Source organism: Serratia fonticola (assembly GCF_001006005.1).
In the GTDB taxonomy this organism is placed as follows: domain Bacteria; phylum Pseudomonadota; class Gammaproteobacteria; order Enterobacterales; family Enterobacteriaceae; genus Chania; species Chania fonticola.
Genome location: NZ_CP011254.1, coordinates 230,686 through 343,856, shown reverse-complemented (window position 1 = coordinate 343,856; position 113,171 = coordinate 230,686). Strand labels below are relative to the sequence as shown.

Here is a 113,171-nt window from a genome sequence, read left to right as displayed (position 1 = left end):
TCCATTAACAATATATCCGGATCGTTAGCCATGGCGCGGGCTAAGCCGACACGCTGGCGCATACCACCGGACAGTTCATCGGGATAGGCATTGGCATAATTTTCCAGCCCAACCTGACGTAACGCATCCAGCGCTTTTTCCTGGCGCTCCTGTAAAGGAATGCCCGCTAATTCCATGCCGAACGCAGTATTATTTAATACGTTCATATGCGGCATTAAGGCGAATGACTGGAACACCATACTGATCTTATTACGCCGTACGGTGCGCAGCGCAGCATCGGATATTTTGGATATATCCTCGCCGTCAATCAGCACCTCACCGCGGGTGGGTTCTATCAGACGATTGAGAAGGCGTACCAAGGTGGATTTACCGGAACCGGAAAGCCCCATGATGACAAATATCTCGCCTTCTTCAATGGCCAGAGAGGCGTTCTTGACGCCAAGTGATAACCCCGTTTTTTCCAGCAGCTGGTCTTTCGTCAAACCTTTGTCTATCAGCTTAAATGCGCGTTCCGGGTGCTCACCAAATATCTTATATAAATTTTTAACTTCTAGTTTAATTGCCATGCAATTCGCTGTTTCCTTTGGTTTATTATCAAACGCTAAAATTGTCCTAATAGAAAATAAGAGTGCCCTATACCCTAACACACTGACATTCTGAGACAACCCTCAATGTTCATATCGTAAGATTTTTCTAGTGATAGCAGGTTTGATGATTGGGCATAATTAGCGGATTTTTACATACTTAATTAACCTTAATCATTAAGAGGGAATGGCCGGATATATTGGCGACTATGGCAACTATTTGCAGGGAATATTGGCAGCGTCAAATGGGTAATTAATGCACGCATAGTAAAGTTCTGCGTGCATTGACGAACGGCAGGAAAATCAGCGGGTTTACCACCTTAGATCAGAGCGTGGGTTCTTCGCTGCCGGTGGGAATAACGACCAGTTCCACTTGCTGCTGCTGTAACACCGATCCCATTGCTGAGGGGGGAGGTAGGTCGGTAAACAACGCGGTCGCCTGTCGGGTATTGCCGATTTCCACCGCTGCAGATGCGTGAAACTTGGTGTGGTCCGCAGCCAGCAGAATATGACGTGAGTGCGCCATCATCGCTTTCACCACGCTGGACTCATTCACGTCAAATTCCAGCAGATCGCCGTTGGCTTCGATTGCCCCTACGCTGGTGATCAAATAGTCGGCGCGAAAGCCTTCCACAAAGCTTACGGCGCTGGGGCCGATGATACCGCCGTTATTGGGGCGCAGCGTGCCGCCCGGCACCATCACTTCGAACTCGGTGTTTTTATACAGGATATGCGCCACCCGTAGGCTGTTGGTAATGATGCGCAGGTGGCTGTGGTTCATCAGCGCCCGGGCAACATGCTCAACGGTGGTGCCGATGGTGATAAAAATGGTGGAACGATCGGGAATGTAATCGGCAATGGCCTCCGCAATGGCTATCTTCTCTTGTGTGTAAGAGAGTTCCCGTTGCTCAAAGGCCGTGTTGACCACGCTAGAGGCACGACCTGCGCCCCCATGATGGCGGCTAATCAGCCCCTGCTCGCTCAATTTGCGGATATCGCGCCTGACCGTCTGTGTAGACACTTCCAGCAATTGCGCCAGCTCGTCGATGTTCATATAGCCGCGCTTGGCGATCAACTGGATCAGCTGATCGTGGCGTGGGTTGCCGGTAAGTTCAGTCAGACTCATGCTCCGCTCCCTTAATATTGTCATCGGCCAACCATATTATACAAAACTGGCCAGGAAAGAGTCAGTTTGATCACAATTGGGAATGCCAGCGCGCCCGCCAGGACGGGTACACTTCAATGCGGCAACTGCATTGGCGTAACGCACCGCCTGAGCTATATCGGCCTGTGAACCCAAGGCTACCGCCAGCGCACCGTGGAAAACGTCGCCAGCCCCCGTGGTATCCACCACCTCAACCGAAAAGCCTGGCTGATGTTTCAGTTGAGCGTTTTCCAGCCAGAAACAGCCATGTTTACCCTGAGTGACATAAACTTGTCCGTTTTTGTCATTTTTTGCTGCACGCAATCCCTGCTCGATATCTGTTTTTCCTGTCATCCGCAGCAAACCCGGTTCGGAGAAGGCGGCATGGTCCGCCAAAGCAACTAGCGGGTGGATATCCTGCGGTGTGACATCGGCGTCCAACAGGGTAGTGACACCCGCGCGCCGGGCCAAGGTGAAGGCAGTCAGCGCGCCCTGATGCCAACGCACGTCCGCCAACACCACATCGTACTGGCTAAAGTCGATGTTATGCAGCCATTCGGCATCCTCGGGTAAGTCTGGGCTGGGATGGTTGATGATCATGCGTTCTCCCTGGGCATCCACCAGCACAGCCGATTGCGATGAGCGCGCCTGTGGGCAACGGCGGGCATGTCTGACATTCACACCATAGCTGCCTAACTCGGCCAACAGGGTTTGCCCGGTGGCATCGTCCCCGACCCGGCCAATGAAATCTACCTCTGCGCCCAATCTGGCTGCGGCCACCGCAGCCGTTGCCGCCGGGCCTCCGCCAATTTCGCGGTAGTCGGTAGCAACATATTTCCCCCCGCCTTCAGGCAGTTTCTCTACGTAATACAGGCGGTCTTGCACTGCAATGCCTACGCATGCGATTCGAGTCATGGTCTGGATCCCTGGATGTTGATCTGTGTAAGCGAACGGTTTTCAGCAAAAAGTGGCTGCCGATCACGCTGCCACCATTTTAATTCACTCAAATGTTAAAAGAGTGACGGCTGTCAATTTTTTGACCATAAATTACAAATACGATCAAAAACAGACAAAAATGGTCTGATTTGTGGTCGGTGAGATGACACAGAGATGACACTGGTAACCAACAGGAGAGAACCATGGCACAGATCGCATTTATCGGGCTAGGGCAAATGGGCGCGCCGATGGCCAGCAACCTGATCAAGCAGGGGCACCGGCTGAACGTTTTTGATATCAGCCCGGCGGCGGTCAGCGCTTTGGTAGCTCAGGGGGCCAAGGCGGCAGCCAGCCCGGCGCAGGCGGCACTGGACGCGGAGTTCGTCATCACCATGTTGCCTAATGGCGAACTGGTGCATGAGGTGCTATTTGGTGGCGAGGGGGTGTGCTGCACCTTATCGCCTGCGGCATTGGTGATGGATATGTCCACCATCCACCCACTGCAAACGGACCGGCTGATTGCCCAGATGCAGGCACGGGGCTTTAGCCTGATGGATGCCCCGGTCGGGCGGACTTCAGACCATGCTCAGGCTGGCACGTTGCTGATCCTGGCAGGTGGGACTGCCGAGCAGGTGGAGCGCGCAACGCCAGTGCTGATGGCGATGGGCTCGGAACTGATCAACGCCGGTGGGCCGGGCATGGGGATCCGCGTGAAGCTGATCAACAACTACATGAGCATCGCCCTCAACGCGCTGTCTGCCGAGGCTGCGGTGCTGTGCGAGGCGCTAGGACTGTCGTTTGACGTTGCGCTGCAAGTCATGAGCGGCACACCGGCAGGCAAGGGGCATTTCACCACCACCTGGCCAAACAAGGTGCTGAAGGGTGATCTCAGCCCGGCGTTCATGATCGATCTGGCGCACAAGGATCTGGGCATAGCGCTGGATGTGGCCAATCAGTTGCACGTTGCCATGCCGATGGGCGCAGCCTCACGCGAGGTTTATAGCCAGGCGCGGGCCAGCGGGCGCGGGCGTCAGGATTGGAGTGCCATTTTGGAACAGGTTCGGGCTGCTTCGGGCAGAGCGAATAACGCGTAACACTTAACGTAATTGCGGTTGCTATGCAGCGCGCAGAGGGGAGAAGAAATGCCTTATTTATCTGGTAACACCATGATCCAACATGCATGGGAAAACGGCTATGCCATCGGCGCGTTCAGCGCACACAACGCCGAAACCATTCGCGCCATTTTACTGGCAGCCGAACAGGAGCAGGCCCCGATCATGATCCAGGTGGGGCAGAAAGTGATTAGCGTGATGGGTCTGGAGCCCATGAAGGCGATGATCGATGCGTTTATGCACGATATCACGGTGCCGGTGTGCATCCACCTGGATCACAGCCGCAGCTTTGAACAGACCATGCAGGCGGTGCAGGCCGGGTTCCAGTCGGTGATGTTTGACGGCTCTCACCTGTCATTTGACGAAAACGTGCGGATCACCCGTGCCGTGGCGGACGTTGCCCATGTGCTGAACATTGGGGTCGAAGGCGAAATTGGCAAGATCGGCGGCACCGAGGATGATATTTCGGTCGACGAAAAAGACGCCCTGATCACCAGCAGTGACGAAGCGCTGCAGTTTGCTCAATCGACCACGGTGGATTATCTGGCAGTGTCCATCGGCACCGCTCACGGCCTGTACAAACAGGAGCCCAAGCTGGCGTTCGAACGCCTGCAAGAGATCCGCGAGATCGTCAAAAAACCGATTGTCCTGCACGGCGGCTCCGGCGTACCGGATGACCAGATCCGCAAGGCGGTCTCACTGGGGGTCGCCAAGGTGAACGTGGACACCGAACTGCGGCAGGCCTTCACCCAGGGGATGGCTGAAGTGCTCGGCAAGGATCCTCACGAGTTTGTCTTGGCGGTGTCGCTCGGGCATGGCCGTGATGTGATGCAGGCCAAAGTCGCCGAAAAAATCAGGCTGTTTGGCAGCCAGGGCAAAGCCGCTCAGTTTTAAGCATCCGTTGCGCGGCAAGCTGCCGCGCTAACCATAGGGCATCGATTATGACAACCATTCAACGCCAGCATTTTGGCGAACATCAGGGGCAGGCCGTTTCCCTTTTCACGCTGACCAATGCCAACGGGATGCGGCTGTGTGTGACCGATTACGGCTGCATCATTACTCAGCTTTGGGTGCCGGATCGCCATGGGCAGGCGGAAGATGTCGTGATGGGTTTCGACAATTTGGCGGCTTATCAGGCTGGGCATCCGTTCTTCGGCGCGATTGCCGGGCGCTGCGCCAACCGTATCGCTGGTGGACGTTTCAGCATCGACGGTCAGGAATATATTCTGGCCACCAATGAACTCCCTACCGGGCAACACCTGCACGGAGGACGTCGGGGTTTTGACAAGTATGTCTGGCAGGCACAGGAAGACGGCGACGGTATTATTTTCAGCCGTACCTCTATCGATGGTGAGGAAGGCTATCCGGGCAATCTGCAGGTTCGTCACCGCATCGGCCTGACGGAAGACAACGTGATGACGCTGAGCTTTGAGGCACAGACGGACAAGCCGACGTTGGTCAATCTGGTCAATCACAGCCACTACAACCTGCGTGGGCATCAGCACCTGATCCACGATCAGCAGCTCAAGATCGACGCCGACTTTATGACGCCGGTAGATGAAACCACCATGCTGCCCACCGGTGAAATCCGCCGCGTTGCCGGGACGGCATTTGATTTCCGCAACGCCCGTCGTCTTGGGGACGCCATGCTGCACCGCCCGGCGCAGGATTTTGATATGAACTACGTGCTCAAGCCGGCTGAGGGGGCTTTGCATCCCGCCGCCAGCCTGATTTGCCCACAGACCGGGCGGGTGATGGAAGTGCACACCTCGCTGCCGGGCGTGCAGTTTTATAACGCCTTTAAGCTTTCCAACAAGATCTGGAATGGCAAGGCTGGCCATCGCTATCAGGCATTTTCCGGCATCTGCCTTGAAACCCAGGCGTTCCCAGACAGCATTCACCACGCCCATTTTGGCAACGTAGTGCTGCGCCCAGGGGAAAACTATTACAGCCAGACTGAACACCGCTTCAGCACTGTGGCATAGATTTATTCGATTACTGGAAGCAATGTGATGAAAAATAAAGCAAAAGTTGGCGTGTTGGCACTTGGCCGCGCGACCTTCGATGTGCCCTACGCGCAAGAGATGCTGGCGCAAGCCTGGCAGACGTTGAGCGGGATGGATATCGAGCTGGTGGGGGAGCCGGTATTGCAGTTTGATGCCGAATCGGCTCTGCAAGTACTGCCCGCACTTAAACAGGCCGATCTCGATCTGCTGCTGATCCTGCAAGTGACCTTTACCGATGCCTCCCTTACCACCGAAGTGGTGCGTGATTTCCCGGTACCCACGGCGATGTGGTCATTCCCGGAGGCCCGTACCGGTGGCCGTTTGCGCCTGAACTCTTTCTGCGGGGTGAATCTGGCTTGCCATGCCCTGAGCCGTGAAGCCATCAACGTGCAAACGCTGCACGGCCTGCCGGACGATAGCCGGGTGATTAACGAATTACAGCAGTTGGCGCAGGCCGCGGCGATCGTTAAGCGCTTCAAACAGGCCAAGGTGATGGTGATTGGTGAACACCCGCTGGGTTTTGACGCCTGTAACTACAACCAGCAGCAACTGACGCAGCACTTTGGCGTTGAGGTGACTCGCCAGCCGGTGCTGGAGTTTATTGAAGAGGTGAAGGCGCTGCCGGATAGCGTGGCCGATGCGCCTTATGCCCGCCGTGCCAAGGATTTCCCTAACCTGGCGGAGATGGATCAAACGGCCACCCGCAAAACGCTCAAGGTTTACTCTGCCCTGCGTGAAAAAGCGCAGCGTGAAGGTTATACCGGCATTGCCGTGCGCTGCTGGCCGGATTTCTTTACCGATTACGGCTGCGCTGCCTGTGGGGCATTGGCGTTGATGAACGAAGATAAAGTGCCGTGTGGCTGTGAAGCCGACATGTTTGGCGTGCTCTCTTCGCTGATGGCGCAGTGGGCCTCTGGCAATGCGGCGTTCAATACCGACCTGGTGGATATCGATCCGCAGGATAACAGCGTGGTGTTCTGGCACTGTGGGCAGGCACCGATCGAAATGGCCGATCGCGATGGCCCGGTGCAGGCCACCATCCACTCCAACCGCAAGCTTCCTCTGCTGTCTGAATTTGCTCTGAAACCGGGGCGCATCACGCTATGCCGCATCACTCAGGGCGAGGGCAAGCTACGCCTGATGCTGGCCGGCGGCGAAATGATCAAGGCCCCGCTGGCGTTTTCCGGCACAGCCGGGACCGCGCGCCTGGATGTGGATGCAGACACTTATCGCCAGCGTCTGATTGCGGCGGGTATGGAGCACCACACCTCGCTGGTTTACGGCGAGCACCGTCCGCTGCTGCGCAAAGTGGCCGGTCTGCTTGGTTTGGACGTGATTGAACTGACCTGAGCGGGCGACCAACGCTTGGAAAAATACGGCATTTAACCTTTTGGAGAATGGATCATGGCTTCTCAGCAAGGCTTGGAACTTACGCAACACGCAGGTGGATTTACGTTGACCTTTCAGCAGCGGGTGCTGATACAGCACTCGGCTGCAGCTCCGTGCCTGTGGATTGGGCGCGGCAAGGCGGATATTGAGATGTTCCGCGGCAACTTCAGCATTAAAGACCAGCTCAGTGAAAAACTGGCGCTGACCGAAACCCAGATCGTCCCTCAGGGCAAAGGCTGGCTGATCCGCTTTAGCCGGGGCGATGTGGCCCAGTGCACGCTGGCAATCACTACCGATGCGCAAGGGCGGTTGGAAATGCAGCTGCGCAACAGCGACGAGCAGAACAACCGTATGTGGCTGCGCCTGGCTGCCCAGCAGGAAGATCACGTTTATGGCTGCGGCGAACAGTTTTCCTATTTCGACCTGCGCGGCAAGCCTTTCCCGTTATGGACCAGTGAGCAGGGGGTTGGCCGTAACAAGCAGACCTACGTTACCTGGCAGGCAGACTGCCAGGAGAATGCCGGTGGTGATTACTACTGGACCTTCTTCCCGCAGCCGACGTTTGTCAGCAGCCAGAAATATTACTGCCACGTAGAAAACAGCTGCTACATGAACTTCGATTTTTCTGCCCCAGAGTTCCATGAGTTGGCGATCTGGCAGGATCAGGCGGTGTTGCGCTTTGACTGCGCCGACAGCTACATCAGCCTGCTGGAAAAGCTGACCGCGTTACTTGGCCGCCAGCCAGAACTGCCGGACTGGGTGTATGACGGCGTCATCCTGGGCATTCAGGGGGGCACCGAAGTCTGCCAACAGAAGCTGGACGTGATGCGTGAGCACGGTGTCAAGGTCAGCGGGCTCTGGGCACAGGACTGGGAAGGACGGCGGATCACCTCTTTTGGCAAACGCCTGATGTGGAACTGGCGCTGGGACAGTGAGCTGTATCCGGAGCTGGATAAACGCATCCCGCAGTGGAAGAAGGAGGGGGTACATTTTCTGGGGTACATCAACCCTTACGTGGCCATCGAGAAAGAGCTGTATGCCGAAGCGGCAGAAAAAGGCTATCTGACCAAGGATTACGACGGCAAAGATTATCAGGTCGAATTTGGCGAGTTTTATGCTGGCGTAGTCGATCTTACCAAGCCCGAAGCCTATGACTGGTACAAGAACGTCATCAAAAAGAACCTGATCGAGTTTGGCCTCGACGGCTGGATGGCGGACTTCGGCGAATATCTGCCGACTGATACCGTTTTGCATAACGGCATCGATGCGGAAATCATGCATAACGCCTGGCCAGCGCTGTGGGCCAAGTGCAACTACGATGCGCTGGAAGAATGCGGCAAGCTGGGCGAGATCCTGTTCTTTATGCGCGCGGGCTATACCGGCAGCCAGAAGTATTCGGTGATGATGTGGGCGGGCGATCAGAACGTGGATTGGAGCCTGGACGACGGCCTGGCTTCGGTGATCCCGGCGGCGCTGTCGTTGGCGATGACTGGCCACGGCCTGCACCACAGCGATATTGGCGGTTACACCACGCTGTTTGAGATGAAACGCAGCAAAGAACTGCTGATGCGCTGGTGCGAGTTCTGCGCTTTTACGCCGATGATGCGTACCCACGAAGGCAACCGCCCGGATGATAACTGGCAGTTCGATCATGACGTGGAAACCATCCGTCAGTTTGCCCGCATGAGCCAGGTATTCACCTCCCTCAAGCCGTATATCAAGCAGGCGGTGGCGCTCAATGCGCAGTCCGGCTTACCGGTGATGCGCCCGCTGTTCCTGCATTATGAAGACGATGCTCACACCTACAGCCTGAAATACCAATACCTGTTTGGCCGTGATCTGCTGGTGGCCCCGGTGCATGAAGAAGGGCGCACCGACTGGACGCTCTACCTGCCGCAGGATAGCTGGATCAACCTGTGGACCGGTGAACGGCATAGCGGAGGGGCCGAGGTGACGGTAGCAGCACCAATGGGCCAACCGCCGGTGTTCTATCGGGCGGATAGCGAGTGGGCTGAGTTGTTTGCCTCGCTTCGCACGCTGTAATCACCAACTGTCAGCCGCCCGTTGCCCAACCGGCAAGGGCGGCTATCTCTGGGAATAGGTGTTTTCCAAGGAGAATCACCATGAGTGAAGCTAACCAGGATCCGGTGAAGCTGATATTGCCCCTGCGCGAGAAATTCGCCTATGGCATGGGCGATGTCGGTTCCAACCTGCTGTTGTGTGTCGGCACGCTGTACCTGCTGAAATTCTATACCGACGTGTTGGGGATCCCCGCTGCGTGGGGCGGGCTGATCTTTCTCATCTCGCGTTTCTTTACCGCCTTTACCGACATGGGCACCGGGCTGATGCTCGATTCCCGGCGCAATATTGGCCCCAAAGGCAAATTCCGGCCATTTATCCTTTATGCCTCAATGCCGGTGGCGTTGCTGGTGGTGGCCAACTTTATCGGCGTTGGCGCCTCGTTTGATGTCACCGTTAAAACAGTGATCGCCACGCTGATCTTTATGGCGTTCGGGCTATTCTTCAGCATGATGAACTGCTCCTACGGCGCGATGGTGCCAGCGATGACCAAAAACCCGCAAGAACGTGCGCAACTGGCTGCCTGGCGGCAGGGCGGGGCGACGGTGGGTCTGTTGTTGTGTACCGTAGCGTTTGTGCCGATCCTGTCGCTGTTTGACGGGCGCCCACAGGTGGGTTATCTGGTGGGGGCGGCTATCTTCGCCTTCGTCGGCATGCTGTGCATGTGGTGGTGCTATTCCGGCGTCAAAGAGCGTTATGTCGAGATCCCGAAACCGGGTGCACCCAAGCCGGGTCTGTTGCAGTCCTTCAAGGCGATCGCCGGTAATAAACCGCTGTTCGTACTGTGCGTGGCCAACCTGTGCACGCTGGCGGGCTTCAACATCAAGCTGGCGATCCAGATTTACTACACCCAATACGTCCTCAACGATATCACCCTGCTGTCCTATATGGGTTTCTTCAGCATGGGCTGCATCCTGCTTGGGGTACTGCTGGTTCCGACGGTGGTGAAACGCTTTGGCAAGAAAAACGTCTATCTGGGCGGCCTGTCGCTGTGGATCCTGGGCGATGCCATGAACTATATGTGGGGCAATACCTCCACGCTGTTTGTGTTGTTCTCTTGCCTGGCGTTCTTCGGGACGGCCTTCGTCAACAGCCTCAACTGGGCGCTGGTATCGGATACCGTGGAATACGGTGAGTGGAAAACCGGCGTGCGTTCGGAAGGCACGGTTTATACCGGTTTTACCTTCTTTCGCAAGGTTTCCCAAGGGCTGGCGGGTTTCTTCCCTGGCGTGATGCTGGCCTATATCGGCTATGTTCCCAACGTGGCGCAGGGGCCTGGCACGCTGGAAGGCTTGCGGCAGCTGATCTTCCTCTATCCGTGTGGCCTGGCAGTGCTGACCGCATTGACCATGGGGCTGTTCTATCACCTGACGGAGAAGAACTATCTCAAGATCGTCGGTGAGCTGGAAGAGCGCAAGCGGGTGGTAAGCCCGGCTATGTAAACAGATAAAACCAACCCGTTTATGGCTGATCATTCTTGCAGCAGAAATACCCTATGGATTTCAAGTTGCAGCTAGGCGACAAGCTATCTCATCCCCAGGAGCTTACTTTTGGGTAAGTGACTGGGGTGAGATAGTGCAGGTAACAACGCTGCGGCTTGAAAGACGACGGGTATTTAAGGGTTAAGACAATAATAAGGATCTGCCAGATGGCCAACTCTTTATCCTACCAAGATCCCGTTACGCTGCGGTTGCCGCTGCGCGAAAAGTTTGCCTACGGCATGGGAGACTTCGGTTCCAACCTGATACTGTGTATCGGTACCCTGTATTTGCTGAAGTTCTATACCGATATTCTGGGGTTGCCCGCCATCTACGGCGGCGTGATCTTTTTGATCGCCAAATTCTTTACCGCTTTCACCGATATGTTGACTGGCGTCCTGCTGGATTCGCGGCGAAATATCGGTGCCAAAGGCAAGTTCAGGCCGTTTATCTTCTATGCCTCGCTACCGGTGGCTTTGCTGGCCGTGGCCAACTTCCTCAATAGCGGGTTCAGCCTGAATACCAAAACCGTCCTGGCTACCGTGCTGTTTATGCTGTTCGGCCTGTTCTACAGCCTGATGAACTGCTCCTATGGGGCGATGGTGCCAGCCATGACCAAAAACCCGCAGGAGCGCGCGCAGCTGGCCGCTTGGCGGCAGGGAGGTGCAACGCTGGGGCTGCTGTTATGCACCGTGGGTTTTGTCCCGATCCAGATGCTGTTTACTTCACGTCCGGAGATGGGCTATCTGGTTGCCGCGGTAGTGTTTGCGACCTGTGGCGTGTTTTGCATGTGGTGGTGCCATGGCGGGGTCAAAGAGCGCTACGTTGACGTGGTACCGGCACATCATAAACCTGGCATCTTCAAATCCTTCCGCGCCATTTTCCAAAACCCACCGTTGCTGGTGCTGTGCATTGCCAACCTGTGTACGCTGGCGGCGTTTAATATCAAGCTGGCGATCCAGGTCTATTACACCCAATACGTGTTGCACGATATCCATTTGCTGTCCTATATGGGTTTTTTCAGCATGGGCTGCATTCTGATTGGCGTGCTGATGGTGCCAGCGGCGGTGAAGCGTTTTGGCAAAAAGCGGGTCTACCTTGGTGGCCTGTTGCTGTGGTGCCTGGGCGATCTGTGTAACTACGCCTGGGGCGACAGCTCGCTCTCTTTCGTAGCGTTCTCCTGCATGGCCTTCTTCGGGACGGCCTTCGTCAACAGCCTGAACTGGGCGCTGGTGCCCGATACCGTTGATTACGGCGAATGGAAAACCGGCATCCGCGCGGAAGGCTCGGTGTATACCGGCTATACCTTTTCACGCAAGATCTCCGCTGCACTAGCCGGATTGTTACCCGGCATTATGCTGACGCAGATCGGCTATATTCCGAATATTGAGCAGTCTGCCTCGGTGCTGAAAGGCCTGCGCGAGTTAATCTTTATTTATCCCTGCGTATTGGCGATGGTTGCCGCCGTCATGATGGGGTTTTTCTATAAGTTAAATGAACAGCTATTTATGCAAATCATCACCGAGATTAATAACAAAAAAGGAAACCGTGACGAACAGGCCGAGCTTCATCCGGCAATCAATACGACAATAATCAAAGAAGTCTAAGCCAAGGCATTACCAATAATAACGCACAGCTGTCATGCCTAACGGCATGGCGGCGGGATTTCTGCATGCTTTTATCAGGATCAATTTCACAAGGAAACTCAACCATGTCTACTCTCTGGGGTTCTAGCAGCAATAAAACCAATACGATACTACTGGTAGCGGCGTTGTTTGCCTCAGCAAGCGCTCAGGCCGGACGTGCCTATCTGGAAACTCGTGAGGCTTATAATACCGCCTCTGAATTAAACGAAATCATCCTGCGCGGCGGCTATAATTTTGATGGTGGAGCCGGTGTGATGGCCACCAACGCCTATAACATTGGCAAGTTTGATCAGCTCAAGCACAGCTATAACGAGCTGGAGGGCTGGTATCCATTGTTCCGGCCAACGGATAAATGGACGGTGTCCCCTGGCGGGTTGGTCAACTCGAGCAGTGCGGGATCCGGCGGTGCCATCTACCTGGACAACAACTATAAATTCCTGCCGTTTTTCAACCTGACCGTGCGTTATCGCTATAACCATAATAACTATGATTCCATCGATTTTAACGGCAACCCGGCGCGTAATGATACCCATGAAATTGCCAACTACTGGAACTTTAAGCTCAGCGATGAGTTAAATTATACCTTCGAGCCACATTACTTTATCCGGGTAAACGACTTTAACAGTAAAAATGGCAAGAGCCACCATTGGGAGATCACCAATAAGTTCAGCTATAAAATAGATACCCATTGGATGCCCTATCTGGAGCTGCAATGGCTGGATCGCTGGAACGATTATAATAAGGAGCAGTATCGTATCCGCGTAGGACTGCGGTATACCTTTTAAGCCACACAAATAAAAAACCCGGCCAAGTCTTGGCCGGGTAAAAAGAGCTGAATGTAACATTGATGCCGATATCGAAGGGGATATCTAGGAGCCAGCATAGCCCCGCAATGTGACAGGCAGATGTCAGCCTAAGCCTTGCGGTATAAACGGCGCGGATGACCGATATTACCGTAGAGCATTTCAACGTGCACAAACTGGGTTGCTACGCAGTATTCCAGATAGCGGCGTGCGGTGGTTTTGCTAATGCCAGCGTGTGACACCACGTCTTCCACCGCGTGGGCTACTTCCGGCTGCTCGATGAACAACGCCTGCACCAACTCCAGGGTGATGGTTTCAATCCCTTTGGCGCTGGGCTCGTTGGAAAACTGCTTGGACTGCAGGTTATACAACGCATCGACGCTGCTCTGGTCGATGACCTTGAAGGTGCGCTGGGTCTGCACAAACTGCATAAAGCGTTCCAGCGAATTGCGCAACCGCTTATAGGATACCGGTTTGATGATGTAGTCGAAGGCCCCATTGCGGATCGCCTGGCTACAGGTATTCATGTCGCTGGCGGCGGTGATAAAAATCACCGAGCAACCGGGCTTTTTCACCGCGGCTTCTTCCATTAGCGCAATTCCCTGGCCGTCTGGCAGAAAGTTGTCCAGCAGGATCAGTCGGGGCTGGTGAGCATTCACTTTTGCTCTGGCTTCCGCCAGGGTAGCGGCATAAGCCACCACCCGCAGGTTGAAATTTTTCTCAAGAAATTCGGCGTGCAGCGTGGCCAGTTGCGGCTCGTCTTCCACGATCAGAACGTCCAGTGTCTCAGGTTGCATAGGTCGGATCCGGGTGCTTAAGCTTTGGGGATAAACAGCGAGAAAATGGCGCCGTGCGGATCGTTGTCCGACACTTCGATGCTGCCATGCGCCTGAGCGACGTGGCTAGCCACCAGGTGCAGGCCGATACCGTGGTCGCCCTTATCTTTGGTTGTCACGCCTTGTTCAAACAGCGTATCACGAACCTGCGGTGCAATCCCGGTGCCGCGATCGGCAACTTCGATCACCAGCTCGTTGCTGCTGTCATTGATATAGAGTTCTACCGCTTCGTGCGGTGCTGCGCATTGCAGCGTAGCATCGAACGCGTTATCCAGCAGGTTGCCAATAATCGACATCAGCTCGGTTTCATTCAGCGCGGCGGGGATTTGGCGCAGTTGGCAAGCGGGATCGAAACGGAGCTCAATGCCTTTTTCTCGCGCGCTGGAGTATTTGCCCAACAGCAGGCCACACAACGCGGCGGAGCTGAAGCGCTGGGAAATAAAATCGAGGATCTCCTGTGCGCCTTCCGACTGGGCTTCCACATAGCGGATGGCTTCGTCATAACGTTGCATATGCAGTAATCCGGCGAGCGTGGCCGTCCAGTTCAGCTGTTCGTGGCGCATGATGCGCAGGTTATCGGCATAGCGTTTTACCTGGCTAAGCTGGCTGCTGAGGGTGTTGATGTCGTTCTTGTCGCGGAAACTGATCACCCAGCCCTGTAGCTCTTCTTCCTGCATGATCCGCACCCGGCTGGCAATCACTCGCACATGGTTGAAACGGCACACCTCATCATGGGTGTCGTGCCCCAGTTGCGCTGCGGCAAAGAAATCGGGCTGCGACTGGATGATCTCACCGATGTGCTGGCCCAGCAGATTATTGGCCGGTTGGCGCAGATCCAGCAGCTCACGCGCGGCGTGGTTAATCGTGATGATGCGCAGTTGCGGATCTATGGCGATCACCCCTTCATAGATGGCTTCCAGCAGGGCTTTTTGCTGGCGCACCAGCAGCGCGATCTCTTTCGGCTCTAATGAAAACATCTGGCGTTTCAGGTTCTTCGATAACAGCCAGGAAAAGATAAACAGCGCCATCAATAGCAAGACGATCGAGGCCACGATCTGGGTCAGCGTATGGGCATTTAAACTGTCGATATGGGATTTAAGATAACCGACGGAAACAATACCGATCACCTGGTTATTGTCATCGACAATCGGTGCCTTGCTGCGTAATGAAATACCGATCCCCCCATTGCGGATCGAGATAATACTTTTGCCTTCCAGCACTTCTTTATTATCGCCCCCTACCATGGGGGTTCCCAAACGATCGGCATGTTCGGAATGGTAAAGGTGCATGGTATGGCTATCGCCGATCACAATATAGCTGGCATCGCTGCTGGCGCGGATTTTTTTCATCAGCGCAGCAATGTATTGCGTGTCGTTATTTTCAACTGCGGTGACTAGGGAGGGGATCAGCGCAATCTCACGTGCCTGCACTTGGGCACGGGCACCCAGGTCCCGGTGCAACTGCGCATCCAGTTTGTAGTAAGTGTAACCCCCGATCAGCGTCAGCAACACGCAGGAAAAGGCGACCAGGCACAGGAACAGCTTGATATGAAAAGAGAGTTTGATGTGCATGGTTTGCCGCGGGTCCTGGTGTCTGTTTGGGTGACTACCCTATCATGAGTCGCCCTTGAAGTAATATTGCCCAAGATCAAGTTGTGAGCATCGGCACGGCTTTATTGTAAGGAGGAATATTGCACAGCGGCGCAGTGAACACCGAACGTGCGATAAAATCAGTAAAACTTAAAATAAGCCTATTATTAACGCCATTAACTCCACGGGATATTTTACATAAAGGGTATTAACACCATAGAAACCATAACCCCCATTAAAAACCCTTTTTTATTTTGAACAAAATCACAGCGGTGACTCCAAGCGTTTCTCTATGATGGCCGAACAAACAATAAGAGGCCAGATTATGAGCACAACCGATGATTCCTACCTCGTTGCCAAAGATAAAACTGCCGATATTCCGCTGCGTGAGAAGTGGTGGCATATTCTGGATAATTACAAAATAGGGATTATACCGCTGCCCTTCTTCGTGCTGGCCGGAGTGCTGATCCTGCTCGATTGCCTGGCAGGGAAATTACCCAGCGATATCGTGGTGATGGTGGCGACGCTGGCGTTCTTCGGCTTTGCCTGCGGTGAGTTTGGCAAGCGCCTGCCGCTGGTGGGGAAAATGGGGGCTGCCGCCATCTGCGCCACCTTTATTCCGTCCGCACTGGTGCACTATGGTTTGCTGCCGGACGTGGTGGTTGAATCCACCACCAAATTCTACAAGTCGACCAATATTCTTTATCTCTACATCTGCTGCATCATCGTCGGCAGCATTATGAGCATGAACCGCCAGGTACTGATCCAGGGTTTCCTGCGTATCTTTGTGCCGATGTTGTGCGGTGAAGTGGCCGGAATGCTGGTCGGGATGGCGGTGGGCATGGCGTTGGGCCTGGATCCGTTCCAGATCTTCTTCTTCCTGATCTTGCCGATCATGGCCGGTGGCGTAGGGGAAGGGGCGATCCCATTATCGATGGGCTATGCCGCCATTTTGCATATGGAGCAGGGCGTAGCCTTGGGGCGTATCCTGCCGATCGTGATGTTGGGCAGCCTGACGGCGATCGTGATTGCTGGCCTGCTGAACCAATTGGGGAAACGCTATCCACACCTTACCGGCGAAGGCAGCCTGATGCCGAACAAGCAGGGCGATAGCGAGGTCGCAGCAACGGAGAAACTGAGCGGTAACGTGGATGTCGCTACTATCGCCTGTGGCGCGCTGCTGGCCATCCTGCTGTATATGGTGGGCATGTTGTTACACCGGCTGATCGGCTTGCCGGCCCCGGTGGGGATGCTGTTTGCCGCAGTGGCGGTGAAGTTGGCACATGGCGTTTCGCCACGCATTCAGCAAGGATCGCAGGTGGTGTATAAATTCTTCCGCACTGCCGTCACCTACCCGATCCTGTTTGCCGTGGGCGTAGCCATCACGCCGTGGCAAGAGTTGGTGGATGCCTTCACCGTGCAGAACCTGATTGTGATCGTTGCCACGGTAAGCACGCTGGTGGCCACTGGTTTCCTGGTTGGCAAGAAGATCGGTATGCATCCGATCGACGTGGCCATTGTTTCCTGCTGCCAGAGCGGGCAAGGCGGAACCGGTGACGTGGCGATCCTGACGGCGGGCAACCGGATGTCGCTGATGCCCTTTGCCCAGATCGCAACGCGCATCGGCGGGGCGATCAACGTTTCGCTGTCGCTGCTGGTGCTATCGCATTTCTATTGAGTAGTGTGTTGCCGATTTGCCCCGCGAGGATGCGGGGCTTTTTTTATGCTAGATGGCGTCAGGCATTTAGAACGCCCAGTCCTCATCCTCGGTATTCACCGCTTTGCCCATTACGTAGGAAGAGCCGGAACCGGAGAAGAAATCGTGGTTCTCATCGGCGTTAGGGGACAGCGCCGACAGGATCGCCGGATCCACTTGTGCCATTGCCGGTGGGAACAGCGCCTCGTAGCCCAGATTCATCAGCGCCTTGTTGGCGTTATAGTGCAGGAAGGTTTTGACCTCTTCCGTCCAGCCCACTCCGTCGTAGAGCTCTTCGGTATAACGCACCTCGTTGTCGTACAGATCCTGCAACAAATCGAAGGCAAAGTTCTTCACCTGCTGGCGGCGGGCCGGGCTGGCCTGCTCAAGGCCTTTCTGGAACTTGTAACCGATATAGTAGCCATGCACCGCCTCGTCGCGAATGATCAGGCGGATCAGATCGGCGGTGTTGGTCAGCTTGGCCCGGCTCGACCAGTACATGGGCAGGTAAAAGCCGGAATAGAACAGGAACGACTCCAGAAACACGCTGGCGACCTTTTTCAACAGCGGATCGTCGCTGCGATAGTGCGCCAGAATGATGCTGGCTTTTTTCTGCAGCGTGGCGTTTTCCTCACTCCAACGGTAAGCCTCATCGACATCCCGGGTTTGGCATAGGGTGGAGAATATCGAACTGTAGGAACGGGCGTGTACCGCCTCCATAAAGCTGATGTTGGAATACACCGCCTCTTCGTGCGGGGTGATGGAATCGGCGATCAGCGCCGGAGCGCCAACGGTATTCTGGATGGTATCCAGCAGCGTCAGCCCGGTAAATACGCGGATGGTAAGCTGTTGCTCCTTGGCGCTCAGCGTGGCCCAGGACGGAATATCGTTCGACAGCGGCACCTTTTCCGGCAGCCAGAAGTTGCTGGTCAGGCGGTTCCACACCTCCAGATCCTTGTCGTCATCAATCTTGTTCCAGTTGATGGCCTGCACTCGTCGCATTGTCATAATTTTCCTCACAGCGCGCAGGACACGCAGCCCTGCACCTCAGTCCCTTCCAACGCCATCTGGCGCAGGCGGATGTAATAAATGGTCTTGATACCTTTACGCCAGGCGTAGATTTGCGCGCGGTTAATATCGCGGGTGGTGGCGGTATCGCGGAAGAACAGCGTCAGCGACAGCCCCTGATCCACATGCTGCGTGGCGGCGGCGTAGGTATCGATGATCTTTTCCGGGCCAATTTCGTAGGCGTCCTGGTAATACTCCAGGTTGTCGTTGGTCATGTAAGGGGCAGGGTAATAGACCCGGCCAATCTTGCCCTCCTTGCGGATCTCGATGCGTGAGACGATCGGATGGATGCTGGAGGTCGAGTTATTGATGTAGGAGATGGAGCCGGTAGGCGGCACCGCCTGCAGGTTCTGGTTATACAGCCCGTGCATCATCACCGCAGCGCGCAATGCCAACCATTCCTCACGCCCAGGTATGGCGATATTGGCGTTGGCGAACAGCTCACGCATCCGCGCGGTTTTTGGCTGCCACGCCTGCTCGATGTATTTGCTGAAATACTCTCCGCTGGCGTAGGTGGAGTCCTCGAAACCGGTAAAACTGCTGCCGCGCGCTATTGCCAGCCGGTTGGAGGCGAGCAGGGCGTGGTAGGTCACGGTGTAGAAATAGATATTGGTGAAATCGATCCCTTCGTCCGAACCGTAGAAGATGCGTTCGCGCGCCAGATAGCCGTGCAGATTCATCTGGCCGAGGCCGATGGCATGGGAGGCCTGATTCCCGGCGGCGATAGACGGCACCGAGCCGATATCGCTCATATCCGCTACCGCCGTCAGCCCGTAGATCGCGGTTTCCACCGCCTTGCCGAAATCGGGGGCATCCATGACTTTGGCAATGTTCAGCGAACCCAGGTTGCAGGAGATATCTTTGCCGATCTCGGCATAGCTCAGATCCTGATGATAACGGCTGGCGCTGTTGACCTGCAGGATCTCCGAGCACAGGTTGCTCATATTAATGCGCCCGGCGATCGGATTGCTGCGGTTGACCGTATCTTCAAACATCATGTACGGATAACCGGATTCGAACTGGATCTCCGCCAGCAGTTGGAAAAACTCACGGGCGTTGATGCGAGATTTGCGGATGCGCTTGTCATCCACCATCTCACGGTATTTTTCGCTGACGCTAATCTCAGACAGCGGCACGCCATACACCTGCTGCACGTCGTAAGGAGAGAACAGGTACATCTCTTCGTTATTCTTTGCCAGCTCGAAGGTGATATCCGGGATCACCACCCCCAGCGACAGGGTTTTGATGCGGATTTTTTCGTCGGCATTTTCCCGCTTGGTATCCAGGAAGCGCAGAATATCGGGGTGATGAGCGTGCAGATATACCGCCCCGGCCCCTTGGCGTGCCCCCAGCTGATTGGCGTAAGAAAAGGCATCTTCCAGCATTTTCATTATCGGGATCACCCCGGAAGACTGGTTCTCAATGCGCTTGATCGGCGCACCAACCTCGCGGATATTGCTCAGCAGAAAGGCCACACCGCCGCCGCGTTTGGAGAGTTGCAGTGCCGAATTCACCGCGCGGCCAATCGACTCCATATTGTCTTCAATACGTAGCAGGAAGCAGGAAACCAGCTCGCCACGCTGCTGTTTACCGCAGTTGAGGAAGGTGGGCGTCGCGGGTTGGAAGCGCCCGGAGATGATCTCTTCCACCAGATCCTGCGCCAGAGCGGTATCACCCGCTGCCAGCCGCAACGCCACCATGCACACCCGGTCTTCATAGCGTTCCAGATAGCGCTGGCCATCGAAGGTTTTCAGCGTATAGCTGGTGTAATACTTGAAGGCGCCGAGGAAGGTCTCGAAGCGGAATTTCTTGGCATAAGCCTGTTGGAACAGCTGCTTGATAAAGGCGAACTCATACTGCTCCAGCACCGTCGCTTCGTAATATCCCTCATCCACCAGATAGCGCAATTTTTCCGCCAGGTTGTGGAAGAACACGGTGTTTTGGTTCACGTGCTGCAAAAAGTATTGCCTGGCGGCCAGCCGATCCTTATCGAACTGGATGCGCCCTTCGGCGTCGTAAAGGTTGAGCATCGCGTTGAGCGAATGGTAATCCAGCGTGGCGCTGGCGGGCCTGGTCAGTTCTGTCGTTGCCAAAATGCGGTGACTCCCTGTTGAACGATAGCGACGTCTTGTGTAGTGCCGAGTAGCTCAAAACGATAAAGCACCGGTACCTGGCATTTTTTGGCGATGATGTCACCGGCGATGCCATACGCTGCGCCGAAATTGGTGTTACCTGCGGCAATCACACCACGCAGGTAACCGCGATTTTGCGGATCATTGAGAAAACGGATCACCTGGATCGGTACGGCACCGACGCTGCTGCCGCCGCCATAACTGGGTACGATCAGGATATAAGGGTGATCCATCAGTACTTTTTTACTGCCAGCGATCGGGATGCGTATCGCTGGCAGTGCCAGCTTCTCAACGAATCTGTGGGTGTTCTCCGAACTGCTGGAGAAGTAGACCAGCGGATCCATGGCACACCTCAGGAGGTTAGGGCGTTAGCTAACGCGCCGATCTTGTCCGGGCGGAAACCAGACCAGTGATCGTCACCGGCAATAATCACCGGAACCTGCTGATAGCCCAGTGATTTAACGTGGTTCAGCGCTTGCTGATCCTGGGTCAGATCGACCACGCGATAGTCGATCCCTTGTCTATCCAGGGCACGGTAGGTGGCATTGCACTGGACACAGTCTGGTTTAGTGTAAATAATAATACTCATGATTCGCATTTACCTTTTGTATTGAAGGAAAGGCGGATAAGTCAGAAAGTTGAGCATGATAGGGCGTTTCTGACGGCGTCACCAACCCAAGCGTTTCCCCCTGTGCTGATGAATGAATACTATATGTAGATATTTATATTATCAACATCACTATATGTGGTGTTTTTAGGTTTTTGGTGCGCAGGCCGCGCCGAGGCTGGAAAAGCGATGGGGAAATATTTTTTGCGATGCGGATCGAGCAGGCCGGGTTGCCCCGGCCAGCAAAATTACTGCCGCATGCTGACTGCCAGGCGGTTAAAGGCGTTCATAATGCTGATGGCAAAGGTCAGGTCGCTGATTTCGGCATCGCTGAAATGGGCTTTCAGGGCGTCAAAGGCGCTGTCCGGTGCGCCGGTTGCCGCAATCAGGGTGACCGCTTCGGCCCATTCCAACGCGGCACGTTCTGCCTCGCTGAATTCATGGCTGACGCGCCAGCCGGCCAGCGTATCCAGCTTGGCGTGGCTCGCTCCCCCTGCACGCAGCGCCTTGCCGTGCATATCCAGGCAGAAAGCGCAGCCGTTGATCTGCGAAACGCGCATAAACATCAGCTCAATGATCGCTTTATCCAGCGGGCCTTTTTCTAACCCGCCCAATGCGCTCACCATGGCTTTATAAGGGGCCGGTGACAGTTCGGCGTACTGCAAACGTTGCTTGATCATGTTCAAACCTCGGATTAATGACGTAACCAATGTATGGCGCTACTTTAGCCGCGATATGGTCTATGCTATAGAGCCATAAAATGATTATTTAACCAGGCCATGACACGTAGTGCTCATCAATTCAGACGGCCCATTTTCCCCTCACCCCAACCCTCTCCCAATGTACGGTTCGAGGTTCGTCACGAACACTTGTGTGGGGAGAGGGAGCCAGTCCGGAGTCGCCGTTGGGCGCAGGTGGTCATTTGTGGCACGGTATGTCCCCTCTCCCTGTGGGAGAGGGTTAGGGTGAGGGGGATTAAGCCATGACACGCCATATTTTTGCTTCCTTATGCCTGGATCACCAACAGGCCGAGCCTCTATACCGACAGATCTATCTGCGGATTAAAGACGCTATCGTGCAGGGCACCCTGGTGGCCAACAGCCGTTTACCTTCGGTACGCGGCTTGGCTAGCGATCTGGGAGTAGCGCGTGCAACGGTTGAGAATGCCTACGCTGCGCTGGTGGCCGAAGGTTTTCTGCAAAGCCGGGGCCAGGCAGGAACCTATGTCTCCTCCCAGTTGCTGAAAATGCCTGAGCGCGCCGAGCTGTCAGCGGCTCTCCCCTTGGCGACTCCGGCACCTTCCGCATTTCAGTCTCATCCCGCCGGGCCGACTCAACCCTTCCAGCTTGGTCTGCCCGCGTTGGATGCCTTCCCACGGGCGGTATGGCAGCGCATCGTTGCCCGGCAGTTGCGTGGCACCACTATGGCCTCACTGGCACACCCACCACCTAATGGCCTACCGGAACTGCGCGAGGCAATCGTCCATTACCTGCACCTTTCCCGTGGCATTGTTTGCCGCCCGGAACAGGTATTTATCTGCGCGGGTTATCAGGCTTTGATAGAGCTGGTGATCAACGCGTTGTTGCAGCCGGGAGAGGCGGTCTGGCTGGAAGACCCTGGTTATCCGGTTACCCAGCCGCTGTTTAGCGCCGCCGGAATGCAAATTATCCCAGTGCCGGTTGATGAAGAAGGGATGAATATTGACGCCGGTATTGCCTCCGGGCCAGACGCCCGCATGGCGGTGCTGACGCCGACTCACCAAAGCCCGCTGGGCGTTACCCTCAGCCTGGCCAGGCGTATGGCGCTGCTGGATTGGGCAACCCGTCACTCGGCCTGGATCATCGAAGACGATTACGACAGCGAATGTCGCTACTACGGCAAACCCTTGCCACCGCTAAAAAGCCTCGACCGTCAGGGGCGTGTACTGTACGCCGGGACCTTCAGCAAAACCCTGTTTCCGGCGTTACGCATGGCCTATCTGGTGGTGCCCGCAGAGCAGACGGCGGCTTTTGAGCGCTGTAGCCAGCTGCGAGGCTGCGGTTGCCCACCGTTACTGCAAGCCGGAGTGGCCGATTTTATCAACGGCGGGCATTTTTACCGCCATCTGAAGCGCATGCGGTTGCTGTATCGCCAGCGGCGCGCATGGTTGGTGCAGGCCCTGACACAGCGGCTTGCAGACTATTTGACGGTGGCACCACAGGCCGGGGGCATCCAGATGTTGGCTCATTTGAAGGCAGGGCTCAATGACAGTGAGCTGGCCAAGAGAGCCTGGCAACAAGGGTTGTCGATACAGGCATTGTCGGATTGGCAGATGTCTTCGCCTGCCGATAATGGCTTATTGATGGGCTTTGGCAACTTTACCAGCTATAGCGAAGCAGAGCGCGCGGTGGACCGGCTGGTGGCAATTATCGAGAGCTGAAAATAAAGCGGCCCACGGAAAACCGTGGGCCAGACGCACATCTGTTTTTATGGTTAAAACCAGCTACATGGGTTAACGCCGTGCAAGCAAGACGCCGAGCACGATACCAACAGCGGCACCGATGCCTACGCCCTGCCAAGGTTTGTCTCGTACATAGCTATCGGCATTGCCAACTACGTCGCGAGCATGTTGTGTCAGGCTGCTGGAACCGTTGAAGCGTGCACGGGCATCACGTAATATCCCTTTTGCCTTACTGTGCAGTTCATGCAGTTCTTCTTTGGTCTTGCTGCTGGAATCGCGTAATACTTCATCCAGCGTATCGGCCAGCAGGTTCACGTCCTGATCGATGTCTCGTTCTACTTTATCTGTCTTGTTAAACATTCGACTCTCCGTTACGACACATGTCCTTTAAGTGTAGACCATTTTGGGAAGTGTGCTGGCGATCACGAAAATTAATGGCTATCCCCGCGAATAACTAGGCTTTTTTTTGGCTTTATCCCAGCCTGAGGGCCTGGCTACAGGCTCTGTACATTTGGTTACTCAGCGAAACCAATCACTCACGGAAGCGGCGAATTGATTCCTCTATTATCTCTTCAACGGCCCAACCGGGCTTACCGAAAAACACAATCTGAGGATTTAAAGATGAAAAAAGTATTAGCGCTGATCGTTGCTGCCACCATGGGCCTGTCTTCTGTTGCTTTCGCTGCTGATACTGCGGCTGCACCGGCACCCACTGCGGCTCCTACTACTGCGGCTCCTGCGGCTGAGAAAGCTCCAGCTAAAGCGACTCACCACAAGAAAGAGCACAAGAAAGCCACCAAAAAAGCACCAGAGCAGAAAGCTCAAGCCGCTAAAAAGCACAGCAAAAAAGCGCCAGTAGCTCAGAAAGCTCAGGCTGCTAAAAAGCATCACAAAGCCGCCACCAAACCAGCTCAAAAAGCTCAGGCCGCTAAAAAACACCACAAAGCTGCCGCTACCAAAGCTCCAGTAGCTCAGAAAGCTCAGGCTGCTAAAAAGCACCACAAAGCCGCAGCTAAACCAGCTCAGAAAGCCCAGGCTGCTAAAAAACACCACCAATCAAGCAAGAAAGCCGCAGCTCCTGCAGCTAAATAAGTGAAGATAGCGGAGCCCTCAAAGGTTCCGCATCCTCTGCTGAATACTCAGACACCCGGATTTCCGGGTGTCTTCTTTTGAGGTGAGGTCATCATGATGAACCGCTACCTGTTTGAAGTGATCTTCAGTGCCGTCACGCTATGTGGTCTGGTGGTTGCCTGGCAATTGTTCCTGGCCAGCAGCTTCCTGTAATTATTGCCCGATAGGCGTTTCGTGCAGGTGCAGCCAGCGTAGCCCGTCGGCGCTCTGGGTAAATACCACGGTAGAATAACGCAGGGTCGCAGGTTGGCCTGGCAGCGTTTGCTTCTCGCGATAGTTGACTACGGCCCCCGTTGCCCATTCTGCGACCATCTTCATTTCTTCGATCACAATCTCCAGCCCCGGCTTTGCAGCCCGATGCGCCTGGAAAAATCCCCCCAGTTCGTTGGACCCCAGCTTGCTGCCGTTTAGGGCAATCATGGAAAAATCTGCGTGAAACCGTGCCAAGAGCGGTTGCAGTTCCCCAGCCCCTTTTCCCAGCCAGTCGGCGATAGCCACATGGGCGTCAATCACTTCGGTAAAATAACGATTCATCAGGATCCCTGTTCAGCGTTGAGATGGCGCACGATGGCGCGATTGGTAATACGCAGGCACAGCAGCATCGGGAACAGCGTACTGGCTGCGGCGAGATAAAAACAGTAACGATAGGCCACGAGCGGTTCCAAATGGCCGAGCAACAGATTGAGCAACAGGCTGAGCAGGGTAACGCCAAAGCAAAAGCTCAACTGGCGGTTGATATTCCATAACGCGCTGGCATCGGCCAACTGGGTGTCGGCAACGGTGAGAAAGGCGCAGCTTTGTGCCGTGCTGCTACACAGGCTGCCACCCAGCCCCATCAAGGCAAACGCAAAGATTTGCCAGCTATGCTGCCCGGCATCGCCGATCTGCGATAAGGCCAGCATCCCCAGCCCTTGCAAAGCACAACCGGCAATAAACAGCGGGCGCGGGCCGCAACGGTTGAAAACCTTGCCGGTCAGGGTGATGGCGGCGAAAGAAGCCAGTGACCAGGGAACCATCAGCCCGCCAACCTGAGTGGCTGACATACCCAGCTGGTTTTGCAGATACAGCATCGCCACCAGACTGACGCCGATGAACAGACCAGGAATGCACTGGTAGACGATCATGGCGATGCGCAACTGCGGATCCCGCACCAGCCGCAGATTTAGCAGCGGGTTTGGATGGCGCAGGCTGTGCCGCAGGTAGTAAGCAAACACCAACAGCCCAGCGAACAGCAAGATAGCGCCTTGCAACAGCAAATGGGGTTCACTCAGACGGGTCAGGCCAAGCAGGATCAAGGTGAGTGCCAGGCAGGCGCTAATCAGCCCGGTGATGTCCAGCCGTTTAACCTCGCTGGGCGCAGGCTCGTTACGCAGCCAAAAAATAGCCAACAACAAGGCCAGTGCTGCCAGTGGCAGATTGCTGAAAAATACCCAGCGCCAGTCAAGATGATCGACAATCAGGCCACCTAATGCTGGGGAGAGCGCTGGAGCCAGCAGCCCCACCAGCATGATGGCGGCAGAAAGCCCGGCGCGTTCATGGCTGCGAAACAGCTGATAGGTGAGCGTTTGGCCAATCGGGATCAGCAACCCTCCGCCCATACCTTGTATCACCCGCCAGCCGATCAGTGTTTCGATCGAGCCAGCGCGGCCTGCCGCCGTGGTTGCCAGCATAAACAGCACCAACGACAGTAAAAAAACCTGCCGCCCGCCAATACGTTGCGCTAGCCAGGCGCTGAGCGGGATCACCAGCGTCAGGCCAAGCAGGTAACCATTGCTGATCCAGGCCAGTTGGCTGATGCTGGCCTGCAAAGCATGGCCGATCGCTGGGTAGGCGACGTTGGCGATAAACATGTTGATCAGATCGACAAAGAATCCGAGCAGATAGACGATTGCCACTTTAGTGCGATAAGCCATGAAGCCTCCGGTTGAAGGCGTGCAGTGTAGCGGGCGGGAAAGGGCTGATAAATCGGCGCTGAGCGATTACACTGTCAAAAATATTTTGACAGTTGGTGGGTGAAAGATGCTCAATTTAGCCAGGTTAGCGATGTTTGCGGCAGTGGTCGACACCGGCAGTTTTACCGCTGCGGCGGAGGCACTAGGGCAAACCAAGGCGGTGGTCAGTTTTAACATCAAGCAGTTGGAAAGCGAGCTAGGCGTTTCATTGCTGGTGCGCAGTACGCGGCGGCTGTCACTCACCGATGCTGGCGAGCGCTTTTACCCGCGTTGCCAACGGTTATTACAGGATGCGGAATACCTGCTCGACGATGTGCGCCGCGATCATCATGGCTTGAGTGGCATTCTGCGCATCACCAGCACGCCGGAATATGGTGCGCAGGTGGTGGTTCTGGCCTTGGCCGCCTTCGCGCAGTTGCACCCGCGCTTACGCATTCAGCACGTTTCTTCTTCTTACCATGCGGATTTGATTTCCGAGCGGTTTGACGTGGCTATCCGCCTGGGCCAACTGGCGGACTCCAATCATCATGCGGCACTGATCGATAATTTCGCTATCTTACCGGTGGCGGCACCGGCCTATCTGGCACAGCAGCCGATCGCGTCACTGCCCCAACTGGCTCAGGCTGCCTGGCTGGCCCACAGCCGTCTCCCTTCACCGCTGAGTTGGCAAGTACTCACCCCTGAACGTCAGGCGGTGTTATTCAAAGTGGAAGATGACGCCAGGCTGATGGCCGATAGTGCCACTGCGTTGCTGACTTTCGCGTTACAGGGGGCGGGTGTGGTCCTGCTGCCGGAATGGCTGGTTCGGCCCGTTATTGCTAACGGGCAATTGTGCCACCTGCTGCCAGATCACCAGTTCCCGGCACAGAGCATTTATGCGCTCTATCCCAACACGCGCCATGTGCCGGAGAAGGTCCGGGCGTTTATCGATTTCCTGCGGGCGCGGATAGCCACGGCTGAATAAAAGCCAGCACGGCAGCGATGGTTTGCTGGTGGGCATGTTCACGTTCAGCAGGGGAAGACCCACAGATAAAGGTTTCCCCTTCTTCTGCTAATATCTCCGGGGCGGCTGGCGTACAAAGCTGTAAGAAATCGAAGTGATTGCTGCCCGGCAAAACGACGGCCTTGATTGGTTGCTGCCCGCTGTGCGTTGCTAGCGACTCAGCTCCCAGACTTTCCGGATCGTTACCCGGCATAAAATGTTGCGCGGCGATGAGCAGTAGCGGCGCGCTGATTTGGCGCAGGCTGGCCGGTTGCAGATAGGGCACCATGCCTGGGTCCAAGGCGATGGCGAAGCGGATGCGGGCATCGGTGTAATTAGCGTCAAACTGGGTGGCAGAGATACTGTTCTTGTTAACACCGGCATAAAACAGGCAGTTAGGCGATCGTGGCTGCTGTTGGCAACCGGCAATAAAATCCTTTAGCGCGACTCGGCCACCAATCGCAGAGATGGCGCTATAACCACCTTTGGAATGCCCCGCCACGCCAATGGCCTGCGTGTTGATCCGCGGTTGCCATGTGCCATCCTTGAGCATGGCGTCGATCAGCGCCGAGATATCGCGCGTTTGTTGCCACAGTTCGAGCGATTTTGCCGGAATGGAATCACCGCTGGTACTGCCCGGATGATTGGCTGCAACCACGATCATTCCTTGTTCTACCAACGCCCTCGCCAGCCAGGCTTGGCTGCTATTGTTGCCACCGCTGCCGTGGCTGATGATCATCAGTGGAAAATGTCCGGTTGCTGGCGGGGCGTCTGGCAGAGCAGGGATACCTACAAATACCGGCCTGCCGCCAACCTGTTGCAGCTGGCCTTGAGCGTTTGTGGGGTAATAGATGCGGGTGACCAATGGGCGTTCGCCGTTATAAAACGTTTGCAGGCGGCTGGCAACCTGCCAGGGCGCGGCGGTGGCGACACTGCTAAACAGCAGACACAGGATCCAGAACTTTTTCATAATTACTCCTTAAAGGGGAAAACCAAACCATGGCATCCGCGTTATCCTGGCGCGACCTAGATCGCGATCCAGGTCGTTAAGCGATTGTTTTAGCTGATTATGGTCTCTACACTGGGGCGTTCCCGAACAACCACAGAGGTAACATGCCGCTTATCCCGCTGTCTTTTCTCTTCAGCCTGTTGTGCCTGGCATTGATCGTGCGCCTGGGTTGGCCACGGCCACACTGTTGGCTGCTACAGCTGTTGCTGTTGATCTGCGCTTGGCAAAGCCTGCTGGTGGGGATCCGTTTTGGCTATCAGCAACCTTGGGTCGCTATTTTGCAACCGCTGGGGGCCGCCCTGATCCCGCCATTGTGTTATCTGGTGCTGATGTTACAAGCCCGTGGGCCGATGGGGTGGCGCGTCGTTGGGCATCTGACGTTCCCGCTGCTGGTGTTATTGGTGCAGTGGCGCGCATTGGCGGCGCTGGATGGGCTGATCGTTATTGGCTATCTCGGTTACGGCGCGGCTATTTTGCTGTACCTGCGGCGCGGCGAGAATGCCTTGCAGCAGGTGGCACTGGCGGACAGTTGGCTGAGCTATCGCTTATGGTGCGGATTAGGCGGCCTGCTGATCGTCTGCGGCCTGACCGAGTTGGCGATCACCCTGGATTATTCGCTGTTAGCCGGTAGGCATGCTGGTGCACTGGCGGCCTTTGGCAATGTGATGATGGTCCTGGGGGTAGGTTTGGTGCTTGGCCGTGAGCGTCAACAGCCGGAACCCGAAGAGCAGCCCTTGCCACCAGTGAAAGCCGAGGCGCTAACAGAGGATGACGAGCACTGCTTTGAGCTGATCAACCAGCGGCTACGCCAGGACGATCTCTATCTGGAACCGGCGCTGAACCTGGCCCGGTTAGCGCGCAAGGTGGGCATACCGGCACGTAAGGTCTCCCAGGCGATTAACCAGCAGGCGGGGATGAACGTATCCCAATACGTGAATCAATTACGCATTCAGCAAGCGGCGCGGTGGTTGAGCAGCAGCGATCGCCCGGTGACCGAGATTATGCTGGAGGCCGGTTTCAGCACCAAATCCAACTTTAACCGTGAGTTTCTGCGGGTTCAGGGGATGAGCCCTAGCGAATGGCGTAGACAGCAGGCGGGGGGCCTATAGCTGCAGATTATTCCTAAACCAGAATGAGTACGGATAAATTAATTGTTTCATCTCCTGATTACGGTAAGGTCGCAAAGCTAACCAGAACTGAGAGGAGAAATAGATGTATTTACGGCCGGATGAAGTGGCTAAGGTGTTAGAGAGTACCGGTTTTGAGCGTGATTATGTCACCGATCAGACCTACGGTTTTCGCAAGGGCGAGCACTACGTGTATGTGAATCGGGAAGCGCGAATGGGCAGAATGGCGTTGGTGATCCACCCGGCGTTGAAAGAGAAGAGCCTCCATTTTGCCACGCCGACCTCGTTGATGCGAAACAGCGAGCAGTATCTCGAGTTTCCTCTGGATTTAAGCGGTGATACGCCCAACACGCGTTACGGCATTCCTCACGGTTTCAGCTCCCGCGATGCGCTCTCGCGCTATCTCTACAGCATGTTCCTTTAAACTCTCCCCCGTTGCCGGGGGAAAGCTTCACCAGTTGCTCAGCGCTTCCCGGTTATAACGTTCGTTGTAGGCCCGGCGGAACTGCGCCAGTTCAAACGCATCCAGATCCAGTTCGGCAAAGTAAAACAGCGCCGCCTCGGTGTGCTCGGCGTGCAGTTCCGGCGACAGCCCGGCGCGCAGCAGCGTTTCCCGCCATAGGCCAATCTGCTCATCGTCCGCCTGCTTGATAAACGTCAGGTAGATAAACAGCATATAGGCGGCCTGATGCATCTCTTCGGTATAGCCGTTGTTCAACATGCGGATAAAGCTTTGGCTGTGGCGGCTGCCCATTTCCTGCAGCATGGACTCCACCAACATCGGTTTTACTTTCAGCAAATGCGCCAGTGAATCTATCGCCTTGCGGGTGTCGGAAGTCAGGACACGATAGCCAATAATGAAAACTACGATCAGGGCGGCGATGATGATCCACGTCATGTATGATTTTTACCGTCTTGGTGCGCAGCATACGCGCCTGAAATTGTCAGTGTTGCTCGCCGCTGAAATTGTCTGCGGCCCGTTGTTTATTATGGACATGGCGATTAAAAGTGGCGGCATCTTGTGCCAGCGCATCCAAATGGGCACCCAGCATCTTGATCTGCTTGACCAGGGCATGCTGTTCCGGCACCGAACTGGCGGTGCTTAGTTTGTTGACCAGTTGTTCATTCTGCATGCGCAGCGCGGTTTCACGCCGTTGCGCTTCGGCCAGCTGTTGTTGCAGAGCCTGGTAGCTTTGTTGCCATTCACGGTGCTGCTGTTCGAAGCTGGCTTGTAACTCATTCATTGCATTCTGAAACTGGATTTCCAGCTCGCGCATATTCATGGGTTGGATCCTTTGCGGCACTCAATAATGGCCTGCAGTATAACGAAAACCGCTCACAACCTCACCCGTTGCCGTCAATTCCTTACTTGCAACCCTGGCAAGGCGTCTTACAATCAAGCCATTCCCACTAAAAGCAATAGTCCGCCGGTGGGTGAAATCTCCCGAGAGTGATGTGAAATGAGCAACGAAGAGAACGATTTTTTTGCCCAGGCGATGGCCGATGTGAGGCCGTTATCCGCGGGGCAATCCACGCTGTACCTCAAGGCGCAGGACCCCGTCGATAAACGTGCTCGCCGGGAAGCTCAGGCGTTACAGTTGGAGAATTTCCTCAGCACTGGCTTTCTGGACATTATTCCCTGCGATACCCCGTTGGAATATAAGGGCGAAGGTATTCAGCAAGGGGTGCTAGACAAGCTGCGTCACGGCCTCTATCCGCCACAGGTCAGCCTCAATCTGCTGCGCCAGCCGGTCGAGAACTGCCGCCAGGCGCTGTTCCGCTTTATCATCCAGGCGGAGAAAGACAGCCTGCGTTCGGTGTTGATTGTGCATGGCCGTGGGCGGACAGATCAAAGCCATCCGAACATCATCCGCAGCTATCTGGCCAAATGGTTGGGGCAGTTTGAACAGGTGCAGGCATTTTGTCGGGCACTGCCACGTGATGGAGGTGAGGGGGCGTGCTACGTCACCTTACGCAAGTCTGCCGCAGCCAAGGCGGATAACTTCGAACGCCATGCCAAACATAGCCGTTAAGGTGTGAGTATGGCGGCGCAGGGGAGCGCCGCCATAGAGGGAGCGTTAGCGGTTAAACCACTTATAATCCAGAGAGTAACGGCCAGCACCTGTGACGGCAAGCAGCAGCAGGCCAGCGATAATACTGATGTTTTTAAAGAAGTTGATCTCGTTGCCGATCATTTCTGCCCCGCTAAAACGCCAGAACGGGTGGCCGATAAAGGCGGTGCCCAGCACATAGAGCGCATAAATGATGGCTATCGGCCGGGTGAAGGCCCCCAGCACGATGAAGATACCGAAAATGAACTCCACCACCACGGCGACAACCGCGGCCAGGTAAGGCATTGGCGTGCCGTAGCCTTCCATTGCCGTGACCGTGGCACCAAAGTTGGTCAGCTTCATCCAACCGAAAATCAGAAACAGGATCATCAGCAAAATTCTGGCCAACAGAATGGTGCCGTCTTTTAAACTTTCGCTCATTGTGAACCCCTTAACCACTACCCAAAATAGGTTGCTGTACCTGGTAAATACTAGATCAACTTCACATTTTATCTAGCGAGAAGGCATGAGAGAGTTCACGGAATATCAGCAGACGCCGAAGTCGTCGTCTTCGTGATAGGGGTTCACTTCATTGGCCTGTACCTCGGTGCGTTGTTCGACCCCCAGTTCAACCCAACTGCATACCAACGCCTCTCCATCCTCTTCGATAACGGTCATTTTTGGCCCACCGGTTTTACGCTGCACAAAATCACCCACGTTAAATGACATATCGTTTCTCCAGATCTGTTAGGGGGAAAACTGAGTATAGGAGACCACAGGCATTCCTCTATCAACATTCCTCAACTGCCACCTTACCTAGGGGGGCGCCCGCTCAGATGCCCGGTAAATTGCCGTTTGTGCCTGAATTGGTTAAGTATTATGCTGGCAGCAGGAAAATCACTCTCTTTAGGGAACATCATGACAATTGAAATCCGCCCGGCGGTGAAAGCCGATGCCAAGCTAATTCTGGATATGATCATCGAGTTGGCCGTGTACGAAAAGGCTCGTGATGAGGTGCGCACCAACCAGGCAGAGATCGAAGAAAGCCTGTTTGGCCCCAACGCCTGCGCAGAGGCGCTGATTTGCAGTGTCAATGGCGAGCCAGCAGGCTATGCAGTGTTCTTTATGAGCTACTCGACCTGGCTGGGTAAGAACGGCATCTACCTGGAAGATTTGTATATCACTCCCAAGTTCCGTGGGGCGGGAACGGGCAAAGCCTTGCTGCGCCATATCGCTCAGCTTGCCTGTGAACGCCGTTGCGGACGCCTGGAATGGAGCGTGCTGGACTGGAATCAGCCAGCGATTGATTTCTATCTCAGCATTGGTGCGGCTGCGCAAGATGAATGGGTGCGCTATCGTATGGAAGGCAAAGTACTCGAGCAGTTTGCCATGTCTTGATCTGCGCCCGCTTCGGGGGAGGCATCTCCTCCAAAGGCTGATATTTAATGCTTTTTTCCACCTCTGGCGCTATCCTCCCGCAATAGTGCTGCACCAATACCTTCATTTCCTGCTCGTTTTTTCCCCTGCTTTGTCCTGTGAGGTTTCCTACAACACCCATCGATGGGCGGCTTTGCCTCGCCTGGTTACACTAGAGCCAATAAAAATAAGGAGGTCTTATGCGGGACATTCAACAGGTTTTGGGGCGTTGGGGCGTGTGGGCAAGAGAAAGCTCTTCTCTGGGATATTCGCATATCGCCGCCGGTTTTAAAGGGTTGCTGCCGGGCAGTAGCAAACAGCAGGCCTCTTGCTGTGACGAGGACGGCTTGGTGGTGGATCGCGCCGTTGCCCACCTGCAGGCTCTACGGCAGCCGGAGGAGCTGGAACTGATCTTGCGTTACTACGTTTACGGGCAATCGAAGTCCGCCATTGCTCGCGGCTGGAAATGTTCGGAAGGCCGGGTAAGGCAGCAGATGCAGGTGGCAGAAAGTTTTATCGAGGGTTGTCTGGTCAGCCAGAATATTCGTTTGGAAATGGATAGATAAACTATTACCGATAATAAAAAATAAAGACTTTTAAAATTGAAGTAATTACTACCCCGCAATGCGGGGTGGTTTTGTTATTTTAAATAAATGGCGAAAAATAATTTAATAAAAATCTATTCGCTACGAGTTTTATCTAGTAAATTGATAGCGTGGTTATTGCGTTTCGCAGTTGATAAAATATTTTTTAAAATAAACTTCTCGCTACGAAATATATCAGCTAGAGTGCTATTACTGGTTTAATCCAAGGTGATGCACTCTTATCAATAGGGTTAAACCAGGAGGCGCCATGAGCACCTTGCGTATCAATGATTTGTTTGAGTCCAGGTTAACGGCCTGGGCTGAAGAGAACAATATTAAATACACCTTGGCTAATGTGACGTTTACGGCGGATGACGATCTTCATCTGGAACCGTTTATTGCTCCGGAGCCTGCGGTGGCGTTAGGTATTTCCCAAGAGGTGCAGACCTACAGCGGGAATTATCAGGTTAATATTGTGATGAAAAAAGGGACCGGCGCGAAAACGGGCTATCAACTGGCGGAGGAGATTATCTCATTATTCCCCCGGGGATTGGTGCTGGCGGACGATGCTTTTAACTGTTATGTCAATGCTGGTGGCAATATCCTGCCAGCGATTATCAAAGATGAACTATATACCCTGCCGGTCACCATCGGTTATTGGGCCGGGTATTAATGCCACAATAGTGTAGTAAACATCGCTGGGAGGGAACTCTCCAGCAAGTAAACCAAGCATACCGCCATCCGGCGGTTTTTTTATATCTGAAATTGGAGAATTACCATGGGTTTTGCATTACCAAATGGCGCCACCGTATTTGCTGGCGCGCCAACAGCACCAGGCGTAGTCACTACCGCAGTCAGCAATGCTAACGGCGCCGTATTTACCGTGGCCACCGGCCACACTCTGAAAGTGGGTGACATCGTGATGGTACGTTCCGGTTGGGGCCTGATCGACAGCCTGGTGGCCAAGATCACTGCCCAAGTGGATACCAGTATCACCATCGGTGCCATCAATACCACCGACGTGAGCTTCTTCCCGGCCGGTGGCGGCAAAGGCTCCTTGCAGAAGATCTCCAACTGGACGCAAATTCCTCAGATCACCGAGGTAGCGCAGTCTGGCGGCGATCAGCAATACGTGCAGGTGCAGTTCCTGGAAGACGATCGTCAGCGTAACCTGGCCACCTTTAAAGCGGCCAAAACGCAGACCTTTACCTTTGCGCACGATGCTTCTCAGCCGATCTACAGCCTGCTGCAGGATGCCGATCGCAATGGCGTCACGCTGGCGTTCTACATGCATGTGCCAAAAGCCAAGGAGCTGCGCTACTGGTCTGCGGTACCGGCTTTTGATCCGCAACCGACCACCGCGGTTAACCAGGTTGAAACCGTACAGGTGGCGCTGGCGGTGCAGTCTTGCGATATGACGTTCTATAAAGTGACTGCTTAAACACGTCTATTTCCCCCTCAGGCTTGGTTGCCCGAGGGGCTAATAAGGGTGAGTTAATCTGGAAAATGAGGAAATCATGGTTGAATTTAAATTGAATCCCAAGCCGACGTTTAAGGCGGATGTCTCCGTTCCGCGCCCTGGAGATGAAGATGGCGTACTGACTTTTACCTTCAAGCATAAAAAGCGTACCCAGCTAGAGCTGTTGGAAAAGTCTTTGCGTGAAACCCTGGAACTGCAAAGCGAAACGGGTATTTACAGCAATGATCCGATGGCGGATTTTTTGATGGAAATCTGCGCTGGCTGGGCTTTGCCTGACGAGTTTAATCGCGAAAACATGCTGGTGCTGTTGGATAACTACCCGCGGGCGTTTGATTCAATTGCCACTCTGTTTACCCGCGAACTGATGGCCGCACGCGGAAAAAACTGATAGCGCTTGCCAAAGCGTTTTATACGCCAGAGCCTGCCATTGAAGATCTCGGAGCCTTTGGCCTGAGTGCCGCCGATTATGATCCGGAGATCGTTGAAGCCTGGCCCGATATCTGGCCAGCGTTTCAGGTTTTTCAGGCCATGGGAACTCAGTGGCGCGTAGGCATGCAGGGTGTCAGCGGGCTGGATTATAACTGCCTGCCCTGGCTGATGACGCTTTATGGCGTGGACGATGAGGCAAGCGCGTTCAGTGATATTCGCGTAATGGAAAGCGCAGCACTTAGGATCATTCATAGTAAATAAATACTTATACCAGCATTAAGTTGGTTGGAGGGCAGTATGGCCAATTCAGACTCTATGTTGCTGCGTGAGAACATCAATAAGATGCAGCAGCTATATAATAAAGATTTACCTCAAGCAACTCTTGGCTTTGTGAGGGCTACTACTCGGATAACCGAGGCGGCCAAGTCATATTCTTTTGGGCTGCGAACCATTAATGAGAACTCCGGGGCCAAGGCGATACTGCTTATTTCCCAGTTGGGTGAGCTGGAGAAAACTATCAAAGGGGATAGGATAAGGCAAGAGAACCTCCGTAAATCATTGCGTCCATTGCCAGCTTATGAACTTAAAGTAGATCCGAAAAAAGAACCGGGTTTACTAAGTGATTATATCTCAGATAAACAGGCAGAGGCCGGTAGAAAAAGCTGGCAGAGTTACCTGGAAAGCGTAACCGATATTTCTGCTGCGGTAGTTCAGGTGGCCAAGGCCAGCCACGAGGGGCTGACGGAGATCCTTACCCGATTACTTACTACTGGCCGCTTTAGTTTTCATACTTTTTCTTCTTCTATTTTGCAGATGTCCGCCGGATTATTCAGCAAAATCATTAGCGGATTTGCGGTTGATAAAGCGGTGAAATGGATAGACTCAACCTTTTTCCCTGCGGCGGATCCCAATAAAACGGCTACGGATAACGCGGCCAAAACTGCGGCGGGCGGGGCCGATGCTGCCGCATTGGTAGAAGGTGGTGGCGGAGAGGAAAAAGGGGACTCTACCAAAGAGAAGCTGGATAAGGATAAGCAAACCTGGCAGGAATATTTCGAAAGCGTCACCGATGGTTATAAAGGGCTCAATGAAATTGGCCAGGCGGCCCACAAAGGATTATCTGACAATCTGACCGAATTGGTGACGACCGGTAAAGCTAACTTCAAGGAGTTTAGCACGTCGATTATCACCATGATTGTCCAGATGATCAATCAGATGTTGGTGGCTTATGCCATACAAGCCGCGATGGGATGGATCAAGGGGGCGTTCAGTCCTGCAGCGGACGCAGGATCGGCAAATAACGCTTTCTCTTTGGGCGCATACGACAACTTATCGTTTGATTCAGGTGGTTATACCGGCGACGGCGGTAAATACGATCAGGCGGGCGTGGTGCATCGTGGCGAGTTCGTGATGACCAAAGAAGCTACCCAGCGGATCGGTGTGGGTAATCTCTACGCCATGATGCGCGGTTATGCGGAGGGTGGCCTGGTGGGCGGCAACAAAGCCCCGATGTACGGCCTGGCGGCAGAGCAGGGGGGCGGCATTACGGTCAACAGCACCGTGGTCATGAACAATGACGGCTCGGCGAATGTGGCCAATAGCTCCTCTGCCGGTGACGGTATGGGCAAGCTGGTGCAGGGCATCGTTAATCAGGCGATCACCGAACGTTTGGGCAAAGAGCTCAAGCCTGGCGGCCTGATCTGGAATGCCTCAGCGGCCCGCTGAATCTCTTTATCAATCATCAATAGTAACAACCGCAGTCTGGCATCAGGCCTCATTAATTGCTCCTCAATCGTTGTTTCCCCTCACCCCAACCCTCTCCCACAGGGAGAGGGAGCTGGTATGGTGCCGTGTTCAGGTACATAAGTAACCTGTAACAAGGGTGATAGGAAAGACGAATGCATGATCCAATATGTGGCACGTACTGTCCCCTCTCCCTGTGGGAGAGGGTTAGGGTGAGGGGTAATTCTAGCCCGGTGACTGACGGTTATTACTGCTCGGAGTCTTTATGCTTATCGATACTTTCCAATGGCAAACCCAGGCCTCGCCTAGCGGTAACTTTGTCCATAACGTCAGAAGTGCGCAGTTCGGCGACGGCTATAAACAGGTCAGCAGCAATGGGCTGAACCAGGCGGTACAACAGTGGCAGTTGGCCTATACCGGCCATCCGGCCGTGACCCAGTCGATGCTGGCCTTTTTAAATCAACACGTGCTCGTCGCCTTTTTCTGGACGCCGCCCAACGGCAAGAAAGCGCTATTTCGCGTCAAGTCGGATTCAATCTCCGTCACGCCGCTTGCGCGCAATGTGGAGGCGTTGAGTTTTGCCTTTGAGCAAGCCTTCGGCGTATAGGTGCAATCATGTCATTTAACAGTCAAGTGCAAAAGCTGGCGCCAGGGGAACTGATCCAGCTGATTGAAATTGATGGCACCGCCTTTGGCGCGGCCATCATGCGCTTTCATGCGCACAATATTCCCCACACTCAGGCCGAGATCGCGGCGGCGGGCAACGATGCCCTGCGGCTGAAACCAAAATCGATCTGGTGGCAGGGAAACGAGTATGAAGCCTATCCCTACGAGATCACCGGCCTGGCAGCAACCAGCGATGGTTCGCAACCAACGCCCAGGCTCAGCGTCGCTAACCTCAGCAATCTGGTGTCCTCACTGTGCCTGACCTTCAACGACATGGTGCAGGCGAAAGTGCGGGTACACGACACCTTTGCCAAATATCTGGATGCGGCCAACTTCCCCGAGGGGAACGCCCTTGCCGATGCTTCGCAGGAGCGAGTGCAGGTTTTCTACATTGACAGCAAAAGCACCGAAACCAACAGCGTGGTGGAGTTCCAGCTCTGTACACCGTTCGATCTGCAAGGCCAGCAACTGCCCTCGCGACAAATTCACGGGCTTTGCACCTGGTGCATCCGGGGTTGGTACCGCAGCGGCAGGGGGTGCGATTACAGCGGCGGAGCCTGTTTTGATAAGGACGATAAACCGATCGACGATCCGGCGTTGGACGTCTGTGGTGGCCGGGTGTCCTCCTGTAAAAAACGCTTCGGTGACGCGCAACCCCTGGCCTTTGGCGGGTTCCCAGGTTCCAACCTGTTGGGGAGGTAATGATGCAGGCTGAAATCATGCAGGCCATCTGTGAGCATGCCGCGGCGGAATATCCCAATGAGTCCTGCGGTTTTGTGGTGCAGAACGGGCGTAAGGCGCGTTATCTGCCGTGCCGCAATGTGGCGGAAAACGCGTTGGATAACTTTGTCATTTCGCCACAGGAATACGCGCAGGCGGAAGATCAAGGCGAGATCATTCGCATCATCCACAGCCACCCTGATGTGCCCGTATTGATCCCATCGGAGATGGATCGCCTGCAGTGCGATCACTCGGGCATTGTCTGGGGCATCGTCTCGTGGCCCGAAGGGGATTACACCGAAGTTGTGCCACGCGGTGAGCGCCCGTTGGTTGGGCGCAGTTGGCTGTTGGGGCATGCCGACTGCTGGTCATTGATCCGGGATTACTATCGCCAGGAACACGGCATCGCGCTGAATGATTATTCGGTGGAGCATGAATGGTGGATCGACGGCAAAACCCGCCTGTATGACGATCATTGGTACGAAGAAGGATTCCGGGAATATCAGGGGCCGATGCGCGTGGGCGATATGATCATGATGCAGGTTTCAGCCCCGGTTACCAACCACGCGGGCGTCTATCTGGGGGACGGCATGATGCTGCACCATCTGTTCGGCCAGCTCAGCCAGCGTTATCCCTACAGCGGATATTTTCAGGAGCGGACGGTACGCGTAGTCCGCAGGAAGGAGCTTCTATGATGCAAACAACAAGACTGATCCGGTTGGGTGGCCAACTGGGCAAAAAGTTCGGTAAAACTCATCGGCTGGTGGTGGCGGATACTCGCGAAGCGCTGCGCGCGCTGTGTATCACGCTGCCCGGATTTGAGAGCTTTATGATGAATGCCCATAAGGACGGCGTGCAGTTTGCCTTCTTCAATGGCCCACAAAATATCGGCCTGGCCGAGTTTGCTACCTCTAAAGGCAGCGCTGATATCCGCATTATGCCGGTGATTGCGGGGAGTAAGAGTGGAGGGATGTTCCAGATTGTCATCGGCGTAGCGGCGTTGGTCGGGGCGTTCTATACCGCAGGTTGGTCGTTGAGTGCTTGGAGTGGTGCACTTGGCGCGTCGGGAGCAACAGCGACACTCAGTGCCTCCGCCGTGACAGCTGTTACTAACTTAACCCTGCTGGGTTCAACGATGGTACTCGGTGGTGTCATGCAACTGATGACGCCACAGCCGAATTTCGGCATGTCTTCGTCACAGTCGGTGGAAAACAAACCCTCCTACGCCTTTGGCTCACCGGTCAACACCACGGCGCAGGGCTACCCGGTGCCGGTGCTGTACGGCGAACGGGAAATCGGTGGTGCGGTGATTTCCGCCGGTATTTACGCTGAAAACCAGCAATAACCCCCTTTAGGGCATTTTTCTACAGGTCGCATTCGCGACCTTTTTTGTGGGCGCAATATGACAAAGTTAACTATTCATGGGCGCAAGGGCGGTGGTGGATCGGCGCATACGCCGGTTGAAGCTCCCGATGATTTGCAGTCCAACGCTAAAATCAAAATCCTGCTGGCGCTGTCTGAAGGTGAAATTGCCGGTGAGTTAGACGGCACCCGCATTCTGCTCGACGGCACCCCGGTACATAACCCCGATGGCAGTGAAAACTTTACCGGCCTGAAGTGGGAGGTACGTAACGGTACCCAGACTCAGGATTATATCCAGGGCATGCCGGATGTAGAGTCTGAAACGCCGGTCAACGTCAAGCTGACCACCACGAACGTCTGGACCAAAACCTTCACCCGAACCGATATCGACGCGCTGCGTATACGCATGGGCTTCCCGGCGCTGTTCCAGCAGGAAGATAACGGCGATATGAACGGTTCGCAGGTGGAATATCTGATTGAGCTTTCCACCGACGGCGGAGCCTATAAAACCGTGGTCACCGGTACGCTAAAGGGCAAAACCACCAGCCTGTACGAGCGCGATCACCGGATTAATCTGCCAAAAGCGACCACCAGCTGGACGCTGCGCATCAAGCGCATCACCCCAGACTCCACCAGCAGCAAGCTGGTAAACACTACCCAGATCCAGACCTACACCGAGATCGTGGACGCCAAGTTCCGCTATCCCAACACCGCCTTGCTGTTTATCGAGTTCGATGCCCAGCAGTTCAGTTCAGTGCCGAAAATTACGCTCAAGCCGAAGGGCAAAATCATCCGCGTGCCGACCAACTACGATCCGTTGGCACGGACCTACAGCGGCAATTGGGATGGCAGCTTTAAATGGGCCTGGAGCAACAACCCGGCCTGGGTGTTTTACGATATCGCGCTGGACAAGAATTACGGCTTAGGCAACCGGGTTACTGCCGCCGAGATCGACAAATGGGGGCTGTACAGCATCGCGCAGTATTGCGATGAGCTGATTGATGACGGTTTGGGGGGCGGGGGCAAAGAGCCGCGTTTCCTGTGCGACGTGTATATCCAGTCGCAGCAGGATGCGTACACCGTATTGCGTGATATCGCCGCCATCTTCCGCGGCATCACCTACTGGGGTAACGACCAACTGTTTGCCTACGCGGATATGCCGCGCGATGTGGATTTCGTTTATTCGCGGGCTAACGTCATCGGTGGTGAATTTGCCTATGCATCGGGTTCTTACAAGAATCGCTATACCTCGGCGCTGGTGAAGTGGGGCGACCCGGCCAACCATTATGCCGACGCGGTGGAAGCGGCTTACGATAACGAACTGGTGAAGCGCTACGGCGTTAACCAGACTGAAATCACCGCCATTGGCTGCACGCGGCGCACCGAGGCTCACCGCCGTGGGCGCTGGGCAATCCTGAGTAATGCCAAAGATCGTACCGTCAGCTTTACCGTCGGGTTGGACGGCAATATCCCGCTACCAGCTCGGATCATCGGCATTGCAGATGCCATGCTGGCAGGCAAGACCAACGGCGGGCGCATCCATTCCGCGCAGGATCGCGTGGTGGTGCTGGATCGTGAAGTAGCGTTTGGTAAAGGCGATCGCCTGATCGTCAATCTGCCAGACGGCACGGCGCAAACTCGCACCATCGCCAGTATCGCGGCTGACAAGCTTACGGTGACGCTGACCGCACCGTTCCGCCAGCAGCCTGAGCCTGAAGCCGTCTGGAGTATCGATTCCGACAGCCTGGCGATCCAGCAATTCCGCGTGGTGTCGGTCCAGTCCAACGATGATGGCACCTTCGCCATTAACGCCGTTGAGCACGATCCGGATAAATACACCTTTATCGATAACGGCATCCGCCTGGATGCGCCGCCAATCACCGTCACGCCACCAGGAGCGATGCCTGCTCCTGCGAATATCAGCCTCTCGCGCTACGACTACGTCAGCCAGGGGATTAACGTTGCCTCAATGCGGGGGCAGTGGCGTGCTGTGGCTGGCGCGGTGACCTATGAAGCCCAGTGGCGCAAAGATAACGGCAACTGGGTGAATGTGGGATCGACGCCTTCACTCGGGTTTGACGTTAACGGCATTTATGCCGGTAACTACGACGTGCGGGTACGAGCGGTGAATGCGGTGGGTGTTTCCTCACAGTGGGGTTATGCCGAGCCAAGCTATCTGGCAGGAAAAGCGGGTGTACCGCCCAAGATTGTCTCGTTGACGGCAACCAAGGATGTGGTGTTTGGCATCCAGCTTTCCTGGGGCTTTGGCCAGAACTCTGCCGACGGCCTGAAAACCACCCTGATGGTAGCCAGCCGGGCGGATTTCGCCGACGAACGCTTACTGGCCGATGTGCCTTATCCGCAGCACCGCTATGACATGCAGGGCCTACGTGCCGGGCAGGTGCTGTACTTCCGTGCAGCTTTTACCGACAAAACCGGCAACCAGTCCGACTGGAGCGAGTTTGTACGCGGGATGGCTTCGGACAGCGCGGACGTGGTGTTGGCGCAGATCGCACAAAGCATTACCGAGACCGAACTGGGCAAAGATCTGTTGGAGAAGATCAACAGCCTGCCTTCGGATCAGAACGTCCAGGATCTGGCCGAGAAGATCGCCCAGGCGCAGGCCGATATCGAGGCGAACAGGGATGCGCTGCAAGGGGATGTCGATACCCTGCAAGCAGCGCTGAACAAGGTTAACGCCGAACTGGCGGGCCGCAATGCCGATCTGAGCAATGCTGTCGACGTGCTGCAACAGGATTTGACGCAGCTGGGCAAAGCCGCCATCGAAAACAGCCTGACCATCGAGCATAACCGCCAAAAACTCGCCCAGGCCCAGGAGGCGCTGAATAGCGATATCAAGGATGCGCGCGGGGAAATTGATAGCACCCGAGCCAGCTTGGCGCGTGCAGATGCCGAACTGCAAGCCAAGGTCGATGCCCTTACCGGTGGCACCAACGCGGCAATGGCCGAGGTCGCTTCGCAGATCACTCAATTGCAGGATGATGATCAGCAACTGGCCAGCAAGCTAGACGTGGTGATTGCCAAGGCCGAGGGGAATACCGCGCAAATCGCGCAGGAGAAAGCGGCACGTGTGGATGCCGATGGGGCGTTAGCCAAGGATATCAGCTCGGTGAAAGCCACGGCGGATAATCAGCAGGGTTTGATTATCAAGCTGGAGCAGGCGCAGGCCGATGCCGATTCTGCTTTGGCTAAGGTGGAGTCCAACGTTTCCGCCAATGCCAAGGCAATCGGCAGCAACAAGACGGAACAGGACAAGGTTAACTCGCAGGTTACGCAGAAAACCGAAGCGCTGGCCGATCAGCAGAAAACGCAGGGCCAGCAGCTCAGTGGGCTGACTTCTGAGTTTAGTGAGAACCGAGCGGAGGTAACCCAGCAGCTGAAAACGCTGGCGGCGACAGACTCGGCTCAGGCCCAGCAGATTTCCGGTTTGCAGGCCAGCACGGGCAGTAACACTGCGGCTATCCAGGCAGAGGCGAAATCCCGTGCTGATGCCGACGGTGCGCTGAGCCAACGGGTTGACGTGATCCAGGCGACCAGCCAGGAAAACACGGCGGCCATCACCCGCCTTGGTATCGCGCAAACCGAAGCCGAAAGCAGCACGGCCAGCCTGCAACAGGCATTGGAGGCTACGGCCAAGGCGAATATCGAACAGGCGCTTAAGCAGGATAACGATGTTCAACGTCTGGACGAGAGCAGCGCCCGGTTAACCACGGCGCAAACCGTTTTCGCCGATCGGCAGCAGGCGCAGGCCCAGCAGATCACGCAGCTGGACGCGAACTTTGGTGATGTGTCTGCGCAGTTGCAGCAGGAGATCACCACCAGGGCCAGCGAGACCGGCGCGTTGTCACAACGCTTTGACCATCTGAGCGCAGATGTTGGCAGTAATCAGGCCGAGGTGAATCAGCGTTTGCAGGCGCTGGTGGATAGCGGCAGTGCTCAAGCGTCGTTAATTACTGGCCTGGGGGCAGCCAGTGGCGAAAATAAAGCGGCGATCGCCGCCGAATCGCAAGCGCGGACCACGGCGGATGAAGCGCTATCTCGGCAATTGAGTTCGCTAGATTCCACCGTGGGGCAAAATACGGCGGCCATCAACGAGCGGCTACAGACGTTGGCCAATCAAGACTCGGCGATGGCGGAGCAGATTGGTTCATTAACGGCGACCTCTGGCGAAAACAGCGCGGCGATCGGCGAGCTGAAGCAGGCACAAAGCGACTCGGCTGGTTCGCAGGCTTCGCTCAGCAGTTCGCTTGAAGCCATTGCCAAGGCGGATATCGAGCAGTCGTTAAAGCAGGCGGAAGACGTTATCAGCAATGACGTGGTCACCGCATCGATCAAGACCCAGCAGAACGTAATGGCGGACGATCAGCGCGCACAGGCGCAGCAGATAACCGAATTACGCGCGAGCTTTGGTGATGTTGATGCGCGCTTGATGACGGAACAGACGGTACGTGCGGAGGCCGACAAGGCGTTATCCCAGCAGGTGACAGCGCTGGTAGGCACCGTGGGGGACAACAATGCCCAACTCAATCAGCAACTGCAGGTGCTGGTGGATACGGACAGCGCCCAGGCTAAGCTGATTAACGACCTGACCAGCCGCACGGGAGCAAATGAGGCTTCGGTTACCGCCTTGAGTCAAACGCTTACCGATAACAGTAGCGCAACGGCTCAGCAAATTGGTGCTCTGCAATCCGCTACTGGTGACAATACTTCGGCGATTACCTCGCTGTCGAAAACCGTGACCGATAACCAATCGGCAACGGCTAACGATATCAAGTTATTGAATACCGCGGTGGGTGATAACAAGGCGGCAGTCCAGCAGGTGAGTTCTGCGCAGGCGACCTTGGATGGCAAGGTATCTGCAACCTGGTCGGTAAAAGTTGAAACCAGTAAGAAGGGGGAAAGCAGCGTTGCCGGATTGGCATTGGGGGTTGATGACGCCGGTAACCGGCAATTCCTGGTGCGGGCCGATCGATTTGCCTTGGTAACCAAAGATGAAGGCAATGTGTCTGTTCCCTTCGCCGTGCAAAATGGCCAGACGTTTATTAACTCGGCGTTTATTGCTGATGGGACGATTACTAACGCAAAAATTGGTAATGCGGCAATAACCACGGCCAAGATTGGTGATGCTCAGATTGATACCTTAAGAATAAAGGGGAACTCGGTTATTGTGCCTGCGGCATTTGAGTGGCAAGGCGGAGCATATGCTAATGATACTGAATATACCCTTATTGATGGCGTAGTATCGCTGGATTACGGTGCCCAATTGATTATGGTGGCAGCATTAAGACAAAGTTATTTTAATACCGAGAGACATACACGAGCGACGCTTTATTTGAATGGCAACCAAGTTGCTGAATTTTATGCTGGAGCACCTAATGATAGTCCTGTGATGATGGCGACAACCTATGCAGGTGCAGGTGTACATAGGTTTACCATAAAATGGTGGGCATGGAAGGATGTAGTTTTAAATAAAGTGACATTAGCAGTATGGGGGGCGATGCGATGAATGAAGAATTTACATTCTATGATGATATCGGAATGGTTAGGCAACAGGCAACATGTCGCCGACGGGATGCTGAGCTAACCGCGCAGCTTAATCATTGGTCTGTTTATGATGGTTATATTGATGGTGAGGTTTTCTATTTTTTGAATGGTATAAAGACGGCAAGGCCAGATTTAATCAGATTTGAAAATGGAAAATTAAAGGGCATACCTAAAGGTGAGACTTTCTTTATCGAACAGCAGGAGTTCATTTCTGATGGCACGGATGTTGAAATTAGCTTTAAGCATGCCGGTAGCTATAGTATTTCATCGAACCCATTCCCAGTGAAACGATTCGAGGTGACGTTTAATTATGAAATTAACGGTGAGTAAAGATTATAAAGAAGAGCGGCGAAAGGCTTATATGGATGTAGGGGAACAGCTTGATGCCATCTTGGAAGTGGCAAAACAGCTAAAAGAAAATGGGCTTGCGCTGCCTGAAAAAACCGAGCGTTGGATTGCTCATTGTATCGACGTTAAGTCATCAATAAGTAAATAGCTCAATATTAAATAAAAATTTTCGCTTCATTGCGAGGAGAATAACTCTATGTGGTACAAAACAGGTACTATCAATTTAACTGCTAATAACGCTACCGTAACTGGTACTGGCACCGCGTGGGCCGATACCAAGTTTGGCGTGATGCCAGGTATGATTTTGCTGGCACCGGACAATAAGCTGTATGAAGTTAAACAGGTGAATAGCAATACTTCGCTGACCCTGAACAGCAACTATGCCGGTACAACGGCCAGCGGGCAGAGCTATGCGATTATCACCACTTATGAAGGCGATATCAGCCAGTTCTCCGCCCGCTTTGCGGCAATGCTGACCTTCTTCCAAGGTAGCCGCAATGATACGGTGAGCTGGTTTACTGGCTCCGGGGATATGACCTTTACCAAGGATGATGGTACAAAACTAACTGTGCCGACGCTGGCTAAAATTCAGTCAGACTATTTGTCCAGGTCATCAACAGCGAATCAGCATGTCGCGGGTTCAGTTTCCTTCAGTCTTCCTATGGGGATGAGTCTCAGTACTTCCCAAGGTTTTTTGCCTAGGACACAAGGGGCTTGGGTCGGTTGGAATAGAGCAACTGGAGCCACTGGCGGCGCGACCAATGCAACTGATTTCGTGAACCATAAAGGATCTGGTTCAGGTGGGTTTAACTTCTGGAATTCAGATGGCGCTACAGCTGACCGCGTAGTCACTATTGGGAGTTCTGGAAATATATTACAGCGAGCAACTGTAGCTGGTAACACCGCACTTGTGCATAATTTTTACGCAAGTGATGACTCAGTAAAGGCATCGTTTAGTTCAAATACTGTCGATGGTTCACTTTCTATAAAATGGAATGGAACATCATATTCAATGAATCTAAGGCCGGATGGAACAATTACCATTCCTAATGCCTTATATATTGGTGCGACACCAGTCTTAAAGGCTGGTGAGTATGGGATAGGTGGCATAACTCCATTGTTAAATCCAGCAACGGTGATGGAGGAAGTAAAGAAAAAGCAGACGGGTAAGTATGCTGTAAACAGTGGTTCTACCGATATGCCGAGAGATGATGTGGCTTATTACTTAGACTGGTCGATGACGGCAACTTCAAGTGGGGGGCACGGGTTTTTATTAGCATCAGCTCTAGCTGATAAAGGAAGTGCTCAAGAAGGACTATATAAAAACACGCTTAGAAGTGGGAACTGGCAAGGTTGGTTGAAAGTAACAATGGATAACTCCATGGCTCAGATTATTGCGCCAACTATGAAGTCATGGGGCGGTTCAGCTGGTTATGTGAAATTAGCTGAATATGGCCCAACAGCCACTGGGGCTAGTGGGATATTATTTTCAGTATCAAATGGTCAAGGCTATGGTACACCTGGAATTGATCATAAACTTGTTTATTTCTCAACTCGAGGGGCCTCTAGTACGGCGTTAACCCCTAGAGGGCTGCAAGTTCTATCTTTTGGCTTAAATTATGTTGAAAACGTCAACCTTGTCTTCGGAACATTATACAATTCAACCACCGGTAAGTGGGAATTATGGATGAAAGGCCCAGGTTATAACGTACCCAGCATTCAAATTTTAGGGAATGTTAGTGGCACAGCAATCCTTGCTGGGATAACCTACAACAATGAGTCATCTTGGCAAACCGCAATGCCCGCCGGTCTAACTTTCGTTACCGAAACAAAAGCGCTAAGTGGTTTTAACACAACCGTGGACTCCAACGGTTTTATCAAAGCCGCATCCCCGATTGTGAAATTGTTTGGTGACGGTGTTAGCGAATTGAATGATGAAAGTCTGGGTATAACTACTGAGCGTGTTAGTCAGGGTGTTTACCATGTATCCGGCGTTCGTGGTTTTAATGCTGATGCTACTTGGGGCGGCGCTGGAAACGGCATCGAAATCCCGGTTGATGACAATAAGCGCCCATTAGTATGGATAGAGTCAAAAGTGTTGCCGGACGGCGATATTGAGATCCGCACATATCATCGTAGTTACGACACCGGACCATATTCAACGCGTAACATCGAGGCTATGGATAGCGGGGAAATCGATGATAAAAAGCAACCGATCTTTGTTGAGATGCCGGACGGTACTCCGATTGATATCCCTGAGGGGCGTTTTATTGATCTGCGCGTTGAAATGCCCGCAACTGATGAGCCTGAACCAGTATTTTAACCGGAATCAGCTCTGGCTCAATAGATGATTAGTAAAGCTAATCCAGAATTTAAACACCTTTATCAACTCATGCCAAAATGTAATTAAAAAATTGGTTATGTGTTTTTTAAGGAATTTTTTATTTTAGATGTATTTGGGTTTTCAGTTAAATTACAAATGAATAACTCGGAATAAGATAAGGTAATTTAATTCTCAATCCGAATCCGCTATGAGCGATTTTTATTTGGAGTAAATATTTATGTGGTACAAAACAGGCACTATCAATTTAACTGCTAATAACGCAACCGTAACGGGTACTGGCACCGCGTGGGCCGATGCTAAGTTTGGTGTGATGTCTGGTATGATTTTACTGGCTCCAGACAATAAGCTGTATGAAGTTAAGCAGGTAAATAGCAATACCTCGCTGACTCTCAACAGCAACTATGCCGGTTCAACGGCCAGCGGGCAGAGCTATGCGATTATCACCACCTATGAAGGTGATATCAGCCAATTCTCCGCTCGCTTTGCGGCAATGCTGACCTTCTTCCAAGGTAGTCGCAACGATACGGTGAGTTGGTTTACTGGTTCTGGGGATATGACCTTTACCAAGGATGATGGTACAACGCTAATCGTTCCTACCTTATCTAAAATTCAGACTGACTCAATTAGTACGACAAAAACATCTGATCAATTTGTTAATAGTAAGATCTTATTCAGTCGGCCATTAAGACTAAGTAGTGGAATAGATTCAGTTAACTACATCCCACCAAGCCAGGGTAGTTGGGTTACGTGGAATAGAATTTCTGGTACAGGTGCAACTGATATTATAAATCATAGAGGTAACGGTGGCGGAGGCTTTAGGTTTTGGAATACAGATGGAACAACGATAAATGCACTTGCTACTCTTAACGGTGGAGATGCGACTTTTAACCAATATGCGCCTGTCGGAGCTACCGCATTGACACATCGGTTTTTGGATTATAGCTCTGTAGAAAAGGGGGCTATCATTTCAAACCCGACTGACGGCTCAATGAGGATTCGATGGAATGGTACAGCATATTCTATGGAATGCCGCACAGATGGCTTAGTTTCCATACCAAAGGGACATGTTATATCAACAGCAATGTCAACGCCTCAGGAAGTTACTGATGTTATTGGCAGCAATAGTGCACCAATTACGTTTCGTGGAGCTGACTATGCTGGATTTGATAAACCTAATAATTACACTATTGGTACTTGGTATGGATTTTCCGTTGCACCTACAATTGGAAACAGTTTAGGCACTGGCGTAGAACGAGGGAAGCCTGTATTTTACGTTAATGCTCGTACAGGGATTACTTATGCGCTTAATGGGCTATATGTTGGTTCTTCACCAGTTATTACTGCTGGACAATATGGTATTGGTGGCGTAGCTGTGCCACTGCCGCTAGATACAGTATTAGATGATCTTAAAACCAAGCCTACGGGAAAGTATGGAGTAAACGCCAATGGTATAGGAATGCCTCGCGCTGGAGTTGCTTATTGCCTTGACTGGACGTTTACATCTAATGCAAATGGAGGGCATGGCACCTTATTGGCTTCAGCTATCATTACAGCACCTAGCTCGTATGATGAGGTATATCGCAACACTCTTAGGAATGGTGTCTGGCAAGGTTGGGTCAAATTGTGGGATGGGAATACTCTTTCAAATCCGATGCAAGTTGGTGACGCAGGGGTTGGCGCATATACCCCTGTTACAGTAGCAGCCCCAGATGGCGTCGGTGCTAACCAGTTCTTCCGTTTTGGAACAAATACCACCAATGCTCCAACCGCTGGGCCATGGGCGGGGATTATGGGAGGGTACGATGGAGCATCCCGTTTCCAGATGGCTTGGGCAATGGGCGGAGCAGCAGTAGATTTACGAACAAGAGTTCGTTCTTCAACGGGCGGCCATTCAGCTTGGCAAACAATTTGGCATACCGGCAACACCACCGTAGACGCCAACGGCTTCCTGAAAAAAGCATCACCCATCGCCCGTCTCTCCAGCAACCCAGAGAAAATGTCCGAAGAATTCTTGGATGGCTTTACTCTGTCCGGGCTGGCTGCGGTGAATGGTGAGGCTGCGGGCGTTACCGCAGAGCGAGTCTCCGTTGGCGTATACAAAGTGACGGGTTCGCTAGGTTTCGCGCTGGAAGGCTGGAATATCGAAGTCCCGCAGGACGTCAACGGTAACCGCCTATGCTTCGTCGCTACCGAAGCGGCCGAAGACGGTACTATCACGGTCAAGGTCAGCAAACGCCGCTTTGATATTGATACCGCAGCGATCGTTGCTGGGGATCCGATGGACATTCCAGAAGGGCGCTGGATCGATCTGCGCTTGGAAATGCCGCCGGTTGAGGAAGTTCAGAGCGAGTTAGAACCTGAAAGCCACGAAGGTGAAATGGCGAGCGAGTAAGTTGTACTGACAGTGAAACGGTGTTGTCCTGAAGTTGCCCAGATCCGTTTGCTGTGAATAAGCTTGGAAAGTATTGGGGGGAGGCAGCCTCCCCAATATTGGATGTTTTAACGATATTTAATAAAGCGAATAGGCATTACGCAGCGGGCTTTTGTACCGCCAGGATAAAGATCATCGGGCGTTCTTTTTCTTCATCCAGTGCCGGATTGTCGGCAATCTGCTGTGCCGAAGGACCCCACTCGTTCAGATAGCGGATGGTGAATCCCTGCTGGACCAGCAAATTGATATAGGTGCCCAGCATACGGTGCTGCTTGATCACGCCTTCCGCCAGCCAGTTGGAAATACGTTGCCCTTCTTGCTGATAGCCATTGATTGGCCAGGATTTTTGCCCTGCCTCATCCACCAACCAGCCCTGATGCTTTGGCGCAGTATAAATCGGGTGTTCGGCAGTAAAGATAAACTCCCCACCATTCACCAATGCCTGATAAACGGTTGCGAACAGCTTGCCGAGGTCTTCGATATAGTGCAGCGTCAGCGAGCTATAGATCAAATCAAAGCTTGCTGCTGGGAGCTGTAGCGCCTCCAGATCCTGCTGGCGGTATTCAATCGCCGGATCTTCGGTCATCTCTTTTGCCTTGCCCAACATCTTCTCTGAAAGATCCATTCCCAGTACCTGGGCTGCACCTTGCTCACGAGCGCTGCGGCAGAACCAACCGTAACCACAGCCAAGATCGGCCACCTTTTTGCCCTGCAAATCTGGCAGAATGCTGCGAATGGTTGACCATTCCGGCGCGCCATCTAAACCCTGCACCGAACGGCTTAGCTGCGCATAGCCGTCGAAGAAGGTTTGATTGTCATAGATATTTTGCGACATAACGTCTCCTGTATTATATAAACCGCATAACAGCGCGGCGGGTTAATGGTATTCGTTCAGCAAACAGACCGCCAACAAAAATAGGGCCTCTACCCCTTGTCTTTCAAGCTGCAGCGTTGTTACCTGCACTTGTCCACCCCAGTCACTTACAAAAGTAAGTTCCTGGGGATGATCAAGCTTGTCGCCTAGCTGCAACTTGAAATCCAAAGGGTATAGGTGTGTATTTATGAGCGTAAAACTTTGTCATAGAGGGGCTTAAGTGAACATTATTTCGGTGCGTCAGGAGCCAGCCTATCGCGATGTGGCTATCGATTATTTCCAGCGTCAGTGGGCATCGCCAGAGACCATGATGCTGTATCAAGACTCGATAACCCGTTGTATCGACGCGGTAAACCCGCTACCGCAGTGGTATTTGTTGCTGGATGGGGAAACGGTTGTGGGTTGCGCGGGTTTGATTACCAATGACTTTATCAGCCGCATGGAACTGTATCCGTGGCTATGTGCGTTGTACGTCGATGAGCATTATCGTGGGCAGGGCTGCGGTGCATTGTTGGTAAACCACGTAGCCAAGACCGCAGGCGAACTGGGATTTCCCCGTTTGCATCTGTGTACCGATCATGTGGGTTATTACGAGAAATTGGGTTTTAGCTTTGATGGGCTTGGCTATCACCCGTGGGGGGAGTCGTCACGGGTCTATTCGTTGGATCTTGCCTAGGGCGTAGGGGTTAAGCGGGCGCAGCATGCAGAGCCCCTACAAAAGAGTGATCGGGTTATTTGGGCTGGTTCCAAGGCATTTTGACCAACAGCGTCGCCATCCCGCAAAATCCGCTAATGCCGGCAAATAGCAATCCAGCACCGACAAAGCCGGACAACAGGAAGAACAGGGGAGAGATTACGTACCCCAAGATTGTCCCAGCGAGAATAAGGGAGCCAGCAGCAATCTGCACCTGTCGCATGATGGGGAGTGGCTGGTTGTTACCCTTGACGACAGCCAATCCCTGTTGCTTCCAACCGTTAATACCGCCTTCAAGCAGATAAACCTTGGCAGGCGTTGCGGCTCCTGCCAATAGCGCTGCGTTTTCTGCCGTACGGCGGCCAGACTGACAGTGAAAAATCACCACATCCTGTTCGCTAACGGCCTGTGGTTTGCCACCTTTCTCTATTTCAGGCAGCGATAGTAAGCTGGCTTGGGCAATATGCTCGTGTGCATACTCATCCATTCCGCGAATATCCAGCAGCTGCGCTCCCTGCATGATTATTTTTTGCGCTTGCTGGGCAGTTATCGTTTCTATGTTCATGGTGTCCTCAGGGGCAATAGATGGCTTTTAGCGTGCCGATGACCTGCTGCACGGCGCTATTTTTAATCGAGTAATTGATGCGCTGCCGATCGCGGGTGCTTTCAATCAGCCCTTCCTCGCGCATCTTGGCCAGATGCTGTGAGGTCGCTGATGGGCTAAGCCCGGTAGCTAGCGCCAGCTCACCGGCACTGGTGCCTGGCGCGTCCACCAACATACAAAGGATCAACAGGCGGCGGGGGTTGCTCATGGCTTTGAGCAACGTCGCGGCGGCATTGGCACTGGCAAGCAGCGAGGCGTTTTCGTCAGTCATTTGTTATTTTAGTATTTGCTAAATTTAGTTAATGCTAAAGTAAATGGCGGAAAAATGCACGTGCTTTTTCAAATGGCAGACAAAGGCCAAACTTGGGCTCATGCACAACGATATATACCGGCTATAGGGAGCGGCGCGTGAGGCCTTCGTAAATCAGCTTAATGGCGAAAGCCCCGATCACCACACCGATTGCTCGGCTGGCTCCCCGTTGCATGCTGGCATAGGTGCGCCGTACCGCTGGCAAGGAGAATGCCTGGCTGAGAAAAACGCGCCAGATAACCGAACTGAGCACTATTCCCAGCCAGGCACTCAGTTTGGCCCAGGCGGGCGTATTGGCGTTGAGGGTTACGGAGAAGATACTGATGAAAAACAGCACCGTCTGCGGGTTGGAGAGATCGGTGATCAGGCCTCGGCGGAAGAAGACATACCAAGGCGCACTGAGCGGTTGTTGCAGCGCAGGGGAGTGTGGCGTTGCCTGCTTATTCATACTTTTATAGGCAAACCATAGAAGATATAACCCGCCGATGACCTTGATGAACGAGAAGATCCCCTCGCATTGGGTGATCAACGTTGCCATGCCAAACAGGCCCAGCCCGGAATAAAGGGCGTCACCCAGCGCTACGCCAAGGCCGGTAAGCATGCCTGCTCGGCTGCCAGAAGCCAGGCTGGTTTGCACCACGACGAACAGGTTAGCGCCGGGATTGAAAAACGTTAACACAAATAGGCCGATCGTCAGGGTGATTGCATGTAGTGGATCCATCTCGGCTATCCTTTCTGCGCTCAAACACCAATGATATGGCTAGTCCTGCACCGGAGATGCGAATCGCATCACATCCACGACTGAGTAATGACAGAACCCTATCAGGCCCACTATAGGGCGAGGATCTAAACGGTGAAAAACCTTTAAGCGGCAGTTCTCAAACTGTGCTCGATCTGATAAAAAAATAGACTTGTTGCTAGTGAAGGGACTCAACTATGACGTTTGATGAAAAGAAGGAACGGGCATTAGCGTTGATGGCAGAGAAAAAGATGTGGCGTTGCAATTATGCTCCACCGCTCTTGCGCCTGCTGTGGAGGTTAGGCGTCCAGATCCCACCGCCACCGTTTATGTCGTTCTGGCTGAATGTGCTTTGCTTCGGTGGTTTTTTTGGCACTATTTGGGTTCTGTTTATGTGGTTTACGACTTGGAAAAGCGAATGCTACAGCGTATTGATGGCGCTGCAGACAAGCTTGCAGGTTGGGTTGCCGTTTGGCCTGATGATGGCGCTATATCACTATTGGCGCAAGAGGGTAAACAAGCTGCCGGACTGGGACAGTCTTTGATTGGCGGGTGGGGGCATAAGCCACTCGCCTGAGCCCCCAGCAAGCTGTGCTGTCAGCCTTTAGGCAATAAGGCACCAATCAGTGAGGTAAACACGCCACCAGTGGTAAAGGCATGCGCTGTTTTGTATTCCTCACCCTTGATGTCTTTAAATCTGACAAGGGCCGCTTGCGGGGAAGTGGCTTGCAACTCTTCAAATTGCTTGGCATAGCCTTTATCTAACAGGTGCTTTTGATTATCTGCGAAATCGGGTACAGAGTTATCCAGTACCACAATCTGCTCGCCCTTCACGAAAAAACTGTAAATCACCATAGTATCTTCCTTTTGCTGGTGTCACGACTATCCCAAGATCGGATGAATTCTGTGCACTGTCAAGGTGGGCTATCAGGAAACAGTTTCTGCCACCATTCGGTTTTCATATCTTCAAAAGAATGGTATTCCGGTGCCAGCGCAGGATCGTTTGGGTTATCAAATACCCCACTCAGTAATGCAATAACGGGGCCGTCATCTATGGCCCCAATGGAACTACCCCACCGTGGGCAAAAGGCTCGGCTTGAGGCCGGTGAGGAACGGTAGGTTGCGGGTTTGCCACCTTCCCCGATCCATTGCACATTGGAAGCCGAGAACTCAATCCATGCCGCGGACTGGGCACCGGTGTGCTTTTGGCAAATATCGCATGAGCAGGTGTGTGGGTTTGCTGGGCTGGTTGCCTTAAAGCGTATGGCTCCGCACAGGCAGCCGCCGGAAAACTCGTTGGTCATGCGTATTTGCTCGATGGTTGAGTGGGAGTTTAAAGTTAGCAGCGGAGATTCTATATCGCTATAACTGAAGGTAATTTATTGATGTTTAGAGTTATATTTTGGTATGACTGTTCAGCTTTTTAAAGCTTAACGCAGGAGCTCAAAAGCTAAAGAAGAGGGTGTTGATATCAGGCATTGCACCCCAAGGCCGCTTTCGCGACCTTGGGCAACTGTCTAAAGCCATTAATTTTCCACTGTTTCGCTAACAATAATCATTGTATTTTCTCTCCTCAGAACACCTTCATTCAATAAAACTTCTATGACTTCAGATATTGTCTTTCTCAAGACGCTGCTTGTTGCTCTGAATCCCAACATTCTGGAAACAGATGAAATGATCTCGTCATCTGTGGCCCCTAAGTTTCTTGTCACCACTGCCTTGATGCCGACGGCTATTTCTTCAGGAGCAATCATTTCAGGTTTTCTCAGACCAGATGACTGAACGTTCTGTCGATTTCGGAGCGTGACTTCTGAGGTGCTACACATAAGGAAATTCCCAGCCTGCAATATCGTTCCTTTTTTGCATGCGATATTGATTGCCTGATTTACTGCCGCTTCTATTCTTGCCCCGGCACGCTGTAACCCCCATGCGGTTCTTAGGCGTGTAACGACTTCACTGACATGAATTGGTGACTCTGTTTGAACAATTTTTTCAATCAGGTCTACCAAAATGCTCGCTGGTGTTTCATGCAGCTGCCAATTGGCATGAAACTCTGGGGTAGACTCGATATAATTATCAACATTCTCAAGACTCTGTTCAGCATCGACGAGACCAATTTCTGTTACAGACTCACGTTCAATAGTGATAATTTCAATGGGCACAGCTCTGGTATCAGAACTCCTGCGCTCCGAACGAAGGGCAAGTTCATTTTTTGCTGTTTCGATTGCTTCGACAGTACGTTGCAACTGTTCTTCTGGTCGCTGGAACCAGTCTGAACTCCAAATTCGGTGAATAATCCACCCATGATCCTCCAGCACGGATTGGCGCAATCTGTCACGTTCACGGGCGGACCGAGAGCTATGATAGGCTCGACCATCACACTCAATGCCAATCAGATATCGTCCTGGCATATCAGGATCTGCAATGGCTAAATCGATAAAGAATCCAGCAATGCCAACTTGTGGATGGACCTGGTAACCTCTCTTTTGAAGTGCATCAGCCACCTGTTCCTCAAACACACTATCCATTGCACGATCGGATTTTTGAGCCAGGGATAAACGTCCTGTGCGAGCGTATTGAAGAAACAGTTTGAACGCAAAGACACCTTTGCCTTTTGCCCGCTCAAGATCGATATCTTCGTCAGTGATTGACGCAAAAACCTCACAACGTCGTTTTGCTCGACTTATCAGAACATTCAAGCGGCGTTCTCCTCCCTCCGCACCTAGAGGGCCGAAACGCATCGCCATGTAACCATTGGTATTTTTGGCATAGCCAACGGAAATCATAATAACATCGCGCTCATCTCCCTGAACGTTCTCTAGGTTTTTAACAAAGAATGGTTCATTTGGATGGGCATGGAAGAAATCTTCCAACTCCGGATTCAAGCGGCGTAATACCTCTAGTTCATCCTGGATTGCTTTTCGCTGTGAAACCGAGAATGTCGCAACACCCAGAGACAGCCCTTTATGATTTTGTGCGTGTTCCATTATTGCTGTAGCTACACGCCTTGCTTCCACCGGGTTAGAGCTGCTGCTTCCCGACTCAAAAACACCATTTTGTACATGATGAAATAGCAACCCCATTCCGGCTTCTTGAGTGTACGGGCTAGGTACTATAAAGAGTTTATTCTCATAAAATTGGCTGTTAGATACAGCAATTAATGATTGATGGCGGCTACGATAATGCCAACGCAACATTCTCTGCGGTAATCCTCTGGCGACAAATAATCCCAATACACTCTCGATATCTGCCACCTGTGAAAGTTCATCATCATCCTCATTATCCGATTCCGTCATTCTAGAGAAGAAGCTGGTTGGGGGTAATTGTCGTTCATCACCTACGACAACCACTTGCCCACATCTTGCAATGGCGCCGATGGCATCAACAGGTTGGATCTGGCTAGCTTCATCCATCACGAGAAGATCAAATTTTTGGCATCCAGGTACCAGAAATTGTGCAATAGATAATGGACTCATCATCATTACTGGTTTTAGAGCTTGTATCGCCATGCCAGCCTTTAGCATTAGCTGCCGGATTGGCATGTGCCCCCTCTTACGTGCCATTTCTGCACGCAGAATACCAACAGGGCCCGCACCACCTATTTGAGATGGAATTCTACGATGGTGTGCTCTAACCACTTCAAAGCTAGCTGCTTTGATACGCTTACGATCCAAGTCAGAAAACTTTTCCACCTCTCGGGAATGAAGCTCTCCATCAAATCGAACAAGCTCAGGATCTTGTTCCACCATTAATGCCAATAAGGATTCATAATAAGTACGTTCAACAGCGGTGAAGCTGTTTTCTTGCGTAAGGCTTCCATTTGCAAGTTTTTCAATAAACTCGCTCATGCCTAGATTTTTAGCTAAAGAAGCTCGGTATTGCCAAGCAACCCATTTGGAAAGCTGTTCTGAATTATCCATCCACAATAGCAACTTAGTGCCTGCTGCTAGTATTGATAATTCATCAATTGAAGCTACTTTAAACAGCGTCTCAGTTTTTGAAGCTAATCTTATCGACAGGTTATCGATAGTGTTGATAAGTTTAATGCCTGTTTGTTGATATTCCTTTGCAAGTTCCGCTATTTCATTTCGATCGTTGATGTTGGCTGCAATATAACGTAAATCCTGATGCTGCTCTATCCAGTTGGATGCTTGCATCAATGATTTCCAATCGGAATCACTTTTCATCCAGCTATTAGCAAATGCCTGAGTGCCTAGAGTATCAAAAGAGTCTATTGTCTGAGATAGTTGCTTCAACTTTATTGTTTTCGATAGTAAGCATCGCCTTTCACTTAAGTTTTCTGGCGGATTTTTAAATAGCTCTCTAGATCTTTCGTCAACCCAGATTAACTTTTTAACATATTTCTCGATAAAATTAAGAGGTACGCGACTTATAGAAAAGTTATTTTCAAAGAATTCATTTGGTGTCGAGCCGAAAGCGTTCCATAGAGTATCTAACTGAACACTTACCTGTTCAAATGTGGTGTTAAGTTGTTCAACTTGGTATTTGACTAAATCACGATCCGCAAGGCGGCTAGCAAGAACCCGAGTTTCTGTATTGAATTCTTTTAATGTCTTCATCCAATCGATAAGTGCTAATAATAGTTGGTTATTGCTATTTTCCCCACGCCAATCACTGCCAAATGCGGCTTGTCCAAATGCATCGAGTTCTTTTATTTTTTTTCTTAACGATTGTACTTCCAGCAGTTTATCTAGTAATTCAACTTGCAATGGAATTGGCATTGAAGGGTCGCGAATAAGGGATCGCACAAAAGCCCGGGATTTTCGCCATTCACTGCTGAAAAACCGAAGTGGATCTGTTTGTACTGCTAAACTGTTTCTCGCAGTAATAACGTCAGCTTCCCAGGCAACCCCTTGTAGTTGGTGTTCAATATTAGAATACGTTTCGGTTAATCGTATTATCGAGTTAACGAGGTCTGAAGCTTGTTCAACACCTTGCTCCCAAACGGATGCAATGAGGGCTTCGGGGCTGACATCGGGCACAGAGGCCACTTTTTCACCTAGTTCGATCAACTGCTTGATATCTTGGCAAGTATCCCGTCCGGTTTGGGACCCTAATTCAAGCTGTAGTTGACGTGCTTCAGCCAGCAGTTTTGTCAACGACCTCTGAAGAGGAATTGCAGTGGCAAAGCCTGAGGGTAATAAACTATCCGGAAGCGCTTTTAATTCAACCTCAAGTTCAGTAAGAGGCATGTTTAAATTTCCAACTACAATCTCACTCTCAAGTTCTGCAAAGCTCCTTTGATAATCAAGGCCTAAATTAATTAGATTATTGATCTCTACTAGTTTAGTTTTCCATATTGGCGAGGTTAAGGCTTCCACAGAGAGATTTGGGGCGCTGTTAATGTGCTCCGTAACCACCACGAGTTCATCAATATCTTTGAAGGTGTTAGGAGCAGGAAATAGCGCTACATTTCTTGCTAGCGCTACAGTTTTAGAATAAAAATCTGCAAGTTGGATTAGCACTGCGTTAATATCAGGGACTAAACGTTCCACCTCGCTGGGTATTATTATTTCAAGACCAACGCCATGCCACGGGTGATTATCAGGTATCCCAATATCATTTACCCTATCTAAGAGTTCTTTTGTAAGCTCTAAGCGTTTTGTAACATCATTGCTGCTCCATAATTCGATACCGTGCAAACGGAAATTTGTTGGGGTTTGGCCAACCTGGCGTAGGCGGACTAAGTGACCCATGACTTGATATGGAGTGAGCTCCGAAGGGCTATAAACCTTATGGATCCTCGCAGGATGCTGGTTTAATAGGTCTCGAACTTCGGTCAGATTATCTATCAATGTGTCTGAGAATTCTCCGCGGGGGGAACCTAATTCCCAAACTCTTTTAAGTTCTTCCAGGAAGGCGCGCTTGTTTGTTTTGTTGCTGTGTAACTCTAGACAAGCATCGCCAACGCCGTACTGATCAAGGCGACGCTTAACAACCTCTAGAGCAGCCATTTTTTCAGCAACGAAAAGAACTGTTTTTCCATCCGCTACAGCAGAAGCAATGATGTTTGCGATAGTTTGTGACTTACCTGTTCCAGGTGGCCCCTGTATGACTAAACTTTTACCCCGACGGACCTCATGAATCGCAAGAGTTTGTGAACTGTCACTATCCATGATGTGCAGCATATCTTTTGGTGGAATAATAGGGTCGATTGGTACATCTTCGGATAGCAGACTGTCATCTTCATCAAACCCATCCGACATCAGTGCACGGATAATGGGTTGGGAGGTAATACTATCTTTGGCGGGCCAATTAGCAGGATCTAGATCGCGATACATTAAAAATTTAGCGAAGGAAAATAAGCCCAAAGAGATATCATTTTCTAGAACTTGCCAATCAGGCTTAAGGCTGACTGCTTCAGCGATATCTGACATGTAACTAATGATATTTAATTCATGATTATCATCTAGTCTCATCTCTGGAAGAGTAATTTGGTGAATTCTTTCTAAAAAAGCCTCAAGGGAAAGGTTGGCGATAATTTCTTCGTTCCTTGCTCGTAGTTTAAACCTTTCACCAACATTGCCACGTTCAAGAGTTACAGGAATTAAAATTAACGGTGCATAGCGAATATTTTCTTTATTAGCAGGATCTATCCATTTTAACGTTCCCAGTGCTAAATAAAGAATATTGACACCTTGTTCTTCCTCTAACGTTCTAGAGTCGTGATAAAGGTCCAATAGCCTTTTTTGTAACCCTTTAGCCGTTAGCCTTGTTTGGAGTTTTGTATCTAAATGCTGCGCTTTTGGAGTATCATCTTCTTTGAACGGATAGAGAAATGTTTCAATGTCATCATTCACTTCTTCACTTTCCTGGCTATCATCATCTTTGCCAGTTTTTCCATGCAGGAAGGTAAAGGTTTTAGCTTCAACCACTAATAGCTTATAAATATCTTCAGAGCGCTCATCACACACATCAAGAAATTTTGACGTCCGTGCTCTGGGAATGTTGAGCAATCTATTTCTAGCACCTAAATCAAGCAGTTGCGCTCGTGCTCTTTCAAGTTTTTGCTCAAGGGAGAATGCATTGCTTTGAAATAGTGTCCCTTCGTTATCATTCATACAATTATTAGTCCGTCATATTGTTCTTGTTAACCCCTACGCTATCTGAGATATCATTGCGGTAGGATGCTATGAAAGAGTGCTGATGAATATTTTATAATAATTTAATAATGACTTTACTCCAGCCCCGAGAGGAAGTGAAGAGGGGTATTCTGGTTTAGGTCTCTGTTTTCGCGTCTTTTGCCGATTGGTCGCAAGATTACCTTTCTAAGTTTCGATGAGACAGAGGGAGGGATAGGGTGCGGACCACACGTTAAGATAGGCTATTTGATGCTATTAGGAAAATTCTCACCCATTAAAATTTTCCTCCATAAAGTCGCTAGCCTCATCTTCTAGGGGCGTAGGTTTCAAACACAAAAAAGCCCGCAACGTGAATTGCGGGCTTTTTCGTCACTGTCGCCGGGTCTATCTGGTATCACTGGCGACCTATTTGGGCTGGGGTCCCTGTGTTTTATTTCGCAATATTTTGATTTTTATTGTTATTTTTGTAATTAATTTCACTCAGGGTTCAATAAAGGGTCCTAAAAAGGCGTAAGCACTGATTTTACTTTCTCCAGAGTTAAAATCTTCAACATTGTGGACGGTGAGGAGTTGAACTCAAGCAACAAAATCCATCAGGTTCAGAGGCTTTTTACCACAGGCACAATGGTAAACGTTTTACCACGAACCAAGTGTCCTCTAAGTGCCAAGCAAGAAGGATAGAGTGAAATCCTGCAGAATTATACGTGGATTTGTTTAACTCATTGATAAACATATTTTTATTAAAAAAACTCTTATGGAGTGTAATATTAGCACTTTTTGCAAAAGCCCTTCAAAGCCTACGCTGGCTTGCTTTCAAAATCCCTCCTACAAACCTGTCTAAAAATGCACCACATCTTGATCAATTCGTGCTTTTTGAGAGTTGATCGTCATAAGCGATCTGAAGATACTGCATCTATCAAAACAACGAAGGAAAAAAATATGAAAAAAATAAAAAGATTTATGCGATTACCCGAGGTTCTTGAAAGAACTGGATTAAGTAAACCTTGGATTTATCGGCTGATCGGTAGAGGTGAATTCCCTTCTCCTATAAAGTTGGGTGGAAGAGCAATAGGCTTTATTGAAAGTGAAATAGATGAATGGATTGACAAAATGATTTACTTATCAAGAAATAAAGCGGCATAACTAACGTAAATAAAAGAGAGGTTATATATGAAAACAAATATTGAAAAATGCACAATGAAAATGGATTCATTTGATTGGGGAACTTTAGATATTCTTGAAGAATATTTATACAATGATTGGTTGCTTGAATGCTATGATAAAGGTCCTTTTTATAGCATATTTAATACGTACAAAAAAAGTAATCACGAAACGCAGGAAGCATTAAAGCATTACGCTCTTTTCAGAAAGAGAAAGATACAAGCAGAAGAGTGGTAAGTTAGTATTTTGATAGCGAATGATATTTGGGATAAGCTTCCGAGCATTTAGGGTTATGTATGGAAAATATACTAAATGAAAAAAAATATAAGCCACTAGCGTGGCTTATATTGTTTATTCTGTAATGATAAATACCTTCTATAATAAGCTATCGCACTATATTCGGTTGTATTCATTCTTTCAGCTACTTCTTTCCATTTCAAACCGGATGATCTTAGATTAAACGCAATAAGGCGTTTTTCTTCTGCTTCTTTTAAATAGTCTTCACGAGGAAGGGATATATAGTTTTTCACAGTAGAAATAGATACACCAAACTTTTCTGCCATTTCTTTTTGTGTCATTGGTCTTTTCATTCTTTTCTGTATAATCATAAATTCTCCAAAAATTTTATTAATGATTTTGCTTTTCTTGTTTTTTTGGCTCTTGCTGATTGGATTGAAGAAAATCTTTCAGCCGTAAAGTTTCTCCACGTCCATTTACAAATACTGGTATTAATCTGTTTTATTTCACTGTATGTCAATGGATTACTATGATTACTATAATCATTCAGCATTGTAGCTTTTGAAAACATACCAAGATAAAAATCATTATATGTTTTATTTGCTTTATATTTCAAAACTTCTTTATAAGCTATTATTCTTAGATCTTCAAATAAATTAACGTTGCGACCTAAACCATATATTTCACTTCTGCTTTTAATATTTTTCGTCGTAAGAACTTCAGGCACAAACTCAGACAAGTAAGTTAAATCATAGGTTTCACTCTCAGCCCACGTTGTGCGCCATTCAGCTTCATTTAACGGGTTTTTTATTAAAATATCAGCATAAGCCTTATCAGCATCTAATCTTTCTATAAAACCACATTGAACAATGGACGCAAGTTTCAAAGGTTTTATTCTTGCCGAGTCTGTTTTAAGAACTGGATTTTTTAAAGCATACAGCAAGTGTGCATGGCCATTTCTGGTATTCTGTATGATTATATTAGGTTTCGGCAAATCAGCTAGATCCCAAGCAATAGCGCCGTATTCGTGGTCTACATCGAATACAAAACCGTTAATGAAAGAACGATTATTAAATCCAATATATTTCTTCAGCAATGCCTTTTCTTTAGGGTTTCGATACACACCATCATTAAAATCATCTGTGCTTAATGCGTATTTTTGAATTTGACTTTTGAATTTATCTGCATTATATATATCTTGTTTTAAATACATTTAGCTTTCCTTAATAAAGTAAACGCTCCTTTTTATAAGTTTCTCTGACTGGTAAAATAGGGGCTTTATTTTTTTTCGTTCACAACCAACATAGTTAGTTATACCTTTTATATTTTCTTGTAATATACAAAATAAATAATGCATTTTAATACTTTGTCAAGTAGATATTAACCATATCAGATAGTATGTGTTATTAGGTTATTAATATTACTCAGTGAAGCTATATTTATAGTCTAAAGGTGTCTTATGATTTTATGGCACTAATAAAATATAACTAGATCTAAAAAGTCCACAGGGCGAAGCCCAATAAATTAAAGAACAAAACCATGCCTATAAGGTATTAAAATATTTTCTGTGCCTTATAGCCCATCATAGACCTTTGCCTGTTGTTGCCCATCGTCAGGATTCGAATCTTTAACAGATAATGATCGGTTAAAAAGATCGATAAAAACTTATTGATAGGTTTTAGTAATCAAAAGTCGTTGGATCGATCGGTATTTAATTGGTTTAATCGATCGATTTACTACAAGTGATAGCTTTAGGCTATTGCACTGTGCTTTTCGATCGGTACAAACGATATGACGAACAATGAAAATAATTGAATTCTAAGACGTTTGCAGGCCAAGCGGTGGTCTGTGTCTCATCAGTGAAGGAAAAGGTATGCGTAAACTTATGATGGTGGCAGGTTTAGTGACGCTATTGTCTGGTTGTGGCGATGATGGCATCTATGGCAACTACGTTAATCAACAATACGGTGTCAGGCTTGATGTTCAGAAAGATGTGATCAAGTTCAGAAATGGCGTTTTTACTGTTAAAAGCTGGGATGAAAGCAAGAAACCCATCTATATAGCCAAAACGCAAAACAAAGATCTTGGCTCTTGGACTTTTAAAATCGAAAAAGTCAAAGATGGCGTTGTCTATCAAGGTGCTGTTTTTAAAAGGAACTGAAAAATGGAAAACAAAACAATCAAATGCCCTTTTTGTCTAAAAGAAAGCCAAAGAGGTGTTCAGGTATGCACAGGCTGCCAAGCGTCAGTTCTATATGGAACATATCCCGGTTGGTATGCGGCGGTGATCATCCTGTTAGCTTTTGGTCTGTCAGTGCTGATTGGAATGTCTACTGGCATGGCAGGAGCTACTATTAGCTTACCAATAATAGCTATTGTCGGTTTTGTCGCAGGTAAGGCAATTTTCTCAGACAACATTATCTTCAGAAGAAGAATGTAAATCAGTCTTGTCTTTCAGGGTGATGCTCCACTACGTGAACCATCACCCATATAAATTTTATTTCCTCCCCTATGTCATCAAGCACTAAATCGGAACCCGCAAACGGGACCCCACGATTTAGCACTTGACGATTTGCCCCCGCTGAAAATTTTACGCAAAGCTATTTATTACGCATGGCTACCAGAAGACAATATATTATTTACCCTATCTTTTATTTACATTTTATTCGTCGTGCAGTGTATTAGTTTATGTAGCCGCTATTGACAAGTATTTTAGATCGGTTATTTATTTAAATATAGATTGAGTTCAGCTTTATTTTTGTTTTTCGGAAACTAAGGCAAGGTGTAATAGCGTATCCGCTATTTACCCAATCCTTCGGATTGCCCTATCTCGCTTTGCTCGTAGGGTTGAAAAAGATCTACCCTTCCGCTTATTTCCCCTATCAAGGGGAAGCGGTAAACAATAGTTAGTTTTACATTTTAATAATGAACCAAGGAGTTATATATGGCATTACCTAAACACGCTAAGGATTTTGAACCTTTTATAGAAGAAGATTACACGCATATGAAATATTGCTTCAGATGTCAGAGAAAAAGAAAGGCAATATTATATGCTGATTTTGTTATTGTTGAGAGATTAATAAAATTCGATCCTAACGTTTCAGACGCTCAAGCATTTGATGGTTGGGTGCGTGAAGAGACTGAACAAGTTGAAATATTACGTATCTTTTATTCCTGCAAAAAATGCGGGGGCAGGAATGTTTTATGCGATTTTGACAGTTTATCAGATGATATTTTGCAAGAATATAAAATAAGAAATAAGGAGTAAATAAAATATGATGATTATGTCTGTAGCAATGGTAATACTTTGTATTATGTTAGGCGGTTTTATGATTAGAAGCTGCACAGGAAAAACAAACTCTTCAAGCGAAGCAAAGCAAGCAATATCAGATGTTAGGAAAATGATAGATAAAAAAGCTCTCATAAAATATAAAAGGAATAATAGAATATGAATGTGGAAAACTTAATGAATAATATGACCATGGAATATAAGTTCGAAATACTGGCAAGGTTTTTTTATTACATAGAAAAAGATGGAAATATACCATTCAATGAAATCAATGGTGATGAGCGAGATTTATGTTATTTTGTGGCTAATAGATATATTACAGAAAATAAAGCTGAGGAGCTTATTAAAGCATTACTTATTGACAATGATAACGACTACATAAGAGCAACTGAAGATTACATTATTATGAGGAATAAAGAATGCCAACAACAGATCGAAAAAGAGGACGTATAAATTTAAGTGCTGACGAACGCAGAGATATATCTATACAGTTCAGAGTAAACAAAGCAGAGTTTGAATATTTAAAAGAACTTGTAGAATCTTCTGGCCTTGAAAGAGGCCACTACATTAGAAGAGAAATATTAAAATCTGAACCTGTTGTAAGAAGAAAGATGCCAGAAGTTAATCAAAAAACTTATATACAACTTTCATCATTGGGAAACAATATAAATCAGGCAGCAAAGAAACTAAATAGCAATGAGTATTTTGATAAAGGCGAAGTTGATAAGCTTAATTTTAATATAAAGCAAGTTGGCAGAAGGATATTAGAAATAAACAAGGATCTAAATTATGAAGGGATACGTAGCGAAGTCAGGTAAATCATTTAAAAACAGAGTTAAGTATATATTAAAAGATGATCATGGTTTCATTTGTAGCAATATGTCAGCAGATAAAAATAATGTTAGTGATTTAACTGATGAGTTTAAAGCTGTAAGCAGTTTCAGACCTGATATAAATAAACCAACTTTTCATGCGTTTTTATCTCTTCCAAAAGATGAGAAGCTCACAGATGAACAATGGCAGGAGATAGCAAAAGACTATTTGAAAGAAATGAATATCGATATAGAAAAACATCAATATATTTGTGTGCGTCATAAAGATACTGATCAAGACCATATCCATATAGTAGCTAATCGAGTGGGTTTAGACGGTTCTGTATGGCACGGTCAACACTCAGCATTTAATACAATAGCAGCTTGTGAACGTCTGGAGATAAAGCACGGCTTAACCATTACACAAGGGCTTAAAGGTCAAAAATCAGAGGTATCAGCACCAACCAAGAACGAAATTGAAATGGCATTGAGGACGGGAGAAAAGCCAGCCCGTTTGGTGCTTCAAGCGTCTCTACAAGCAGCTATGGAAGGAAAACCAAATTTAGAGACGTTCATAGAACGTCTGCAGGCCGTAGGCATTGAACCTTGGTTCAATGTTGCCAGCACTGGCAACGTAGCGGGGGTTTCATTCAGTGTAAATGACATAGCATTTAAGGGATCTTCATTAGGTAAAAAATTCAGTTGGAACACAATTAAAACGAAGGTGAAATATGACAAAAATAGAGATGATGAACTCGTTAGAAGCTTCTCAGCAAGAAAAGATGATGAACCAAATAGTATTGGACGATCACCTATTGAACCAAATATCAATGACGGTAGAGCCACTGACCGAATCGATGATGATATTATCGGAGTCAGTCAGTACGGCATTAAATCAGACGCAACAGACATTAACCAGAGTGAACAACTCATTAGAAACAACAATAACAGCTTTAAACTCAGCGAAAAATATAATAGACCAACAGTCCCTAAAGTTAGAAGAACAACACAAAAAACTGCACAAATACTCAACAGAGTTAAAAAACAATACAATAAAGAACCAATCAAAACTTATACTAAAAGTATCTTTAGTCGTGGGAGTAATACATTTAGCGGCAGTTCTATCAGTAGGATACTTGATCATTCAGAAACAGCAACAACTGCTACCAATCAATTTAGACTCAAAGGCCGTCGCAGTTTCAATAGTAGAGCAACTAAGATCGAAGAGATAAGAGAAAGGTTAAATATTAAAAAAACTATTGCTCAGGTAAAAATTAAAGAAAAACTAATTAAAGAAGATATAAATAAAAAGCCAGCGTACATAGTTGACTATGAAAATAGATTTAAATCTAAATTTAACAAAAAGATTAAAAATAATCTTGCTGAAAAACAAGCTCCACTAGAAGAAATAGAAGAAAACCTTCCACCAAAAATACGTTTCAAGCTGTAATAGAGGAGGGTTGGCCCTCCTTTTACAACTAAGTTATTTTATATACCAATATAGTGTCGTAATTTATTTTAATATGCGTATATCTACTAGGAAGATAAGTTGCTTTTTTCTTGGCTTTTAATCTTTTCCCAACGAGCTAAATCCATATCCCAGATAGACAAGTATTCATCAATGTAAAGATCAATAGTGTTTTGGGTTAGATTATCATCCTTTCCCATTAGGCGTAATTTATTTTGTATTTGATATAGCTTTAGCAAAGTCCATTTTTGTCGTGCCCATTGTTCTTGATAGGAAAAATGTGATTCAAGGCCAACGGTTAAAGTCAAAAGTGCGCTTGTTATTAGTGAGAGCGTAGAAAGATTTATATGACCGTTGCTTATACCAACCAAGACAGTTGTAAGAGCTGCGAAAGACAAGCTCAGTAGTTTAAGAGCATTCGCTTTTTTTTTGGTAGTTTTTACTTTTTCTTTCATTTTCAATATTTTTTCATCAACTTCATTCAACAAAGCAGTTAAATTTTTATTCATCATTTACCCATAATTAACATGATTTCATTCAAATCATTTTCTGAAAATGGCCATTTATTTCTAAATATCTGTGGCTTTTTATCAACCATAAATAAGCAAAAAATAATGGCAGCACTTTGTTTAATATAGCTTCCTGTTATACAGTCAGAGTTGATTTTTTCAGAAAAATATTCTTTATAATCTTGGTTGATATCAAAATATGCTTGATATGTTTTGAATAGTGGGTCAGTTAAAGTGTCGAAGTAAACATTTAAAATATGATATAGAATTTTATCTTTTGCTTTTTTATTGTAATTTTCATTAATCTGGCAATTCATGGAGATAGAATGGCTGGCCCATTTTTCTATTTTAGCATTGCTTTTATTGAGTTCATTTTTTGCTAAGAGAAATAACTCATCAGTGGACTCCATTAGCGCTATAGTTCTTGCCATTCTCCGTTTAATATCAGATGATGGCTTAGCTTTACACTTATATACTGAATCATGTGATACTTCAGCATATGCGTGCTGAAGAAGCGTTCTCACTTGGATTTCGCATGGAGTGCCGACTGGTATCAATGTGTTTTCATCTATTGATATAGGTTCTAAGTTTTTAACCACATAATGAACAGATTGATAATCGAACAAATATGGTTTTTCTTCTTTTTCTTTTATAAAATCTCGGTCATCAGAGTATTCCCATATTGGGCAATCTTCGATTATATCTTTTATTATTGGGATGTCATCTGTCAGAAGAACAACAAATCTTACACCAACTTTATCTGTTATATCTTTGTAAGGGTTATCATAGTTTTTTGATCTGTAAAACGCTTTCTCTATAAGTGATGATATATCTTTTAATCTATATGATGGAGTGATTTTTAAAATAGACTCCATATCCTTTTCTACTAAACAATCGCAGATGTGCTGAAGGACGAGTTCACCCCAAGAGGAATAAATGATCTTCTCTCGGTCAAAAATTTCGATAAACTCGTCTACCTCATTCATACCTTAGTTTCCTATTAAATAACCATTAATTTTCACTATGGTGAACTCATCATTACGCTCGATTATTTTACAAGGACTATCGCCATTTATTGAAGGGTAAATTATTTTGACTTCATTGCTAAATTTAAATGTTGAGCTTTTTATTTTATTTTTAATCAAAGAATCATCTTTTTTAAATGATGAAATTACCGGATCTTTTTCTTCACAAAAAGAAATGTAATCATCGCGTTTATCAACAGCCATGTATTTCTCTGAAAAATCATTTGTTCCAATAATCTCTGATTGTTCTGTTTTAAGGTATATTCTTAGTGCGCTTGAAAGATCGATTCTTTCTTCAATTGATTCACTATTTTCATTAATATAATTTTCTGTGATTTCATAAAAACTTCTGGTTAATCGGCTAGAATCTGCTGAAATAGAAAGGCCTAAAAACCCTTTATAAAAATAAGCCGCAGCACCTGAATCGTCTTTTGATGTAAGATTATTATCGAATAAGTAAACTTCATACGATTTTTTATTTATAGTAGGTAATCGAGTTATTTCAGAAAAGAAAGCAACTTTATAAAGTTTTTGTTCAGGTGTTAGGATTAAGTTATTTAAATAATCGATTGTGGCAACATTATCTTTTAACGTTGAAGTGAACCCTTCATGCAGTTCTGCTTTGATTATTGCGACAGCCCTTGTTTTTTTTGTAATCCCGTATGAGCACCTGACTACGACGAGAACACCTTCAGGATGCTTTTTGCTGGTTTGTGCCCTACCTAACTTGTCGGCTATATCTTTGCTTTTCGATACAAAAACTTCCTCGCCAGCATTGTGCAAGGCATGAATTTTATCAAGTGGCTCATCTTCAACTATGTCCATCTCAATACATTTTGACCCCCTTGACAAAACTTTGGTCAGTCTTTGCTCAAGTGTCAGTTTTGCCTTTCCTGACAAAGGGATAATGTTATTTGAATGTTCAACAGCAAAATGGGACTGCTGACCGGGTAGATAGATCCTATGGATGATCAAATCGGTTATGTTCAGGTTTATTAAATTCAGTGGGCTTTTTATCACTGTTTTATCCTTATCAATCACATGGTTAGCTGTTGAGAGAAACACTCGCACTTACATAATACCATATTCAATCAATAACATAGGAATGCTCCCGAAATCATAACCGTTTTTCGAAAGGTGCTGGCCCATAGAACAAATCATTGTGCTACAGCATACAAAAGTAACTGTTTATTTATACAGTATTGTGGGGGCAGAGGCAATAACAACCAAGCTTCTTAGCTTTTTCGGATGTTATGCTCAGTGCGGCATATCTGTTTTGAACTGCTAGCAGATGTCCCTCTTTCACGCAGCAATTGCCTTATATTTCTGCGCCTGAACGTAATCTCCCCACCACTGCATCAGTTCTGTTCTTTCAGCAAGATACTCGGAACGATTGTAGGCAGCTATGATTTCGTTGTTCTTAGTATGAGCTAAGGCTGATTCAAGCACCTCTGTTCTGAATTTACCACTTTCTTCAGCAGCCGTTCTTGCTATAGAACGCATTCCGTGGGCTACCAGTTCACCACCGAATCCCATTCGGATGATTGCAGCATTAGCTGTTTGCTCATGCATGTGGTTAAGGGGGGCTTTGATACTTGGGAAAACCCACTCTCTATGACCACTGATCGGTTTAATTGACTCAAGGATGCGCATAGCTTCTTTGCTCAGCGGAATCTTGTGAGGGCGCTTCATCTTCATAAACTCACCGGGGATATTCCAGAACCGATTATCTTCGTCTATATCACTCCAACGAGCACGGACAGCTTCTCCCGGACGAACCCACGTAAGAAGCTGCCATTCAATTAGAAGACGTGTTTCGAGCCGTATTGAAGCGTTAGATATGGCGAGCATGAACCGGGGGAGTTCATTCGGTGGTAAAGCAGGCATGTTTTGCTTCTTGGGCTTACTGAATCGGTGACCGAGGTTATCAGCAGGATTAAACTCAATAAGTTCTTCTGTCGCAGCCCAACGGAAAATTTCATTTAGACGTGAAATGATACGGCGTAGGGTTTCCAATACGCCTCGTTGTTCTATGGGGTCAAGGTGTTGTTTTAAGAGCTTGGGGCGGATCTCTTTGATAGGAACATTGCCTAAACCGGGGAAAATATTTCGTTCAAGGCTCCGCCAGATGTCTTCTGCGTGGTCTGGAGAGATACCAGAGGTCTTAACCTTTTCATCTAACCATTTCCTAGCAACCGCTTGTAGCGTGTGCTCAGTGGCATCCTTAAGAGCATTAGCTTTATCGTTGTTGTGGATTTGCGGATCGATACCATTTGCCAGCAGCGATAAGTATTCATCACGTAAAGCCCGTGCCTTGGCAAGTGTGAGATGAGGATAGGTTCCTAAGCTCATCTTTGTTCGCTTTTTAGTTACTGGCACTGCATACCTGAAATACCAATTTTTCTTTCCACCCTTTGATAGGGGAGCGATTCGTAGCATCAGGCCGTCACCATCAAAAAGGTTGATCTCCTTTTCTGCTGGCTTGGTATTTTTGATTTCAGTATCAGTGAGTTTCTTAGCGATCTTTGCCATTTTAGGACCCTCGATTTTGGGACCCTTTGCATTGGGTCCCAAAAAGGGTGCCATAACGAGTAGCTTCTAGCAAATCTCAGTAGACTTCTGTAGACGTAAAAAAGCCCGCAAGGCTGGTTCCAAGCGGGCTTAGTAGACTTCAGTATACGTCATAATACTAAAAAGTGGTGGAGCTGGGGGGATTTGAACCCCCGTCCGAAATTACTACACCGTCGGCACTACATGCTTAGTCCAATCTTTACATTCGCCGGTCAGCTGCGGATGGACACGCCACTAACAAACTAGCCTGATTAGGTTTAGCACTTTAGCCCCAGGCAGGACTTCCATGCGATCTCTTTTGGGTTTGACCTCTCTTTATCCCCGTCTTAAGAGCGGAAGCTAGGGAGAGAGGGCTCTAAGCAGGGTATTAAGCTGCTAGTGCGTAGTTTTCGTCGTTTGCGACTATTTTTTTGCGGCTTTTTACGAGGCAAACCGCCCCTCGGCATGCTCCTAGGGCTTCGCAAATCCCGTCGAATCCAGAATCAGCCCCAAGTACTTTGTGCAGTATAACAGAAGATTACCCTGTTAAGCCAGCGGCTTAACGATTGGCATGCTTCATGATACGGGCTTTCGCCGTCTGCCACTCACGATCTTTGATGTCATCGCGCTTATCGTGTTCTTTCTTACCTTTGGCTACGCCGATCTTCACCTTGCTCCAGGCATTTTTCCAATACATGGAGAGAGCGACGACGGTATAACCATCGCGGGTAACGCGGCCAATCAGTGAGTCTAGCTCACGTTTTTTCAGCAGGAGTTTACGGGAACGTGTTGGATCGCATACCACATGAGTTGAAGCGACGTTCAGCGGCGAAATGGTGGCGCCAAACAGATAGGCTTCACCGTCGCGGAACATCACATAACTGTCGCTGATGTTAGCTTTGCCAGCACGCAGTGATTTTACTTCCCAACCTTGCAGGGCCAAACCCGCCTCGATCTCCTCTTCGATGGAGTATTCGAAACGTGCTCGCTTGTTTTGTGCAATGGTCGCGGAACCGGGTTTGTATGCTTTTTTCTTTGTCATAGTGCGCTCATTATACTGGATGGCGCAGCGAAAGAAATCCTTTCCCACTCAGCACCTGCGCAATTTCTCGCATTTTGGATCCGCGCCGCGCGTAGCAGATTTTTTGTTTGGCGCCAGATAAATGGTATTATCTGTACGTTTTTTGCCTCTCAGGAAATGATATGCCCCAGATCAGTCGTTCTGCATTAGTGCCATTCAGCGCTGAGCAGATGTATCAGTTGGTTAACGATGTTCATTCTTACCCCGATTTTCTGCCAGGATGCACCGGCAGCCGGGTGATTGCCGCTTCCCCAAATGAAATGACCGCCGCGGTAGAGGTGGCAAAAGCCGGCATCAGCAAAACCTTTACCACGCGCAATACGCTGCTGGATAACCAAAGCATCAATATGCAACTGGTCGATGGCCCGTTCCGCAAACTGATGGGCGGCTGGCAGTTCACCGCGTTAAGCCCCGAGGCGTGCAAGGTCGAGCTGCACCTGGATTTTGAGTTCACCAACAAACTGATCGAGCTGGCCTTCGGTAAAGTGTTTAAAGAACTGGCTGGTAGCATGGTGCAAGCGTTCACTCAGCGCGCCAAAGAGGTCTACAGTGTCTGAGATACGCGTTGAGGTGGTCTATGCGTTGCCAGAACGCCAGTATGTGCGCCAGGTTAAGTTGGCCGCAGGCAGCAGCGTTGAGCAGGCCATCCTGGCTTCAGGGCTGTTAGAGCTACGGAGCGATATCGATTTGGCCAGCAACAAGGTGGGTATTTACAGCCGACCGGCTAAGCTGAGCGATGCGCTCAATGATGGCGACAGGGTAGAGATTTACCGGCCATTGATTGCCGATCCGAAAGAACTGCGCCGTCAGCGGGCGGAAAAGGCAAAAAAATAAGGCGCTTAATGCGCCTTATCTTCATCAGAACGTTGTCTTCCGAGTTGCAGCCTGCGACTGTCATGAAGGATCTCACTCTTCCCCCACGGGCCGGATGACAGCTCCGGCTCGGCTTACTCGGTCAGTGCCGGTTTATTCTGCAGATCCGTCAACACGCCTGCGCTGTCGAACGTCAACGTCAGCGTTTGCTGCGTGATCTTCTCATGGCCTGGCTCTTGGCGGAACACGTAGAACCATGTCTGGGTACCAAACGGATCCTGCATCATTGGCGTGCCCAATGTGTAAGCAACCTGTTGTTGCGTCATTCCCTTGTGGATTTTTGCCACGTCGGTTGGTGTCAGGTAGTTACCCTGGTTGATATCAGGCCGGTAAACCACCTTCTCAAAAGTAGAACAGCCTGCGGTCAGCATCACAAGAACCACAGCGGCAGCTGTCAGCATTTTACAGCGCATAATAATCACATTCCTTTAGGGCATAGGATGCCGATGATAATAGACCTTGCAGCAGTTGGGAACCTTTACAGGGCCTCATTATGACCTCAGGAAAGTAAAAAAGTTATGCGGCCAGCAATTCTTTTGCGTTTGCCAGCGTATTTTTAGTGACTTCACTGCCGCCGAGCAGGCGCGCCAACTCTTGCAGACGGGCACGTTTGTCCAAGGGGGACATCTGGGTTTCGGTTACCGTGCCGTCGGTTTGCTTGCTGACAAATAAATGCTGATGACCGCAACCGGCGACCTGCGGCAGGTGGGTCACGCACATAACCTGAGTTGATTCACCCAACTGACGCAGCAGGCGGCCAACAATGGCGGCCGTTGGGCCACTGATGCCTACGTCCACCTCATCGAAGATCAGCGCCGGGGTTTCCATTTTACGGGCGGTAATGACCTGGATGGCTAACGCGATGCGGGAAAGCTCACCGCCGGAGGCCACTTTTGCCAGCGGCTGCAGCGGCTGCCCCGGGTTGGTGGAGACGCAGAACTCAACGCGGCTGGCCCCCTCACTGCTCAGGTATTCCGGTTCAAAGCGGACGTCGATATTAAATTTGCCGTGCGGCATCGAGAGCGCATTCATGCTCTCGGTGATCAGGGTAGTTAACTCGGCCGCATAGTGCTGCCGCTTCTGGTGCAACTGTTCTGCCAGCGCCAGTGCCTGTTGATGATGCAGGTTGACCGCCTCGCTCAGGTGTTGCTGATCGCTGGCCTGTTGGGAAAGCAGCTGTTGCTCATCCAGCAGTTGTTGATGCAGGCCGGGTAATTCTTCCGGTGAAACATGGTGCTTACGTGCCAGGCTGATTTGGCGCGACAGGCGCTGTTCCAGCTCATGCAGGCGGTTGGGATCGAGATCCATGCGGTCTGCGTAATGGCGCAGTTCATCGCTGGCTTCGCTGATTTGGATCGAGGCCTCTTCCAGCATATCCAGCAGGCCGCTTAACTTCTCATCCATGCCGATCAGGTCCAGCAGCAGGTGCTTGGTGGTGTAGAGCTGGCTGAGCATGTTGTGTTGTTCGTCATCGGCTAGCAGTTGTAGGGCCTGCTGGCTTAGGGTCAGCAACTGGCCGCTGTTGGCCAGACGCTTGTATTCGCTGTCGATCTGCTCAAATTCACCGGCCTGTGGGGCGAATTCGTTCAGCTCTTTCAACTGGTATTGCAGCAGTTGCTTGCGGGCATCGCGTTCGAGAGATTGCTGCTGATGGTGCGCCAGTTCGCGGCAGCTTTGATGCCATTGGTGGTAAGCCTGGTGCATGGCTGCCTGTAGGGCGGGTTCGCCAGCATAGGCATCCAGCAACTGTTTTTGGTGTTCGGGTTTTAGCAGCAGCTGGTGAGCATGCTGGCCGTGGATCTGGATCAGGCGTTGGCCAAGTTCCCGCAATTGGGAAAGGGGAACGGCGGTGCCGTTGATAAAACCACGGGAGCGGCCATCTGTCCCGATCACCCGGCGCAGCAGGCACTCGTTGCTGTCATCCAGCTGGTTTTGCTCCAGCCATTCGCGGGCGGATGGGGTATCTGCCAGTGAGAAACGGGCACAGATATCGGCACGGGAGGCCCCCAGACGTACGACGTTGCCGTCTGCGCGGTTGCCGAGGCACAGGCCTAACGCATCTATAGCAATCGACTTACCGGCACCGGTCTCACCGGTGATTGCCGTCATACCCGCTTGAAAGTCGATCTCCAACTCACGAACGATAGCAAAATTGCTGATGGTTAATTGCGCCAACATAGGGACCTTCCTGTGTATAAACACATAACTGTGATTTCATACAGTATAAACTGGTTTTATATACAGTAAAGCGGTTGGCGCCATTTTTAGAATAATTTTTTTGACCAGCCCAATTTGGTGCTCAACGTATTGAAATAGCTGTAGTCCTTGGGGTGGATCAGGTTTAAGTGGAAGTCGCTGCGGCGGATTAGTACCTCTTCGCCTTCCTGGATGGGCAGGGCGATCTGGCTGTCGCAGCTGATTTCCAGATCGCTGCCGATATGGGAAAACTTCAGGCGAATGGTGCTGTCGCCGTTGATCACCAGCGGCCGGGCGGAAAGCGTGTGCGGGAACATTGGCACCAGCGCGATGGCTTCCAGTGATGGAGTCAGAATGGGCCCACCTGCGGAAAGTGAGTAGGCGGTAGAACCGGTTGGCGTGGCGATGATCAGCCCATCGGAACGCTGCGAGAAGGCGAAGCGATCGTCAATATAGACTTCGAACTCGATCATATGCGCCACCTTGCCAGGGTGTAGCACCACTTCGTTAATCGCGGTGCTGACGCGGCATTGCTGGTGCTCTTTATGGACGATGGTTTCCAGCAGGAAGCGTTTCTCGTCGATATATTCCCCTTCCAGCACGTCCGCCAACTGCTGGAGTGCGTTGTCCGGGTCGAGATCGGTCAGGAAGCCGAGATTGCCACGGTTTACCCCGATCACCTTGATGTCATAACGCGCCAATACCCGCGCTGCGCCCAGCATATTACCGTCACCACCCACCACGACGGCCAGATCGGCCCGTTGACCAATCTCCGCCAGGCTGCCGGTGTCTACGTCTTTCATGCCCAAATCGTGGGCAATCTGGCGTTCAAGGATCACCTTGTAGCCACGGGCAACCAACCATTCAAACAGCATTTCATGAGTAGCCAATGCGGAAGGGTGACGCGGGTGCCCAACAATGCCAATACATGCAAATTTTTTCTTCATCGCTGCCATTTTCCTCACCAGGGACGGTTTATGCCCCACATTGTGACCGGTTGACTTGAAACCCCGGTTTTGATCCCCATAATAAGCCAAGTTGCGAGATTAATGCTAAAACGCGGAGATATTCATGAGTAGTAAAGAACAGAAGACGCCAAACGAGCAAGCCTCGGAAGAAATGGAACAGCAAGCACAGCACGAGGAAGCCATGGCGGCAGGCGCCGATCTGCGCGATGATCGCATTGCCGAGTTGGAAGCCCAACTGGCTGAAGCTCAGCAACGCGAGCGTGACAGTGTGCTGCGTGCCAAGGCCGAAATGGAAAACGTTCGTCGCCGTAGCGAGCTGGATGTCGAGAAGGCTCACAAATTCGCGCTGGAAAAATTCTCCGGTGATTTGCTGCCGGTGATCGACAACCTGGAGCGTGCGCTGGAGCTGGCGGACAAGAACAACCCTGAACTGGTCGCGATGATCGAAGGGATTGAACTGACGCTGAAGTCACTGCTGGACGCGGTACGCAAGTACGGCATCGAAGTGGTAGGCGAGCTCAACGTGCCATTCAACCCGGACGTTCACCAGGCGATGAGCCTGATGGAATCAGCCGACCATCAGCCGAACCATGTGATGATGGTGATGCAGAAAGGCTACACGCTGAATGGCCGCCTGCTGCGCCCTGCGATGGTAGCGGTATCCAAAGCCAAGTCTTAATAAGACTTGCTGGGGATAAAGGCACCTTCGTGGTGCCTTTTTTGTGCCTGGATCATTCCTGCGGCAGGTGTGGCACCCAGTCAATCGGTGCCAGGCCTTGTTGTTCCAGTAACTGATTGGTTTGCGAAAAGTGGTGGCAACCCAGGAAACCGCGATGGGCAGAAAGCGGGGAGGGATGCGGCGCTTTCAACACATGATGGCGCTGGCGATCGATAAAGCTCCCTTTCTTTTGTGCGTGTGAGCCCCACAGCAGGAACACGACACCCTCGCGATTTTCGTTTAGCGCGGCAATGACCTTGTCGGTAAAGGTTTCCCAGCCCAGATTGGCATGAGAATGCGCCCGGCCACCTTCAACGGTTAATACGGTATTGAGCAGCAGTACGCCTTGCTCGGCCCAGCTTTGCAGGCAGCCGTGTGTCGGGCGTTCAAAGCCGGGGATATCCGTCACCAGCTCTTTGTACATATTGACCAGTGAAGGCGGCGCAGGGATGCCAGGGCGCACGGAAAACGACAGGCCATGGGCCTGGTTCGGGCCGTGATAGGGATCTTGCCCCAGGATCACCACTTTGACGTCTGCCAACTCGGTAAAGCGGAAAGCGTTAAACACGTCTTTCTGCGGTGGATAAATGGTCTTACCAGCCTGGCGTTCATTAGCTACAAAGGCGAGTGTATCCAGAAAGTAAGGCTGCTCTTTCTCTTTGCCGATGACGTCGTGCCAGGTGAGGGAGGTAGACATAAGCACTCTCCTTTGTTTTTGTTAGCAATTCATGGTGCATAGCTTACCGTTAACCTCCGCTCGGCGAAACCCGCTTTTTCAATGGGTATGGCGAGCGAGGTATACAAATATTTTTGAAAATTTACAAAAATAATTTTAATGAGCAAAAAGGTAAAATTGATATAAAACATAAATTTGCCTCTGTCGCTCATTTCAGTACCCCGTAAAAATTGATTTTAGTCAAAGAATTGACCCGGTTTGACTGGTATACAGAACAACAAGACAACATTGGTTTTACCAAATGGCCGGGAACCACAACCGAGTTTTCGGCGACGTAGAAATTTTTCTCCCTATTACGGAGGCAACAAAATGATTACTGGTATTCAAATCACTAAAGCGAACAATCAAGCACTGGTGAACTCTTTCTGGCTGCTGGATGAAGAGAAATCAGAAGCGCGCTGTGTCTGTGCCAAAGCGGATTATGCTGAAGATCAGATCGTGCCTGTTAGCGAACTGGGCCAGATCGAGTACCGCGAAGTGCCGATGGAAATGCAACCTACCGTGCGCGTAGAAGGTGGTCAGCACCTGAACGTGAACGTGCTGCGCCGTGAAACTCTGGAAGATGCCGTTAAGAACCCAGAGAAATACCCGCAGCTGACCATTCGTGTTTCTGGTTACGCGGTGCGTTTCAACTCACTGACGCCAGAACAGCAACGTGACGTGATCGCACGTACCTTTACCGAAAGCCTGTAATTTTCGGCTAGGTAGACAAAAGGGAGCTTCGGCTCCCTTTTTTAATGCCTTCACGGCAGAAAATAGATTTTGATCACATTACCCGCAAAAAATAATCATTCTCATTACAGAACTCGTATGACTCGCCGATAGCTAAATCAGTTCCATTTGGGGCTGTCTATGGATAAGGAGTCTTTATGAGTTTGCCTTTGAGTTTCATCTCGACGATGACGCCCATCACCGCGGTATCTGCTGCGGCACTCCCGGCTCAAGACGCAATAAAACCACTCCACACCGACGAGCCACAGGTGACAAAAGTTGCTGTGTCGCTCCCCTCTGAAAATAGTCGTAATTCACAAAACCTGTTGGATTCACTGACTCGCGATCTCTCTGCTGCGGTACCTTTGGCCCCAAGGCTGGAGATGTCTCGTGGGCAAGCGTCTCAGCAGGGTGATTACTCTTTGGCGCTATTGGCCAAGGATGTCTACAACCTTACAGGGCAGGGTGCAGAGGGTTTTTCGCGCATGAGTGATAACGATTTACTGGGTGTTGGCATTGATCCCGCAAGTTTATTGGATACAGCCTCGGGGTTACAGGCGGGTATTTATTCGAATAAGCAGCACTATGTGCTGGCCTTCGCCGGTACTAATGATATGCGCGATTGGCTGAGCAATGTGCGTCAGGCTACGGGGTACGACGATGTGCAGTACAATCATGCCGTGGCGATTGCCAAGAATGCCAAAGCGGCGTTTGGTGACGGCTTAGTGATCACCGGCCATTCATTGGGGGGAGGGTTGGCAGCAACGGCGGCGTTGGCAACCGGTTCTCTGGCGGTAACATTCAACGCCGCTGGGGTTTCCGATCATACTCTGAACCGTTTCGGTATTAATCCGGCTGCGGCAAAACAAGATGCAGAATCTGGCGGGATCCGTCGTTACAGTGAACAATACGATATGTTGACGGGGACGCAGGAGTCGACCTCTCTGCTTCCCGATGCTATCGGGCATAAAATAACCATTGCCAACAATGAGACTCTGAGCGGCACTGATGCTTGGCGGCCGAGCAAATATTTCGATCGCAGCATGACGGCACATGGCATCGATAAAGTAATCAGTTCAATGGCGGAACAGAAGCCATGGGAGATCAAGGCGAATGCCTAAAAGGTGGTGCAGAGGCTGCAGGATAGCGGCTCTCGTTTTGCCCCTGTTTGGGATCGCTGGGTTATTGATGGTAGCCAAGGAGCACTATATGGAACAGCAAAATTCGCCATTTGCGGGTACCGATATCCTGTCTTTATCACAGGCGGTGGCTGAGGATGATGTTTGGCAAATTAGCCAGCAAGCAACAGCTGTACGGCAACATGTGCGGGGAGATTTGCAGATCACACTGTTGCAATGGGCGATTCTGCAGCAGAGGCCAGGCAGTGTACAGGCATTGATACAGGCGGGGGCAGATATTGGGCAACCTGGTATGGAGGGCAACGGGGCATTGCATACGGCGGCGATGGTTAAGGATGCGCAATATTTACGCTTGTTATTGCAACAGGCTCCCCAGGTTAATATGCGTAATCTGGTCACTGGTGCTACGCCATTAGCCGCTGCCGTGCTGGCGGGGCGGGAGGAGCAGGTGCGTATGCTGTTGAATGCCGGGGCTGATAGTTCATTGAGTGACAGAGTGGGGGATACGCCCTTGCACCTGGCCGCAAAAATCAACGCACCACAGTTGGCGCTGCTCCTGTTACAAACGGGGGCTGATGCCAAGGCACAAAATCAGCAAGGGAGAACGTTCCAGTATTACTTTGCCCAGACGCCAGTGCATTTGCAGAATAGCGAGTTGCGTGAGCAGTACCGTCAATTGGAGAGCTGGCTCAAAAGTCAGCAATTGGCCGGGCACTATACTCAGCCTTGAAAATAAAAAAACCGCCTTCAAAGTGATGGCGGTTTTTTGATGGTAGAGAGATTATTGTGCGTCTGGTTTGGCTTTTGGCTGGCGGCGCTTACCGACGTTTTTCGCGTCGCGATGGCGTACCTTCACCTTGGCCTTCTCTTTGTTCTTCAGCTTGTCTTCGATGCGCTTGGCCAGCACCTTCTTCGAAGGTTTACCGTTGCTCTTCTCGCTAGGTACCTTGGTGGACGGACGCAGTTCGTCGATCACACGGGCTTTCAGTGGCTCATTGAGGTAACGCCCCACTTTGCCCAGCAGCAGATGATCGTGCGCCTCTACCAGCGAAATGGCGGTGCCTTTACGCCCGGCACGGCCAGTACGGCCAATGCGGTGCAGATAGGTATCGGCGGTGCGCGGCATATCGAAGTTGAACACGTGGGTGATATCGAGGATATCCAGCCCGCGCGCCGCAACGTCGGTGGCGACCAGCACGTTGACGCGGCCATCCATCATGCGTTTTACCGCTTCGTTACGCTTGGCCTGCACCATTTCCCCTTCGAGATAGCAGGTATTGATGCCCGCTTCACGTAGCCAGGCGGCCAGCTCATGCACGCGCTCACGCTTACGCACAAAGATCACTGACTTCTGCACGTCCGGCTGTTGCAACAGATGCACCAGCAGGGCGGTTTTATGCTTCACGTCATCGGCGCGGTAATACCATTGCAGGATTTTTTTACGTTCGCGGCGGGACGGATCGGCTTCAACCTCAACCGGTTCCTTCAGGATGCGCTCGGCAAACTCGCGGATGGCTTCGCCTTCCAGCGTTGCGGAGAACAGCAACGTCTGGGTACGCCAGCGGGTTTCGGCCGAGATGGTTTCGATGTCTTGCGCAAAGCCCATATCGAGCATGCGGTCGGCTTCATCCAGGATCAGCGTTTCTACCGCGCGGCAGTCAAAGTTTTCTTCTTTGATGTATTGCAGCAGGCGGCCGGTGGTAGCAACCACCACGTCCTGGTTTTCACTAAAGACTTCGGCGTGGTTCATATACGCCACGCCGCCGGTGATGGTGGCGATATCCAGCGAGGTATGCGCAGCCAATTCACGAGCCTGATCGGCCACCTGCATTGCCAGCTCACGCGTCGGGGTGAGGATCAGTACGCGCGGTGGGCCAGACTTCTTGCGTGGGAAATCCAGCAGATGCTGCAGAACCGGCAGCAAGAATGCGGCGGTTTTGCCCGTGCCGGTCGGTGCCGAACCTAATACGTCGCGCCCGTCCATGGCTGGCGGGATCGCCTCGGCCTGGATAGCGGTGGGGCGATCGTAGCCTTTATCACGCAAAGCGAGGATCAGGCGCTCATCGAGTTCGAGTTCGGAAAAATTGGTTGCTGTCATTATCTACCTCTACTTGGGGCGCCGATTATAGACGGGATGGCCGCAGGGTTCACCCTTTTTAACTTTTACCCTAGATCAGTTTGCCTTATGCTACGCCAGTTTTGTCTGCTGGTGGCCATTGTGAGTAATCAAATTAAAACAAAATCGACCCCGCGCCGCGGCGGTTTTACCTTTAAACAGTTCTTTGTCGCCCACGATCGTTGTGCGATGAAGGTGGGTACCGATGCGGTTATGCTCGGCGCCTGGACTGCCGTGGATAACGTGCAGCGGGTGCTGGATATTGGCTGCGGCAGTGGGCTGATCGCCCTGATGTTGGCGCAGCGCACGGCTAGCGAGGTCACCATCGATGCGGTTGAGCTGGATAACGCCGCCGCCTTGCAGGCACGTGATAACGTGTTGGAGTCACCTTGGCCGCAGAAGATCCAGGTGCACAGCCAGGATATTCATCATTTTGCCCAGCAGCATGCCCATTGTTACGATCTGATCGTCAGCAATCCACCGTATTTTGAACCTTCCGTCGCCTGTCGCGATCTGGCCCGCACCAACGCCCGTTATACCGGAACCCTGACTCACGACGCCTTGCTGGATAGCGCCGAACGATTGATAACGGCGGAGGGGCAGTTCTGCGTAGTGCTGCCTTACGAGATTGGCGAAGCTTTTGAAGTGAATGCCCACCAACGTGGCTGGCACACCGCACGGCGGCTGAACATCAGTGACCGGGCCGATACGCCAAAGCACCGCTTGATGCTGGCATTAGCGCGTAAACCGGTGGCGAAAGAAGAGGCGGAGTTGGCAATAAAACTGGCGGATGGCAGCTACACCACCGACTTCCGCCAGTTGATTACCGATTTCTATCTGAATTACTGAAACCTCAGGGTTGCAGAATAGTGGGTTTTGGCTCCGGCAACATATCCGGGTAATCCAGCGTGTAATGCAGCCCACGGCTTTCCTTGCGCTCCATCGCACTGCGCACAATCAGTTCCGCCACCTGCACCAGATTACGTAGCTCCAGCAGATTGTTGGAGATGCGGAAGTTGGCGTAATACTCGTCGATCTCCTGCTGCAACGTATTGATGCGGCGTAGCGCCCGCTCCAGACGTTTGGTGGTGCGCACGATCCCGACGTAGTCCCACATAAACAGCCGCAGTTCGTGCCAGTTATGCTGGATCACCACGCGTTCATCCGAATCATCCACCCGGCTTTCATCCCACTGCGGCAACTGTTTGGCCAGCTTGATGGCAGGCAGGCGCGTCAGAATATCTTCGGCGGCGGACCAGCCATAAACCAGGCATTCCAGCAGCGAGTTGGACGCCATGCGATTGGCCCCGTGCAGGCCGGTGTAGCTTACTTCGCCAATCGCATACAGGCCGTCCAGATCGGTGCGGCCATGCTGATCGACCATCACGCCGCCGCAGGTGTAATGCGCCGCAGGGACGATCGGGATTGGCTGCTGGGTCAGGTCAAAGCCCAGCGTCATCAGCTTTTCGTGGATCATCGGGAAGTGTTGAGTGACGAATTCCGCCGGTTTGTGGCTGATATCCAGATACATGCAGTCGGCACCCAAGCGCTTCATCTCATGGTCAATCGCGCGGGCGACGATATCGCGCGGCGCCAGTTCACCACGGGGATCAAAGTCTGGCATAAAGCGGCTGCCGTCTGGGCGTTTCAGGTGGGCACCTTCGCCGCGCAGCGCTTCGGTCAGCAGGAAGTTACGTGCCTGCGGGTGGAACAGGCAGGTTGGGTGGAACTGGTTGAACTCCAGGTTGGCCACCCGGCAGCCAGCGCGCCAGGCCATGGCGATGCCGTCGCCCGAAGAGATATCCGGGTTGGTGGTATATTGATAAACCTTGGCCGCTCCGCCGGTGGCTAACACCACCGTTTTGGCACGGTAGGTTTCCACCTGCTCCCGCTCACGGTTCCAGACGTAAGCGCCCACTACGCGCTTGGTGCCCGGCAAGCCGATCTTGTTGGAGGTAATCAGGTCGACCGCATTGCGGCGTTCCATCACGCAAATATTGGGGTGAGCACTTGCTTTCGCTACCAGGGTAGTCTCTACTTCTTTGCCGGTGGCGTCGGCGGCGTGCAGGATGCGCCGATGGCTGTGTCCGCCTTCCCGCGTCAGGTGATAGCGTTCTTCACCTTGGGAATTGGTTTCGGTGTCGAACAGCACGCCCTGATCGATCAGCCACTGTACGCAGTGGCGTGCATTGCCGGCAATAAACTCGACGGCGTCTTTGTCACACAGGCCGGCTCCGGCGATCAGCGTGTCATCAACGTGTGAGGCGATGCTGTCCGTTTCATCAAACACCGCGGCGATCCCGCCTTGGGCATAAAAGGTGGCGCCTTCATTGAGCGGACCTTTGCTGAGTACAGTAACCTTGCAATGTTGCGCCAAGCGCAACGCCAGGGAGAGGCCAGCAGCACCGCTACCGACGATCAATACATCGCTAACATGTTCAGATGATGGTTGCATAACGTATGATGTGTGCAGAAGAAGAGTGAAATTCATGTTAGCCTACTTGTCCGGGCAAAAGCCACGGACAAGGTGACATCAACAAAAAAACAATGGCGGTATGGAACTTAGCGTTCCGTATGAACTCCAAGCGAGTGCTTGCTCAGGAAAATAATGTATGGCTGGCGGTACAATTTCACGCGTGGAGATAGATTTGGGGAGAATTTACCTCGGATGAGCGAGCAGTTAACGGATCAGGTTCTGGTTGAGCGGGTCCAGAAGGGCGATCAGAAATCGTTTAACTTACTGGTAATTCGTTACCAGCATAAAGTGGCGAGTCTCGTTTCGCGCTACGTACCACAGGGCGACGTGCCGGATGTGGTGCAGGAGTCGTTTATTAAAGCTTATCGCGCACTGGAGTCGTTCCGTGGCGATAGCGCCTTTTACACCTGGTTGTATCGAATTGCTGTCAATACAGCAAAAAATTATCTGGTTGCTCAGGGCCGGCGCCCACCATCAAGTGATGTGGATGCCAATGATGCCGAAAATTACGAAAGTGCGGGTGCACTGAAAGAAATTTCGAACCCTGAGAACTTAATGTTGTCAGAAGAACTGAGACAGATAGTTTTCCGTACCATTGAGTCACTCCCAGAGGATCTTCGCATGGCGATTACCCTGCGGGAGTTGGATGGTCTAAGCTACGAAGAGATAGCCGCCATCATGGATTGCCCGGTCGGAACCGTACGGTCACGTATTTTCCGTGCTCGGGAGGCTATCGATAATAAAGTTCAACCGCTGATCCAACGTTAGCGATAGCGGACACTGGAAGGGTACTTAGGCATGCAGAAAGAAAAGCTTTCCGCTCTGATGGATGGTGAAATGCTCGACAATGAGCTGCTGAGTTCATTGAGTAAAGATCGGGCGCTTCAACAAAGCTGGCAGAGCTATCACCTAATCCGTGACACGTTACGGGGTGATGTCGGGCAAGTCATGCATTTCGATATCGCAGACCGTGTTGCTGCCGCATTGGAAAAAGAGCCCGCTCGTCTGGTTCCTTCGGCAATCCCCGAATCTCAACCGCAACCTCACACCTGGGGTAAATTGCCGTTCTGGCACAAGGTTCGTCCTTGGGCTAGTCAGCTAACTCAAGTCGGCGTTGCTGCTTGTGTCTCTCTGGCAGTGATCGTGGGTGTGCAACAGTACAATCAGCCAACGGCCCAATCAGGCGCGGCTGAAGCACCAGCGTTCAATACGTTACCCATCATGGGGCAAGCTTCCCCGGTCAGCCTGGGCGTCCCGGCAGACAGTTTCTCAACCGGCAGCGGTCAACAGCAGCAGGTGCAGGAACAGCGTAAGCGTATCAATGCCATGCTGCAGGATTATGAGCTGCAACGCCGTTTGCACTCCGATCAGCTGCAACTTGAACAAAGCAGGCCACAGCAGGCCGCCGTTCAGGTTCCTGGAACTCAGTCTTTAGGAATGCAACAGCAGTAATGAAGCAAATCTGGTTCTCCGTTTGTCTTTTAACGGGCGGCCTGCTCAATTCAAATATCGCCTCGGCGCAGGAACCTGCGTCCGGGGCGTTATTGCAACAAATGAGCAGTGCCAGCCGTTCACTCAATTATGAACTCGCCTATATCAGCATCAGCAAGCAGGGGATAGAGTCGTTACGCTATCGCCACGCGGTGATCGATAAACAGCCCCTTGGGCAGTTGCTGCATATGGACGGCCCTCGTCGGGAAGTGCTGCAACGTGGCGGTGGGATCAGCTACTTTGAGCCTGGTCTGGAACCGTTCACGCTGTCTGGCGATCACATCGTCGACGCTTTGCCCGCCATCGTATTTGCCGATTTCGATTATCTGGCGAAATACTACGACTTTATCTCCGTTGGTCGCACCCGCATTTCCGATCGGCCTTGTGACGTTTACCGCGTCGTGGCTCGTGACGGTTCCCGTTACAGCTATGTGGTCTGGATGGATATGGAGACCAAGCTGCCGCTGCGGGTCGATCTGCTCGATCGTGATGGCGAAACGCTGGAACAGTATCGGGTCATCTCGGTTGTGGTGGGCGATCAGGTGAAAAACGTCATGCAACCTTTGCTCAAGGCCAATCTGCCACCGCTATTGACCTTACCCGCGGCTGAAGACGTTAAGCTGGCCTGGAATGCTGGTTGGTTGCCCGCTGGCGTTAACGAGGTGGCGCGTAATCGCCGCAAGTTACCGAATGTGGCGGTGCCGGTTGAATCGCGGCTTTATAGCGATGGCTTGTTCAGCTTCTCGGTTAACATCAGCCCTTCAGGTAGCAATACCAGCCAACAGTTTTATCGTCAGGGCCGCCGCACCATCCAAACCGAAATTCGTAATGGCAATGAAATTACCGTGGTTGGGGAATTACCGCCTTCAACGGCGAAACGCATTGCCGACAGCATTACTTTCAAGGTAGCGCCGAAATGATGAAAGAGTGGGCCACGGTCATCTCGTGGCAACAGGGCGTGGCACAGCTGCGTTGTGAGCCTAAAGCTGGCTGCGGCACCTGCACCGCGCGCTCTGGCTGTGGTGCTCGCGCATTCGACGAACTGGTGCCTGAAAGTGAACATCACCTGCAGGTGGCAATTGCCCAGCCTCTGGAACCCGGGCAGCGTGTAGAAGTCGGTATCGCCGAAGGCAGCCTGTTGCGCTCGGCGATGCTGGTCTATCTGACCCCGTTATTAGGCATGATGCTAGGTGGTGGCCTGCTGCAATGGTGGTTGGGCAGTGACGCCGCGGCGGCACTCGGTGGGATTTTAGGGGGCGGCCTCGCTTTCCTGATCGCACGCGCCTTGGCAAAACGCCTCGGCGAACAGGCCAATTATCAACCCGTGGTGCTGCAAATCGGTTTGCCACCCGGTGCCTTGCGGTTGCATACCGAAACCGAATCCCCGATCTAATACGGCGGCCGCGTCATCGCCGGGTTGTTATAGGCGGGGATGCGGTTGTTGATCATATGCTCCATCAGCGCAATAAACAGATCGGCGCTGAACAGCGAGTCATAACCCAGCGAAAACAGCTCATTGCCTTGTAGATCCAGCAAACGAAGGGTGCCACGCTGCTTATTGTTTTCCAGCCGGTGGATCTTTTCGATCTGAACCTGAGCCTGGGCGGAACTCACCGTCGTAGCGCTAAGCCGTAATGTTTGAGTCGGCTTCTCTTGCCACGAACCAAGCCAGCCCCTACCGCTAATGAGATAGCCGAAGGTCAATATTTCCCCCTGATAAAGCGAATTTAATGCCAGTGGCCCACGCTGCTGGATCTGTTGCTGGATCAGGGTTTCAATCAACTGCCGGGAGTGAGAGATATTGCTCTTGATGCTGTACCAGAACGCCGCCTCCGAGGTACGAAACGCCATACTGTCGTTTAGCCCGCCAAGCAGCCTGCTACCGCGAGAATGGTAGATATCGGCAATCTTTTCAAACGCAATAAACCGTTCTTTATGACTGTGGTGATCCAGCACGCGTACGCCGTGCTCATACAGGCGATAGGTCAGCATTGGTCGCATATAATGGCGCAATGCCAACAACGTAGTGCCTAACAGAATGGTTGCCGTGCCGGCTTGCAGTAAGGCCAGAACGTGAGGATCTTCCATGTTGCTCAATAACGGCATTAACAACAGCGCCGCACCGAGAGTGAACAGCAGCGTTACCGCTGCCAAAATGCCCCAGTTGACCTTGGAAAAATCGTGCCGGCTCAGCATTTGCCCTTTATCGATCATGATAAACCTTCCAATCAATGTTCAGAGGAGATGCTGGTGAACTCTGGTGGGCTTGCCGATGTCGTAGTGCCCTGAAGTCTGTTTTTATCCAAAGTTCTTGCCACTTGTAACCGAGGGGCAAAGGAGCGTATATCAGGTTTATCCTAAAGCGGTTGCGTTGTGGTTTAACTGTAAGTTATTGATAAAAATATTATTTATTAAATAATTAAGATTGGGTTTATTGCGTAATCGCGTAATATGTATTACCACCGGGTAAATAGTGTCTGGCCAAGAGGATTGGCGCAATTAACCCACAATTTTTATCAGGCCTTCGCCGCGTTAATATCTGCTTTCATCAACTGCGGCGCGTTGTAACACTAAACTACGTATAATCGAATAGCTTCCCAACACCGATTGCTAGGTTTTCAGTGTTGTGGCATGTAGAATGCTGCGATTCAGGCGAAAAATAGCCGACCCATTCACCGTCGCTTTATGTCCATGCGGGTTCCATAGGCGAGTAATTCAGAAATACCAAGGCAGAAAAACTAATTAAATGAAACACATAAGAAATTTTTCTATCATTGCCCATATTGACCACGGTAAGTCGACGCTGTCTGACCGTATTATCCAAATCTGCGGCGGCCTGACCGAACGTGAAATGGCCGCACAGGTGCTGGATTCTATGGATCTGGAACGTGAACGTGGTATTACCATCAAAGCGCAGAGCGTAACGCTCGACTATAAAGCCACTGATGGGCAGGTTTACCACCTCAACTTTATCGACACCCCTGGGCACGTTGACTTCTCCTATGAGGTTTCACGCTCACTGGCCGCCTGTGAAGGCGCATTGCTGGTGGTGGATGCCGGGCAGGGCGTAGAAGCCCAGACCTTGGCCAACTGCTATACCGCACTGGACATGGATCTGGAAGTGGTGCCGGTGTTGAACAAGATTGACCTGCCAGCCGCCGATCCGGATCGCGCAGCACAGGAAATCGAAGATATCGTGGGCATTGATGCGACTGACGCGGTGCGCTGCTCGGCAAAAACCGGCGTTGGCGTGCCTGAAGTGCTGGAGCGTCTGGTGCGTGATATCCCGCCACCAGAAGGTGATGCGGATGCTCCGCTGCAGGCGCTGATCATCGACTCCTGGTTTGATAACTACCTTGGCGTTGTCTCCCTGATCCGGGTGAAAAACGGCACCCTGCGCAAGGGCGATAAAGTTAAGGTCATGAGTACTGGCCAAACTTATAACGCCGACCGTCTGGGGATTTTCACCCCGAAACGTGTCGATCGCGACGTGCTGAACTGTGGCGAAGTGGGCTGGTTGGTCTGCGCCATTAAAGATATCCTCGGCGCGCCAGTGGGCGATACCTTGACGTTGGCTCGCCAGCCAGCAGACAAAATGCTGCCAGGCTTTAAAAAAGTGAAGCCACAGGTGTATGCCGGCCTGTTCCCGATCAGTTCCGACGATTATGAAGCCTTCCGTGATGCGCTGGGCAAGCTGAGCCTGAACGACGCCTCCCTGTTCTATGAACCAGAGAGCTCTACCGCGTTGGGCTTTGGCTTCCGCTGTGGCTTCCTGGGTCTGTTGCACATGGAGATCATTCAGGAGCGTCTGGAGCGTGAATACGATCTGGAACTGATCACTACGGCACCTACGGTAGTGTATGAAGTCGAAACCACTGGCAATGAAACCATCTACGTCGACAGCCCTTCCAAGCTGCCGCCGTTGAATAACATCGCTGAACTGCGTGAGCCGATTGCAGAGTGTCACATGCTGATGCCGCAGGAATATCTGGGCAACGTGATCACGCTGTGTATTGAGAAGCGTGGCGTACAGACCAACATGGTTTACCACGGTAACCAGGTGGCGCTGACCTACGAAATCCCAATGGCCGAAGTGGTGCTAGACTTCTTCGACCGTTTGAAATCCACCTCGCGCGGTTACGCGTCACTGGACTATAACTTCAAACGTTTCCAGGCCTCCGACATGGTGCGCGTTGACGTGTTGATCAACAACGAACGGGTAGATGCGCTGGCGCTGATCACTCACCGTGATAACGCGCAGTATCGTGGCCGTGAACTGGTTGAGAAAATGAAAGAGCTGATCCCACGCCAGCAATTTGATATTGCGATCCAGGCGGCGATCGGCACGCATATCATCGCTCGTTCTACGGTGAAACAGCTGCGTAAAAACGTGTTGGCCAAGTGCTACGGCGGCGACGTCAGCCGTAAGAAGAAGCTGCTGCAGAAGCAGAAAGACGGTAAAAAACGCATGAAGCAGGTGGGTAACGTTGAGTTGCCGCAGGAAGCGTTCCTGGCCATTCTGCACGTGGGTAAAGACGGTAAGTAAGAGCGAAAGCTCGCGTAACTAGGGAGTTTGCATGGCGAATATGTTTGCCTTGATCCTGGCGTTAGCCACTTTGGTGACCGGGATCATCTGGTGCTTTGAGCGCTTTAAATGGGCGCCGGCACGCCGGGCGAAAATCGCGGCGGTCAATGCACAGGCGGCTGGAACGATCGACGAAGCGGCCTTGGCGAAAGTGGCCAGGCAGCCGGGTTGGGTTGAAACCGGGGCTTCGGTGTTCCCGGTATTGCTGTTGGTATTTGTGGTGCGTTCGTTTATTTACGAACCGTTCCAGATCCCTTCAGGCTCAATGATGCCGACGCTGTTGATTGGTGATTTCATTCTGGTGGAAAAATTTGCCTACGGCGTAAAGGATCCGATCACCCAGACCACGCTAATTGAAACCGGTCATCCCAAGCGCGGCGATATTGCGGTATTTAAATATCCACGCGACACCAAACTGGATTATATCAAACGCGTGATTGGCGTACCTGGCGATCGCGTGACCTATGATCCGGTGAATAAGCGCGTGACGGTGCAAGAGTCCTGTAATAGTGGCCAGGCGTGTGATACCGCATTGGCGGTCACCTACAGCGATATGCAACCGAGCGATTTTGTGCAGATGTTTACCCGCAGCGGCATGGGCGAAACCAGCAATGGTTTCTTCCAGATCCCACTGACGGATAACGTGCCACAGGGCGGTATTCGCCTTGGCGAACGCAAGGAAACTCTGGGCAACGTGACTCACCGCATTCTGACCGTGCCCGGTGCACAGGATCAGGTCGGTGCTTACTATCAGCAAGCAGGCCAGCAGTTGGGCGAGTGGGTAGTGCCAGCCGGCCATTACTTCATGATGGGCGATAACCGCGATAATAGTGCAGACAGCCGTTATTGGGGATTCGTACCTGAGAAGAATCTGGTAGGTAAAGCCACCGCGATCTGGATGAGTTTTGAAAAGCAGGAAGGTGAATGGCCAACGGGCGTCAGATTGAGCCGTATCGGTGGTATTCACTAATAGCGTTTTGCAAACTGCAGCCAATTAGGCTGCAGTTTGACAGGCAATGGGTCTATATAATCGCAGCAATATATTTCCACTCGTTGTAGAATAGCCCCTCGAGCGATAAAAGTTGGCCCCTTTTGGGCGCCACTGCAAACGAAACAGCTTTGGATTGGCTTTTGGCAAAGCAGGCCTGTTCCGTATGCTGCAAGTTTTTGACGCATTCTTGATCTATTGGTAACTCATGAACCCCATCGTAATAAACAGGCTACAGCGGAAGCTGGGCTACACTTTTCAACAGCAGGAGCTCTTACTGCAAGCGTTAACTCACCGTAGCGCCAGCAGTAAACACAATGAACGTCTTGAGTTTCTGGGTGATTCTATCCTTAGTTTTGTCATCGCCAATGCGCTCTACCAGCGTTTTCCTCGCGTAGACGAAGGAGACATGAGCCGCATGCGTGCCACGCTGGTGCGGGGCAATACGTTGGCGGAGATGGCACGCGAATTCGATCTGGGCGAGTGTTTGCGCCTTGGGCCGGGCGAGCTGAAAAGTGGTGGATTCCGCCGCGAGTCGATCCTGGCGGATACGGTGGAGGCACTGATTGGCGGTGTGTTCCTGGATAGCGATATTCAAAACGTTGAGCGACTGATTTTGGACTGGTATCGTAGCCGGTTGGACGAAATCAGCCCCGGTGATAAGCAGAAAGACCCGAAAACCCGCTTGCAGGAGTTTTTACAAGGTCGTCATCTGCCGTTGCCAACATATCTGGTGGTGCAGGTTCGCGGTGAGGCGCACGATCAGGAGTTTACTATCCACTGTCAGGTGAGTGGTTTGAGCGAGCCCGTCGTGGGCACCGGCTCAAGCCGCCGTAAAGCCGAGCAGGCGGCAGCGGAACAAGCGCTGAAAAAGCTGGAGCTTGAATGAGCGAAGAAAAACAATACTGCGGTTTTATTGCGATCGTAGGTCGTCCCAACGTGGGCAAATCCACGTTGCTGAACCAACTGCTGGGGCAAAAAGTCTCCATCACCTCGCGTAAACCACAGACGACCCGTCACCGCATTATGGGTATCGATACCGATGGCGCTTATCAGGCCATTTACGTCGACACCCCGGGTCTGCATATCGAAGAAAAGCGCGCCATCAACCGTTTGATGAACCGCGCGGCCAGCAGCTCAATCGGCGACGTCGAGCTGGTGATCTTCGTCGTAGAAGGCACGAACTGGACTGCCGATGATGAAATGGTGGTTAACAAGCTGCGCGGCCTGAAAAGCCCGGTGCTGCTGGCGATCAACAAGGTCGACAACGTTACCGACAAATCCAAGCTGTTGCCGCATATTGCGTTCCTCAGCCAGCAGATGAACTTCCTCGATGTGGTGCCGATCTCTGCCGAAAAAGGCATGAACGTGGACACTATCGCGGCTATCGCACGCAAAGTGTTGCCGGAAGCGGAACACCACTTCCCGGACGATTACATCACTGACCGTTCCCAGCGCTTTATGGCGTCGGAAATCATCCGTGAAAAGCTGATGCGTTTCCTGGGTGAGGAGCTGCCTTACTCAGTGACGGTCGAGATCGAACAGTTTGTACCGAATGCGCGCGGTGGTTACGACGTGCACGGTCTGATCCTGGTTGAGCGTGAAGGCCAGAAGAAGATGGTTATTGGCAACAAAGGTTCGAAGATCAAGACTATCGGGATTGAAGCCCGTCAGGACATGGAACAGATGTTTGAAGCCAAAGTGCATCTGGAACTGTGGGTAAAAGTGAAATCGGGCTGGGCGGACGACGAACGTGCGCTGCGTAGCCTGGGTTATACCGACGACCTGAAGTAATACCTCCTATGGATGGTTGGGAGCGCGCTTTCGTCCTGCATGGGCGACCCTTTAGTGAAACCAGCCTGATGCTGGACCTGTTCACGGAAGGTCATGGGCGGGTGCGCTTGCTGGCAAAAGGCGCACGCAGTCGCCGTTCCAATCTAAAGGGTTGCTTGCAACCCTTTACTCCTCTGTTAGTACGCTGGGGCGGTCGTGGCGAAGTCAAAACGCTGCGCGGTGCCGAAGCGGTCTCCCTTGGTTTACCCCTCAGCGGCATGATGCTTTACAGCGGCCTTTACGTGAATGAACTGTTGTCACGGGTGCTGGAGCAGGAAGGCAACTATTCGGTGTTGTTCTTCGATTATCTGCAATGCTTGCAGGCCCTGGCGGCGGAAGACAGCTCCCCGGAGCATGCCCTGCGGCAGTTCGAGTTGGCGCTGTTGGGGCACCTGGGTTACGGGCTGGATTTCCTCCATTGTGCTGGCAGCGGCGAGCCGGTGGATGACGGCATGACCTATCGCTATCGCGAAGAAAAAGGCTTTATCGCCAGCCTGGTGGTGGATCATTACAGTTTTACCGGCCGTGAACTCCGCGCTCTGGATGAACGCCAGTTCCCCGATGCAGAAACCCTGCGTGCAGCCAAGCGCTTTACCCGCATGGCGCTGAAACCCTATCTCGGCGGTAAGCCGCTGAAGAGCCGTGAACTGTTTCGCCAGTTCGTGCGCAAACAACCTGATACCCCCGTCGACGAAGCCTAAGCGGTTTCTGCTTTTGCCGTTTTGCTCGCCCGTGTAAACTGCTGCTACTGAAAATGACTTAGTAGAGGGTTGTCATGGCTGATTTATTGCTGGGCGTCAATATCGATCATATTGCCACGTTACGTAACGCGCGCGGCACCAACTACCCGGATCCGGTGCAGGCGGCATTTATTGCCGAGCAGGCGGGGGCCGATGGCATCACCGTTCACCTGCGTGAAGATCGCCGTCATATCACCGACCGCGACGTGCGTATCCTGCGCCAAACCATCCAGACCCGTATGAATCTGGAAATGGCCGTCACCGATGAAATGCTCGATATCGCCATTGAGCTGAAACCTCAGTTTTGTTGTCTGGTGCCGGAAAAACGTCAGGAAGTAACTACCGAAGGCGGGCTGGACGTGGCCGGGCAGCAGGACAAAATTGCCGTGGCGGTTGAACGCCTGGCACAGGCTGGCATTTTGGTTTCGTTGTTTATCGATGCCGATCACCGTCAGATCGACGCGGCGGTGGCCGTAGGCGCACCTTATATCGAGATCCATACCGGTGCCTATGCCGAAGCGCAGGGCGATCTGGCCATTCAAGCCGAGCTCAAGCGCATTGCCAAAGCGGCCACCTATGCGGCCAGCAAAGGCCTGAAGGTGAATGCGGGCCACGGTTTGACCTATCATAACGTGCAGCCGATCGCCGCGCTGCCAGAGATGTATGAGCTGAATATCGGCCATGCCATCATTGGTCAGGCGGTGATGAGCGGTTTACCTGCCGCGGTGGCGGACATGAAACTGCTGATGCGGGAAGCGCGTCGCTAATGGCGGTACTGGGCTTGGGAACCGACATCGTGGAGATGGCGCGTATCGAAGCGGTGGTGGAGCGCAGCGGCGATCGCCTTGCTCGTCGGGTGCTAAGCCCGGCCGAATGGGAGGTGTATCAGCAGCATCAGCAGCCGGTACGCTTCCTGGCGAAACGCTTTGCGGTCAAAGAGGCCGCCGCCAAGGCGTTCGGCACTGGCATCCGCAATGGCCTGGCGTTCAATCAGTTCGAAGTGTTCAATGATGGCCTGGGGAAACCCAATATCCGGCTGCATGAACGTGCTGCCGAGCTGGCGCAGGAGATGGGGGTGAAGTCGATCCACGTTTCTCTGGCGGATGAACGCCGCTATGCCTGTGCTACGGTGATCATCGAGGGGTAATTGCCCAGAGTGGTTGCCAGGTGCCGGAGTTAATCTGTTGAACGCTCAGTCCCCTCATCCCAACCTTCTCCCACAGGGAGAAGGAGCTAGTTAGGTGTCGCCGTCTGTTACAGAAGTAAGTCTGTGGCACATTCGTTGGAAGAGCAAAGGTGAGCTCAGTAACGATAAATAGCTCGATCGGTCCCCTCTCCCTTTGGGCTGAGGAATCCCCAGAAAAATTGAGACGGGAAATAGGCTGCTTTTCACCCAAAAACGGGATGAAAAACAGCCTAAAGCAGGAGGAAAGAAGTCGTTCACAATTCTCTCACTGCCAATTTACGAACAAAATGGAACAAATTGCTCGTAAAACACTCGTTCTAATTCTCTGAAACCACTAAGAAAAAATTAGTGGGGATTCCTCAGCCCTTTGGGAGAGATACCGTCTTGTCGGCTATCCGGCAAGCGGTATTTCCGCATTAAATGTCTTTCCTGATTTCACCACACCATAGGCCAGTTGCAGCAGTTTTCGCATCGCCGCACACACTCTCTCTTTGCCCGACTTCCCACGCAACTTCAGTCTTTCTGTTAAGTCTTTAACCACAACATTGTATTGGCCTGCCACTACCGCTGGCATGTATAACGCACTTCGCAGCTCACCGTGTCCCACTTTCGATAACCGGCTTTTCCCTTTAAACATCCCCGACTCACATCGCTGTGGATTCAGTCCTGCGTACGCTACCAGGGCCTTGCTGCTGGTGAACCGACGCAGGTTTCCTGCGAAGGCCAGCAGGCTGGAGCTCAGCATCTCTCCCACTCCAGGGATACTTTTTAGCAACTCGCTGTCCCGTTTCAGGTCAGGGTTATCATCGATGTGCTGACTGATTTTCTTCTTCGTTTCTCGTATCAGTTCATCCAACGTGGCGATGTGCTCATTGAGTGAAGGGACGATGACTGCTTCGGCCACCTCCAGGCGATTTTCTTCCATCTGACGCATCTCTTCCAGGTTCTTAAGATGCCTGACCAACGCGGTCAACTGGCGTTCGCTCAACGGGGCTGGGAACCACGGGTCAGGCTGATGCAGTGCGCAGTAGCGGGCTATCATCGCTGCATCGCTTTTGTCCGTTTTGTTCCGGGCCAGTTCTGTATTGCCGAAGGAATGGATACACGCCGGGTTCATCAGACTGACGTGGTAGTTGTTGTCTGCCAGATAAGTGGCCAGTTCCGTACTGTAGCTCCCGGTGGCTTCCATGCAGACATGACAGTCGCCAAAGCGGCTCAACCAGGCTGCGAACTCGCGGCATCCAGAAGGGGTATTGGCAAACTTTTTGGCTTTATACTTCTGATTGTCCAGCAGTACGGCGACATCAAATTTGTGTTTGGCGATATCAACGCCGACAGGGGTTCTACGCATTATGGCACTCCATAACCATGTCTGAAATTTATCGCCGGACCATCCTTATATGTGGGTGCTCATAGGCACAGGATACCGTTCGGTCTAGAAGGCGACAGGGAAATAGACAGCCGGGGCACAATCTCTCCCACGGGCTCATAGGCACTAGGGTTAGGGGGAGCTCACCGGCTATCTCCCGATGATCAGTCGGGGAGCTTCTCCGCTAAGGCGGAGAAGATCAAGACATAAGGGTTAGGGTGAGGGGCGATTGACTCACAAGCTATCGGCATGGTGCAGCACGACAAACTTGTCCCACAGCTGTTCCTGGCTCTCTACGTGCTGCGGATCGGTAATGATGGTGTTATCGATCGGGCACACCTGCTGGCAGGTTGGGGTCTCGTAATGCCCCACGCATTCGGTGCAGCGGTTGGCATCGATCTGGTAAATCTCATCCCCCATCGAAATCGCCTGGTTCGGGCATTCCGGCTCGCACATATCGCAATTGATGCATTTCTTGGTAATCAATAAAGCCATATCAATAAGTTACTCATTTAATCTTTTAAAATAAGCACCGGTTCGGTCAGCCGATTTAACGGGGGGTGCTTATTACTGTCAGGCAAACACCACTTTAAGACTGCCCGGTGTCCGGCGTGGCTTGCCTACCACAATTTGTACATCACGCCCTAAGCGGGTGAGGCATTCTAGCATTTTGGCTTCGCTGATGCCCCGGAACTGGCCACGCAACAGATTAGACAGCTTGGGCTGTGTCATCCCCAGCAGCTTTGCGGCCTGCTCTTGTGTCAGGCGGCGACTTTTGATGATGTCGCCAATTGTGCTGGCAAGTTGGGCTTTAACCTGCATTTCTTCAGCGCCGTCGCTGCCAATATCGGCATAAACGTTGCCGCTGCTGACTTCGATATCTTGGCTCATACTATGCCCCTCTGGCATGATTTTCTGCGGCTTTCAGTCGTTCACGGATTTTGTCTATATCCGGTTTCGGTGTGGCGATCCCGGCTGAAGACTTTTTCTGGAATGCGTGCAGAACATACACGGCATCGCCAAACTTAACGGTATAGACTGCACGATAAGTATCAGTAAGAAAGTCTTCTACTACCTCTAGTACTCCGGCCCCACCAAACCCTCTTAATGGTTTCGTCTGGGAATGCTTACCACCTGCCTGCGCCAGATGTAGAGCATAGCCGAAAACATCCTGAACCTCTTCGGGCAAAGACTGGAGGTCTTTCTTGCTGCTACCAACCCAATATAGTGGCTTCATCCGCGTTATCCATGCGTCAAATTATACCTATATGGATATAATTTAACATGACCAATGGTCAATTTATAGTCAGAAAGCGAAAGAAGTTGATTTGATTAGTTCATACCACGTGTCCAACCGGCTCGTGCTGGAGCAGTGCCATAAACAGCAGGTCGGTCAGGGCGAACTGCGCGGTGCTGGAAGATATCGCCGCGCTGCGGATATTGGGCTCTTGCGCAATGGTATAAAGGCAGTGATCGGCCCGCTGCTGTAGCCCATTAGGCGAGAAGCTGGTCAGTGCCAATACCTTGGCTCCGGCAATACGTGCTTCTTCGGCGGCCTGGTTGATTTCACGCCGTTCGCCGCTAAACGAGATCGCCAGCAGCAGATCCTCCCTGCTCAGCGCCTTTATCGTCGCCAGTTGAACGTACATATCCGCTTCTGCTACCGCCATCACGCCAATCTTTAGCAGCTTGAACGACAGGTCTTTGGCCACTAGTCCGGAAGCCCCGATGCCGACCAAGATCACCCGCCGCGCCGCACGCAGCATCTCCAGGGCGGTAAGCAGCCGCTGTTCACTGTTGATATCCAGAGTAGCTCGTAATGCGGCCTGCTTTTCCAGCAGCAATTTCTCACCGACGGTTTTGAGTGGATCGCTGCTCAGAATGTGGTTATGCACCGTCACCACCGGTGCGACCTGCGGTTGAGCCAGCACCTCACCCAATGCCAGTTTCAGCGCCGGAAATCCCTTGTAGCCCAGTTTCTGGGCGAACTTGACCACGCTCGATTGGCTGACACCGGCCAACTGGGCCAGCTTTTGTGAGCTGAGGTGGCGGGCCTGTTCGGCGTTATCCAACAGAAAGTCCGCCAGTTTGCGATCGTTTTGTGCCAGCGTTGGGTAAATCTGACGAATGCGAAGAAGGGTACTCATGGTTTTTTCCTTTGAGCCAGTCAGCATTCTGCCATGCCAGTGGTAAAACGGGCAGCAATCATTTTTGTGAGCAGGCCGCTAAAGCGCTTGCAGCAACACCATGGCTATAGGGTGGTATTGATGGGTTAACGCGCCTTTGGCGTGGACCAATGTCGGTTGTATCTGGTCGGTCTAGTGATTACGATAATAGCCGGTTGTATTTTCACCTGCATAATGGGGTCAACGATCCTGAGGAGTAACGTTTGACTGACAAACCGGTTGCACAGGCCCAGCGCGTGGTATTTTTCGATCTGGATGGCACCTTGCATCAGGAAGACATGTTTGGCAGTTTCCTGCGCTTTTTGCTACGGCATCTGCCGTTGAACCTGGTGTTGGTGGTGCCGCTGTTACCCATTATCGGATTGGGTTTGTTGATCGGTGGGTGGGCAACTCGCTGGCCCATGAGCCTGCTATTGTGGGCAATGACTTTTGGCCGATCAGAGGCCAGGCTGAAAGCGCTGGAGGCGAAATTCGTCGACTATTTTCGCCGTAAGGTCACCGCTTTTCCGGTCGTACAGATGCGTTTGCGTCAGTACCTGGATGCCCAGGATGCTCAAGTGTGGTTGATCACCGGCTCGCCGGAACGGCTGGTGGAGCAGGTTTATCGGGATTCTGCGTTCCTGCCACGGGTACGGCTGGTGGGGAGCAGCATTGTGCGTCGCTACGGGGGCTGGGTGTTGCCCATGCGCTGCCTGGGAGTACAAAAGGTGGTGCAACTGGAGCAGCGTCTGGGAGCACCATTGAAATTGTTCAGTGGCTACAGCGACAGCAAGCAGGATAACCCTTTGCTCTATTTTTGCGAACACCGCTGGCGGGTGGGTAAAGAAGGCGAGTTACAGCAGTTGGATTAAATAAGGCTCCCCCAGTAAAACGAGGGAGCCTGGCAGCAGTTACATGGCTGCTTTAAAGATTGCCATAATCTGTTCGTGGCTTGCCTGGATTGGATTGGTGAATCCACAGGCATCGTTCAGGGCGTTAGTGGCTAACGTAGCAAAGTCTTCTTCTTTGACCTGTAGATCGCGTAAGCCAGCAGGAATTCCCACATCTTTCGCCAGTTGGCGAATGGCGGCGATACAAGCGGCAGCCCCTTGCTCATCGCTAAGGCCTGCAACATTTACGCCCATAGCGGCGGCAATGTCTTTAAGACGCCCTGCTGCAACCTGAGTATTGAACTCTTGCACGTGCGGCAACAGCACGGCGTTACACACGCCATGTGGCAGGTTGTAGAAGCCACCCAGCTGGTGCGCCATAGCGTGCACATAACCCAATGAGGCGTTATTAAATGCCATACCGGCCAGGAACTGGGCATAGGCCATGTTCTCGCGCGCCTGCATGTTTTGCCCGTCGTTGACCGCATCACGTAAAGACTCGGCAATCATGGTGGCGGCTTTAAGCGCGCAGGCATCGGTGATTGGGTTGGCGGCGCTGGAGACGTAAGCTTCGATAGCGTGGGTCAGAGCATCCATACCGGTGGCAGCGGTCAGGCCTTTCGGCATGCCAGCCATCAGGTGAGGATCGTTGACCGACAGGATCGGAGTGACGTGCTTGTCGACAATCGCCATTTTGATGTGGCGCGCTTCGTCGGTGATGATACAAAAACGCGTCATCTCGGAAGCGGTACCCGCAGTAGTGTTGATCGCAACGACCGGCAACTGCGGCTTAGCTGAGCGATCAACCCCTTCATAGTCTTTGATTTCCCCGCCGTTAGCGGCGACCAGGGCAATCCCCTTCGCACAGTCATGCGGCGAACCGCCACCCAGAGAAACGACACAGTCACAGTGATGTTCGCGCAACAGTGCCAGGCCCTGTTTTACGTTTTCCGTGGTCGGGTTGGGATGCGTGCCGTCATAGACGCAGCTTTCAATGTTCTGTGCCGCTAACAGGGCTTGCACCTGAGCTACGACGCCAATGCCGTTCAAAACCTTGTCGGTCACGATCAGTGCGTTATGCAGACCATGCTCTTTCATGGTTTTTGCCGCGTCTTCCAGACAGCCGGAACCAATCATGTTGACGGAAGGGATAAAGAATGTTGAGGCAGCCATAACCTACTCCTTATAAAGGCTTTTTGCGTGAGGTAAACATTATCGCGCTAATGCTTAAGAGAATATGATCTATCACAATTTAGTTAGAAAAAATTTGCTTAATTTTACAGCTTGATTTTCCAGCAGTTTATAACGTTTATCTGAAATTTTAAGAAATGAACAAAATTTAATCATCATTAAATATGATGTTATTGATTTGTTGGTGGTGTTTTAAGCGATCGACAAACGTGGCGGGGTCAGGGTTTTTCAAGCTTATTTGCATCAACAAGGCCGAGTGGCTGCGGCAAAAGGGACTAGTGTGTATAATGCCCGCCGCGATGCGCACGAGGATTGATGTGGTGAATGAATATAGTGATGAGTATTGGATGCGTCAGGCGTTAAGCCTGGCTCAACGTGCGCAGGAAGAAGGTGAGGTGCCGGTTGGGGCGCTGCTGGTGCTGGACAATCAGGTGATTGGCGAAGGTTGGAACCGGCCGATCGGCCGCCACGATCCCACCGCTCATGCTGAAATCATGGCGCTGCGGCAGGGGGGGGCGGTATTGCAGAATTACCGCCTGCTGAATGCTACGCTGTATGTCACGCTGGAACCTTGCGTGATGTGCGCCGGGGCTATGGTGCACAGCCGCATCCGTCGTTTGGTATACGGTGCGGCCGATGAAAAAACCGGAGCGGTGGGTTCACTGGTGGATATTCTGCGCCATCCGGGCATGAATCATCAGGTAGAAATCGTCTCGGGCGTGCTGGCAGAAGAGTGCGCCGCCACCCTCAGCAACTTTTTCCGCATGCGCCGCGAGCAGAAAAAAGCGCTGAAACTGGCGCAGCGAGCCGGAAAAGACCCGCAATAACTACTTATCTTGAGAATAACTACAGGGCGAGCGCCAGTTTGGCTTCCACGGCCGGATAGCCCTTAGCCAGTTCGGCCTGTTTCATCGCTTCTACTGCCTTCTTCTCTTTTTCCAACAGATAGCCCACCAGGCTGACCTGATAACGCCTGATGTTTTCCACGTAATTATAGGCTTCGCGGCCACGGGCATAGCCATAGGTGAGTGATGGATAGTAGCGCTTCTGGCTCAGCATCGGCAGGCGCTGTTTCACATCGACCCAACTGTCGGGGTTGCCTTGCTGGCTTTTGGTGAGTTTACGTGCGTCCAGCATATGGCCCCAGCCCATGTTATAGGCGGCCAGTGCGAACCAGATCCGTTCATCTTCCGGCACCGTATCGGGCACCTTCTCCATCAGACGCTGCAGATAGAGCGCCCCACCTTGGATACTCTGTTCCGGATCGAGCCTGTCGGTGACGCCCAGGCCTTCGGCGGTGGCTCTGGTCAGCATCATCAGCCCACGGACACCGGTGGGGGAGGTCGCCTGCGGATTCCAGTGTGATTCCTGGTAGGCGATGGCGGCCAACAGCTTCCAGTCAATTTCGCTGGCATACTTTTCAAACAGCGAGCGGAAAGTGGGCAATACCGAGTCGATGGCCGACAGGAAGGTTTTGGTATCGACGTAGTCAAAACTGCCCACGTGCCCCAGATACTTCTCTTCTAATCGGGCCAGCGTGCCGTCTTCTACCCTTTGGCTATAAAAATCCAGCAGCGCGGCGTACAGGCTATCATCATCGCTGCGCTTCAGATACCAGGTCACTGGTTCTTCATCGGTAATGTCAAAAGCGACGGCCAGCTGTGGATGGATGCGCTGCAGCAGGGCTATGGTCACGGAGTCGCCGATGGTGTAATCCAGCTTGCCATCGGCCACCTGTTCCAGCAGCTCTTTCGAGGTCATATCGCTTGACGCTTCCCAACTGAGGTCGGGGTATTTGCTTTGTTTGAGCTGCTTTAGCGTGCTGACGTGCGCCGAACCGGAGGCCACCGCCAGCTTGCCTTTGATATCGGCAAAGGTTTTTGGCCGCGTGGTTCCCAGCCGGTAAACCAATTGCTGGGAAACGGAATAATACGCTGGGCCGGTACTGGAGCGGCTGAGGCGATCCCGGTTGTAGATCAGCCCGGCGGCGAGAATATCGGCATTGTCATCATCAAGATCGTCAAACAGGTCATTGATGTTTTGGTGTGGGATCACCACCAGCTTGACCCCCAGGTAGTTGGCAAAGCTTTTGGCCAGCTCATAGTCAAGGCCACTCGGCCCCTGCGGGGTAGTGAAATAGGTTAACGGTGAGTTTAACGTGCTGACGCGCAGTTCCCCCCGTGCTTTTATCGCCTCGAGTTGGCCTCCCTGTCCACCACGCCAGGCGATATTGGGCCACAGGGCAAGCGCCAGCAGCAGGGCCACAACACCGATTAGAATGTAATTTATTTTTAGGCGTTTCAAATAGTTATCTCAAATAGATGCACACTTTATGTTGACCGTAATCAGGATTTTTTCATGGTTAAATCACCAGTGCCGGGGCATTTTGCGCAACATTACGCCAGCGCGCAACTTTATTGATAGGTTATGAGAATTCGGCAGCGAGAATAGCTTTTATCAATAATAGCTACGCAAACGGTTTCGTCGGCGGCGCGGATTATCTATAATGGCGCGCGTTTTCCCCCTGTTGCGCCCAATGAAGTGCTGAACCCAGTTGCTTCGAAGACGAGAGAACTTTGATTATGGAAATACTGCGTGGTTCGCCCGCTTTGTCGGCTTTTCGTATTACCAAACTACTGTCCCGCTGCCAGGATGCTCAACTCCCGATCGGTGATATCTATGCCGAGTACGTTCACTTTGCCGATGTCAGCGCACCACTAAGCGCCGAAGAGCAGGCCAAGCTGCAGCGGTTGCTCAAGTACGGCCCTTCTCTCGCTGAACATGCTCCGCAAGGCCGCCTGCTGTTGGTGACGCCGCGCCCGGGCACCATTTCGCCGTGGTCTTCCAAAGCCACCGATATCGCCCATAACTGTGGCCTGACGCAGGTGGTTCGTCTTGAGCGCGGCCTGGCATTTTATGTCACAGCGCCGACCTTGACCGATGCCCAGTGGCAACAGCTTGCTACCTTGCTGCACGATCGCATGATGGAAACGGTATTCAGCGAGCTGCAACAGGCGGAAACACTGTTCTCTCATCATCAGCCCGCACCGTATCAGACGGTGGATATCCTGGCGCAAGGTCGCAGCGCGCTGGAACAGGCCAACACCAAGTTAGGGTTGGCACTGGCGCAGGACGAGATCGACTACCTGCTGGCCGCCTTTACCGAGTTGGGGCGCAACCCAACGGATATTGAGCTGTACATGTTCGCACAGGCCAACTCCGAACATTGCCGCCATAAGATTTTCAACGCCGACTGGATCATCGACGGCGAACAGCAACCGAAGTCGCTGTTCAAAATGATCAAAAATACCTTTGAGCAGACGCCGGACTACGTGCTTTCTGCCTATAAAGACAACGCGGCGGTGATGGAAGGCTCCCAGGTGGGGCGCTTCTTTGCCGCGCCGCAAAGCGGCCTGTATGACTATCATCAGGAAGAAGCACACATCCTGATGAAGGTGGAAACCCATAACCACCCAACGGCGATCTCGCCTTGGCCAGGCGCTGCGACCGGTTCTGGCGGTGAGATCCGCGACGAAGGCGCAACCGGCCGTGGCGCGAAGCCGAAAGCTGGCCTGGTAGGGTTCTCGGTTTCCAACCTGCGTATTCCGGGGTTCGAACAGCCTTGGGAACAGGATTTCGGCAAACCGGATCGCATCGTCACCGCGCTGGATATCATGACCGAAGGCCCATTGGGCGGTGCGGCATTCAATAACGAGTTTGGTCGCCCGGCGCTGGTCGGTTACTTCCGTACTTATGAAGAGCGCGTCAATAGCCACAACGGCGTTGAGCTGCGTGGCTACCACAAACCGATCATGCTGGCAGGCGGCCTGGGCAACATCCGCGCCGATCATGTGCAAAAAGGTGAGATCACTGTTGGTGCCAAACTGGTGGTGCTGGGTGGCCCGGCGATGAATATCGGTTTGGGCGGTGGAGCGGCTTCGTCGATGGCCTCTGGCCAATCTGATGCCGATCTGGATTTTGCTTCGGTACAGCGTGATAACCCGGAAATGGAGCGCCGCTGCCAAGAGGTGATCGACCGCTGCTGGCAGATGGGCGATAGCAACCCGATCCTGTTTATTCACGATGTGGGTGCTGGTGGCCTGTCGAACGCGATGCCGGAACTGGTTAGCGACGGTGGCCGCGGTGGTCGTTTCGAACTGCGTGACATTCTCAACGACGAGCCGGGCATGAGCCCGCTGGAAGTGTGGTGTAACGAATCCCAAGAGCGTTATGTGATGGCGGTAGCGCCTGAGCAGATGGCGACCTTTGAGGAAATCTGCCGCCGTGAGCGCGCACCTTTCGCGGTGATTGGCGAGGCGACGGAAGAACGCCATCTGACGCTCAACGATCGCCACTTTGACAATCAGCCGATCGACATGCCGTTGGATGTGCTGCTGGGCAAAACGCCAAAAATGACCCGCGACGTGAAACGTCAACAGGCAAACGGAGAAGTGTTGCAGCGTGCTGGCATCACCATTGCCGATGCGGTCAAGCGCGTGCTGCACTTGCCGGCCGTCGCGGAGAAAACCTTCCTGATCACCATTGGTGACCGTACCGTCACCGGCATGGTTGCGCGTGACCAGATGGTCGGCCCGTGGCAGATCCCGGTAGCCGACTGTGCGGTAACCACGGCCAGCCTGGACAGCTATTACGGGGAAGCGATGTCGATCGGCGAGCGTGCTCCCGTCGCATTGCTGGATTTTGCCGCCTCTGGCCGCCTGGCGGTAGGGGAAGCGCTGACCAACCTGGCCGCGGTGGAAATCGGTTCGCTCAAGAGGGTGAAACTTTCCGCCAACTGGATGGCCGCAGCGGGCCACCCTGGCGAAGATGCCGGTCTGTATGAAGCGGTGAAGGCGGTGGGTGAAGAACTTTGCCCGGCGTTGGGTATTACCATTCCGGTGGGTAAAGACTCGATGTCGATGAAAACCCGCTGGCAGGAAGGCAATGAACAGCGGGAAATGACATCACCGCTGTCGCTGGTGATCACCGCATTTGCTCGCGTGGAAGATGTGCGCCACACCGTGACGCCGCAACTGCGTACCGACAAGGGTGATAGCGCGCTGTTACTGATCGACCTGGGTAATGGCCACAATGCCTTGGGGGCAACGGCGTTGGCGCAGGTTTATCGCCAACTGGGCGATAAGCCAGCCGATGTTCGCAACGTGGAGCAATTGGCCGGTTTCTTCAACGCGATGCAGCAACTGGTGGCGGATCGTGCGCTGTTGGCCTATCACGACCGTTCCGATGGCGGCCTGTTGGTCACCTTGGCCGAGATGGCGTTTGCCGGGCATTGCGGCGTGGAAGTCGATATTCAGGCGCTGGGTTCCGACGCCTTGGCTGCCTTGTTCAACGAAGAGCTGGGTGCAGTGATCCAGGTGCCTGCTGCGCAGCTGGCAGCCGTACAGCAAGTATTTGCCCAACACGGTCTGACGGATAACGTGCATCACCTTGGCCAGGCGCTGAGTGGCGATCGTTTCGTTATCACCAGCGCTGGCAAACCGGTGTACAGCGAAAGCCGCAGCACCCTGCGTACCTGGTGGGCTGAAACCACCTGGCAGATGCAGCGCCTGCGTGATAATCCGGAATGTGCCGATCAGGAGCATCAGGCCAAGCAGGACGAACGCGATCCGGGCCTGAACGTCAAGCTGACCTTCGCAACCGATGACGACATCGCGGCACCTTATATCGCCAAGGGCGCACGCCCTAAGGTTGCGGTATTGCGTGAGCAAGGGGTTAACTCCCACGTTGAGATGGCGGCGGCGTTCCACCGTGCCGGTTTCGATGCGGTTGATTTTCACATGAGCGATCTGCTGGCTGGCCGCCGCGATTTGCAAGAGTTCCACACGCTGGTTGCCTGCGGCGGCTTCTCTTATGGTGACGTGTTGGGGGCTGGTGAAGGCTGGGCGAAATCGATACTGTTCAACGAGCGCGTACGCGATGAGTTTGCCGATTTCTTCCATCGCCCACAGACCTTGGCGCTGGGCGTTTGTAACGGTTGCCAGATGATGTCCAACCTGCGTGAACTGATCCCGGGGGCTGAACATTGGCCGCGCTTTGTGCGCAACCTGTCGGATCGTTTCGAAGCGCGCTTCAGCCTGGTGGAAGTGGCCAGTAGCCCGTCGCTGTTTATGCAAGGTATGACAGGCTCGCGCATGCCGATTGCCGTTTCTCATGGTGAAGGCCATGTAGAAGTGCGCGATGCGGCGCATCTGGCGGCGTTGGAACATCACGGCCTGGTTGCGTTACGCTTTGTCGACAACCATGGTCAAGTGACCGAAGCTTACCCTGCCAACCCGAACGGTTCACCGAATGGTATTACCGCAGTGACCAGCAGCAATGGCCGCGCCACCGTAATGATGCCGCATCCGGAACGCGTGTTCCGTACCGTCAGCAACTCCTGGCATCCAGAGGAGTGGGGTGAAGACAGCCCTTGGATGCGCATGTTCCGCAACGCTCGCAAGCAACTGGGGTAATTTAACCTGAGGTTTGTGTGAAAGTTTACTGAGGCGCCGCATTGGCGCCTTTTTTATATCCCTATTTTTTAATGAGTTAGGTTATATGTCGGTTTTTTGAGACAAAGGCCACATTGCCTGTCTCTAAAAAGAGACATTTAACTCATTGATTTTAATCATGGTTAATTCGATTGGGTTAAGTTGTCGTGTTTTGGCGACGGTGTGTCGGATTATTACTCAAACTTGGCTGCCTTGGTAGAGTGCTGTAAGTGGTGATAAAATATTTTATCTTTAATAAACATGTGATTATAAAATATTTTGTAAAGTTGGCACGGAAGGTGCATTATAACTGTCAGTTGCTCATTCACCTTTTTATGATTGGCCCCGTCTAGTACGGAACAGCGCCTCATAAGCCTCCGAATGATGCCTAAGAAATGGTGCCTATCGTCCAACCAAACCGATAACAGACGCGCAAGCGACTTTATCAAGCATCGGACGACACGTGGAGTGAGGCACCGCCTAGTATCCAACTGTGATGATATGTTCATCAATCCCGGATACTTTTTGGATGCTATTCGTCCTGATCAGATGCCAGCTTAGTGCTACATCACCTGGGGACGAGGAGTAAGGGCATCCACATATTCCTTGCGATGGGGCATCATGCCCCAGCGTCAAAATCCAAAAAGCATTGCCTCCGTAATTTTCCTCGATACGTTCTCAAACCACATCAGTTTCCTCTTTTGGGGATAACGCGTTTTTGCTTATCTGAACGCCATTAATCCGCTGCCGGGCTTTTCTCTCCCCGGATTGTCGGTTAGCATCTGGGCAGACTAGAGATAATGAGATGATTTCTTTGAAAAGATGGCGTCTATTTCCACGCTCGTTGCGCCAATTGGTCGTAATGGCGTTCCTGCTGGTGCTGTTACCGCTGCTGGTATTGGCTTATCAGGCCTACCAAAGCCTGGATCATCTCAGCGCGCAGGCGGCGGATATCAACCGTACGACGCTGGTGGATGCCCGCCGTAGTGAGGCAATGACCAGCGTGGCGCTGGAAATGGAGCGCAGCTATCGCCAGTATTGCGTACTGGTCGATCCGACCCTGGAGCGGCTGTACCAGAACCAGCGTAAACAGTATTCGCAAATGCTGGATGCCCACGCCCCGATCCTGCCGGACGAACGTTACTACCAGACACTACGTAAACTGCTGACTCAGCTTTCTACCATCAAGTGCCAGAGCAGCGGGCCGGACAAGGACGCTTCACTGCTGTTAGAGTCTTTTTCACATTCCAACGCCGAAATGGTCCAGGCCACCCGCACCGTGATCTTTTCCCGTGGGCAGCAGCTGCAGCAGGCGATCGCCGAGCGTGGCCAATACTTTGGCTGGCAGGCGCTGTTGCTGTTCCTGGTCAGCGTGCTGTTGGTGGTGCTGTTTACCCGCATGATTATCGGGCCCGTCAAGGCCGTTGAGCGTATGATTAACCGTCTGGGAGAAGGGCGGCCCATCGGCATGACGGCATCCTTTAAAGGCCCGCGTGAACTGCGTTCTCTGGCTCAGCGCATTGTTTGGTTGAGCGAGCGTCTGGCCTGGCTGGAATCGCAGCGCCATGAGTTCCTGCGCCATATCTCCCATGAGCTGAAAACGCCGCTGGCCAGTATGCGTGAAGGCACCGAGCTGTTGGCCGATGGTGTGGCAGGCCCGCTCACCTCCGATCAGAAAGAGGTGGTGGCGATCCTCGACCAGAGCAGCCGTCATCTGCAATTGCTGATTGAGCAACTGCTGGATTACAACCGCAAACTGGCAGATGGCCCGTCGGAACATGAAAACGTCGAGCTGGAAGAACTGGTGGACATGGTGGTCGCCGCCCACAGTTTGCCGGCACGTGCCAAGATGATCCGCACGGAAGTCAAACTTGAGGCGGAAATCTGCTGGGCAGAGCCTACGCTATTAATGCGCGTACTGGATAATCTCTACTCCAATGCGGTGCACTACGGCAAGGAATCCGGTAACATTTGGATCCGCAGCCGCCAGGTCGGCCAGCGGGTACAGATTGACGTTGCCAATACCGGCAGCGCGATCCCGCAAGCGGAACGAACCATGATTTTTGAGCCTTTTTTCCAGGGGAGTCACCAGAGAAAAGGGGCCGTTAAAGGAAGCGGACTGGGGCTGAGCATTGCACAGGACTGTATTCGCCGTATGCGTGGCGAATTGACATTGGTGGATCTCGCTGATGCCGACGTCTGCTTCCGTATTGAATTGCCATTAACCGCCGAGAATGAATAAATAATGTACACAGGGTCTAATCGCGCTTATCAATCGCAGACCGAAGGTTCACCGCGTGTTTCTCTACGCGCACCGCTCGGCAAACATTCGCTTTCTTTTTTGGGCACGATCCTTTTTGCCCCGTTTCTGCTGATCGGCTGTGTCGATCGTGCTATCAGTAGCGGCCCTGCTCAGCAGCAACAGGAAGCGATCCCGGATACCAAGGTGGTGGATTACCGCATTGCGTCTTGCGATACGCTATGGCAGCTTGACGAAAAAGAAGCCTTGGAAAACTCACTCTTTTGGCTGCGGGCGATAGACTGCGCCGATCGTATCGGCTCCACGCAGGCCAGAGCGCTAGCGAAAACCCTGCCGGGCAACAATTGGCAGAACGTGTTCAAGCAAAGCATTTTGCTGGGCAGCGCTGAGCCGAGCTCGAACGAGCGCCGCCAGATCATCGATCGTCTGAACAGCTATCGCCTCGAATTCCCTAACTCGCTGCGCCCATTGCTGCAACTGTGGCGTCAGCAGCAGGCGTTGCAAGTGAGCCTGTTTGACGAGCGGGCGCGCTACCAGCACCTGCAGGAAAGTTCAGACAGCCAGATCGACTCGTTGCGCCAGAGTCAGAGCTATTTACAGAGCCAGTTGCAGGAGACCTCCCGCAAACTGGAGAACCTGACCGATATCGAACGCCAGCTCTCATCACGCAAGCAACTGCAGGGGGAAATCCCGGAAAGCAGCGTGGCGCAGCCTAAAGCAGATGCCGCAGGTAAGCCCACAGAGCCCGCCAAAGCGGCCGAGCCTGCAGAGCCAGCCCCGGTGACTGAAACCGGTACCGCCTTGCCGGTAGAGCCGGAAGAGACCTACACGCCGCCCGCGGCTAACAAGGAGTCCCCAGCGCAATGACAGCTCGCAAACCGGCCAATCTTTTGTTGGTTGACGATGATCCCAGCCTGCTTAAGCTGTTGGGAATGCGCCTGACCAGCGAAGGTTTTCACGTTACCACGGCGGAAAGCGGTCAAGAGGCTTTGCGCCTGCTGGCCCGCGAAAAGATCGACCTGGTGATCAGCGATCTGCGGATGGATGAAATGGACGGTATGGCGCTGTTTGCCGAGATCCAGAAATACCAGCCGGGGATGCCGGTGATTATTCTGACCGCCCACGGTTCTATCCCAGACGCGGTGGCGGCGACCCAACAAGGGGTGTTCAGCTTCCTGACCAAGCCGGTCGATCGTGATGCGTTGTATAAGGCGATCGATGAAGCGTTGTCGCTGTCGTCGATCCCAGCCGGTGATGACAGCTGGCGTGAGGATTTTGTCACCCGTAGCCCGATTATGCTGCGGCTGCTTGAACAGGCCAAGATGGTCGCCCAGTCGGACGTCAGCGTGCTGATCAACGGCCAAAGCGGCACCGGCAAAGAGGTGCTGGCACAGGCCATCCATGCGGCCAGCCCACGGGCCAAGAAAGCCTTTATCGCCATCAACTGCGGCGCGTTGCCGGAGCAACTGCTGGAGTCGGAGCTGTTTGGCCATGCCAAAGGGGCGTTCACCGGTGCCGTCAGCAGCCGTGAAGGTTTGTTCCAGGCGGCAGAAGGGGGCACGCTGTTCCTGGATGAGATTGGCGATATGCCGCTCTCGCTGCAGGTAAAATTGCTACGCGTGTTGCAGGAACGTAAGGTGCGTCCACTGGGTAGCAACCGCGATCTGGATATTGATGTACGCATCATTTCCGCCACCCACCGCGATCTGCCGAAAGCGATGGTAAAAAACGAGTTCCGTGAAGATCTCTATTACCGTCTGAACGTGGTTAACCTGAAAATACCGGCGCTCAACGAGCGAGCCGAAGATATCCCTCTGCTGGCCAACCATCTGCTACGTGCTTCGGCGCTGCGCCACAAACCTTTTGTACGTAGTTTCTCCTCCGATGCCATGAAACGCCTGATGACTGCCAGCTGGCCCGGCAACGTGCGCCAGTTGGTGAACGTGATCGAGCAGTGTGTGGCATTGACCACGGCGCCGGTGATCAGTGAAGCTCTGGTTGAGCAGGCGCTGGAAGGGGAAAACACAGCGCTGCCAACCTTTGTCGAGGCGCGCAACCAGTTTGAATTACACTATTTACGTAAACTGTTGCAGATCACCAAGGGTAACGTCACCCAGGCCGCGCGCATGGCGGGCCGTAACCGTACTGAGTTCTATAAATTGTTGTCGCGCCATGAACTGGATGCCAACGATTTCAAAGAATGATGTTTTCTTTTCTGAACCTGCATGCGCAGGTTCTCAACAAAGTAGCCGGAATGATTTACACTCCGGTTTCTTTGTTGTGGCATGGCAGACCATAGAGATATGAGCAGATCACTTTCCATTGCGTTGGCCCAGCTGAATTTGCTGGTGGGCGATATTGAAGGCAACAGCGAGCGCATGTTGCAAACCGTGCAGGAGCAGCAGAAGGCGGGAGCCGATCTGGTCATGTTCACTGAACTGGCGCTGTCCGGCTATCCGCCGGAAGACCTGCTGTACCGTGATGATTTCTACCAGCGTTGCGATACTCAGCTAAGCCGCTTGCAGCAGGCCTCCGCCGATGTGGCAATCCTGGTTGGCCACCCGTGGCGTGAAGACGGCAAACTGTATAACGCGCTGTCACTGTTCTCTGAGGGGGCTTTGCAGGCTCGTTACTTCAAGCAACAACTGCCTAACTACGGCGTATTCGATGAGAAGCGCTATTTCTATGCGGGCGATAAAAACTGCGTG

113 protein-coding genes and 1 other RNA gene (2 of these 114 only partly in view) are annotated in these 113,171 nt (G+C 51.7%); 67 read left to right on the top strand and 47 right to left on the bottom strand.

All coding sequences use genetic code 11. The features are described from left to right. From proV to WN53_RS01450, 3 genes are all read right to left on the bottom strand, one after another. A protein-coding gene (gene proV, locus WN53_RS01460) for a glycine betaine/L-proline ABC transporter ATP-binding protein ProV (protein WP_021807606.1) crosses the window boundary here: on the bottom strand, positions 1-566 show its 5' portion. Its footprint begins 637 nt before the window's first position; 566 of the gene's 1,203 nt are visible here — the first part of the coding sequence; its start codon is at positions 564-566; the stop codon falls past the left edge of the window. Between the two features lie 343 nt (positions 567-909). Beyond that, a complete protein-coding gene (locus WN53_RS01455; RefSeq protein ID WP_024484841.1) occupies positions 910-1,710 on the bottom strand; it encodes a DeoR/GlpR family DNA-binding transcription regulator in 801 nt (266 codons plus the stop codon). 36 nt (positions 1,711-1,746) lie between these two features. Continuing rightward, positions 1,747-2,643, bottom strand: a complete 897-nt coding sequence (locus WN53_RS01450) for a sugar kinase (protein WP_024484840.1) — start codon at positions 2,641-2,643, stop codon at positions 1,747-1,749. Between the two features lie 224 nt (positions 2,644-2,867). Here WN53_RS01450 and yihU point away from each other — a divergent pair, with 224 nt between their 5' ends. The 8 genes from yihU to ompL all read left to right on the top strand — a co-directional run bounded on the left by yihU (position 2,868) and on the right by ompL (position 13,159). Further along, on the top strand, positions 2,868-3,758 hold the full coding sequence (gene yihU / locus WN53_RS01445; RefSeq protein WP_024484839.1) for a sulfolactaldehyde 3-reductase: 891 nt from the start codon (positions 2,868-2,870) through the stop codon (positions 3,756-3,758). Positions 3,759-3,806: 48 nt separating this feature from the next. Next, positions 3,807-4,670 carry a class II fructose-bisphosphate aldolase gene (locus tag WN53_RS01440; RefSeq protein WP_024484838.1) on the top strand — a complete coding sequence of 288 codons (864 nt, stop codon included), beginning with the start codon at positions 3,807-3,809 and terminating at the stop codon, positions 4,668-4,670. 47 nt (positions 4,671-4,717) lie between these two features. Next, the gene (locus WN53_RS01435) at positions 4,718-5,761 is read left to right on the top strand and encodes an aldose epimerase family protein (protein ID WP_024484837.1); all 1,044 of its coding nucleotides are present in this window, start codon (positions 4,718-4,720) and stop codon (positions 5,759-5,761) included. A gap of 27 nt (positions 5,762-5,788) precedes the next feature. Continuing rightward, a complete protein-coding gene (locus WN53_RS01430) occupies positions 5,789-7,132 on the top strand; it encodes an L-fucose/L-arabinose isomerase family protein (RefSeq protein ID WP_024484836.1) in 1,344 nt (447 codons plus the stop codon). Between the two features lie 54 nt (positions 7,133-7,186). After that, positions 7,187-9,214 (top strand): alpha-glucosidase, encoded by a 2,028-nt coding sequence (locus WN53_RS01425; protein ID WP_024484835.1) that lies wholly within the window; start codon positions 7,187-7,189, stop codon positions 9,212-9,214. A gap of 80 nt (positions 9,215-9,294) precedes the next feature. Continuing rightward, positions 9,295-10,692 (top strand): MFS transporter, encoded by a 1,398-nt coding sequence (locus WN53_RS01420; protein WP_024484834.1) that lies wholly within the window; start codon positions 9,295-9,297, stop codon positions 10,690-10,692. 206 nt (positions 10,693-10,898) lie between these two features. Beyond that, entirely contained in the window at positions 10,899-12,335 is a 1,437-nt protein-coding gene (locus tag WN53_RS01415) for an MFS transporter (protein WP_024484833.1), read from the top strand. A gap of 104 nt (positions 12,336-12,439) precedes the next feature. Then, positions 12,440-13,159, top strand: a complete 720-nt coding sequence (ompL, locus tag WN53_RS01410; protein WP_024484832.1) for a porin OmpL — start codon at positions 12,440-12,442, stop codon at positions 13,157-13,159. Positions 13,160-13,287: 128 nt separating this feature from the next. Here the strand turns inward: ompL and WN53_RS01405 are convergent, their stop codons facing one another. Both WN53_RS01405 and WN53_RS01400 read right to left on the bottom strand, forming a co-directional pair. After that, positions 13,288-13,974 (bottom strand): response regulator, encoded by a 687-nt coding sequence (locus WN53_RS01405; RefSeq protein ID WP_024484831.1) that lies wholly within the window; start codon positions 13,972-13,974, stop codon positions 13,288-13,290. 17 nt (positions 13,975-13,991) lie between these two features. Continuing rightward, the gene (locus WN53_RS01400) at positions 13,992-15,584 is read right to left on the bottom strand and encodes an ATP-binding protein (protein WP_024484830.1); all 1,593 of its coding nucleotides are present in this window, start codon (positions 15,582-15,584) and stop codon (positions 13,992-13,994) included. A 343-nt stretch (positions 15,585-15,927) separates the two neighbouring features. Between WN53_RS01400 and WN53_RS01395 the strand changes: the two genes are divergently transcribed. Beyond that, entirely contained in the window at positions 15,928-17,280 is a 1,353-nt protein-coding gene (locus tag WN53_RS01395) for a 2-hydroxycarboxylate transporter family protein (RefSeq protein WP_024484829.1), read from the top strand. A gap of 66 nt (positions 17,281-17,346) precedes the next feature. On the opposite strand, the gene nrdF is transcribed toward WN53_RS01395, so the two are convergent. The 5 genes from nrdF to WN53_RS01370 all read right to left on the bottom strand — a co-directional run bounded on the left by nrdF (position 17,347) and on the right by WN53_RS01370 (position 21,785). Continuing rightward, entirely contained in the window at positions 17,347-18,306 is a 960-nt protein-coding gene (nrdF, locus tag WN53_RS01390) for a class 1b ribonucleoside-diphosphate reductase subunit beta (protein WP_024484828.1), read from the bottom strand. Positions 18,307-18,314: 8 nt separating this feature from the next. After that, positions 18,315-20,459: a class 1b ribonucleoside-diphosphate reductase subunit alpha gene (nrdE, locus tag WN53_RS01385; protein ID WP_024484827.1), complete on the bottom strand. Its 2,145-nt coding sequence runs from the start codon at positions 20,457-20,459 to the stop codon at positions 18,315-18,317. Then, positions 20,441-20,842, bottom strand: coding sequence for a class Ib ribonucleoside-diphosphate reductase assembly flavoprotein NrdI (gene nrdI, locus WN53_RS01380; RefSeq protein WP_024484826.1), 402 nt, complete (start codon positions 20,840-20,842; stop codon positions 20,441-20,443). The genes nrdE and nrdI overlap by 19 nt, the downstream gene beginning before the upstream one ends. An 8-nt stretch (positions 20,843-20,850) precedes the next feature. Further along, the gene (gene nrdH / locus WN53_RS01375) at positions 20,851-21,087 is read right to left on the bottom strand and encodes a glutaredoxin-like protein NrdH (protein ID WP_024484825.1); all 237 of its coding nucleotides are present in this window, start codon (positions 21,085-21,087) and stop codon (positions 20,851-20,853) included. A 266-nt stretch (positions 21,088-21,353) separates the two neighbouring features. Beyond that, positions 21,354-21,785, bottom strand: coding sequence for a carboxymuconolactone decarboxylase family protein (locus WN53_RS01370; RefSeq protein WP_024484824.1), 432 nt, complete (start codon positions 21,783-21,785; stop codon positions 21,354-21,356). A gap of 302 nt (positions 21,786-22,087) precedes the next feature. Here WN53_RS01370 and pdxR point away from each other — a divergent pair, with 302 nt between their 5' ends. Then, positions 22,088-23,524, top strand: a complete 1,437-nt coding sequence (pdxR, locus tag WN53_RS01365; RefSeq protein WP_024484823.1) for a MocR-like pyridoxine biosynthesis transcription factor PdxR — start codon at positions 22,088-22,090, stop codon at positions 23,522-23,524. Positions 23,525-23,596: 72 nt separating this feature from the next. Here the strand turns inward: pdxR and WN53_RS01360 are convergent, their stop codons facing one another. Then, complete coding sequence (locus tag WN53_RS01360; protein ID WP_024484822.1) at positions 23,597-23,905, bottom strand: ElaB/YgaM/YqjD family protein; 309 nt, start codon at positions 23,903-23,905, stop codon at positions 23,597-23,599. Positions 23,906-24,166: 261 nt separating this feature from the next. On the opposite strand from WN53_RS01360, the gene asr reads away from it, so the two are divergent. After that, complete coding sequence (asr, locus tag WN53_RS01355) at positions 24,167-24,637, top strand: acid resistance repetitive basic protein Asr (protein WP_046807992.1); 471 nt, start codon at positions 24,167-24,169, stop codon at positions 24,635-24,637. 192 nt (positions 24,638-24,829) lie between these two features. Here the strand turns inward: asr and WN53_RS01350 are convergent, their stop codons facing one another. Together WN53_RS01350 and WN53_RS01345 are read right to left on the bottom strand one after the other, a co-directional pair. Then, entirely contained in the window at positions 24,830-25,210 is a 381-nt protein-coding gene (locus tag WN53_RS01350; RefSeq protein ID WP_024484821.1) for a hypothetical protein, read from the bottom strand. After that, positions 25,210-26,589, bottom strand: a complete 1,380-nt coding sequence (locus WN53_RS01345; RefSeq protein ID WP_024484820.1) for an MFS transporter — start codon at positions 26,587-26,589, stop codon at positions 25,210-25,212. Before WN53_RS01345 ends, WN53_RS01350 begins: the two co-directional genes overlap by 1 nt. Positions 26,590-26,695: 106 nt before the next feature. Between WN53_RS01345 and WN53_RS01340 the strand changes: the two genes are divergently transcribed. Continuing rightward, on the top strand, positions 26,696-27,592 hold the full coding sequence (locus WN53_RS01340; protein WP_024484819.1) for a LysR family transcriptional regulator: 897 nt from the start codon (positions 26,696-26,698) through the stop codon (positions 27,590-27,592). Here WN53_RS01340 and WN53_RS01335 read toward each other — a convergent pair. Continuing rightward, complete coding sequence (locus WN53_RS01335) at positions 27,552-28,580, bottom strand: alpha/beta hydrolase family protein (RefSeq protein WP_024484818.1); 1,029 nt, start codon at positions 28,578-28,580, stop codon at positions 27,552-27,554. The two genes, WN53_RS01340 and WN53_RS01335, sit on opposite strands and share 41 nt — an antisense overlap. 143 nt (positions 28,581-28,723) lie before the next feature. Here WN53_RS01335 and WN53_RS01330 point away from each other — a divergent pair, with 143 nt between their 5' ends. Together WN53_RS01330 and WN53_RS01325 are read left to right on the top strand one after the other, a co-directional pair. Then, positions 28,724-29,728 (top strand): helix-turn-helix domain-containing protein, encoded by a 1,005-nt coding sequence (locus tag WN53_RS01330; protein ID WP_024485127.1) that lies wholly within the window; start codon positions 28,724-28,726, stop codon positions 29,726-29,728. A gap of 103 nt (positions 29,729-29,831) precedes the next feature. Continuing rightward, positions 29,832-30,170 (top strand): DUF2002 family protein, encoded by a 339-nt coding sequence (locus WN53_RS01325; protein WP_021178947.1) that lies wholly within the window; start codon positions 29,832-29,834, stop codon positions 30,168-30,170. Between the two features lie 27 nt (positions 30,171-30,197). Here WN53_RS01325 and WN53_RS01320 read toward each other — a convergent pair whose 3' ends face one another. Together WN53_RS01320 and WN53_RS01315 are read right to left on the bottom strand one after the other, a co-directional pair. Then, complete coding sequence (locus tag WN53_RS01320) at positions 30,198-30,644, bottom strand: DUF1198 family protein (RefSeq protein ID WP_024485126.1); 447 nt, start codon at positions 30,642-30,644, stop codon at positions 30,198-30,200. A 46-nt stretch (positions 30,645-30,690) separates the two neighbouring features. Next, positions 30,691-31,029: an MbeD/MobD family mobilization/exclusion family protein gene (locus tag WN53_RS01315; RefSeq protein ID WP_024485125.1), complete on the bottom strand. Its 339-nt coding sequence runs from the start codon at positions 31,027-31,029 to the stop codon at positions 30,691-30,693. Positions 31,030-31,206: 177 nt separating this feature from the next. Between WN53_RS01315 and smrA the strand changes: the two genes are divergently transcribed. Then, on the top strand, positions 31,207-31,779 hold the full coding sequence (smrA, locus tag WN53_RS01310; RefSeq protein ID WP_024485124.1) for a DNA endonuclease SmrA: 573 nt from the start codon (positions 31,207-31,209) through the stop codon (positions 31,777-31,779). A 45-nt stretch (positions 31,780-31,824) separates the two neighbouring features. On the opposite strand, the gene WN53_RS01305 is transcribed toward smrA, so the two are convergent. Together WN53_RS01305 and WN53_RS01300 are read right to left on the bottom strand one after the other, a co-directional pair. Continuing rightward, a complete protein-coding gene (locus tag WN53_RS01305; protein ID WP_024485123.1) occupies positions 31,825-32,238 on the bottom strand; it encodes a DoxX family protein in 414 nt (137 codons plus the stop codon). A 105-nt stretch (positions 32,239-32,343) separates the two neighbouring features. Next, complete coding sequence (locus tag WN53_RS01300; protein ID WP_024485122.1) at positions 32,344-32,526, bottom strand: YodC family protein; 183 nt, start codon at positions 32,524-32,526, stop codon at positions 32,344-32,346. A 189-nt stretch (positions 32,527-32,715) separates the two neighbouring features. Between WN53_RS01300 and WN53_RS01295 the strand changes: the two genes are divergently transcribed. The 16 genes from WN53_RS01295 to WN53_RS28535 all read left to right on the top strand — a co-directional run bounded on the left by WN53_RS01295 (position 32,716) and on the right by WN53_RS28535 (position 50,846). Next, positions 32,716-33,195, top strand: coding sequence for a GNAT family N-acetyltransferase (locus WN53_RS01295; RefSeq protein ID WP_024485121.1), 480 nt, complete (start codon positions 32,716-32,718; stop codon positions 33,193-33,195). A 218-nt stretch (positions 33,196-33,413) separates the two neighbouring features. Next, on the top strand, positions 33,414-33,779 hold the full coding sequence (locus tag WN53_RS01290; protein ID WP_021807641.1) for an antiterminator Q family protein: 366 nt from the start codon (positions 33,414-33,416) through the stop codon (positions 33,777-33,779). A gap of 286 nt (positions 33,780-34,065) precedes the next feature. Continuing rightward, positions 34,066-34,470: a phage tail terminator-like protein gene (locus WN53_RS01285; protein ID WP_024485120.1), complete on the top strand. Its 405-nt coding sequence runs from the start codon at positions 34,066-34,068 to the stop codon at positions 34,468-34,470. A gap of 105 nt (positions 34,471-34,575) precedes the next feature. After that, positions 34,576-35,238: a phage tail protein gene (locus tag WN53_RS01280; protein ID WP_024485119.1), complete on the top strand. Its 663-nt coding sequence runs from the start codon at positions 34,576-34,578 to the stop codon at positions 35,236-35,238. Positions 35,239-35,314: 76 nt separating this feature from the next. Beyond that, a complete protein-coding gene (locus WN53_RS01275; RefSeq protein WP_037412449.1) occupies positions 35,315-35,665 on the top strand; it encodes a phage tail assembly chaperone in 351 nt (116 codons plus the stop codon). After that, positions 35,662-35,967 carry a DUF1799 domain-containing protein gene (locus WN53_RS29070; RefSeq protein WP_024485117.1) on the top strand — a complete coding sequence of 102 codons (306 nt, stop codon included), beginning with the start codon at positions 35,662-35,664 and terminating at the stop codon, positions 35,965-35,967. The genes WN53_RS01275 and WN53_RS29070 overlap by 4 nt, the downstream gene beginning before the upstream one ends. 36 nt (positions 35,968-36,003) lie before the next feature. Further along, positions 36,004-37,431: a phage tail tape measure protein gene (locus WN53_RS28540; RefSeq protein WP_024485116.1), complete on the top strand. Its 1,428-nt coding sequence runs from the start codon at positions 36,004-36,006 to the stop codon at positions 37,429-37,431. 283 nt (positions 37,432-37,714) lie between these two features. Then, a complete protein-coding gene (locus tag WN53_RS01260) occupies positions 37,715-38,056 on the top strand; it encodes a phage tail protein (protein ID WP_024486957.1) in 342 nt (113 codons plus the stop codon). 8 nt (positions 38,057-38,064) lie between these two features. Continuing rightward, entirely contained in the window at positions 38,065-38,817 is a 753-nt protein-coding gene (locus tag WN53_RS01255; protein ID WP_024486956.1) for a phage minor tail protein L, read from the top strand. 2 nt (positions 38,818-38,819) lie between these two features. After that, entirely contained in the window at positions 38,820-39,530 is a 711-nt protein-coding gene (locus WN53_RS01250) for a C40 family peptidase (RefSeq protein WP_024486955.1), read from the top strand. Then, positions 39,530-40,180 carry a tail assembly protein gene (locus WN53_RS01245; RefSeq protein WP_024486954.1) on the top strand — a complete coding sequence of 217 codons (651 nt, stop codon included), beginning with the start codon at positions 39,530-39,532 and terminating at the stop codon, positions 40,178-40,180. The genes WN53_RS01250 and WN53_RS01245 overlap by 1 nt, the downstream gene beginning before the upstream one ends. 57 nt (positions 40,181-40,237) lie before the next feature. After that, complete coding sequence (locus WN53_RS26705) at positions 40,238-45,724, top strand: TipJ family phage tail tip protein (protein ID WP_052754304.1); 5,487 nt, start codon at positions 40,238-40,240, stop codon at positions 45,722-45,724. Continuing rightward, positions 45,721-46,092: a hypothetical protein gene (locus WN53_RS01235; RefSeq protein ID WP_152526604.1), complete on the top strand. Its 372-nt coding sequence runs from the start codon at positions 45,721-45,723 to the stop codon at positions 46,090-46,092. The genes WN53_RS26705 and WN53_RS01235 overlap by 4 nt, the downstream gene beginning before the upstream one ends. Next, positions 46,073-46,258: a hypothetical protein gene (locus WN53_RS01230; protein WP_024485309.1), complete on the top strand. Its 186-nt coding sequence runs from the start codon at positions 46,073-46,075 to the stop codon at positions 46,256-46,258. The genes WN53_RS01235 and WN53_RS01230 overlap by 20 nt, the downstream gene beginning before the upstream one ends. Before the next feature lie 48 nt (positions 46,259-46,306). Beyond that, complete coding sequence (locus tag WN53_RS26700; protein ID WP_052754303.1) at positions 46,307-48,433, top strand: phage tail fiber protein; 2,127 nt, start codon at positions 46,307-46,309, stop codon at positions 48,431-48,433. A 238-nt stretch (positions 48,434-48,671) separates the two neighbouring features. Continuing rightward, positions 48,672-50,846 carry a phage tail fiber protein gene (locus WN53_RS28535; RefSeq protein ID WP_152526602.1) on the top strand — a complete coding sequence of 725 codons (2,175 nt, stop codon included), beginning with the start codon at positions 48,672-48,674 and terminating at the stop codon, positions 50,844-50,846. 136 nt (positions 50,847-50,982) lie between these two features. Here WN53_RS28535 and WN53_RS01210 read toward each other — a convergent pair whose 3' ends face one another. Further along, complete coding sequence (locus WN53_RS01210; protein ID WP_024485304.1) at positions 50,983-51,720, bottom strand: class I SAM-dependent methyltransferase; 738 nt, start codon at positions 51,718-51,720, stop codon at positions 50,983-50,985. 259 nt (positions 51,721-51,979) lie between these two features. On the opposite strand from WN53_RS01210, the gene WN53_RS01205 reads away from it, so the two are divergent. Beyond that, complete coding sequence (locus tag WN53_RS01205) at positions 51,980-52,435, top strand: GNAT family N-acetyltransferase (RefSeq protein WP_024485303.1); 456 nt, start codon at positions 51,980-51,982, stop codon at positions 52,433-52,435. 55 nt (positions 52,436-52,490) lie between these two features. On the opposite strand, the gene WN53_RS01200 is transcribed toward WN53_RS01205, so the two are convergent. The 3 genes from WN53_RS01200 to WN53_RS01190 form a co-directional block, all read right to left on the bottom strand. Continuing rightward, complete coding sequence (locus tag WN53_RS01200) at positions 52,491-53,018, bottom strand: rhodanese family protein (RefSeq protein WP_024485302.1); 528 nt, start codon at positions 53,016-53,018, stop codon at positions 52,491-52,493. Positions 53,019-53,025: 7 nt separating this feature from the next. Then, on the bottom strand, positions 53,026-53,328 hold the full coding sequence (locus WN53_RS01195; RefSeq protein ID WP_024485301.1) for an ArsR/SmtB family transcription factor: 303 nt from the start codon (positions 53,326-53,328) through the stop codon (positions 53,026-53,028). Between the two features lie 121 nt (positions 53,329-53,449). Then, positions 53,450-54,088 carry a LysE family transporter gene (locus tag WN53_RS01190; RefSeq protein WP_024485300.1) on the bottom strand — a complete coding sequence of 213 codons (639 nt, stop codon included), beginning with the start codon at positions 54,086-54,088 and terminating at the stop codon, positions 53,450-53,452. 215 nt (positions 54,089-54,303) lie between these two features. Here WN53_RS01190 and WN53_RS01185 point away from each other — a divergent pair, with 215 nt between their 5' ends. Continuing rightward, a complete protein-coding gene (locus tag WN53_RS01185) occupies positions 54,304-54,651 on the top strand; it encodes a DUF6404 family protein (RefSeq protein WP_024485299.1) in 348 nt (115 codons plus the stop codon). A gap of 52 nt (positions 54,652-54,703) precedes the next feature. Here WN53_RS01185 and WN53_RS01180 read toward each other — a convergent pair whose 3' ends face one another. The 3 genes from WN53_RS01180 to WN53_RS01170 form a co-directional block, all read right to left on the bottom strand. Continuing rightward, positions 54,704-54,961: a hypothetical protein gene (locus WN53_RS01180; RefSeq protein WP_024485298.1), complete on the bottom strand. Its 258-nt coding sequence runs from the start codon at positions 54,959-54,961 to the stop codon at positions 54,704-54,706. 59 nt (positions 54,962-55,020) lie between these two features. Continuing rightward, positions 55,021-55,410 carry a GFA family protein gene (locus WN53_RS01175; RefSeq protein WP_024485297.1) on the bottom strand — a complete coding sequence of 130 codons (390 nt, stop codon included), beginning with the start codon at positions 55,408-55,410 and terminating at the stop codon, positions 55,021-55,023. A gap of 222 nt (positions 55,411-55,632) precedes the next feature. Then, complete coding sequence (locus WN53_RS01170) at positions 55,633-61,188, bottom strand: DUF3320 domain-containing protein (RefSeq protein WP_024485296.1); 5,556 nt, start codon at positions 61,186-61,188, stop codon at positions 55,633-55,635. Between the two features lie 960 nt (positions 61,189-62,148). Between WN53_RS01170 and WN53_RS01165 the strand changes: the two genes are divergently transcribed. Together WN53_RS01165 and WN53_RS01160 are read left to right on the top strand one after the other, a co-directional pair. Next, a complete protein-coding gene (locus WN53_RS01165) occupies positions 62,149-62,352 on the top strand; it encodes a helix-turn-helix transcriptional regulator (protein WP_046807990.1) in 204 nt (67 codons plus the stop codon). A 27-nt stretch (positions 62,353-62,379) separates the two neighbouring features. After that, positions 62,380-62,607 carry a hypothetical protein gene (locus WN53_RS01160; RefSeq protein WP_024485295.1) on the top strand — a complete coding sequence of 76 codons (228 nt, stop codon included), beginning with the start codon at positions 62,380-62,382 and terminating at the stop codon, positions 62,605-62,607. A gap of 95 nt (positions 62,608-62,702) precedes the next feature. Here WN53_RS01160 and WN53_RS01155 read toward each other — a convergent pair whose 3' ends face one another. Together WN53_RS01155 and WN53_RS01150 are read right to left on the bottom strand one after the other, a co-directional pair. Further along, on the bottom strand, positions 62,703-62,978 hold the full coding sequence (locus WN53_RS01155) for a helix-turn-helix domain-containing protein (RefSeq protein ID WP_024485294.1): 276 nt from the start codon (positions 62,976-62,978) through the stop codon (positions 62,703-62,705). Then, the gene (locus tag WN53_RS01150; RefSeq protein WP_024485293.1) at positions 62,975-63,820 is read right to left on the bottom strand and encodes a replication initiation protein; all 846 of its coding nucleotides are present in this window, start codon (positions 63,818-63,820) and stop codon (positions 62,975-62,977) included. The genes WN53_RS01155 and WN53_RS01150 overlap by 4 nt, the downstream gene beginning before the upstream one ends. A gap of 660 nt (positions 63,821-64,480) precedes the next feature. On the opposite strand from WN53_RS01150, the gene WN53_RS01145 reads away from it, so the two are divergent. The 7 genes from WN53_RS01145 to WN53_RS01125 all read left to right on the top strand — a co-directional run bounded on the left by WN53_RS01145 (position 64,481) and on the right by WN53_RS01125 (position 68,158). Then, the gene (locus WN53_RS01145) at positions 64,481-64,768 is read left to right on the top strand and encodes a hypothetical protein (RefSeq protein ID WP_024485292.1); all 288 of its coding nucleotides are present in this window, start codon (positions 64,481-64,483) and stop codon (positions 64,766-64,768) included. Between the two features lie 3 nt (positions 64,769-64,771). Continuing rightward, a complete protein-coding gene (locus WN53_RS01140; protein WP_024485291.1) occupies positions 64,772-65,047 on the top strand; it encodes a hypothetical protein in 276 nt (91 codons plus the stop codon). 504 nt (positions 65,048-65,551) lie between these two features. Beyond that, positions 65,552-65,875, top strand: a complete 324-nt coding sequence (locus WN53_RS01135) for a hypothetical protein (protein WP_024485290.1) — start codon at positions 65,552-65,554, stop codon at positions 65,873-65,875. A 7-nt stretch (positions 65,876-65,882) separates the two neighbouring features. Continuing rightward, a complete protein-coding gene (locus WN53_RS28775; protein WP_167669088.1) occupies positions 65,883-66,059 on the top strand; it encodes a hypothetical protein in 177 nt (58 codons plus the stop codon). A 14-nt stretch (positions 66,060-66,073) separates the two neighbouring features. Further along, a complete protein-coding gene (locus WN53_RS01130) occupies positions 66,074-66,349 on the top strand; it encodes a hypothetical protein (protein WP_244887735.1) in 276 nt (91 codons plus the stop codon). Next, positions 66,316-66,714 (top strand): plasmid mobilization protein, encoded by a 399-nt coding sequence (locus WN53_RS27020; RefSeq protein WP_071784980.1) that lies wholly within the window; start codon positions 66,316-66,318, stop codon positions 66,712-66,714. Before WN53_RS01130 ends, WN53_RS27020 begins: the two co-directional genes overlap by 34 nt. Beyond that, a complete protein-coding gene (locus WN53_RS01125) occupies positions 66,686-68,158 on the top strand; it encodes a relaxase/mobilization nuclease domain-containing protein (protein ID WP_024485288.1) in 1,473 nt (490 codons plus the stop codon). Before WN53_RS27020 ends, WN53_RS01125 begins: the two co-directional genes overlap by 29 nt. 86 nt (positions 68,159-68,244) lie before the next feature. Here the strand turns inward: WN53_RS01125 and WN53_RS01120 are convergent, their stop codons facing one another. From WN53_RS01120 to smpB, 6 genes are all read right to left on the bottom strand, one after another. Then, on the bottom strand, positions 68,245-68,688 hold the full coding sequence (locus WN53_RS01120; protein ID WP_228457211.1) for an SLATT domain-containing protein: 444 nt from the start codon (positions 68,686-68,688) through the stop codon (positions 68,245-68,247). Further along, positions 68,685-69,671: a GTP pyrophosphokinase gene (locus tag WN53_RS01115; protein WP_024485287.1), complete on the bottom strand. Its 987-nt coding sequence runs from the start codon at positions 69,669-69,671 to the stop codon at positions 68,685-68,687. Before WN53_RS01115 ends, WN53_RS01120 begins: the two co-directional genes overlap by 4 nt. A 3-nt stretch (positions 69,672-69,674) precedes the next feature. Continuing rightward, complete coding sequence (locus tag WN53_RS01110; protein ID WP_046807989.1) at positions 69,675-70,730, bottom strand: nucleoid-associated protein; 1,056 nt, start codon at positions 70,728-70,730, stop codon at positions 69,675-69,677. A gap of 282 nt (positions 70,731-71,012) precedes the next feature. After that, positions 71,013-72,242 carry an integrase domain-containing protein gene (locus tag WN53_RS01105; RefSeq protein ID WP_167669086.1) on the bottom strand — a complete coding sequence of 410 codons (1,230 nt, stop codon included), beginning with the start codon at positions 72,240-72,242 and terminating at the stop codon, positions 71,013-71,015. 165 nt (positions 72,243-72,407) lie between these two features. Next, positions 72,408-72,771: a transfer-messenger RNA gene (gene ssrA, locus WN53_RS27015) on the bottom strand. A 48-nt stretch (positions 72,772-72,819) separates the two neighbouring features. Then, on the bottom strand, positions 72,820-73,302 hold the full coding sequence (gene smpB, locus WN53_RS01100; RefSeq protein ID WP_021178921.1) for an SsrA-binding protein SmpB: 483 nt from the start codon (positions 73,300-73,302) through the stop codon (positions 72,820-72,822). 161 nt (positions 73,303-73,463) lie between these two features. Between smpB and WN53_RS01095 the strand changes: the two genes are divergently transcribed. After that, a complete protein-coding gene (locus WN53_RS01095) occupies positions 73,464-73,898 on the top strand; it encodes a type II toxin-antitoxin system RatA family toxin (protein ID WP_021178920.1) in 435 nt (144 codons plus the stop codon). Beyond that, positions 73,891-74,175, top strand: a complete 285-nt coding sequence (locus WN53_RS01090; protein ID WP_024485807.1) for an RnfH family protein — start codon at positions 73,891-73,893, stop codon at positions 74,173-74,175. Before WN53_RS01095 ends, WN53_RS01090 begins: the two co-directional genes overlap by 8 nt. A 113-nt stretch (positions 74,176-74,288) precedes the next feature. Here the strand turns inward: WN53_RS01090 and bamE are convergent, their stop codons facing one another. From bamE to nadK, 3 genes are all read right to left on the bottom strand, one after another. After that, positions 74,289-74,627 (bottom strand): outer membrane protein assembly factor BamE, encoded by a 339-nt coding sequence (gene bamE, locus WN53_RS01085; protein WP_021178918.1) that lies wholly within the window; start codon positions 74,625-74,627, stop codon positions 74,289-74,291. Positions 74,628-74,730: 103 nt separating this feature from the next. Further along, positions 74,731-76,392 (bottom strand): DNA repair protein RecN, encoded by a 1,662-nt coding sequence (recN, locus tag WN53_RS01080; RefSeq protein WP_024485806.1) that lies wholly within the window; start codon positions 76,390-76,392, stop codon positions 74,731-74,733. 86 nt (positions 76,393-76,478) lie between these two features. Then, the gene (gene nadK, locus WN53_RS01075; RefSeq protein ID WP_024485805.1) at positions 76,479-77,357 is read right to left on the bottom strand and encodes an NAD(+) kinase; all 879 of its coding nucleotides are present in this window, start codon (positions 77,355-77,357) and stop codon (positions 76,479-76,481) included. 124 nt (positions 77,358-77,481) lie between these two features. Here nadK and grpE point away from each other — a divergent pair, with 124 nt between their 5' ends. Continuing rightward, positions 77,482-78,057, top strand: a complete 576-nt coding sequence (gene grpE / locus WN53_RS01070) for a nucleotide exchange factor GrpE (protein WP_021178915.1) — start codon at positions 77,482-77,484, stop codon at positions 78,055-78,057. 52 nt (positions 78,058-78,109) lie between these two features. Here the strand turns inward: grpE and ung are convergent, their stop codons facing one another. Next, positions 78,110-78,793 carry a uracil-DNA glycosylase gene (gene ung, locus WN53_RS01065; RefSeq protein ID WP_021178914.1) on the bottom strand — a complete coding sequence of 228 codons (684 nt, stop codon included), beginning with the start codon at positions 78,791-78,793 and terminating at the stop codon, positions 78,110-78,112. A 348-nt stretch (positions 78,794-79,141) separates the two neighbouring features. On the opposite strand from ung, the gene grcA reads away from it, so the two are divergent. The 3 genes from grcA to WN53_RS01050 all read left to right on the top strand — a co-directional run bounded on the left by grcA (position 79,142) and on the right by WN53_RS01050 (position 81,412). After that, entirely contained in the window at positions 79,142-79,525 is a 384-nt protein-coding gene (gene grcA / locus WN53_RS01060; protein ID WP_021178913.1) for an autonomous glycyl radical cofactor GrcA, read from the top strand. Between the two features lie 176 nt (positions 79,526-79,701). Then, positions 79,702-80,664, top strand: a complete 963-nt coding sequence (locus tag WN53_RS01055) for a Tle-like phospholipase domain-containing protein (RefSeq protein WP_024485804.1) — start codon at positions 79,702-79,704, stop codon at positions 80,662-80,664. After that, positions 80,657-81,412: an ankyrin repeat domain-containing protein gene (locus WN53_RS01050; RefSeq protein ID WP_024485803.1), complete on the top strand. Its 756-nt coding sequence runs from the start codon at positions 80,657-80,659 to the stop codon at positions 81,410-81,412. The genes WN53_RS01055 and WN53_RS01050 overlap by 8 nt, the downstream gene beginning before the upstream one ends. Before the next feature lie 51 nt (positions 81,413-81,463). On the opposite strand, the gene srmB is transcribed toward WN53_RS01050, so the two are convergent. Continuing rightward, on the bottom strand, positions 81,464-82,780 hold the full coding sequence (gene srmB, locus WN53_RS01045) for an ATP-dependent RNA helicase SrmB (protein WP_024485802.1): 1,317 nt from the start codon (positions 82,778-82,780) through the stop codon (positions 81,464-81,466). Between the two features lie 87 nt (positions 82,781-82,867). Between srmB and trmN the strand changes: the two genes are divergently transcribed. After that, positions 82,868-83,647 (top strand): tRNA(1)(Val) (adenine(37)-N(6))-methyltransferase TrmN, encoded by a 780-nt coding sequence (trmN, locus tag WN53_RS01040; protein ID WP_024485801.1) that lies wholly within the window; start codon positions 82,868-82,870, stop codon positions 83,645-83,647. Between the two features lie 4 nt (positions 83,648-83,651). Here trmN and nadB read toward each other — a convergent pair whose 3' ends face one another. Next, the gene (gene nadB / locus WN53_RS01035) at positions 83,652-85,253 is read right to left on the bottom strand and encodes an L-aspartate oxidase (protein WP_024485800.1); all 1,602 of its coding nucleotides are present in this window, start codon (positions 85,251-85,253) and stop codon (positions 83,652-83,654) included. Positions 85,254-85,466: 213 nt separating this feature from the next. Here nadB and rpoE point away from each other — a divergent pair, with 213 nt between their 5' ends. Genes rpoE through rseC form a run of 4 tightly spaced genes read left to right on the top strand, consistent with a single transcriptional unit; the run spans position 85,467 to position 88,158 of the window. Beyond that, positions 85,467-86,042, top strand: a complete 576-nt coding sequence (rpoE, locus tag WN53_RS01030) for an RNA polymerase sigma factor RpoE (RefSeq protein ID WP_012146382.1) — start codon at positions 85,467-85,469, stop codon at positions 86,040-86,042. Between the two features lie 30 nt (positions 86,043-86,072). Beyond that, the gene (gene rseA / locus WN53_RS01025) at positions 86,073-86,726 is read left to right on the top strand and encodes an anti-sigma-E factor RseA (protein ID WP_024485799.1); all 654 of its coding nucleotides are present in this window, start codon (positions 86,073-86,075) and stop codon (positions 86,724-86,726) included. Beyond that, complete coding sequence (gene rseB, locus WN53_RS01020) at positions 86,726-87,685, top strand: sigma-E factor regulatory protein RseB (protein ID WP_024485798.1); 960 nt, start codon at positions 86,726-86,728, stop codon at positions 87,683-87,685. Before rseA ends, rseB begins: the two co-directional genes overlap by 1 nt. Then, positions 87,682-88,158 (top strand): SoxR-reducing system protein RseC, encoded by a 477-nt coding sequence (gene rseC / locus WN53_RS01015; protein ID WP_024485797.1) that lies wholly within the window; start codon positions 87,682-87,684, stop codon positions 88,156-88,158. Before rseB ends, rseC begins: the two co-directional genes overlap by 4 nt. Here rseC and WN53_RS01010 read toward each other — a convergent pair. Further along, positions 88,155-88,979: a hypothetical protein gene (locus WN53_RS01010; RefSeq protein WP_024485796.1), complete on the bottom strand. Its 825-nt coding sequence runs from the start codon at positions 88,977-88,979 to the stop codon at positions 88,155-88,157. The two genes, rseC and WN53_RS01010, sit on opposite strands and share 4 nt — an antisense overlap. Before the next feature lie 532 nt (positions 88,980-89,511). On the opposite strand from WN53_RS01010, the gene lepA reads away from it, so the two are divergent. The 7 genes from lepA (at position 89,512) to acpS (ending at position 96,058) form a co-directional block, all read left to right on the top strand. Next, positions 89,512-91,311: a translation elongation factor 4 gene (gene lepA / locus WN53_RS01005; RefSeq protein ID WP_024485795.1), complete on the top strand. Its 1,800-nt coding sequence runs from the start codon at positions 89,512-89,514 to the stop codon at positions 91,309-91,311. Positions 91,312-91,342: 31 nt separating this feature from the next. After that, positions 91,343-92,320, top strand: a complete 978-nt coding sequence (gene lepB, locus WN53_RS01000; RefSeq protein WP_046807988.1) for a signal peptidase I — start codon at positions 91,343-91,345, stop codon at positions 92,318-92,320. Positions 92,321-92,546: 226 nt separating this feature from the next. Beyond that, positions 92,547-93,227 carry a ribonuclease III gene (rnc, locus tag WN53_RS00995; protein WP_021178901.1) on the top strand — a complete coding sequence of 227 codons (681 nt, stop codon included), beginning with the start codon at positions 92,547-92,549 and terminating at the stop codon, positions 93,225-93,227. Further along, positions 93,224-94,132, top strand: coding sequence for a GTPase Era (era, locus tag WN53_RS00990; RefSeq protein ID WP_037413081.1), 909 nt, complete (start codon positions 93,224-93,226; stop codon positions 94,130-94,132). Before rnc ends, era begins: the two co-directional genes overlap by 4 nt. Before the next feature lie 8 nt (positions 94,133-94,140). Further along, complete coding sequence (gene recO / locus WN53_RS00985) at positions 94,141-94,872, top strand: DNA repair protein RecO (RefSeq protein ID WP_021178899.1); 732 nt, start codon at positions 94,141-94,143, stop codon at positions 94,870-94,872. A 74-nt stretch (positions 94,873-94,946) separates the two neighbouring features. Then, positions 94,947-95,678, top strand: a complete 732-nt coding sequence (pdxJ, locus tag WN53_RS00980; RefSeq protein ID WP_024486234.1) for a pyridoxine 5'-phosphate synthase — start codon at positions 94,947-94,949, stop codon at positions 95,676-95,678. Further along, entirely contained in the window at positions 95,678-96,058 is a 381-nt protein-coding gene (gene acpS / locus WN53_RS00975) for a holo-ACP synthase (protein ID WP_024486233.1), read from the top strand. Before pdxJ ends, acpS begins: the two co-directional genes overlap by 1 nt. A 430-nt stretch (positions 96,059-96,488) precedes the next feature. Here the strand turns inward: acpS and WN53_RS00970 are convergent, their stop codons facing one another. The 5 genes from WN53_RS00970 to WN53_RS00950 form a co-directional block, all read right to left on the bottom strand. Further along, positions 96,489-97,448 carry an IS110 family RNA-guided transposase gene (locus tag WN53_RS00970; RefSeq protein ID WP_046807987.1) on the bottom strand — a complete coding sequence of 320 codons (960 nt, stop codon included), beginning with the start codon at positions 97,446-97,448 and terminating at the stop codon, positions 96,489-96,491. 252 nt (positions 97,449-97,700) lie between these two features. Next, the gene (locus WN53_RS00965) at positions 97,701-97,961 is read right to left on the bottom strand and encodes a YfhL family 4Fe-4S dicluster ferredoxin (RefSeq protein ID WP_024484274.1); all 261 of its coding nucleotides are present in this window, start codon (positions 97,959-97,961) and stop codon (positions 97,701-97,703) included. A 78-nt stretch (positions 97,962-98,039) separates the two neighbouring features. Continuing rightward, positions 98,040-98,357, bottom strand: a complete 318-nt coding sequence (locus tag WN53_RS00960; RefSeq protein ID WP_024484273.1) for a helix-turn-helix domain-containing protein — start codon at positions 98,355-98,357, stop codon at positions 98,040-98,042. A 1-nt stretch (position 98,358) separates the two neighbouring features. Continuing rightward, positions 98,359-98,703 carry a type II toxin-antitoxin system RelE/ParE family toxin gene (locus WN53_RS00955; protein WP_024484272.1) on the bottom strand — a complete coding sequence of 115 codons (345 nt, stop codon included), beginning with the start codon at positions 98,701-98,703 and terminating at the stop codon, positions 98,359-98,361. A gap of 100 nt (positions 98,704-98,803) precedes the next feature. Next, the gene (locus WN53_RS00950) at positions 98,804-99,613 is read right to left on the bottom strand and encodes a MurR/RpiR family transcriptional regulator (protein ID WP_037411923.1); all 810 of its coding nucleotides are present in this window, start codon (positions 99,611-99,613) and stop codon (positions 98,804-98,806) included. A 242-nt stretch (positions 99,614-99,855) separates the two neighbouring features. On the opposite strand from WN53_RS00950, the gene yfhb reads away from it, so the two are divergent. After that, positions 99,856-100,503, top strand: coding sequence for a phosphatidylglycerophosphatase C (yfhb, locus tag WN53_RS00945; protein ID WP_024484271.1), 648 nt, complete (start codon positions 99,856-99,858; stop codon positions 100,501-100,503). 39 nt (positions 100,504-100,542) lie between these two features. Here yfhb and yiaY read toward each other — a convergent pair whose 3' ends face one another. Next, complete coding sequence (gene yiaY, locus WN53_RS00940) at positions 100,543-101,694, bottom strand: L-threonine dehydrogenase (protein WP_024484270.1); 1,152 nt, start codon at positions 101,692-101,694, stop codon at positions 100,543-100,545. Between the two features lie 338 nt (positions 101,695-102,032). Between yiaY and tadA the strand changes: the two genes are divergently transcribed. After that, positions 102,033-102,539 carry a tRNA adenosine(34) deaminase TadA gene (tadA, locus tag WN53_RS00935; protein WP_024484269.1) on the top strand — a complete coding sequence of 169 codons (507 nt, stop codon included), beginning with the start codon at positions 102,033-102,035 and terminating at the stop codon, positions 102,537-102,539. Positions 102,540-102,558: 19 nt separating this feature from the next. Here the strand turns inward: tadA and mltF are convergent, their stop codons facing one another. After that, a complete protein-coding gene (gene mltF, locus WN53_RS00930) occupies positions 102,559-104,016 on the bottom strand; it encodes a membrane-bound lytic murein transglycosylase MltF (protein ID WP_024484268.1) in 1,458 nt (485 codons plus the stop codon). Positions 104,017-104,291: 275 nt separating this feature from the next. Here mltF and purL point away from each other — a divergent pair, with 275 nt between their 5' ends. The 5 genes from purL to WN53_RS00905 all read left to right on the top strand — a co-directional run. After that, on the top strand, positions 104,292-108,185 hold the full coding sequence (gene purL / locus WN53_RS00925; RefSeq protein ID WP_174469086.1) for a phosphoribosylformylglycinamidine synthase: 3,894 nt from the start codon (positions 104,292-104,294) through the stop codon (positions 108,183-108,185). An 823-nt stretch (positions 108,186-109,008) separates the two neighbouring features. Next, positions 109,009-110,445, top strand: coding sequence for a sensor histidine kinase (locus WN53_RS00920; RefSeq protein WP_024484266.1), 1,437 nt, complete (start codon positions 109,009-109,011; stop codon positions 110,443-110,445). Positions 110,446-110,448: 3 nt separating this feature from the next. Beyond that, on the top strand, positions 110,449-111,330 hold the full coding sequence (gene qseG / locus WN53_RS00915; RefSeq protein WP_024484265.1) for a two-component system QseEF-associated lipoprotein QseG: 882 nt from the start codon (positions 110,449-110,451) through the stop codon (positions 111,328-111,330). Then, positions 111,327-112,667 carry a two-component system response regulator GlrR gene (glrR, locus tag WN53_RS00910; RefSeq protein ID WP_021178888.1) on the top strand — a complete coding sequence of 447 codons (1,341 nt, stop codon included), beginning with the start codon at positions 111,327-111,329 and terminating at the stop codon, positions 112,665-112,667. The genes qseG and glrR overlap by 4 nt, the downstream gene beginning before the upstream one ends. 99 nt (positions 112,668-112,766) lie before the next feature. Beyond that, positions 112,767-113,171: the beginning of an NAD+ synthase gene (locus WN53_RS00905; RefSeq protein WP_024484264.1), read on the top strand. Its footprint extends 1,218 nt past the window's final position; only the first 405 of its 1,623 coding nucleotides appear in the window; the start codon lies at positions 112,767-112,769; the stop codon falls past the right edge of the window.

What these genes read in the sequence shown, in the direction of transcription:
- glrR (WP_021178888.1), top strand. Translation starts at nt 111,327, where the DNA reads ATGACAGCTCGCAAACCGGCCAATCTTTTGTTGGTTGACGATGATCCC.
- WN53_RS01420 (WP_024484834.1), top strand. Translation starts at nt 9,295, where the DNA reads ATGAGTGAAGCTAACCAGGATCCGGTGAAGCTGATATTGCCCCTGCGC.
- WN53_RS01425 (WP_024484835.1), top strand. Translation starts at nt 7,187, where the DNA reads ATGGCTTCTCAGCAAGGCTTGGAACTTACGCAACACGCAGGTGGATTT.
- WN53_RS01130 (WP_244887735.1), top strand. Translation starts at nt 66,074, where the DNA reads ATGAATAATATGACCATGGAATATAAGTTCGAAATACTGGCAAGGTTT.
- WN53_RS01230 (WP_024485309.1), top strand. Translation starts at nt 46,073, where the DNA reads ATGAAATTAACGGTGAGTAAAGATTATAAAGAAGAGCGGCGAAAGGCT.
- WN53_RS00920 (WP_024484266.1), top strand. Translation starts at nt 109,009, where the DNA reads ATGATTTCTTTGAAAAGATGGCGTCTATTTCCACGCTCGTTGCGCCAA.
- WN53_RS01330 (WP_024485127.1), top strand. Translation starts at nt 28,724, where the DNA reads ATGCCGCTTATCCCGCTGTCTTTTCTCTTCAGCCTGTTGTGCCTGGCA.
- WN53_RS01450 (WP_024484840.1), bottom strand. Translation starts at nt 2,643, where the DNA reads ATGACTCGAATCGCATGCGTAGGCATTGCAGTGCAAGACCGCCTGTAT.
- asr (WP_046807992.1), top strand. Translation starts at nt 24,167, where the DNA reads ATGAAAAAAGTATTAGCGCTGATCGTTGCTGCCACCATGGGCCTGTCT.
- grpE (WP_021178915.1), top strand. Translation starts at nt 77,482, where the DNA reads ATGAGTAGTAAAGAACAGAAGACGCCAAACGAGCAAGCCTCGGAAGAA.
- ompL (WP_024484832.1), top strand. Translation starts at nt 12,440, where the DNA reads ATGTCTACTCTCTGGGGTTCTAGCAGCAATAAAACCAATACGATACTA.
- nrdI (WP_024484826.1), bottom strand. Translation starts at nt 20,842, where the DNA reads ATGGATCCGCTGGTCTACTTCTCCAGCAGTTCGGAGAACACCCACAGA.
- rseC (WP_024485797.1), top strand. Translation starts at nt 87,682, where the DNA reads ATGATGAAAGAGTGGGCCACGGTCATCTCGTGGCAACAGGGCGTGGCA.
- WN53_RS01400 (WP_024484830.1), bottom strand. Translation starts at nt 15,584, where the DNA reads ATGCACATCAAACTCTCTTTTCATATCAAGCTGTTCCTGTGCCTGGTC.
- rseA (WP_024485799.1), top strand. Translation starts at nt 86,073, where the DNA reads ATGCAGAAAGAAAAGCTTTCCGCTCTGATGGATGGTGAAATGCTCGAC.
- WN53_RS01145 (WP_024485292.1), top strand. Translation starts at nt 64,481, where the DNA reads ATGCGTAAACTTATGATGGTGGCAGGTTTAGTGACGCTATTGTCTGGT.
- lepA (WP_024485795.1), top strand. Translation starts at nt 89,512, where the DNA reads ATGAAACACATAAGAAATTTTTCTATCATTGCCCATATTGACCACGGT.
- WN53_RS01345 (WP_024484820.1), bottom strand. Translation starts at nt 26,589, where the DNA reads ATGGCTTATCGCACTAAAGTGGCAATCGTCTATCTGCTCGGATTCTTT.
- recN (WP_024485806.1), bottom strand. Translation starts at nt 76,392, where the DNA reads ATGTTGGCGCAATTAACCATCAGCAATTTTGCTATCGTTCGTGAGTTG.
- recO (WP_021178899.1), top strand. Translation starts at nt 94,141, where the DNA reads ATGGATGGTTGGGAGCGCGCTTTCGTCCTGCATGGGCGACCCTTTAGT.
- pdxJ (WP_024486234.1), top strand. Translation starts at nt 94,947, where the DNA reads ATGGCTGATTTATTGCTGGGCGTCAATATCGATCATATTGCCACGTTA.
- WN53_RS01190 (WP_024485300.1), bottom strand. Translation starts at nt 54,088, where the DNA reads ATGGATCCACTACATGCAATCACCCTGACGATCGGCCTATTTGTGTTA.
- WN53_RS28540 (WP_024485116.1), top strand. Translation starts at nt 36,004, where the DNA reads ATGGCCAATTCAGACTCTATGTTGCTGCGTGAGAACATCAATAAGATG.
- WN53_RS01185 (WP_024485299.1), top strand. Translation starts at nt 54,304, where the DNA reads ATGACGTTTGATGAAAAGAAGGAACGGGCATTAGCGTTGATGGCAGAG.
- WN53_RS01010 (WP_024485796.1), bottom strand. Translation starts at nt 88,979, where the DNA reads ATGATCGATAAAGGGCAAATGCTGAGCCGGCACGATTTTTCCAAGGTC.
- WN53_RS01335 (WP_024484818.1), bottom strand. Translation starts at nt 28,580, where the DNA reads ATGAAAAAGTTCTGGATCCTGTGTCTGCTGTTTAGCAGTGTCGCCACC.
- WN53_RS01455 (WP_024484841.1), bottom strand. Translation starts at nt 1,710, where the DNA reads ATGAGTCTGACTGAACTTACCGGCAACCCACGCCACGATCAGCTGATC.
- WN53_RS01180 (WP_024485298.1), bottom strand. Translation starts at nt 54,961, where the DNA reads ATGGTGATTTACAGTTTTTTCGTGAAGGGCGAGCAGATTGTGGTACTG.
- lepB (WP_046807988.1), top strand. Translation starts at nt 91,343, where the DNA reads ATGGCGAATATGTTTGCCTTGATCCTGGCGTTAGCCACTTTGGTGACC.
- WN53_RS01175 (WP_024485297.1), bottom strand. Translation starts at nt 55,410, where the DNA reads ATGACCAACGAGTTTTCCGGCGGCTGCCTGTGCGGAGCCATACGCTTT.
- WN53_RS01325 (WP_021178947.1), top strand. Translation starts at nt 29,832, where the DNA reads ATGTATTTACGGCCGGATGAAGTGGCTAAGGTGTTAGAGAGTACCGGT.
- WN53_RS01340 (WP_024484819.1), top strand. Translation starts at nt 26,696, where the DNA reads ATGCTCAATTTAGCCAGGTTAGCGATGTTTGCGGCAGTGGTCGACACC.
- WN53_RS01255 (WP_024486956.1), top strand. Translation starts at nt 38,065, where the DNA reads ATGTCATTTAACAGTCAAGTGCAAAAGCTGGCGCCAGGGGAACTGATC.
- WN53_RS01210 (WP_024485304.1), bottom strand. Translation starts at nt 51,720, where the DNA reads ATGTCGCAAAATATCTATGACAATCAAACCTTCTTCGACGGCTATGCG.
- acpS (WP_024486233.1), top strand. Translation starts at nt 95,678, where the DNA reads ATGGCGGTACTGGGCTTGGGAACCGACATCGTGGAGATGGCGCGTATC.
- WN53_RS01280 (WP_024485119.1), top strand. Translation starts at nt 34,576, where the DNA reads ATGGGTTTTGCATTACCAAATGGCGCCACCGTATTTGCTGGCGCGCCA.
- rpoE (WP_012146382.1), top strand. Translation starts at nt 85,467, where the DNA reads ATGAGCGAGCAGTTAACGGATCAGGTTCTGGTTGAGCGGGTCCAGAAG.
- yihU (WP_024484839.1), top strand. Translation starts at nt 2,868, where the DNA reads ATGGCACAGATCGCATTTATCGGGCTAGGGCAAATGGGCGCGCCGATG.
- WN53_RS01435 (WP_024484837.1), top strand. Translation starts at nt 4,718, where the DNA reads ATGACAACCATTCAACGCCAGCATTTTGGCGAACATCAGGGGCAGGCC.
- WN53_RS01275 (WP_037412449.1), top strand. Translation starts at nt 35,315, where the DNA reads ATGGTTGAATTTAAATTGAATCCCAAGCCGACGTTTAAGGCGGATGTC.
- WN53_RS01295 (WP_024485121.1), top strand. Translation starts at nt 32,716, where the DNA reads ATGACAATTGAAATCCGCCCGGCGGTGAAAGCCGATGCCAAGCTAATT.
- WN53_RS27020 (WP_071784980.1), top strand. Translation starts at nt 66,316, where the DNA reads ATGCCAACAACAGATCGAAAAAGAGGACGTATAAATTTAAGTGCTGAC.
- smrA (WP_024485124.1), top strand. Translation starts at nt 31,207, where the DNA reads ATGAGCAACGAAGAGAACGATTTTTTTGCCCAGGCGATGGCCGATGTG.
- WN53_RS01260 (WP_024486957.1), top strand. Translation starts at nt 37,715, where the DNA reads ATGCTTATCGATACTTTCCAATGGCAAACCCAGGCCTCGCCTAGCGGT.
- WN53_RS01300 (WP_024485122.1), bottom strand. Translation starts at nt 32,526, where the DNA reads ATGTCATTTAACGTGGGTGATTTTGTGCAGCGTAAAACCGGTGGGCCA.
- WN53_RS01430 (WP_024484836.1), top strand. Translation starts at nt 5,789, where the DNA reads ATGAAAAATAAAGCAAAAGTTGGCGTGTTGGCACTTGGCCGCGCGACC.
- grcA (WP_021178913.1), top strand. Translation starts at nt 79,142, where the DNA reads ATGATTACTGGTATTCAAATCACTAAAGCGAACAATCAAGCACTGGTG.
- smpB (WP_021178921.1), bottom strand. Translation starts at nt 73,302, where the DNA reads ATGACAAAGAAAAAAGCATACAAACCCGGTTCCGCGACCATTGCACAA.
- WN53_RS01200 (WP_024485302.1), bottom strand. Translation starts at nt 53,018, where the DNA reads ATGAACATAGAAACGATAACTGCCCAGCAAGCGCAAAAAATAATCATG.
- WN53_RS01245 (WP_024486954.1), top strand. Translation starts at nt 39,530, where the DNA reads ATGCAAACAACAAGACTGATCCGGTTGGGTGGCCAACTGGGCAAAAAG.
- WN53_RS01150 (WP_024485293.1), bottom strand. Translation starts at nt 63,820, where the DNA reads ATGTATTTAAAACAAGATATATATAATGCAGATAAATTCAAAAGTCAA.
- WN53_RS01120 (WP_228457211.1), bottom strand. Translation starts at nt 68,688, where the DNA reads ATGATGAATAAAAATTTAACTGCTTTGTTGAATGAAGTTGATGAAAAA.
- WN53_RS01135 (WP_024485290.1), top strand. Translation starts at nt 65,552, where the DNA reads ATGGCATTACCTAAACACGCTAAGGATTTTGAACCTTTTATAGAAGAA.
- WN53_RS01405 (WP_024484831.1), bottom strand. Translation starts at nt 13,974, where the DNA reads ATGCAACCTGAGACACTGGACGTTCTGATCGTGGAAGACGAGCCGCAA.
- srmB (WP_024485802.1), bottom strand. Translation starts at nt 82,780, where the DNA reads ATGACAGCAACCAATTTTTCCGAACTCGAACTCGATGAGCGCCTGATC.
- WN53_RS01315 (WP_024485125.1), bottom strand. Translation starts at nt 31,029, where the DNA reads ATGAATATGCGCGAGCTGGAAATCCAGTTTCAGAATGCAATGAATGAG.
- WN53_RS00960 (WP_024484273.1), bottom strand. Translation starts at nt 98,357, where the DNA reads ATGAGCCAAGATATCGAAGTCAGCAGCGGCAACGTTTATGCCGATATT.
- WN53_RS26700 (WP_052754303.1), top strand. Translation starts at nt 46,307, where the DNA reads ATGTGGTACAAAACAGGTACTATCAATTTAACTGCTAATAACGCTACC.
- ung (WP_021178914.1), bottom strand. Translation starts at nt 78,793, where the DNA reads ATGTCTACCTCCCTCACCTGGCACGACGTCATCGGCAAAGAGAAAGAG.
- qseG (WP_024484265.1), top strand. Translation starts at nt 110,449, where the DNA reads ATGTACACAGGGTCTAATCGCGCTTATCAATCGCAGACCGAAGGTTCA.
- nadK (WP_024485805.1), bottom strand. Translation starts at nt 77,357, where the DNA reads ATGAAGAAAAAATTTGCATGTATTGGCATTGTTGGGCACCCGCGTCAC.
- WN53_RS01105 (WP_167669086.1), bottom strand. Translation starts at nt 72,242, where the DNA reads ATGGCAAAGATCGCTAAGAAACTCACTGATACTGAAATCAAAAATACC.
- rnc (WP_021178901.1), top strand. Translation starts at nt 92,547, where the DNA reads ATGAACCCCATCGTAATAAACAGGCTACAGCGGAAGCTGGGCTACACT.
- nrdF (WP_024484828.1), bottom strand. Translation starts at nt 18,306, where the DNA reads ATGACAATGCGACGAGTGCAGGCCATCAACTGGAACAAGATTGATGAC.
- WN53_RS01155 (WP_024485294.1), bottom strand. Translation starts at nt 62,978, where the DNA reads ATGATTATACAGAAAAGAATGAAAAGACCAATGACACAAAAAGAAATG.
- rseB (WP_024485798.1), top strand. Translation starts at nt 86,726, where the DNA reads ATGAAGCAAATCTGGTTCTCCGTTTGTCTTTTAACGGGCGGCCTGCTC.
- pdxR (WP_024484823.1), top strand. Translation starts at nt 22,088, where the DNA reads ATGACACGCCATATTTTTGCTTCCTTATGCCTGGATCACCAACAGGCC.
- WN53_RS01285 (WP_024485120.1), top strand. Translation starts at nt 34,066, where the DNA reads ATGAGCACCTTGCGTATCAATGATTTGTTTGAGTCCAGGTTAACGGCC.
- trmN (WP_024485801.1), top strand. Translation starts at nt 82,868, where the DNA reads ATGCTACGCCAGTTTTGTCTGCTGGTGGCCATTGTGAGTAATCAAATT.
- era (WP_037413081.1), top strand. Translation starts at nt 93,224, where the DNA reads ATGAGCGAAGAAAAACAATACTGCGGTTTTATTGCGATCGTAGGTCGT.
- WN53_RS01395 (WP_024484829.1), top strand. Translation starts at nt 15,928, where the DNA reads ATGAGCACAACCGATGATTCCTACCTCGTTGCCAAAGATAAAACTGCC.
- WN53_RS01320 (WP_024485126.1), bottom strand. Translation starts at nt 30,644, where the DNA reads ATGACGTGGATCATCATCGCCGCCCTGATCGTAGTTTTCATTATTGGC.
- WN53_RS01235 (WP_152526604.1), top strand. Translation starts at nt 45,721, where the DNA reads ATGAATGAAGAATTTACATTCTATGATGATATCGGAATGGTTAGGCAA.
- WN53_RS01115 (WP_024485287.1), bottom strand. Translation starts at nt 69,671, where the DNA reads ATGAATGAGGTAGACGAGTTTATCGAAATTTTTGACCGAGAGAAGATC.
- WN53_RS01305 (WP_024485123.1), bottom strand. Translation starts at nt 32,238, where the DNA reads ATGAGCGAAAGTTTAAAAGACGGCACCATTCTGTTGGCCAGAATTTTG.
- WN53_RS01170 (WP_024485296.1), bottom strand. Translation starts at nt 61,188, where the DNA reads ATGAATGATAACGAAGGGACACTATTTCAAAGCAATGCATTCTCCCTT.
- WN53_RS26705 (WP_052754304.1), top strand. Translation starts at nt 40,238, where the DNA reads ATGACAAAGTTAACTATTCATGGGCGCAAGGGCGGTGGTGGATCGGCG.
- WN53_RS01160 (WP_024485295.1), top strand. Translation starts at nt 62,380, where the DNA reads ATGAAAACAAATATTGAAAAATGCACAATGAAAATGGATTCATTTGAT.
- nrdH (WP_024484825.1), bottom strand. Translation starts at nt 21,087, where the DNA reads ATGAGTATTATTATTTACACTAAACCAGACTGTGTCCAGTGCAATGCC.
- WN53_RS01050 (WP_024485803.1), top strand. Translation starts at nt 80,657, where the DNA reads ATGCCTAAAAGGTGGTGCAGAGGCTGCAGGATAGCGGCTCTCGTTTTG.
- WN53_RS01195 (WP_024485301.1), bottom strand. Translation starts at nt 53,328, where the DNA reads ATGACTGACGAAAACGCCTCGCTGCTTGCCAGTGCCAATGCCGCCGCG.
- WN53_RS01140 (WP_024485291.1), top strand. Translation starts at nt 64,772, where the DNA reads ATGGAAAACAAAACAATCAAATGCCCTTTTTGTCTAAAAGAAAGCCAA.
- WN53_RS00965 (WP_024484274.1), bottom strand. Translation starts at nt 97,961, where the DNA reads ATGGCTTTATTGATTACCAAGAAATGCATCAATTGCGATATGTGCGAG.
- WN53_RS01415 (WP_024484833.1), top strand. Translation starts at nt 10,899, where the DNA reads ATGGCCAACTCTTTATCCTACCAAGATCCCGTTACGCTGCGGTTGCCG.
- WN53_RS01125 (WP_024485288.1), top strand. Translation starts at nt 66,686, where the DNA reads ATGAAGGGATACGTAGCGAAGTCAGGTAAATCATTTAAAAACAGAGTT.
- WN53_RS01165 (WP_046807990.1), top strand. Translation starts at nt 62,149, where the DNA reads ATGAAAAAAATAAAAAGATTTATGCGATTACCCGAGGTTCTTGAAAGA.
- yiaY (WP_024484270.1), bottom strand. Translation starts at nt 101,694, where the DNA reads ATGGCTGCCTCAACATTCTTTATCCCTTCCGTCAACATGATTGGTTCC.
- WN53_RS01095 (WP_021178920.1), top strand. Translation starts at nt 73,464, where the DNA reads ATGCCCCAGATCAGTCGTTCTGCATTAGTGCCATTCAGCGCTGAGCAG.
- WN53_RS01350 (WP_024484821.1), bottom strand. Translation starts at nt 25,210, where the DNA reads ATGAATCGTTATTTTACCGAAGTGATTGACGCCCATGTGGCTATCGCC.
- WN53_RS28535 (WP_152526602.1), top strand. Translation starts at nt 48,672, where the DNA reads ATGTGGTACAAAACAGGCACTATCAATTTAACTGCTAATAACGCAACC.
- WN53_RS01055 (WP_024485804.1), top strand. Translation starts at nt 79,702, where the DNA reads ATGAGTTTGCCTTTGAGTTTCATCTCGACGATGACGCCCATCACCGCG.
- WN53_RS01290 (WP_021807641.1), top strand. Translation starts at nt 33,414, where the DNA reads ATGCGGGACATTCAACAGGTTTTGGGGCGTTGGGGCGTGTGGGCAAGA.
- WN53_RS01440 (WP_024484838.1), top strand. Translation starts at nt 3,807, where the DNA reads ATGCCTTATTTATCTGGTAACACCATGATCCAACATGCATGGGAAAAC.
- WN53_RS00950 (WP_037411923.1), bottom strand. Translation starts at nt 99,613, where the DNA reads ATGAGTACCCTTCTTCGCATTCGTCAGATTTACCCAACGCTGGCACAA.
- WN53_RS01360 (WP_024484822.1), bottom strand. Translation starts at nt 23,905, where the DNA reads ATGTTTAACAAGACAGATAAAGTAGAACGAGACATCGATCAGGACGTG.
- WN53_RS00970 (WP_046807987.1), bottom strand. Translation starts at nt 97,448, where the DNA reads ATGCGTAGAACCCCTGTCGGCGTTGATATCGCCAAACACAAATTTGAT.
- nadB (WP_024485800.1), bottom strand. Translation starts at nt 85,253, where the DNA reads ATGCAACCATCATCTGAACATGTTAGCGATGTATTGATCGTCGGTAGC.
- WN53_RS01250 (WP_024486955.1), top strand. Translation starts at nt 38,820, where the DNA reads ATGCAGGCTGAAATCATGCAGGCCATCTGTGAGCATGCCGCGGCGGAA.
- WN53_RS00955 (WP_024484272.1), bottom strand. Translation starts at nt 98,703, where the DNA reads ATGAAGCCACTATATTGGGTTGGTAGCAGCAAGAAAGACCTCCAGTCT.
- WN53_RS01370 (WP_024484824.1), bottom strand. Translation starts at nt 21,785, where the DNA reads ATGATCAAGCAACGTTTGCAGTACGCCGAACTGTCACCGGCCCCTTAT.
- WN53_RS28775 (WP_167669088.1), top strand. Translation starts at nt 65,883, where the DNA reads ATGATGATTATGTCTGTAGCAATGGTAATACTTTGTATTATGTTAGGC.
- bamE (WP_021178918.1), bottom strand. Translation starts at nt 74,627, where the DNA reads ATGCGCTGTAAAATGCTGACAGCTGCCGCTGTGGTTCTTGTGATGCTG.